Source organism: Endozoicomonas sp. ALB115 (assembly GCF_049310245.1).
Lineage (GTDB): Bacteria > Pseudomonadota > Gammaproteobacteria > Pseudomonadales > Endozoicomonadaceae > Endozoicomonas.
In genome coordinates this window covers 1-115,343 of the sequence record NZ_JBLYZG010000011.1, presented here as the reverse complement: position 1 = coordinate 115,343, position 115,343 = coordinate 1, and the positions used below count along the sequence as shown (strand labels likewise).

General features: G+C 50.7%; 101 protein-coding genes, 1 tRNA gene and 1 pseudogene (1 of these 103 running past the window's edge). 55 read left to right on the top strand and 48 right to left on the bottom strand.

What is annotated here, in order from left to right; all coding sequences use genetic code 11:
* Positions 1-594 carry the end of an acyl-CoA dehydrogenase C-terminal domain-containing protein gene (locus tag ACO6VE_RS07635; protein WP_422460652.1) on the top strand. Its footprint begins 1,197 nt before the window's first position, so only the last 594 of its 1,791 coding nucleotides appear in the window; the start codon falls outside the window, past its left edge; it ends in the stop codon at positions 592-594.
* Between the two features lie 91 nt (positions 595-685).
* Here the strand turns inward: ACO6VE_RS07635 and ACO6VE_RS07630 are convergent, their stop codons facing one another.
* Positions 686-943, bottom strand: a complete 258-nt coding sequence (locus ACO6VE_RS07630; protein ID WP_422449912.1) for a hypothetical protein — start codon at positions 941-943, stop codon at positions 686-688.
* Positions 944-1,460: 517 nt separating this feature from the next.
* Between ACO6VE_RS07630 and ACO6VE_RS07625 the strand changes: the two genes are divergently transcribed.
* The 4 genes from ACO6VE_RS07625 (at position 1,461) to ACO6VE_RS07610 (ending at position 7,895) form a co-directional block, all read left to right on the top strand.
* Complete coding sequence (locus ACO6VE_RS07625; RefSeq protein WP_422460650.1) at positions 1,461-2,393, top strand: DUF3943 domain-containing protein; 933 nt, start codon at positions 1,461-1,463, stop codon at positions 2,391-2,393.
* A gap of 327 nt (positions 2,394-2,720) precedes the next feature.
* A complete protein-coding gene (locus ACO6VE_RS07620) occupies positions 2,721-4,499 on the top strand; it encodes an acyl-CoA dehydrogenase C-terminal domain-containing protein (protein WP_422449914.1) in 1,779 nt (592 codons plus the stop codon).
* A gap of 340 nt (positions 4,500-4,839) precedes the next feature.
* Positions 4,840-5,985 carry a hypothetical protein gene (locus ACO6VE_RS07615; protein WP_422449915.1) on the top strand — a complete coding sequence of 382 codons (1,146 nt, stop codon included), beginning with the start codon at positions 4,840-4,842 and terminating at the stop codon, positions 5,983-5,985.
* A 110-nt stretch (positions 5,986-6,095) separates the two neighbouring features.
* The gene (locus ACO6VE_RS07610) at positions 6,096-7,895 is read left to right on the top strand and encodes a hypothetical protein (RefSeq protein ID WP_422460648.1); all 1,800 of its coding nucleotides are present in this window, start codon (positions 6,096-6,098) and stop codon (positions 7,893-7,895) included.
* A gap of 100 nt (positions 7,896-7,995) precedes the next feature.
* Here the strand turns inward: ACO6VE_RS07610 and ACO6VE_RS07605 are convergent, their stop codons facing one another.
* The 3 genes from ACO6VE_RS07605 to ACO6VE_RS07595 all read right to left on the bottom strand — a co-directional run bounded on the left by ACO6VE_RS07605 (position 7,996) and on the right by ACO6VE_RS07595 (position 10,825).
* A complete protein-coding gene (locus ACO6VE_RS07605) occupies positions 7,996-8,532 on the bottom strand; it encodes a hypothetical protein (RefSeq protein WP_422460646.1) in 537 nt (178 codons plus the stop codon).
* A gap of 69 nt (positions 8,533-8,601) precedes the next feature.
* Positions 8,602-10,341: a GspE/PulE family protein gene (locus ACO6VE_RS07600; RefSeq protein WP_422450544.1), complete on the bottom strand. Its 1,740-nt coding sequence runs from the start codon at positions 10,339-10,341 to the stop codon at positions 8,602-8,604.
* 31 nt (positions 10,342-10,372) lie between these two features.
* A complete protein-coding gene (locus tag ACO6VE_RS07595; RefSeq protein WP_422460644.1) occupies positions 10,373-10,825 on the bottom strand; it encodes an inorganic triphosphatase in 453 nt (150 codons plus the stop codon).
* 169 nt (positions 10,826-10,994) lie between these two features.
* Here ACO6VE_RS07595 and ACO6VE_RS07590 point away from each other — a divergent pair, with 169 nt between their 5' ends.
* The 4 genes from ACO6VE_RS07590 to argA all read left to right on the top strand — a co-directional run bounded on the left by ACO6VE_RS07590 (position 10,995) and on the right by argA (position 15,667).
* Positions 10,995-11,675 carry a TIGR00153 family protein gene (locus ACO6VE_RS07590; RefSeq protein ID WP_101746454.1) on the top strand — a complete coding sequence of 227 codons (681 nt, stop codon included), beginning with the start codon at positions 10,995-10,997 and terminating at the stop codon, positions 11,673-11,675.
* A gap of 19 nt (positions 11,676-11,694) precedes the next feature.
* Entirely contained in the window at positions 11,695-12,966 is a 1,272-nt protein-coding gene (locus ACO6VE_RS07585) for an inorganic phosphate transporter (protein WP_422449919.1), read from the top strand.
* Positions 12,967-13,050: 84 nt separating this feature from the next.
* On the top strand, positions 13,051-14,205 hold the full coding sequence (gene argE / locus ACO6VE_RS07580) for an acetylornithine deacetylase (RefSeq protein ID WP_422449920.1): 1,155 nt from the start codon (positions 13,051-13,053) through the stop codon (positions 14,203-14,205).
* Positions 14,206-14,299: 94 nt separating this feature from the next.
* Positions 14,300-15,667, top strand: coding sequence for an amino-acid N-acetyltransferase (argA, locus tag ACO6VE_RS07575; protein ID WP_422460679.1), 1,368 nt, complete (start codon positions 14,300-14,302; stop codon positions 15,665-15,667).
* A gap of 273 nt (positions 15,668-15,940) precedes the next feature.
* Here the strand turns inward: argA and ACO6VE_RS07570 are convergent, their stop codons facing one another.
* The 4 genes from ACO6VE_RS07570 to thiI form a co-directional block, all read right to left on the bottom strand.
* Entirely contained in the window at positions 15,941-16,624 is a 684-nt protein-coding gene (locus ACO6VE_RS07570; protein WP_422449921.1) for a DUF2057 family protein, read from the bottom strand.
* Positions 16,625-16,750: 126 nt separating this feature from the next.
* Complete coding sequence (locus ACO6VE_RS07565; protein WP_422460642.1) at positions 16,751-19,510, bottom strand: hypothetical protein; 2,760 nt, start codon at positions 19,508-19,510, stop codon at positions 16,751-16,753.
* Between the two features lie 244 nt (positions 19,511-19,754).
* The gene (locus tag ACO6VE_RS07560) at positions 19,755-20,258 is read right to left on the bottom strand and encodes a dihydrofolate reductase (protein WP_422449923.1); all 504 of its coding nucleotides are present in this window, start codon (positions 20,256-20,258) and stop codon (positions 19,755-19,757) included.
* A gap of 83 nt (positions 20,259-20,341) precedes the next feature.
* Complete coding sequence (gene thiI, locus ACO6VE_RS07555) at positions 20,342-21,799, bottom strand: tRNA uracil 4-sulfurtransferase ThiI (RefSeq protein ID WP_422460640.1); 1,458 nt, start codon at positions 21,797-21,799, stop codon at positions 20,342-20,344.
* Positions 21,800-22,474: 675 nt separating this feature from the next.
* Here thiI and glnA point away from each other — a divergent pair.
* The 6 genes from glnA (at position 22,475) to ACO6VE_RS07525 (ending at position 29,207) form a co-directional block, all read left to right on the top strand.
* The gene (gene glnA, locus ACO6VE_RS07550; RefSeq protein WP_101746446.1) at positions 22,475-23,878 is read left to right on the top strand and encodes a glutamate--ammonia ligase; all 1,404 of its coding nucleotides are present in this window, start codon (positions 22,475-22,477) and stop codon (positions 23,876-23,878) included.
* A gap of 256 nt (positions 23,879-24,134) precedes the next feature.
* Positions 24,135-24,695: a DUF4124 domain-containing protein gene (locus ACO6VE_RS07545; RefSeq protein ID WP_422449925.1), complete on the top strand. Its 561-nt coding sequence runs from the start codon at positions 24,135-24,137 to the stop codon at positions 24,693-24,695.
* A 411-nt stretch (positions 24,696-25,106) separates the two neighbouring features.
* The gene (glnL, locus tag ACO6VE_RS07540; protein WP_422449926.1) at positions 25,107-26,180 is read left to right on the top strand and encodes a nitrogen regulation protein NR(II); all 1,074 of its coding nucleotides are present in this window, start codon (positions 25,107-25,109) and stop codon (positions 26,178-26,180) included.
* Between the two features lie 3 nt (positions 26,181-26,183).
* Entirely contained in the window at positions 26,184-27,662 is a 1,479-nt protein-coding gene (gene glnG / locus ACO6VE_RS07535; RefSeq protein ID WP_422449927.1) for a nitrogen regulation protein NR(I), read from the top strand.
* A gap of 181 nt (positions 27,663-27,843) precedes the next feature.
* Entirely contained in the window at positions 27,844-28,338 is a 495-nt protein-coding gene (locus ACO6VE_RS07530; protein WP_422449928.1) for a hypothetical protein, read from the top strand.
* 152 nt (positions 28,339-28,490) lie between these two features.
* Positions 28,491-29,207 (top strand): molecular chaperone, encoded by a 717-nt coding sequence (locus ACO6VE_RS07525; protein ID WP_422449929.1) that lies wholly within the window; start codon positions 28,491-28,493, stop codon positions 29,205-29,207.
* Here ACO6VE_RS07525 and ACO6VE_RS07520 read toward each other — a convergent pair.
* Positions 29,189-29,578 carry a hypothetical protein gene (locus tag ACO6VE_RS07520; protein ID WP_422449930.1) on the bottom strand — a complete coding sequence of 130 codons (390 nt, stop codon included), beginning with the start codon at positions 29,576-29,578 and terminating at the stop codon, positions 29,189-29,191. The genes ACO6VE_RS07525 and ACO6VE_RS07520 overlap by 19 nt on opposite strands.
* A gap of 414 nt (positions 29,579-29,992) precedes the next feature.
* Here ACO6VE_RS07520 and ACO6VE_RS07515 point away from each other — a divergent pair, with 414 nt between their 5' ends.
* Positions 29,993-30,739: a hypothetical protein gene (locus ACO6VE_RS07515; protein WP_422449931.1), complete on the top strand. Its 747-nt coding sequence runs from the start codon at positions 29,993-29,995 to the stop codon at positions 30,737-30,739.
* A gap of 250 nt (positions 30,740-30,989) precedes the next feature.
* Here ACO6VE_RS07515 and ACO6VE_RS07510 read toward each other — a convergent pair whose 3' ends face one another.
* From ACO6VE_RS07510 to ACO6VE_RS07495, 4 genes are all read right to left on the bottom strand, one after another.
* Complete coding sequence (locus ACO6VE_RS07510; RefSeq protein WP_422449932.1) at positions 30,990-31,817, bottom strand: hypothetical protein; 828 nt, start codon at positions 31,815-31,817, stop codon at positions 30,990-30,992.
* A 402-nt stretch (positions 31,818-32,219) separates the two neighbouring features.
* Positions 32,220-33,254: a hypothetical protein gene (locus ACO6VE_RS07505; protein WP_422449933.1), complete on the bottom strand. Its 1,035-nt coding sequence runs from the start codon at positions 33,252-33,254 to the stop codon at positions 32,220-32,222.
* Positions 33,255-33,347: 93 nt separating this feature from the next.
* Positions 33,348-35,810 (bottom strand): TcfC E-set like domain-containing protein, encoded by a 2,463-nt coding sequence (locus tag ACO6VE_RS07500; RefSeq protein ID WP_422449934.1) that lies wholly within the window; start codon positions 35,808-35,810, stop codon positions 33,348-33,350.
* A 377-nt stretch (positions 35,811-36,187) separates the two neighbouring features.
* The gene (locus ACO6VE_RS07495) at positions 36,188-36,736 is read right to left on the bottom strand and encodes a hypothetical protein (protein WP_422449935.1); all 549 of its coding nucleotides are present in this window, start codon (positions 36,734-36,736) and stop codon (positions 36,188-36,190) included.
* Between the two features lie 1,049 nt (positions 36,737-37,785).
* On the opposite strand from ACO6VE_RS07495, the gene trmL reads away from it, so the two are divergent.
* Complete coding sequence (gene trmL, locus ACO6VE_RS07490) at positions 37,786-38,250, top strand: tRNA (uridine(34)/cytosine(34)/5-carboxymethylaminomethyluridine(34)-2'-O)-methyltransferase TrmL (RefSeq protein ID WP_422449936.1); 465 nt, start codon at positions 37,786-37,788, stop codon at positions 38,248-38,250.
* A gap of 174 nt (positions 38,251-38,424) precedes the next feature.
* Here trmL and ACO6VE_RS07485 read toward each other — a convergent pair whose 3' ends face one another.
* From ACO6VE_RS07485 to ACO6VE_RS07475, 3 genes are all read right to left on the bottom strand, one after another.
* Positions 38,425-38,709: a DUF29 domain-containing protein gene (locus tag ACO6VE_RS07485; protein WP_422449937.1), complete on the bottom strand. Its 285-nt coding sequence runs from the start codon at positions 38,707-38,709 to the stop codon at positions 38,425-38,427.
* Between the two features lie 3 nt (positions 38,710-38,712).
* Entirely contained in the window at positions 38,713-39,219 is a 507-nt protein-coding gene (gene secB / locus ACO6VE_RS07480) for a protein-export chaperone SecB (RefSeq protein ID WP_241693370.1), read from the bottom strand.
* Between the two features lie 87 nt (positions 39,220-39,306).
* On the bottom strand, positions 39,307-39,723 hold the full coding sequence (locus tag ACO6VE_RS07475; protein ID WP_422449938.1) for a rhodanese-like domain-containing protein: 417 nt from the start codon (positions 39,721-39,723) through the stop codon (positions 39,307-39,309).
* A gap of 421 nt (positions 39,724-40,144) precedes the next feature.
* On the opposite strand from ACO6VE_RS07475, the gene gpmM reads away from it, so the two are divergent.
* Positions 40,145-41,677: a 2,3-bisphosphoglycerate-independent phosphoglycerate mutase gene (gene gpmM / locus ACO6VE_RS07470; protein ID WP_422460638.1), complete on the top strand. Its 1,533-nt coding sequence runs from the start codon at positions 40,145-40,147 to the stop codon at positions 41,675-41,677.
* Between the two features lie 74 nt (positions 41,678-41,751).
* Here the strand turns inward: gpmM and ACO6VE_RS07465 are convergent, their stop codons facing one another.
* From ACO6VE_RS07465 to ACO6VE_RS07445, 5 genes are all read right to left on the bottom strand, one after another.
* Positions 41,752-42,081 carry a hypothetical protein gene (locus tag ACO6VE_RS07465; RefSeq protein WP_422460636.1) on the bottom strand — a complete coding sequence of 110 codons (330 nt, stop codon included), beginning with the start codon at positions 42,079-42,081 and terminating at the stop codon, positions 41,752-41,754.
* A gap of 471 nt (positions 42,082-42,552) precedes the next feature.
* Positions 42,553-43,173, bottom strand: coding sequence for an FKBP-type peptidyl-prolyl cis-trans isomerase (locus tag ACO6VE_RS07460; protein ID WP_422449941.1), 621 nt, complete (start codon positions 43,171-43,173; stop codon positions 42,553-42,555).
* Positions 43,174-43,327: 154 nt separating this feature from the next.
* The gene (locus ACO6VE_RS07455) at positions 43,328-47,947 is read right to left on the bottom strand and encodes a hypothetical protein (protein ID WP_422449942.1); all 4,620 of its coding nucleotides are present in this window, start codon (positions 47,945-47,947) and stop codon (positions 43,328-43,330) included.
* Positions 47,948-48,084: 137 nt separating this feature from the next.
* Positions 48,085-51,891 (bottom strand): hypothetical protein, encoded by a 3,807-nt coding sequence (locus ACO6VE_RS07450; RefSeq protein ID WP_422460634.1) that lies wholly within the window; start codon positions 51,889-51,891, stop codon positions 48,085-48,087.
* Complete coding sequence (locus ACO6VE_RS07445; protein ID WP_422449944.1) at positions 51,884-52,786, bottom strand: hypothetical protein; 903 nt, start codon at positions 52,784-52,786, stop codon at positions 51,884-51,886. Before ACO6VE_RS07445 ends, ACO6VE_RS07450 begins: the two co-directional genes overlap by 8 nt.
* 439 nt (positions 52,787-53,225) lie before the next feature.
* Here ACO6VE_RS07445 and ACO6VE_RS07440 point away from each other — a divergent pair, with 439 nt between their 5' ends.
* Positions 53,226-54,623 carry an L-cystine transporter gene (locus ACO6VE_RS07440; protein WP_422460632.1) on the top strand — a complete coding sequence of 466 codons (1,398 nt, stop codon included), beginning with the start codon at positions 53,226-53,228 and terminating at the stop codon, positions 54,621-54,623.
* A gap of 135 nt (positions 54,624-54,758) precedes the next feature.
* On the opposite strand, the gene ACO6VE_RS07435 is transcribed toward ACO6VE_RS07440, so the two are convergent.
* Positions 54,759-55,754 carry a hypothetical protein gene (locus ACO6VE_RS07435; protein ID WP_422449947.1) on the bottom strand — a complete coding sequence of 332 codons (996 nt, stop codon included), beginning with the start codon at positions 55,752-55,754 and terminating at the stop codon, positions 54,759-54,761.
* Between ACO6VE_RS07435 and ACO6VE_RS07430 the strand changes: the two genes are divergently transcribed.
* The 6 genes from ACO6VE_RS07430 (at position 55,735) to ACO6VE_RS07405 (ending at position 60,501) form a co-directional block, all read left to right on the top strand.
* Entirely contained in the window at positions 55,735-56,091 is a 357-nt protein-coding gene (locus ACO6VE_RS07430; protein ID WP_422449948.1) for a hypothetical protein, read from the top strand. The two genes, ACO6VE_RS07435 and ACO6VE_RS07430, sit on opposite strands and share 20 nt — an antisense overlap.
* A gap of 498 nt (positions 56,092-56,589) precedes the next feature.
* Positions 56,590-57,036 (top strand): SLC13 family permease, encoded by a 447-nt coding sequence (locus ACO6VE_RS07425; RefSeq protein ID WP_422460631.1) that lies wholly within the window; start codon positions 56,590-56,592, stop codon positions 57,034-57,036.
* Positions 56,969-57,511: an SLC13 family permease gene (locus ACO6VE_RS07420; protein WP_422460629.1), complete on the top strand. Its 543-nt coding sequence runs from the start codon at positions 56,969-56,971 to the stop codon at positions 57,509-57,511. The genes ACO6VE_RS07425 and ACO6VE_RS07420 overlap by 68 nt, the downstream gene beginning before the upstream one ends.
* Complete coding sequence (locus tag ACO6VE_RS07415) at positions 57,480-57,719, top strand: anion permease (RefSeq protein WP_422449951.1); 240 nt, start codon at positions 57,480-57,482, stop codon at positions 57,717-57,719. Before ACO6VE_RS07420 ends, ACO6VE_RS07415 begins: the two co-directional genes overlap by 32 nt.
* 77 nt (positions 57,720-57,796) lie before the next feature.
* On the top strand, positions 57,797-59,023 hold the full coding sequence (locus ACO6VE_RS07410) for an ankyrin repeat domain-containing protein (protein WP_422449952.1): 1,227 nt from the start codon (positions 57,797-57,799) through the stop codon (positions 59,021-59,023).
* Between the two features lie 248 nt (positions 59,024-59,271).
* Complete coding sequence (locus ACO6VE_RS07405; RefSeq protein ID WP_422460627.1) at positions 59,272-60,501, top strand: hypothetical protein; 1,230 nt, start codon at positions 59,272-59,274, stop codon at positions 60,499-60,501.
* Between the two features lie 19 nt (positions 60,502-60,520).
* Here the strand turns inward: ACO6VE_RS07405 and xerC are convergent, their stop codons facing one another.
* Genes xerC through lptM form a run of 5 tightly spaced genes read right to left on the bottom strand, consistent with a single transcriptional unit; the run spans position 60,521 to position 64,567 of the window.
* Positions 60,521-61,468, bottom strand: coding sequence for a tyrosine recombinase XerC (gene xerC, locus ACO6VE_RS07400; RefSeq protein ID WP_422460626.1), 948 nt, complete (start codon positions 61,466-61,468; stop codon positions 60,521-60,523).
* Positions 61,465-62,193 (bottom strand): DUF484 family protein, encoded by a 729-nt coding sequence (locus ACO6VE_RS07395; protein ID WP_422460624.1) that lies wholly within the window; start codon positions 62,191-62,193, stop codon positions 61,465-61,467. The genes xerC and ACO6VE_RS07395 overlap by 4 nt, the downstream gene beginning before the upstream one ends.
* 21 nt (positions 62,194-62,214) lie before the next feature.
* Entirely contained in the window at positions 62,215-63,045 is an 831-nt protein-coding gene (gene dapF, locus ACO6VE_RS07390; protein WP_422460677.1) for a diaminopimelate epimerase, read from the bottom strand.
* A 23-nt stretch (positions 63,046-63,068) separates the two neighbouring features.
* Positions 63,069-64,346: a diaminopimelate decarboxylase gene (lysA, locus tag ACO6VE_RS07385; protein ID WP_422460675.1), complete on the bottom strand. Its 1,278-nt coding sequence runs from the start codon at positions 64,344-64,346 to the stop codon at positions 63,069-63,071.
* A 56-nt stretch (positions 64,347-64,402) separates the two neighbouring features.
* Positions 64,403-64,567, bottom strand: coding sequence for an LPS translocon maturation chaperone LptM (lptM, locus tag ACO6VE_RS07380; protein ID WP_269675681.1), 165 nt, complete (start codon positions 64,565-64,567; stop codon positions 64,403-64,405).
* A gap of 189 nt (positions 64,568-64,756) precedes the next feature.
* Between lptM and cyaY the strand changes: the two genes are divergently transcribed.
* The gene (gene cyaY, locus ACO6VE_RS07375; RefSeq protein WP_422460622.1) at positions 64,757-65,080 is read left to right on the top strand and encodes an iron donor protein CyaY; all 324 of its coding nucleotides are present in this window, start codon (positions 64,757-64,759) and stop codon (positions 65,078-65,080) included.
* A gap of 467 nt (positions 65,081-65,547) precedes the next feature.
* Entirely contained in the window at positions 65,548-66,021 is a 474-nt protein-coding gene (locus tag ACO6VE_RS07370) for a DUF29 domain-containing protein (protein WP_422460620.1), read from the top strand.
* A gap of 70 nt (positions 66,022-66,091) precedes the next feature.
* On the opposite strand, the gene brnA is transcribed toward ACO6VE_RS07370, so the two are convergent.
* The 3 genes from brnA to ACO6VE_RS07355 all read right to left on the bottom strand — a co-directional run bounded on the left by brnA (position 66,092) and on the right by ACO6VE_RS07355 (position 69,213).
* Entirely contained in the window at positions 66,092-66,313 is a 222-nt protein-coding gene (gene brnA / locus ACO6VE_RS07365) for a type II toxin-antitoxin system BrnA family antitoxin (protein WP_422449957.1), read from the bottom strand.
* A gap of 427 nt (positions 66,314-66,740) precedes the next feature.
* Entirely contained in the window at positions 66,741-67,778 is a 1,038-nt protein-coding gene (locus tag ACO6VE_RS07360) for a porin (RefSeq protein WP_422460618.1), read from the bottom strand.
* A 436-nt stretch (positions 67,779-68,214) separates the two neighbouring features.
* Positions 68,215-69,213 carry a caspase family protein gene (locus ACO6VE_RS07355; RefSeq protein WP_422460617.1) on the bottom strand — a complete coding sequence of 333 codons (999 nt, stop codon included), beginning with the start codon at positions 69,211-69,213 and terminating at the stop codon, positions 68,215-68,217.
* Positions 69,214-69,417: 204 nt separating this feature from the next.
* Here ACO6VE_RS07355 and ACO6VE_RS07350 point away from each other — a divergent pair.
* A tRNA-His gene (locus tag ACO6VE_RS07350) sits at positions 69,418-69,493 on the top strand.
* Between the two features lie 29 nt (positions 69,494-69,522).
* On the opposite strand, the gene ACO6VE_RS07345 is transcribed toward ACO6VE_RS07350, so the two are convergent.
* Positions 69,523-71,097, bottom strand: coding sequence for an FGGY-family carbohydrate kinase (locus ACO6VE_RS07345; protein ID WP_422460615.1), 1,575 nt, complete (start codon positions 71,095-71,097; stop codon positions 69,523-69,525).
* Positions 71,098-71,190: 93 nt separating this feature from the next.
* On the opposite strand from ACO6VE_RS07345, the gene ACO6VE_RS07340 reads away from it, so the two are divergent.
* Positions 71,191-71,946 carry a glycerophosphodiester phosphodiesterase family protein gene (locus ACO6VE_RS07340; protein WP_422449961.1) on the top strand — a complete coding sequence of 252 codons (756 nt, stop codon included), beginning with the start codon at positions 71,191-71,193 and terminating at the stop codon, positions 71,944-71,946.
* A gap of 36 nt (positions 71,947-71,982) precedes the next feature.
* Here ACO6VE_RS07340 and yjgA read toward each other — a convergent pair whose 3' ends face one another.
* From yjgA to ACO6VE_RS07315, 5 genes are all read right to left on the bottom strand, one after another.
* On the bottom strand, positions 71,983-72,525 hold the full coding sequence (gene yjgA, locus ACO6VE_RS07335; RefSeq protein WP_422449962.1) for a ribosome biogenesis factor YjgA: 543 nt from the start codon (positions 72,523-72,525) through the stop codon (positions 71,983-71,985).
* 156 nt (positions 72,526-72,681) lie between these two features.
* Positions 72,682-73,926 carry a cysteine desulfurase-like protein gene (locus tag ACO6VE_RS07330; RefSeq protein ID WP_422460613.1) on the bottom strand — a complete coding sequence of 415 codons (1,245 nt, stop codon included), beginning with the start codon at positions 73,924-73,926 and terminating at the stop codon, positions 72,682-72,684.
* A complete protein-coding gene (locus ACO6VE_RS07325; protein ID WP_422460611.1) occupies positions 73,857-74,579 on the bottom strand; it encodes a 2OG-Fe dioxygenase family protein in 723 nt (240 codons plus the stop codon). Before ACO6VE_RS07325 ends, ACO6VE_RS07330 begins: the two co-directional genes overlap by 70 nt.
* A gap of 202 nt (positions 74,580-74,781) precedes the next feature.
* On the bottom strand, positions 74,782-75,933 hold the full coding sequence (locus ACO6VE_RS07320) for an ankyrin repeat domain-containing protein (protein WP_422449965.1): 1,152 nt from the start codon (positions 75,931-75,933) through the stop codon (positions 74,782-74,784).
* Positions 75,934-76,043: 110 nt separating this feature from the next.
* Entirely contained in the window at positions 76,044-76,979 is a 936-nt protein-coding gene (locus ACO6VE_RS07315; RefSeq protein ID WP_422460609.1) for an ankyrin repeat domain-containing protein, read from the bottom strand.
* 398 nt (positions 76,980-77,377) lie between these two features.
* Here ACO6VE_RS07315 and pmbA point away from each other — a divergent pair, with 398 nt between their 5' ends.
* Positions 77,378-78,739, top strand: coding sequence for a metalloprotease PmbA (gene pmbA / locus ACO6VE_RS07310; RefSeq protein ID WP_422460607.1), 1,362 nt, complete (start codon positions 77,378-77,380; stop codon positions 78,737-78,739).
* A gap of 134 nt (positions 78,740-78,873) precedes the next feature.
* Here pmbA and mgtE read toward each other — a convergent pair whose 3' ends face one another.
* The 3 genes from mgtE to rapZ all read right to left on the bottom strand — a co-directional run bounded on the left by mgtE (position 78,874) and on the right by rapZ (position 81,513).
* Positions 78,874-80,232 carry a magnesium transporter gene (mgtE, locus tag ACO6VE_RS07305; RefSeq protein ID WP_422460605.1) on the bottom strand — a complete coding sequence of 453 codons (1,359 nt, stop codon included), beginning with the start codon at positions 80,230-80,232 and terminating at the stop codon, positions 78,874-78,876.
* 154 nt (positions 80,233-80,386) lie between these two features.
* Positions 80,387-80,656, bottom strand: coding sequence for an HPr family phosphocarrier protein (locus tag ACO6VE_RS07300; protein WP_101748935.1), 270 nt, complete (start codon positions 80,654-80,656; stop codon positions 80,387-80,389).
* Entirely contained in the window at positions 80,656-81,513 is an 858-nt protein-coding gene (rapZ, locus tag ACO6VE_RS07295) for an RNase adapter RapZ (protein WP_422449968.1), read from the bottom strand. The genes ACO6VE_RS07300 and rapZ overlap by 1 nt, the downstream gene beginning before the upstream one ends.
* Before the next feature lie 411 nt (positions 81,514-81,924).
* On the opposite strand from rapZ, the gene ACO6VE_RS07290 reads away from it, so the two are divergent.
* Positions 81,925-83,253 (top strand): hypothetical protein, encoded by a 1,329-nt coding sequence (locus ACO6VE_RS07290; protein WP_422449969.1) that lies wholly within the window; start codon positions 81,925-81,927, stop codon positions 83,251-83,253.
* Positions 83,254-83,391: 138 nt separating this feature from the next.
* On the opposite strand, the gene ACO6VE_RS07285 is transcribed toward ACO6VE_RS07290, so the two are convergent.
* From ACO6VE_RS07285 to ACO6VE_RS07275, 3 genes are all read right to left on the bottom strand, one after another.
* Entirely contained in the window at positions 83,392-83,841 is a 450-nt protein-coding gene (locus tag ACO6VE_RS07285; RefSeq protein WP_422449970.1) for a PTS sugar transporter subunit IIA, read from the bottom strand.
* Between the two features lie 27 nt (positions 83,842-83,868).
* Positions 83,869-84,183: a ribosome hibernation-promoting factor, HPF/YfiA family gene (gene hpf / locus ACO6VE_RS07280; protein ID WP_101748939.1), complete on the bottom strand. Its 315-nt coding sequence runs from the start codon at positions 84,181-84,183 to the stop codon at positions 83,869-83,871.
* A gap of 376 nt (positions 84,184-84,559) precedes the next feature.
* Positions 84,560-86,023, bottom strand: coding sequence for an RNA polymerase factor sigma-54 (locus ACO6VE_RS07275; protein WP_422449971.1), 1,464 nt, complete (start codon positions 86,021-86,023; stop codon positions 84,560-84,562).
* 309 nt (positions 86,024-86,332) lie between these two features.
* Between ACO6VE_RS07275 and dcuC the strand changes: the two genes are divergently transcribed.
* From dcuC to ACO6VE_RS07195, 16 genes and pseudogenes are all read left to right on the top strand, one after another.
* Positions 86,333-87,706 carry a C4-dicarboxylate transporter DcuC gene (gene dcuC / locus ACO6VE_RS07270; RefSeq protein WP_422460603.1) on the top strand — a complete coding sequence of 458 codons (1,374 nt, stop codon included), beginning with the start codon at positions 86,333-86,335 and terminating at the stop codon, positions 87,704-87,706.
* A gap of 184 nt (positions 87,707-87,890) precedes the next feature.
* A complete protein-coding gene (locus ACO6VE_RS07265; RefSeq protein ID WP_422460601.1) occupies positions 87,891-88,064 on the top strand; it encodes a hypothetical protein in 174 nt (57 codons plus the stop codon).
* Between the two features lie 59 nt (positions 88,065-88,123).
* Positions 88,124-88,411, top strand: a complete 288-nt coding sequence (locus tag ACO6VE_RS07260) for an IS200/IS605 family accessory protein TnpB-related protein (protein WP_422460599.1) — start codon at positions 88,124-88,126, stop codon at positions 88,409-88,411.
* A gap of 133 nt (positions 88,412-88,544) precedes the next feature.
* Positions 88,545-88,625: pseudogene (locus tag ACO6VE_RS07255) on the top strand (hypothetical protein); the annotation flags it as partial.
* Positions 88,626-88,651: 26 nt separating this feature from the next.
* Complete coding sequence (locus ACO6VE_RS07250; protein ID WP_422460597.1) at positions 88,652-89,335, top strand: PDDEXK nuclease domain-containing protein; 684 nt, start codon at positions 88,652-88,654, stop codon at positions 89,333-89,335.
* A 203-nt stretch (positions 89,336-89,538) separates the two neighbouring features.
* Entirely contained in the window at positions 89,539-90,261 is a 723-nt protein-coding gene (gene cpaB, locus ACO6VE_RS07245) for a Flp pilus assembly protein CpaB (RefSeq protein ID WP_422460595.1), read from the top strand.
* Between the two features lie 41 nt (positions 90,262-90,302).
* Positions 90,303-90,998, top strand: a complete 696-nt coding sequence (locus ACO6VE_RS07240) for a pilus assembly protein N-terminal domain-containing protein (protein ID WP_422460593.1) — start codon at positions 90,303-90,305, stop codon at positions 90,996-90,998.
* Positions 90,952-92,169 (top strand): hypothetical protein, encoded by a 1,218-nt coding sequence (locus ACO6VE_RS07235; protein ID WP_422460591.1) that lies wholly within the window; start codon positions 90,952-90,954, stop codon positions 92,167-92,169. The genes ACO6VE_RS07240 and ACO6VE_RS07235 overlap by 47 nt, the downstream gene beginning before the upstream one ends.
* A 5-nt stretch (positions 92,170-92,174) precedes the next feature.
* The gene (locus tag ACO6VE_RS07230) at positions 92,175-92,504 is read left to right on the top strand and encodes a TadE/TadG family type IV pilus assembly protein (protein WP_422460589.1); all 330 of its coding nucleotides are present in this window, start codon (positions 92,175-92,177) and stop codon (positions 92,502-92,504) included.
* A complete protein-coding gene (locus ACO6VE_RS07225) occupies positions 92,497-92,631 on the top strand; it encodes a hypothetical protein (RefSeq protein ID WP_422460587.1) in 135 nt (44 codons plus the stop codon). Before ACO6VE_RS07230 ends, ACO6VE_RS07225 begins: the two co-directional genes overlap by 8 nt.
* A 2-nt stretch (positions 92,632-92,633) precedes the next feature.
* Positions 92,634-93,029 (top strand): TadE/TadG family type IV pilus assembly protein, encoded by a 396-nt coding sequence (locus tag ACO6VE_RS07220; protein WP_422460585.1) that lies wholly within the window; start codon positions 92,634-92,636, stop codon positions 93,027-93,029.
* Between the two features lie 24 nt (positions 93,030-93,053).
* Complete coding sequence (locus tag ACO6VE_RS07215) at positions 93,054-94,271, top strand: AAA family ATPase (RefSeq protein ID WP_422460583.1); 1,218 nt, start codon at positions 93,054-93,056, stop codon at positions 94,269-94,271.
* Entirely contained in the window at positions 94,271-95,644 is a 1,374-nt protein-coding gene (locus ACO6VE_RS07210; RefSeq protein WP_422460581.1) for a CpaF family protein, read from the top strand. Before ACO6VE_RS07215 ends, ACO6VE_RS07210 begins: the two co-directional genes overlap by 1 nt.
* Positions 95,645-95,696: 52 nt before the next feature.
* Positions 95,697-96,113, top strand: coding sequence for a hypothetical protein (locus tag ACO6VE_RS07205; protein ID WP_422449976.1), 417 nt, complete (start codon positions 95,697-95,699; stop codon positions 96,111-96,113).
* Positions 96,071-96,985, top strand: a complete 915-nt coding sequence (locus ACO6VE_RS07200; RefSeq protein ID WP_422460579.1) for a type II secretion system F family protein — start codon at positions 96,071-96,073, stop codon at positions 96,983-96,985. The genes ACO6VE_RS07205 and ACO6VE_RS07200 overlap by 43 nt, the downstream gene beginning before the upstream one ends.
* Positions 96,982-97,929 carry a tetratricopeptide repeat protein gene (locus ACO6VE_RS07195; RefSeq protein ID WP_422460577.1) on the top strand — a complete coding sequence of 316 codons (948 nt, stop codon included), beginning with the start codon at positions 96,982-96,984 and terminating at the stop codon, positions 97,927-97,929. Before ACO6VE_RS07200 ends, ACO6VE_RS07195 begins: the two co-directional genes overlap by 4 nt.
* 112 nt (positions 97,930-98,041) lie before the next feature.
* Here the strand turns inward: ACO6VE_RS07195 and ACO6VE_RS07190 are convergent, their stop codons facing one another.
* From ACO6VE_RS07190 to ACO6VE_RS07165, 6 genes are all read right to left on the bottom strand, one after another.
* On the bottom strand, positions 98,042-98,932 hold the full coding sequence (locus tag ACO6VE_RS07190) for a hypothetical protein (protein WP_422449979.1): 891 nt from the start codon (positions 98,930-98,932) through the stop codon (positions 98,042-98,044).
* 601 nt (positions 98,933-99,533) lie between these two features.
* Positions 99,534-100,259, bottom strand: a complete 726-nt coding sequence (gene lptB, locus ACO6VE_RS07185) for an LPS export ABC transporter ATP-binding protein (RefSeq protein WP_422460575.1) — start codon at positions 100,257-100,259, stop codon at positions 99,534-99,536.
* Between the two features lie 64 nt (positions 100,260-100,323).
* Complete coding sequence (gene lptA / locus ACO6VE_RS07180; protein ID WP_422460573.1) at positions 100,324-100,869, bottom strand: lipopolysaccharide transport periplasmic protein LptA; 546 nt, start codon at positions 100,867-100,869, stop codon at positions 100,324-100,326.
* Positions 100,870-100,921: 52 nt separating this feature from the next.
* Complete coding sequence (gene lptC, locus ACO6VE_RS07175) at positions 100,922-101,503, bottom strand: LPS export ABC transporter periplasmic protein LptC (RefSeq protein ID WP_422460571.1); 582 nt, start codon at positions 101,501-101,503, stop codon at positions 100,922-100,924.
* Positions 101,504-101,581: 78 nt separating this feature from the next.
* Positions 101,582-102,556, bottom strand: coding sequence for a KpsF/GutQ family sugar-phosphate isomerase (locus ACO6VE_RS07170; protein WP_422449983.1), 975 nt, complete (start codon positions 102,554-102,556; stop codon positions 101,582-101,584).
* Between the two features lie 104 nt (positions 102,557-102,660).
* Positions 102,661-103,623 (bottom strand): calcium/sodium antiporter, encoded by a 963-nt coding sequence (locus ACO6VE_RS07165; RefSeq protein ID WP_422460569.1) that lies wholly within the window; start codon positions 103,621-103,623, stop codon positions 102,661-102,663.
* A 253-nt stretch (positions 103,624-103,876) separates the two neighbouring features.
* Here ACO6VE_RS07165 and ACO6VE_RS07160 point away from each other — a divergent pair, with 253 nt between their 5' ends.
* From ACO6VE_RS07160 to ACO6VE_RS07125, 8 genes are all read left to right on the top strand, one after another.
* A complete protein-coding gene (locus ACO6VE_RS07160; RefSeq protein WP_422449985.1) occupies positions 103,877-104,725 on the top strand; it encodes an ATP-binding cassette domain-containing protein in 849 nt (282 codons plus the stop codon).
* Entirely contained in the window at positions 104,726-105,520 is a 795-nt protein-coding gene (gene mlaE, locus ACO6VE_RS07155; RefSeq protein WP_422449986.1) for a lipid asymmetry maintenance ABC transporter permease subunit MlaE, read from the top strand.
* A 14-nt stretch (positions 105,521-105,534) separates the two neighbouring features.
* Positions 105,535-105,999, top strand: a complete 465-nt coding sequence (gene mlaD / locus ACO6VE_RS07150; RefSeq protein ID WP_422449987.1) for an outer membrane lipid asymmetry maintenance protein MlaD — start codon at positions 105,535-105,537, stop codon at positions 105,997-105,999.
* A gap of 51 nt (positions 106,000-106,050) precedes the next feature.
* Positions 106,051-106,737, top strand: coding sequence for an MlaC/ttg2D family ABC transporter substrate-binding protein (locus ACO6VE_RS07145; protein ID WP_422460567.1), 687 nt, complete (start codon positions 106,051-106,053; stop codon positions 106,735-106,737).
* Positions 106,734-107,045: an STAS domain-containing protein gene (locus ACO6VE_RS07140; RefSeq protein WP_422460565.1), complete on the top strand. Its 312-nt coding sequence runs from the start codon at positions 106,734-106,736 to the stop codon at positions 107,043-107,045. Before ACO6VE_RS07145 ends, ACO6VE_RS07140 begins: the two co-directional genes overlap by 4 nt.
* Before the next feature lie 282 nt (positions 107,046-107,327).
* Positions 107,328-107,579, top strand: a complete 252-nt coding sequence (locus ACO6VE_RS07135) for a BolA family protein (RefSeq protein WP_163370989.1) — start codon at positions 107,328-107,330, stop codon at positions 107,577-107,579.
* Positions 107,580-107,589: 10 nt separating this feature from the next.
* Positions 107,590-108,852, top strand: a complete 1,263-nt coding sequence (gene murA, locus ACO6VE_RS07130; RefSeq protein ID WP_422449990.1) for a UDP-N-acetylglucosamine 1-carboxyvinyltransferase — start codon at positions 107,590-107,592, stop codon at positions 108,850-108,852.
* 260 nt (positions 108,853-109,112) lie between these two features.
* The coding region (locus tag ACO6VE_RS07125) for a hypothetical protein (protein WP_422460563.1) at positions 109,113-115,343 on the top strand (6,231 nt) is incomplete at its 3' end.

The window sequence follows — 115,343 nt, the reverse complement described above, 5'->3', positions numbered from 1 at the left end:
ACCGGGTTTGAAGCCGCTAACCACGGTCTGCAATGTTACGGTGGGCATGGCTTTATCAGTGAGTGGGGGATGGAGCAGAATGTTCGTGACTGCCGTATCTCCATGCTCTATGAGGGAACCACGGGTATTCAGGCGCTGGACCTGCTGGGTCGTAAAGTCCTGATGACTCAGGGTGCCACCATGAAGCCCTTCACCAAGCAGGTTCATAAGTTCTGTCAGGCTCAGGCAGACAATGAAGAACTCCAGGAGTTTATCAAGCCGCTGGCTGCCATGAATAAGGAGTGGGGCGACCTGACCATGCAGATTGGTATGAAGGCCATGCAGAACCGGGAAGAAGTTGGTGCCGCCTCGGTTGACTACCTGATGTACTCCGGTTATGCCTGCCTGGCGTACTTCTGGGCCCGGATGGCACTGACGGCAAAAGAAGCCCTGGCGAATGGTACCACTGAAGAAGGGTTCTATAAGGCTAAAATCCAGACTGCACAGTTCTACTTCCAGCGTCTGTTACCAAGAGCCCAGATGCACAAGGCGTGCATTGAGTCTGGTGCCGACAATCTGATGGCCATGGAAGCGGATGATTTTGGCGACGTTTAATTCGCTGGTCTGACGGGCTGAAAGTGAATCAGCCATAAGCCAAACAATAAACAGAGAGGCTACCGGTTGGTAGCCTTTTTTTTGCAGTTTATTACCGCATTTCATCAAGAATCATAAAGCTCAGAAAAGTAGTGGGTAAGGCAATAATCATAATCACCGGGAGTGCCGGATTAAATAGCATGAGAGTGCCTGCTACCAACCAGATCGTTCTGACCCAGCTGCGCTTGATGCGCTCTTTTCTGGAGATGATTCGACCACGAGGTCTAAGCAATTTGCTGGCTAACTGATTAAACAGGGTGGAAAAAAAAATCTGCAGGATTGCAGTGATCAAGACGAGAAGATATCGCATAAGATGCCTGAGTATCTGGTCAACAATATCGGAACTGCAGGACAGCTTATCTTCCGGAACCGAACAATCGAATCAACACTGTTTGATCCGATAAAATGATCAAACAAAAAGAAGACGGTTAAATTAAGTTAGCTTACTTTATCGGCAATTGGCACTTATTTATGATGGATGTTCATGAAGATCTCACTGAAAAAGGATTTTTCTTGCTTGTTTCACTCTTTTGGTGCACTTGAACTCAGTCTTTAGCCGCATTGACTGTTTTGCCAGCTATAAAAATATGGTCTATAAAATTTGATTTGCTTTTAAGTAGTTGGCCAAATGGAATCGTATATTTCTGGCTAAGTGGGCAGTTGCTATGCAAGGCGCAACGTAGGGAGCATAGCCGTAGCTATGTGACCGGAGTTGCAACGCCGCAGAGTGACTGACAACTTAGTCAGAAATATATGATTTCATTTGGTTAACTACTTATAAGACCTTGGAGCTGAATTCAGCAATCACGCTGTATTGATGTCGCATCATGAAGAAGAATACCCAAACGATAAAAAGCCTGTTAATTCTTCTTGCCTTCTTTTTTATGTTATCGGGATTATTGCCGCCTGTTTTCTCAGATGATTTCAACCCTGCTCAAGGGCCTTCACTGGCTGCTGTGCATCATGATCTGACCCGCCAGGCAGAAGTCTTGAGCCAACATCCACCATCATTTGTGCAGCAATCGCCATTGCCTTCTGACGACTGGCGCTGGTTTTTAAAAGATAAAGACCAGAGTTGGGACATCACGCTATTTGATAAAAAACCGGCAGAGAATCAGGCCAGACTTTGGTACCAAACCAAAGTGACGTTTGGTTTGGCGCTGGGGGTTTTGGGAGTGATCGCTCTGTTACCAGAAAGTGTTTCCAACTGGGATAAATCGGAAATCAGGCCCATCAAAAAGTGGTGGAGCAATGTCAAGTCAGGGCCTGTATGGGACACCGATAAATGGTACATCAATTATATCGGGCATCCTTATTTTGGAGGTGTGTACTACGTTATGGCCCGGTCATCGGGCTATAACCAGTGGAACTCGTTTGTTTATTCATTTTTGATGTCCACCTTCCTGTATGAATACGGCATTGAAGCGATGTGTGAGCCGCCATCCATTCAAGATATCATTGTGACTCCTCTCGGCGGGTGGCTCTACGGGGAATGGGCTTATCAGAAAAAACAGAAAATTCTGGACAATGACAGTGAGGTGATGGGCTCCAAGGTGTTAGGTTCTACCGCACTATTTCTGCTGGACCCGGTTGGCAAATTCAGTGAGTGGGTCGGTGGTGACAGTGGTGAGGGGACAATACAAAACTTGTCCATTCGATTGAGCGTTATGCCCCCGGCTGCCAGTTTTTCCCCTTACCGGAAAACGTCACTCGACGTTGATCATCGCTACATCGGCGTGGAGGTTTTCTTTAATTTCTAAATACGACAGCGAAACACAAAGAAGCACAGTCTTTTGCTGAAAAACAGGGACTCTTCAGGTAACATGGCGTCACGGAACTCAACAGCCTGTGTGACTGAAAGCTGTCCTGGTGTGGTTGCGATAAATGGGACTCCCGCTTCTTCGTCAAGTAACCCCGCTATGCTCTTCAGATGCAGACATTTTTATTACCAATACCATTATGGACGCTTAAACCTGACAGGTTGCCGGTAAAACAGCTATGAGCCACTTTGTGTCCTTTTGCGTATAACTCAAAGGCATAATGGCTGTATTCCAATAGTAAGAAAAAAATTCCAGGAGTGGAGAGTAATGGCCGAGTACAAAGCCCCCCTTCGCGACATGCGGTTCGTAATGTACGACGTATTCAACGTAGCTGAGCAGTGGGCTCAGTGGCCTGCTGTCAGTGAAACGGTGGATCAGGAAACTGCAGATGCGATTCTGGAAGAAGCCGCCAAACTGGCTTCTCGCACCATTGCCCCTTTGAACCGCCCGGGAGATGAAGAAGGGTGTCAATGGGACAGCGGTCAGGTGACCACACCGGAAGGTTATAAAGAAGCCTATAAACTGTTCGCTGAAGGCGGTTGGAGCGGGCTGGGTGGTAATCCCGTTTATGGTGGTATGGGTATGCCCAAGGTACTGGCTGCCCAGTTTGATGAAATGGTCTGCAGTGCCAGCCTGGCATTCACTCTCTACCCGAGCCTGGGGGCCGGGGCCTGTCTGGCCATTGATGCCCACGCCTCCGATGCGTTAAAAGAAGCGTACCTGCCGCAAATGTATTCCGGTGAGTGGGCGGGCACCATGTGTCTGACGGAACCCCATGCGGGCACCGATCTTGGTATCATCCGCACCAAAGCGGAAGACAATGGCGATGGCAGCTACGCCATCACCGGTACCAAAATCTTTATTACCGGCGGGGAGCATGATCTTACTGAGAATATTATCCACCTGGTGCTGGCCAAGCTTCCCGATGCACCTCCCGGGCCTAAAGGCATCTCATTGTTTCTGGTACCTAAGGTATTGGTGAATGAGGACGGATCTCTGGGTGAAAGAAATGCCCTTGCCTGTGGTTCCATTGAGCACAAGATGGGCATTAACGGCTCCGCCACCTGTGTCATGAATTTTGATGGGGCCAAAGGCTATCTGGTGGGAGAACTGAATAAAGGCCTGAATGCCATGTTCACCATGATGAACTACGAGCGCCTGTTTGTGGGGATTCAGGGGCTTGGCAGCAGTGAGATGTCCTACCAGAACGCACTCGAATATGCTCAGGATCGCATCCAGGGACGTTCCGCCAGTGGCGCTGTGCAAAAAGATAAAGCGGCGGACCCATTAATGGTCCATGGGGATATCCGGCGAATGCTATTGAATATGAAAGCCATGAATGAAGGCGGCCGGGCTTTCTCCACCTATGTGGCCAAACAACTGGATATTGCCAAGTTCAGTCAGGATGACCATGAAAAAGAGAAGGCTTCTGCCCTGGTGGCGTTGTTAACTCCCGTTGTGAAAGCCTTTTTAACCGATGCAGGGCTGGAAAGCTGTGTTGCCGGTCAGCAGGTGTTTGGTGGTCATGGCTTTATTCGTGAGTGGGGCCAGGAACAACTGGTCAGGGATGTGCGCATCACCCAGATTTACGAAGGAACCAACGGTATTCAGGCGCTGGATCTGCTCGGACGTAAAATTGCCCTGAGCGGTGGAGCCTACCTGGAAACATTCCTGAGTGAAGTTCGGGGCTCAGTGGACGCTAATGATGAATTTGCTGAAGAGCTGCTGGCTGCGGTTGATAAGCTTGAGGAGCTGACGCGCAAACTTCTGGCGCAGTCGAAAAATGACCCCAATGTCATTAATTCTGCCTGTGTTGATTACCTGAATGCTTTTGCCTACGTTGCCTATGGCTGGATGTGGTCATTAATGGCGAAAACAGCAGCGAGCCAGCTTGCTGAAGGCAGTGAAGACCAATCCTGGCTGGAAGCCAAGCAGCTGACTGCCCGGTATTATTTCAAGCGTTTACTGCCTCGCTTTGAAAGTTCAGCGGCCGCCGCTCTTGCGGGAACTGAGGAACTATTTGCCTTATCTCCTGGTCAATTCTAATAGCAAGCAAAATCATTCCAGTTGAAACCAGAAAACCTCGCTTTGCGGGGTTTTCTGGTTTTTTGGTCTTTATTTTTCAGGATTACGGCCAATAAAAATAGAGAAATCCAGATGTTCTGTTGTATGGGTTATTAAGTAGTTAACCAAATGAAATCATATATTTCTGACTAAGTTGTCAGTCACTCTGCGGCGTTGCAACTCCGGTCACATAGCTACGGCTATGCTCCCTACGTTGCGCCTTGCATAGCAACTGCCCACTTAGCCAGAAATATACGATTCCATTTGGCCAACTACTTAATGGTTCGCGTAATTTTTATTGAAATAAATTTTGGGGATACACATGACTCTCAGCTCAGCCTACAGGTCTTTATACCCGATATGTGTCTATCTATTGATCATGACCCCCGGCAATAATGCCTATGGAATGGATGATGTTAAACCTCCGATTTATGCCAGTAACTTTCTGTTAAAACAAAAAGATACAGGCCAGTGTCTGGTGGTAATGGACGAGCAGGAAGGTTGCAGCTCTGAAGAAATCCGGCTGACGGATGACTGTGTGAATAGCAACAGGATAACGTTCGGGGTCTGTGATGAAAAAAAACCGGAGCAGAGGTGGAAGTTTGACTTCCAAAAGAAACGAATTCACTCATTGGAACGAAGTGCTGATCTATGTTTGACCCGGTTGTCGAAACATCTGGCCATGGATGTTTGCCAACCAGCAAGTTTGCAACAGCTATGGTTTTTTAATCAACAGGACCATCTTTACAGCCGGGCTGATTATTTTGACCCTCTTGCGTTTGTAGCACTCTTGCAAAGTGATACGGATATTTCACCGGTCTCGTTCCACTTTAGCGACTCTGAAACGGGAGATGATCAATGCTATCTGAGTCCTTTTACCGGCAGGGTTGAGTGTGCAGGATTTGAAGTTGGTGAAGAGGCCGTGAAACAACAGGAAGTTCAGTCCTGGCACTGGTCAGGCCACTGGCCATGGCAGGCAAAGCCAGCAAAGCTGACAGAAGAGTTGCGGCTTGGTGATTTCAGTAATAATCATTGTCTTGCGGTTACGCAATGTCACATGGACAGTGTTGGGCAGTACGACTGTTTTGGTGGGGCAAAGGTTCAGGTAACTGCCTGTCAATCCATCAGTCATCAGGTCTGGCGCTATGACCTGGTGTCTAAAAAACTGTTTAACAAACAGGCCGGGGAGCAGTTCTGCTTAAGCTGGTCAGCGGGAAAACTGACATTGGAACACTGTCTGCCCGGTGCTGGTCCTCAGCAATGGTATTTTGCCCAGGGAAGAGGAAGCAAGTATCCGGAGCGAGGACAACTGCGTTGGTTTACCAATTTAGATGAACATTACGATTACGTTAAGGCACTTGATTTTGATCCCATCGTTAAATTTGAAATATTAAAGAAAGACATTCAGGGAAATGACTGCGGCTACGATCCCATTAATGGCCTTTGGAAAGGCTTATGTGCTAATTAGGCTATTTGATCAACAGAGTCATTCGGGCTGATTGAACTTATTCCCGTCTATGTTATCTAACGGTATTCTTGGACTAAGCCTCCTGGAACATAAATAGTGAGGATAATCCTGTGTATTTGCATGGCAGTGCTGCTGCGCGTAGAGGCGATCAAAGAACAGAATCGTCTGAGCGTGCTGAAACATCCGGGGTCAGAGCGGGGCGTGATGTCAGGGTCCATGCTGATTCTCCCGGTTTACCAGCCAGTTATGCGCCACCCGGCACTGAACCATTACAGCGAAGCGTATCAGAGTATAACCTCGCCATTGTCAGAGATGGTATCAGAGGTTGTGTGGAAACGGGGAAGAAAGCCTCTCCCGAGTTTTTCATCTACCTGGAAAAGATCAAACCATTATTAGATGGCCCCCCAACTGAAGAGTCTCTCAAGGAAATAGGCGAATTATATAAACTTATCAATGAATGCGATTTCTTCACTGAAGAAATGAAAACCATGGATGACCTGAAAAAAAGGATAGCCTCCAGCTTTTCATCTTATGTTGAACAACAAAAAACAGAGCTGGTGAAACAACTGAAAACCTGTTTTACCATCCGCAGCAGCGGCGGAGCTGATCGCTTTTATGAACAGCTTACTGGCAAAATCAAACAGCTTTTTCCTCAATTCACACCGCCAATGCAGGAGTTGTTGCATAATGTTGGTGCAACCATTGTGTCCAGTGAGTTGGATCAAGGTTTTAAAAAATACCTGACTGACCAGCTCCGCAAAAATGGCAGCTCCGAACACCAGGTGAGAAATCAGAGTGCTGCCGTGCGGTCAGAGCTGGAAGAGTTTGCCCGCATTGCCAGGATGATTGTTGAACGTCAGGGAAAACACAAGCTTGCTGTCACGCAGAATTATCTGGAAAGACTCTCAGTAATGGTTGATCGATCGGTAAGAATGTCAGTGGCAGACTGCAGGTTGCACCTGGAAGCCCTGGAAATGATCGATTCAGCAATGATGGACACAATGGCAATAAGCCCGGGGTCGGATGCTGAAAATTATTGGCATCACATGCTTTTTGAGGCCGTCCTTGATCTTCGCTTTGCTTCCGAATTTATGGCTGCCTATCATCACCTGATTTCGCCATTACCACCACAGAAATGGGGTTTGGAAGAGCTGGAGGGGTTTGTCACTTTATTAAGATATTCCGGTCAGTCCCTCGGCTACTGTTCGCAAGAGTTTGTCTCATTACTTGCCAAAATGGATGGCTCTGACAATGGGCAATCTGCCAACACGCCAGTGGCAGCTGCCAGCGGTGATAATGACGAAGACGATTGCCGGGCCGTAGAGTCTGACGAAGCGCCGGGTGAAACTGAAAAAGGGTTAACCAAAGAGGACCGCAACAAGGAACTGGAAAAATTTTTGCACGTTGTTGCTCTGGAAGCTTCAGGCGAGTTCTATCACTCAAATTACGATAAAAGCTATTCTGACTGGCACATAATTGCTGAAATGCTGCTCGGGCAGCGAGCGTTCGCAAATCCTCATGCCAAAAAGGCAATCAGGTTTATGGTTGATCTATCAAAAGGGGGAGCCAAGACTGCCAATTTGCATTTTTTCGATACTACTGGCAACAGAGCAAACGCACGCAGAACGTTAGAGCAGGTGATGAACCAAATCAGGCAAAAGCAACCGGACAAAATTGATATCCGGCAAAATGGTTATTTCAGCAAGGTGTCCATCCAACTCTGGAAGGGTGGCCAAATATGCCATACTTGCCACGTGGCTGCGGTCACTGAATCCGGAGTGCCCTACGACAGTATGGCGATGGGGCTACAAATTTTGTGTGGCAGGGAGCTGATGAAAGAATTGTATACCTATCGGGATAGAGCCCTGGACTTCCGATATTACCAACCCATGAAGCTTGTTGCTCCTTAACCCGGATATTTCACAAACTACCCCGAATCTCGCGAAGGACTTTGTTGGTCAGCAGAGATTGAACAATGGATACTGCAGAATTTATTTACAGGCTCAATGATTACTTCTGAAGATTCCGTATCAGCAAGCTAACACCCTCAGTTAACTCTCCAATGACATGGGGAGCATAAGCAATTTCCAACCATCGTTCTTTTTGCTGATGGGAAGAAGGATAAAGTACCCAGCAAAGCTGCTCCTGCCATGAGCAATCGGATTCAAGATCATAATGAATGCCGTATACCGGTAAGCTTCTGTTACCTATTTGTACTCCGTATCTGCCCTGTTCACTGCGGGTAGCAACAATGGTTCCTTCCTGATTGGCTTGAATTTGATAGACCAGCGTGGGTTTTTCATGGCTTTCGTGCTGGCTATAGACAGCGTGTGCCTTTAGCAGGCTGTTGATATAGTTCTCCAGTGCCTGTTTACGGCCCTTGCCGGGCGTGTTTGCCGTTATCTGTCTGGCAAATGAATCGGACTCCTCTGTGACGATCATTTTCTGGCCATGCTTATCGGAGTAAATAGCTGTTGACTTATTACTGCTTGCGTTGATCAGCGCTGGAAAGATCAACAGCGGCAAAAGAAAGGCGTATTTCTTCATATCAAAGGCCCTGAATTTATGATTTGTTATTTTTTTCCTGCAAGCCATTTCCTGACATTGCTGCCGGGCTCACTCGGGAGTGACCCGCATCACTTCTTCTATGGTGGTCATTCCAGCGGCAACTTTCTGTGCACCTGATTGTCTCAGGCTATACATGCCTTCCTTGATACATTGTTGGCTGAGCAGTGTAATGTCAGGATTTTCATTAACCATATCTTTAACCTGAGGGCTCATGGTTAAAATCTCATAAAGGCCGGCACGCCCACGATAACCCGTTTCACGGCAATCGAGGCAACCAACAGGCTGATAGACTTCTGAGGGTGCCGATGCGGGCCAGGGGTTTGTCAGGGCTTTCCAGCCACTGGTGTCCAGCGGTGCTTTCGCTTTGCAATTCGGGCAGAGGGTTCTGACCAGACGTTGTGCCATAACACCGAGCACGGTGTTTTTAATAAGATAAGGGGGGACACCAAGCTCAAGCAAACGGGTCAGGGCAGAGGGCGCATCATTGGTGTGCAGGGTAGAAATGACTAAATGCCCGGTCAGAGCGGCCTGAATTGCCATCTCGGCGGTTTCAAGATCACGGATCTCACCCACCATAATGATGTCAGGATCTTGCCTTAACAGTGCCCGAAGCCCTGAGGCAAAGGTCAGGTCGATGTTGTGTTGCACCTGCATCTGGTTGAAGGCAGGCTCCACCATTTCAATAGGGTCTTCGATAGTACAGACATTCACCTGATCCGTGGCCAGCTGCTTCAGTGTTGAGTAAAGCGTGGTGGTTTTACCAGAGCCCGTGGGACCAGTCACCAGAATGATACCGTTGGGCTGGCCTGACATGGCTTTCCAGCGCCGTTCATCTTCTCTGGAAAACCCCATATCGCTGAATGATTTGACCAGCACTTCCGGGTCAAAAATCCGCATCACCAATTTCTCACCAAATGCGGTAGGTAATGTGGACAAGCGCAGTTCGACCTCATAGCCATCGGCGTTACGGGTTTTCAATCGTCCATCCTGCGGCTTGCGCTTTTCGGCAACATTCATGCGGCCAAGAATTTTCAGGCGGCTGGTCATTGCTGCGGCGACTTTGACTGGCATCTGATAAATCGAGTGGAGTACACCATCAATTCGAAACCGGAGATTGCATTGTTCCCGGCGGGGCTCAATGTGGATATCGCTGGCTCTTTGTTCAAAAGCGTATTGGAGCAGCCAGTCAACAATGTTGACGATATGCTGGTCGTTGGCATCCGGAGCCTTCATGCTGCCCAGCTCCAGCATCTGTTCAAAGCTATTGAGCGAGGCAGAAGTGACACCGGCCTCCGAGCTGGCTCCCATCACTGACCGGGCCAGACGATAGAACTCGACGGTATAACGTCGGATATCGGTTGGATTGGCGACAACCCGCCGGATTTCCCGGCGATTCACATGGCGCAGATTGTCTTCCCAGATTCGATGCCATGGCTGGGCAGAGGCCACCACTATCTCAGTGCTGGTCACCTCAACCGCAAGGATCTGGTGTCGCATGGCAAAGGCATGGGACATGATGGGGGTAATGGCCGTAGCATCAATCTTGAGAGGATCGATGTGGAAGTAATCCTGACCGGCCAGTTCGGCGAGCCACTGACACAGGCGCTCAATATCCAGCTTGTTACCCGGATGACAAAGATCCTCCAGCTCCAGCTCAGCCAGGTATTCCAGGGGGTGCAGACGGACTTGTTCCGGTGTGCGCGGGCGGCTGAGGATATCATCAGCGGTTGCCTGCTCGATATGCTTGCTTCTGACCAGGTCAGACACAACCATGGCCAGATCCAGCATTTGTTCCCTGTGTTGCAGGCCATCTGCTTTATTATTGTTCACGTGAAATACCGTTTGCAGCTGGAATTGCCTTATATTCTCTCTTTTTTTTCGGCGTGGGGACAAATGGATTTATTGTTTCAGTAAATAGAGGTTTGAGCTGCTCTATCGATATATCACTGAGCTCGGCGGGCCAGACAGGCGTCAAAACCTGCCCGTCCAGTTTATTGGTGCGCAGCGGCCACTCCCATTCGCCCCGACGGGTCAGGCCATTGATGCTTTCTCCCCGGGTTTTCAGAGTTTGGATATATTGCCCGTTAACTTCACGAATCCGCAAAGCCACCCTGGCCTGGTTGAGTCTCAGGTCCCGGGTATCAAAGTAGGTATTCCCAAGGTGAAGGGTTTCTGATGGCTGTACTGCATGCTCCTGCCAGAATGGGTGACTTTTCAGCGGCTCAATCTGATCGGCAGGCACAGACAGCTTTAATTCGGTTTCCTGGCTCATTTTCTTATCCACAATGCGGTTGTCAAATTCTATCGGACGGAGAAATTATATAAAAATCATAGGTTCACGGGTAAAGGCACTCTGTGCTGCGCGCGCCAGCTGATGCGCATATGTGCAGGAATTGAAACGGCCTTCTATAATCAGGCGTTCAACCGGATGGATTTGAAAAATGCCTACCAGCAACATACTGGCGAGTGTTTTCGGCCGCTCACCAATAGGACCTATTCAAAAGCACATTACCACTGTTCACAAATGTGCGTTACAGCTGGAGCCATTCTTTCAGGCAGTGTTTGCCGAAGAGTGGGAGACGGCGTGTGAGGTTCAGCAGACAATCACCAAATTTGAGCACGAAGCGGATGTCATCAAGCGAAGTATCCGCCGGTCACTTCCCAAAAGCCTTTTTCTCCCCGTTCCCCGTACCGATCTGCTGGAAATCGTGACCGTTCAGGATAAAGTGGCTAACCGTGCCAAGGACATCGCAGGCCTTGTGTTAGGAAGAAAGATGGTTATTCCTGAATCCATGCACGAAGCATTCATTACCTATGTGCGCCTTTCAATTGCCACAACTGCACAGGCATTGAAAGCCATTCATGAGCTGGACGAGCTTCTGGAAACGGGTTTTCAGGGGCGGGAAGTTGATCTGGTGGAAAAAATGGTTGAAGAGCTGGACAACATTGAGAGCGAAACTGACAGGGACCAGGTAAAAATACGCCGTATGCTGTTTGATCTTGAGCAAACGCTGCCACCGGTTGACGTCATGTTTCTGTATCAGATTATCGAGTGGGTGGGCGATCTTGCGGATCGGGCTTCCCGTGTTGGTAGTTACCTCCAGTTGTTGCTGGCCCGTTAACTGAACCGGATGCAGACTGATGAGTATTATCGCTGAATATGGCACAGTTTTCCTTATCCTGGCCTGCCTGTTTGGGTTTTTTATGGCCTGGGGGGTTGGGGCCAACGATGTTGCCAATGCCATGGGGACGTCGGTTGGTTCGGGAGCCCTGACGGTTAAACAGGCTATTTGTATCGCTATCCTGCTGGAGTTCACCGGTGCTTATCTGGCAGGCGGGTCGGTCACTGAAACCATACGCAAGGGGATTATTGATCCATCCTTACCCCTGCTGGCTGGGAACCCCAATCTGCTGGTATATGGCATGCTGGCTTCGCTGCTGGCTGCGGGCACCTGGTTACTGATCGCTACACACTACGGCTGGCCGGTGTCCACTACCCATTCTATTGTTGGGGCCATTGTCGGTTTTGCGGCTGTTGGTATCTCTGCCGACACCGTCAGCTGGGGAAAAGTGGCAGCCATTGTTGGCAGCTGGGTTGTTTCTCCCCTGATGTCAGGGCTGTTCGCCTTCCTGATTTTTGTCAGCGTGCAGAAGCTGATTCTGGATACTGAAAATCCCTTCAGAAACGCCAAGCGCTATATGCCCCTTTATATGTTTCTGGTTGGCTTCATGATGTCGATGGTGACGCTGATCAAGGGCCTCAAGCATATTGGCTTGCCGCTGGATTATACCGAAAGCACTGTGCTCTCACTGATTATCGGCTTGGTCATAATGTTTATTGGCCAGATGGCGCTGGCAAAAATAAAGGAAGATATTCAGGCGGATATGTCGTTTCATTTCTCCAGTGTGGAGAAAGTCTTTGGGGTTATGATGATTTTTACCGCCTGTTCCATGGCCTTTGCCCATGGTTCCAACGATGTGGCCAATGCGGTGGGGCCATTGGCAGCGGTTGTCAGTGTGGTGATCAGTGGTGGTGAAATTGTCGGCAAGTCTTCCGTTCCGCCCTGGGTTCTGCTGGTGGGTGCTGTAGGTATTGTGGCAGGGCTGGCGACCTGGGGCTATAAGGTCATGGCTACCATAGGTTCTCATATCACCGAGCTGACACCCAGCCGGGGTTTTGCCGCAGAGCTTGCGGCCGCTTCTACGGTGGTGATGGCCTCCGGCACTGGCTTGCCAATCTCCACAACCCATACGCTGGTTGGTGCAGTTCTTGGCGTGGGACTGGCCAGGGGGATCGGCGCTTTGAACCTCCGCGTTATCAGCACCATCTTTATGTCCTGGCTGGTCACGCTGCCAGCAGGAGCGATTCTGGCGATTATTTTCTTCCACTGCCTCAAGTTGATTTTTGGCTAGCAAACCTTGAATTAGTTTCCAATAAGGCCTGCCCTGTTTATCATCTTAAGAGACTCCCTTCATTAGACGGTGATAATCAGGGTTATGAGCAGTCAGCAGCCAACATTTCAGCATGCACTTTCAAGATTGATCGAGATACCTTCTGTCAGCTCAACCCTTCCTGATCTGGATATGAGTAACCTGCCGGTTATCAATGAGTTGGCGGTGTGGTTGGAAGCGATGGGGTTTCAATGCGAGATTCAACCCCTGCCCGGGGCTCCTCACAAGGCGAACCTGATTGCAACTCTTGGCAGTGGCCCGGGAGGTTTGGTACTGGCCGGGCATACGGATACGGTTCCTTACAATGACAGCCTGTGGAAAAGTTCACCGTTTGCCCTGGAAGAAAGAGATGGCCGGTTTTATGGATTGGGCGTCTGCGATATGAAAGGCTTCTTTGCCCTGGTCATGGAAGCGGTTCGGGGGTATCTGGACACGCCACTGAAAGCACCACTGATCATTCTGGCCACGGCGGATGAAGAGTCCTCAATGAATGGTGCTCGTGCCCTGGCGGAACTTGGTCGACCAAAAGCGCGGTATGCTGTGGTGGGAGAACCTACCGGGATGCGACCTATTCATATGCACAAAGGCATTATGATGGAGCGTATTCAGATTCTCGGGCAATCCGGCCATTCCAGTAATCCGGCACTGGGCCGTAATGCCATGGAGACAGCCCACAAGGTGATCACTGACTTGATGCAGTTTCGCGCCGAACTGGCCGAGCGTTATCAGAACCCTGGCTTTACCATTCCGACCCCTACCTTGAACCTGGGTTGCATTCATGGTGGCGACAACCCTAACCGGATTTGTGGGCAGTGCCAGCTGGACTTCGATATTCGTATGCTGCCGGGGATGGACAGCGAACAACTGCGGCAGCAAATTCGTCAGAGGCTTTTGCCAATTGCTGAAGCGGATCAGGTTGAGATCTCACTCGAAGCAATTACACCGGCTATTGAAGCTTTTGCCGGTCCTGAGAATTCGGATCTGGTGGCTGCCTGTGAAAAGCTGACAGGGCATCAGGCAGAAGTCGCAGCCTTTGCTACTGAGGCTCCATTCTTTAGCCGACTGGGTATGGATACCGTGGTATTGGGACCAGGTGATATTGATCAGGCACACCAGCCAGATGAATACCTCTCGCAGGAACGGATAAAGCCAATGATTGCTATTTTGCAGTCATTGATCAGACAGTACTGCTTATCTTGAAGAGAAGTACTGCACGATGTTCTTATAACCTGAGCATGTGATACTCAGGACGGCCTTTAATAGAGTGTGTCATGGATAAACAAGTGTGGCTTGCGTGAAAAAAAAGGAAAATTCAGCAGACAGCGCAGAAAAGTACGTGAAGTTTTTCCGTCAATCATCACCCTATATTCATGCCCACAGGGGGAAAACCTTTGTGATCATGCTTAGTGGTGAAACGCTGGCTCACCCCAACCTTGGTAATATCATCAGTGATATTGCACTGATGAGCAGCCTGGGTGTCCGCCTTGTGCTGGTACACGGTGCCCGCCCTCAGATTGATGAGCGTTTACGGGAACGTGGCATTAAAACAGTGATTCATCAGGGCGGGGCTGGCAATGGCAGAGTGCATAATGAACGACGGGTCACTGACAGGCAGAGCCTTGAGTGTGTCAAAGATGCTGCAGGAAATATGCGAGCCCTGATTGAATCAAGGCTCTCGGTGGGACTGGTGAACTCGCCCATGCATGGTGCCAGGATTCGTGTTGTCAGTGGTAACTTTGTGACCGCCAAACCCCTGGGTGTGCTTGATGGTATCGATTTTAAGCATACGGGCGAAGTTCGGAGGATAGACAGCCAGGCCATCGATCATCTGCTAGACAGTGGTTATGTGGTGTTACTCTCCTGTCTCGGGCTTTCCCCCACCGGAGAGATTTTCAATATTGAAGCAGAGGAAGTGGCTACCCGCACTGCCATCAGTCTGCAAGCTGAAAAATTGATACTTTACGCTGAGCAGCAGGGGATTTTTGATCACCTGGGGAATCTGATCAATAGAATTTCTCCCCATGAAGCCATTAAAGAACTTGAGTCGCAGACTGGTGAATCCAGGCGACTACTGTCCTCCGCCGTGACCGCTTGCTCCGATGGTGTCGAACGGGCCCAGATTATCAGCTATCAGGATGATGGATCACTGCTGATGGAGCTGTTTACCCGTGATGGGGCCGGTACGCTGATTTCCAGAGATCACTATGAAGAAGTCCGTGGTGCAACCATTGAGGATGTGGGCGGTATTCTTGAACTGATCCGTCCTTTCGAGGAAAAAGGCATATTGCGCCGTCGCTCCCGAAAAGAATTGGAACGGGAAATAAAGCTGTTCAGTGTCGTGTTGCTGGACGGCATGATCATCGGCTGTGCTGCTCTTCATCCGTACTATGAAAATGGTACCAGTGCTGCAGAACTGGCCTGTGTTGTGGTCCATCCTGAATATCGCAGTGCACAGCGCGGTGATCGTTTGCTCGCCCATATTGAAGCGTTGGCAGAAGAACAGGGCATGAACGAAATCTACGTCATGACCACCCAGACTACCCATTGGTTTATTGAGCGGGAATTTGCTGAAGTTGCCTGTGATGATTTGCCGGCAGAGCTTAAAGCAAAATATAACCCCAAAAGGCAGTCAAAGGTTCTTATGAAAACGATAGGAGGCTGATCGAGAATACTGCCCGTCCCGGCGACAATTGTAATTAATGGGTTCCTTCTATCAATGACTCCCAAGCCCCGTTCGTCCTGAGCGGAGTCGAAGGGCGTAAACACCACACCCTGAATAAAGACTGTGCCAATCACCCTTCGACTCCGCTCTGGGTGAACGGAGATTGTACACATCAAACTCATTGAAATGGTGTGCTAGAGCAACGCAGGAGCAGTAGTCGCGTAGGGCAGTCTATTCTCGGACAACCTCCTGGGTTAACTGCAAACGAGCAGGCTACTTCCCGGTTTTTTTACTGTCAGAAACCCACTGAAGGAATCGTTCACGGGTTGTTTCATCCGCCTGGTTGTACCAATACTGCAGCATGCTTTCACTCATTGGCTGAGCCATTGCCGGTGCTGGCATGACAGAAGGTTGAGCAACCTGATATGAGACACCTTGCGGGTTAGCAATATAAACGGTTCCGGCCATTGCCCGAACAGCCGCCGGGCTGTCAGACAGGTTAAACTTCTGGATATCCTCCAACGTGTCTCCGCCGATTAACAGCCCGGATTTATTAAGCACGCTGAACTCAAAGGGAATCGCCTGACCTTTGGCATTGGTAATTGAGAATTGGGCCTTTGGCGACTGTGACAGTTTATCGGTATCCCTTGCTGTTTTCAGTCTCGGGGCATTAATGGTGTAGGCCTGATCACCAGACAGGTCAAACGTCATGATATACGGGCTGGTGGTAAACATTTTGGTATCACCACCGTCCCTCACCAGCGTTTTCAGCTGAAATACCAACTGATGACGGCCGTTGCCAAGAGAGAGGTCCTTCTTGCTGCCCAGATGATCGGCATCTTTACCATCAAGAACCAGCAGCTTTGTTTTCTCAGGCAGTACCAGTGTATTGTCAGCAATAACCGGCATGGCCAGAGTGGATACCAACAGTGCACCCAACAGACGACGTACAAACATAAGGCAGTGTTCTCCTATAGACAATCTATCGATTATAGGTTGGTACAACTACCGGTTCGTATTGTTGCTTTCCGAAGTTGTGGGCTTGAACTGTGGGCAGCGGCGCTATCGATGGCCAGGACACGGCTAAACCGGATCAATCGGGCGCTGGTTGCCAATTGGGTGTTGAGGGGATTGAGAAGAGTTATATTTGCTGCCAATAACATAAGTAATAATGCTGTGGAACAGCCTGAGAGTCTCTTCGTGCTTCTGGTAACTTCCTTCTCTTTGTGCTTTTTCAATCCAGGTTCTTAAGTCAAGCAGTTCGTCCAGACTATCGAGTTCTCTGATTTCCTTGAGTGCCAGGCCTTCTGATATTTCTCCTGTACGAAACCGGATAATCAGACGGCCACAGGGTTGGTTTCGGATAGAGTGCAAGAAATCCTCTGATGATAAACGCTGATGTTTATTGTGAGAATGCTGATCCGCTGATTCTCTCACCCGGTCAGCCCCTGGAGTGTATCTGCGTTCCTGGCCTTCGGATACAGTAGTAACAACCCGTACACTATTACCAATCAGTGTTTTGGCTATTTGTTTGTTCCAGTTGGCGCTTTTTTCCTGAACAACACGATAGAATGTACCGAATGCACTGTTAATTTCCTGATCAAGCAACTGTTGTAAGGCGGCATGTTTAAGGATAACTATCGCGGCTTCTTCATCACTCATTGACTCATACGGCCCTTTGTTGAGCAGTTCACTTCGCTGTCTGGCTTCTTCCAGACTGTTGCCAATGTCTTCCATTGATTTTATCGACTGGAGTAAATGATCAACCATTGGCTCCAATTCCTGTTTGGCCAGTGAGCGTAGCGTACCAACTTCCTCGCGCCCTGTTCTTAGCCGTTTGCCAAACAGTTGTCTGGTATAATCAGGCTGCTTTTTAATAATCTTTGCCATTCTCTTTTTATTAACTTTGGTATTTGCATGATCGGCAGCCATATCCGTAAAAAAGAAAGCCACATAGCACAAGACTCCACTCAAAGTAATCTTTGGAGCGACAGGGGTTAAATTGATGGTGCTTCCTCTTTTTCCAGCTATTTTGAAAATTTTTACCAGGTTTTTATATAAGGTTCCTTTGACTTGGGTATAGAAAAAATCCTGAATCATGCTTTTCAAAATCCCGGCTGATTTAAAGGCCACAGATTCTTTTTTAGGCTCAATTCCCGCATTATCAGAATCCGGTTGACTTGCTGTGTGCCGGGCAGGATTCATCCAGTGAGGAATGATTTGCTGCATCCATTTTTTTTCATTGGTTTTTATCTGGTAGCCGTGAATGGTTAACTTTCTGTTTGTGGTGACACTCTTGAACAGTTCTTCTCTTTTTTCAGGAGGCATATCTTTAAATTTTGAATTCCACAGGTCTTCCAGATCCTTTATATGCCGGTTTTCAAGAATGGTGCGGCTGATCACGACATTCTCGATAAGCTTGTCAAAGTAAAATAAATTGGCTTTCAGTTTTTTTCTTCGCTCAAAGTACAGTGCTTTCTCATTCTCTAAAGCAATAGACTCTGCCAGTGTCTTCTGTTCCTTTTCTGCCATTGTTTTGAGTTTTATTGCCTGTTTTTCGAGATCGGCATAAGCGTTGTATATCTGTGAAAAGGTTTTATGAGTGCATCGATAACGAAGTTTGTTGATGAGCTTTTTTCTTTTCTTGTCGTTTGACTTATCAAAGTTGGTATAGTCAAAGTCAGCGTATTTTTTTATTTGTTTAAGTCCTCTGACCATCCTGACCCTGCGCCAGAGTTCGGTACTGGAAGACCAGAAAGCGATGTAACCCAGGTCAGTGATCAGTCCGACAGCAACGGCAATACCAATGGCAATTCCAGCAGGTGGGAAAATAGCAGTGAGGATGGCTCCAGTAAGTAAAATAAAGAAATTGTAAATCTGGTTTCGTTTATTGCGTAAGATATTTCTCTTTATTCTGTTGCCAATATCTTTAAGGTGTATATTTGCAAAAAAACGTTCTCCTGAAGCCAGTCGTTGAATATGTTTACTGTCTTCTTTCTCGATAAAATGACCTGTTTTCTTCGGCTCAGGTAGCTGAGGAAGTGGCGGCTGCTGATGATCGAGGGCTGCACTGTCAATACTTTTTACTTTATTGCCGGTTGCTGATTTTTGTTCTTCAATGGGCAGAACCAGGTTGTTTCGTAACTCTTTTTTAAACTCAAGCATTCGTTCAAAAGTGAACGTTTTTTCATCTTTTATGCCAACCTTTATTAATAAGTTTTTAATATATTCATATTGTTGTTCAGGATGCACTCCATATTGCTCTCTTCCCTGAAGTTGTTGCTGCATGACGGGTAAGCCGGAGGTTTTTTCATACTGCATTGCCAGGCGAATTTTTCTATGGATATGCGTCAGTAGTACTTGCTGCAGGAAGCCATCAGGTGGTGTTTTACCTTTACGTAAATACTCATAGGCCATATCCATGCTGCTGAGTTGAATGGATTTGACGACAGCTTCCATCGTTTCTGTGCTGATAGCGATATTTCCATCCGAAATACCCAGTCTGCCATCTTCTGATCGATGCAGCTTGATGTGGCCAGCATGCAGTTTTAATGCAGCAAGTACCTTCTGTGGGTTCTCTGGATTGTATTTGGTCAGATCATCAACCAGATCACTCACTGTCATTGAGGGGGCAGGGTGAATAAAGCGATTTATTTTTTCCTTACAGAAAGAGATTAAACGGTTATGCCAGTGCCTGGATTCAATATGCTCAGCCGCTTGAATGGTGGTCTCAACCGATTTTATTTCCCGGGTATCCGTGGCGTGTTGACCTTTACCGGGTTCGGATGGCGGGTATCCTGCGTGGTGCGAAGAAATATGATCTGTAGATGGTATCCGGGGCATTCCTCATTCCCTAAGGTAACCCTTATTAAAGGCTTGAATTGACTTATTGATCATTTGTAAAAATGATGCATTGCCTGCCCAGCGAACAATATAGAAAACAGACAACTTTTCCATGCAACATGACAAGCTGTTCAACTAACTATAGACAATCAGAATTGGAGAAAAGTGCATTTCCTGCATCTGAAGCGGCAGGAAATGTGGCTTATACCAAGGGGGGAAGAGGAAAAACGACAGGTGCTGATATTCAGGTCCTGTCGAGCACCAGGTAACTGTAAGTCAGTGGCTGCTCATCTTCTGATTGGGTGTCTTCCCGGGAGATTTCCCGCCACTCCTGCGGGTTGATGTCCGGGAAAAAGGCATCACCGTCAAAACTTTGATACACCCGGGTCAGGTAAAGCCGGTCAGCCTGATCAATCGCCTGTCGATAGATCTGTTCGCCACCAATGACCATGATTTCTTCGTTACCGTTGATCAGGTTAGCCGCCTCCGCCAGGGCAATCCCATCATCCAGGCTGTGCACTACGCTGACGCCCTCATGGTGCCAGTTTTGATCCCGGGTAATGACGATATTGGTTCTGCCTGGCAGAGGCTTGCCCAGTGAGTCAAAGGTTTTCCGGCCCATGATCACAGGCTTTCCCATGGTAACCGCTTTGAAATAGCGCAGATCTCCCGGCAGATACCAGGGCATTTTATTATTGATGCCAATGGCGTTATTGTCTGCCACCGCAGCGATCAGGGCCAGTTTCATCCATGTTACTCCTTTTTTGAACCATACAGCTGTGAACCACAAAGACAACGCGTGTAAATCGCTGTGTCTTCCCGGTAGAAAATTTACGGCTTCGGGTTAAATACGCCAACATTCTCATGCCCTTCTTCCCGAAGGTGCATGGCATGCAGCTGACTCATTACACCCCTTTCGCAGTAGAGCAGGTAATGTCGATTGTTGTCCAGCTCCGGGAAGCGTGTGCGCAGCTGATAGAAGGGAATGATCACCACCTCGCGTCCGGGCATGGTAAATGGCTTTATCTCTTCTTCAGTGGGGTGACGAATATCGATAATCACTTCACCCTGATGTACTTCACTAACCACCTCAACTTCTTCCCGGGTCAGGTCATCCGCAATGATGTCGTGGATAGAGACCGTTCTCCGGCTTTGAATAGCATGTTCGAGTACATCGAAGTTGACCCGCTCCTCTTCTGCCACAATTCTCTCTACCCTGGCCCGGGTGGTGGGGTTTTTCGAGATCACTGCGCAGTATTCCGGAATATTACGAACGAATTCTTCAGTACCGATTTGTATGGATATATCGATGATTGCCTGCTTATCCATGGTAATCAGAGGCCGGAGCACCAGGGCATCGGTTACCGAGTCAATCACTGCCAGGTTAGGCAGTGTCTGGCTGGAAACCTGACCAATGGCTTCGCCGGTGACCAGTGCCGCCATCTCCATCTCTTTAGCCACCTTAGTGGCGGCCCTGAGCATCATTCGCTTGAGAATAACGCCCATCTGGGCGTTGTCCACTTTGGTCAGTATTTCTTCGACAACGCCTTCAAAAGGTACGGTAACGAACTTTACCTGGCGAGAAGAACCAAAACGGTTCCACAGGTAGAAAGCCACCTCTTTTACTGCCAGCTCGTGGGCATGCCCACCCAGGTTGAAGAAGCAGAAGTGAGTGCGGATACCGCGCTTCATGGTCAGGAAGCTCGACACCGTAGAGTCAAAACCGCCGGAAATCAGCGAGAGAACCGGCTCCTGAGACCCGAGGGGATAGCCACCCAGACCTGCTCCCCGCTTCTGGGTCATAAAATAGCGGTCATTCTTGATATCAATACGAACCGTTATTTCAGGATTTTTCAGGCTGACCCCTTTGGCTTCGGTCTGCTGGATAAGGCCGCCACCGACAAATCGCTCTACCTCAATGGACTGGAAATCGTGCTTGCCGGTCCGGTTACAGCGAACGCAGAATGTTTTGCCCGCCAGTGTTTCTGAGTGAGCCTCAACGGCTTTTTCCAGAACATCGTCCAGGCTGACCAGCTTGTGCTCCGCCACCTGTAGCCAGTAGGCTATGCCCGGGATATGGCTTAACAGGTCACCGACCTCTGCCATCAGGATCTGATCATTGCTACTGGTCGTGACTTCTATATGATCCCATACACCGCAGACATCGATATTCTCATCCACACGCTTGAGAATGGTGCGAATATTTTTACGCAGCATTTTAATAAAGCGTTTTCTTACCGGGGCACTTTTAATGGTGATTTCCGGAAACAGTTTGATGATGAACTTCATGGATCAGGAGACCTTGTGGGCTGGGAAGTCAAGGCGGGTAGGACGGATAACTTAACCATTCGTTAACGGCGCATTATACCGAATAACCGAGAGCTCTGGCACCCTTGTAGCACGTTGCAGGATGACCCCGGGAAACCGGCTTATATGGATCGTAATTGGTATTTGTCTCTATGCCGGTAAGTAATGCTGCAAATCCCCTGTCAAAGGGGTTACACTGTCAGCCGCTGTTTGGTCAGATGGGTGTAGTAAAAGCTGTTTGCACTTATTTGGTGCGCTTATGGTTTTCTCTGCACCGTATCGGGCGGGCTTTTTCCGGATCTTGAGGTGCCTTGCATTGTTCAGATGCGTGAGAGCCGTGAACATGTGTACTTTGAGCAGCCTGAGGAGGATAAGGCAAGCAAAAACTGTGTGAACCGGTCTGGTATCTGGCTGTTTCCCGGTCTCTTTTTGCTCAATGTTTGCCTTTTTTCAGATGTTCCACTGAAAAGCACTGTTTTTGTCCATCCCATCTGATCAAGTTGCAAAATGTGGCATAGCTATTGCTCATGGTCCAGCAAACGAATCTCCTGGCTGCTCGTTGATGAGACAGCAAAGAGATTGATCAGTAAACCGCCTGATCTGGTTGCCAGTGCGGTGTTTGTCCGGTTTTTTTGTCCTCCAGAGGGGAAATAATAAATGTCGAAGACTCTTAGCCTGATTAAGGAACATGACGTTAAGTGGGTTGATCTGCGTTTCACCGATACCAAGGGTAAAGAGCAGCACGTATCGATTCCCATTGGTGAAATAGACGACGAATTCTTCGAAGTCGGCAAAATGTTCGACGGTTCCTCTATCGCTGGCTGGAAGGGCATTAACGAATCCGACATGATTCTGATGCCAGATGACAGCACGGCTGTCATCGATCCATTCACTGAAGCCACCACCCTTAACCTGCGCTGTGACATCGTGGAGCCATCCACCATGCAGGGTTATGAGCGTGACCCACGCTCTGTTGCCAAGCGTGCCGAAGAGTACCTGAAGTCTACCGGCATTGCCGACACTGCGTTCTTTGGTCCTGAGCCAGAGTTCTTTGTGTTTGACGACGTTAAGTGGAGCGTTGATATCTCCGGTGCTTCTTACGAAGTGAACTCAGAAGAAGCGGCATGGTCTTCCAACGCCAAATTTGAAGGCGGCAACATCGGTCATCGTCCAAAAGTGAAGGGCGGTTACTTCCCGGTACCACCGGTTGACTCCCTGCACGACCTGCGTGCCGCCATGTGTGATGCCATGGAAGCCCAGGGTCTGGACGTTGAAGTTCATCACCACGAAGTAGGTACTGCTGGTCAGTGTGAAATCGGTGTCAAGTTCAACACCCTGGTAAAGAAAGCTGACGAAGTTCAGATTCTGAAGTACGCAGTGCATAACGTTGCTCATGCCTATGGCAAGACCGCTACCTTTATGCCGAAGCCACTGGTAGGCGACAACGGCTCCGGTATGCACGTTCACATGTCTCTGTCCAAGAACGGCGAGAACCTGTTTGCTGGTGACGGCTATGCAGGCCTGTCTGAAGAAGCCCTGTACTACATCGGTGGTGTAATCAAGCATGCCAAGGCCATCAATGCCTTTGCCAACGCTTCTACCAACTCCTACAAGCGTCTGATCCCGGGCTTTGAGGCTCCGGTTATGCTGGCTTACTCGGCCCGTAACCGCTCTGCTTCTATCCGTATTCCCTACGTGAACAGCCCTAAGGCCCGTCGTATTGAAGTACGTTTCCCTGACCCCACTGCCAACCCATACCTGGCCTTTGCGGCCCTGATGATGGCCGGTCTGGACGGGATCAAGAACAAGATCCATCCTGGCGATGCGGCTGATAAGGATCTGTACGATCTGCCACCAGAAGAAGCGGCCGAGATCCCAACGGTTTCTGCCAGCTTTGAAGAATCCCTGGCTGCCCTGGACGCTGACCGTGAGTTCCTGACGGCCGGTGGCGTATTCACAGACGACATGATCGATGGTTACATTGAACTCAAGAAGGAAGAGTGTCTTGCCGTTAGCCAGACAACTCACCCGGTAGAGTTTGATCTGTATTATTCTGTCTAAACCGTTTTTGCAGACCGGATAAGCTGTCGTTTAACCTCAAGCCAGAGCGAAAGTTCTGGCTTTTCTCTTTCTGATGAACCCTGTAAATGCACGACTGAATGGATGTAGGCGGCAGACGTACACAGGGGCCATTACCGGGAAATAACCAGCATGCGTTTTCCCCGTTACTACCTGTTAAAAAGTCTTGGTAACTATTAAGCTAACCAGTGCTCAACACGATATAAGCCGGATATGACTTCACTAAGGCAAGAGGCTCATGAATATAAAAAAGGCAATGGTTTGGTCTTTTCTGGCGGTGATTCTGCCCCTGGTATCAGTGAACTTTGCGTTTGGCACGATTTACAAAACAGTGGATCAGGACGGAAATGTGATCTTTACTGACTCCCGACCTGCGGATCAGCCCAGTGAGGAGGTCAAGTTACGCCCGATTACGCCAATGTCTCCAGCACCGGAGAATAAGCCTGAATTACCAAAACCTGCTCAAAAAGTGAGCAAGAAGCCCTACGGCAGACTGCAGATTATAGAGCCAGCCAATAATGCCACGGTGCGTAACCAGGGAAATTTCACGGTAAAAATTGTCACAGCACCCAAAATCATTGATGGTCACAAAGTTCGCCTGCTGCTTGATGGAAAGGTGGTGGCGGGCCCCAAGCGAAATTTAACCTTTGAACTTGAGAATGTGGATCGTGGTACCCACAACCTTGTCGTGGAGATCATTGATAACCAGGCCAAAGTCATTCAGTCGTCCAGCAATACGATCCATGTCCATCGAATCTTATTCACGCCCGCAGTATCTATAAACCCTCCTGCCTCCTGACGGCTGCACCAAAAAGGGGAGAGTGAGCTATAGGCTTTCCCCCACACTTTCAGACCAGCCCATAGTTTTGCTAGTTTAATCTCCATAAACCTGGTGCTCTGATTATATTAATGCACTATTATGGTGCAATTGAAGCTGGCAAGTTGGAATTAACGTTTGAGCATCTTTTCGATGGTACGTACTGATATGGCCCGAATAGATGAAATATCAGGCAGGTTGGAAGTTTCACGGTAAAAAGTCTGGCTTGCCATCAAGGGTGGTTTGGTTTTTGCATTAACGATAGCCAATACCGTTTCGCATCAGATTCAGGTCAACAGAGCCTGAAATGCACCATAAAAGTAATAACAATACCTGACCATGAAGCAGCTTTTACCTGGCTCTTTAGAAGAGATAATCCCTGAAACAGGAACTATGCAAAACATCATTCTGGATAACCTGAATACCGTGGTGATGGTGCTCGACCGGGAGTTCCGGGTGATTACCCTGAATCCGGCGGCAGAAACCCTGCTGGATACCAGTTTGAAAAGGATTCTGAACCAGCCGGTAACCACGGTGATTCCTGACGAAAACTTCAAGGCTGATCTGGATCGCAGTCTGTCTCAGTATCAGAAGTTTACCCGTCGGGAAACCGACTTTCCCATCAATGGGGAGATGATCAATGTGGATTACAGCATTTCACCCATCACCTGCGGGGAAGCAAGGCTGCTTCTGGAAATCAATCCCCGTGACCGGGTTCAGAAAATTACCCGGGAAGAGTCTCTGATCGCCAAGCAGGAAACCTCCAGAATTCTGGTTCGGGGGCTGGCCCATGAAGTAAAAAATCCCCTTGGCGGTATTCGTGGCGCGGCTCAGCTTCTGGCCAGGGAACTGGAGGACCAGGGGCTGAAAGAATTTACCGGGATTATTATCCAGGAAGCGGATCGGCTCCGTGACCTGGTCGACCAGATGCTGGGGCCGCTTCAGCCACCAAAAATGGAAGACCTGAACATTCATGAAGTACTTGAAAGGGTGATGCAGTTAATCAATGCCGAAACCGGTGGAGAACTCAGGCTCAAACGAGACTACGATCCAAGTATTCCCGATATACCGGGTGACTTTGAACGAATGATACAGGCCATTTTGAACCTGGTGCGCAATGCCATGCAGGCCATTGATCAGGCTATGCCGCGATCTGAAGGCCTGATCACCCTGAGAACCCGTATTGCAAGACAATTTACCATCGGCACCCAGCGACGGCGGCTGGTTTGTCACTTGTCCATTATTGATAACGGGCCAGGAATTCCGCCTGATCTGATCGACAATATTTTCTACCCCATGATCAGTGGTCGTGCCGATGGAACGGGCCTGGGGTTACCCATGGCACAGTCCATCATCAGCCTGCATCAGGGATTGATTGAGTGTGAGAGTAAGCCGGGTGAAACCATTTTTAACGTGTTCTTACCCATCACCAGAGAACCGCTTTCGCTGGATATGACACAGGAGTGAGGTATGAGTTTGAGTTCCAAAGTCTGGATCGTGGATGACGACCAGGCAATACGCTGGGTTCTGGAGCGGGCCCTGAATTCAGCCGGTATCGAAACACAATCCTTTGATGCGCCGGAAAAAGTGCTGGCAGCGCTGGAACACAGTGAACCGGAGGCCCTGATCAGTGATGTCCGGATGCCGGGCATGAACGGTTTGCAACTGATGAAGGCGGTTCATGAACGGAAGCCGGATATTCCCGTTATTATCATGACGGCACACTCGGATCTGGACAGCGCCGTGTCTTCCTACCAGAGCGGAGCATTTGAGTACCTGCCGAAGCCTTTTGATATTGATGAAGCGGTAGCGCTGGTCAAGCGCGGTCAGGAACATCGCCAGCAACAACTGGCTGAGGCAGCGGTTCCGGAGGCCTCCCTGCAACAGGAGGAGTCTACGGAGATTATCGGTGAAGCCCCTGCCATGCAGGAAGTGTTTCGTGCCATTGGCCGCCTGTCGCACTCCAACATCACCGTATTGATTAATGGTGAATCCGGCACCGGTAAAGAGCTGGTGGCCAGGGCACTGCATCGCCACAGCCCCCGGGCGGAGCGATCTTTTATTGCCTTGAATATGGCAGCGATTCCCCGGGACCTGATTGAGTCTGAACTCTTTGGTCACGAAAAAGGTGCATTTACCGGTGCCGGAGGCATGCGTCGTGGGCGTTTTGAACAGGCCGGTGGTGGTACCCTGTTTCTGGATGAAATTGGCGATATGCCCGCCGATACCCAGACCCGCTTACTGCGCGTGTTGGCCGATGGCGAATTTTACCGCGTGGGTGGGCACACGCCGGTTAAAGCCGATGTGCGAATTATTGCAGCGACCCATCAGAACCTTGAAAAACTGGTGGCAGAAGGCAAGTTCCGTGAAGATCTTTTTCACCGACTGAATGTCATCCGGGTACATCTGCCAAAGCTTAAGGATCGTCGTGAAGATATTCCACGACTGGCGCGTTTCTTTCTGGACAAGGCAGGCAAAGAGCTTGAAGTGGAACCGAAAATCCTGCACCCTGAAACGGCCGGTTACATCAGCACTCTGGACTGGCCCGGTAACGTCCGGCAGTTGGAAAACACCTGTCGCTGGTTAACTGTGATGGCCTCTGGCCGTGAAGTGCTGGTCTCTGACCTGCCCCCAGAGTTGATGGATAAGGGAGACAGTGACCTGGGTTCGGTAACCGGCTATGGCAGCTGGCAGCAACTGTTCCGCCAATGGTGTGATCGTGAGCTGGCAGCGGGGCAGGTCGGCATTCTTGATCAGGCGGTGCCTGCCTTTGAAACCATTGTTATTGAATCAGCACTGGCCCATACCGGTGGCCGTAAAAAAGATGCAGCAGAGTTACTGGGATGGGGCCGGAATACGCTTACCCGGAAGATTAAGGAGCTGAACCTGGAGCCTTCAGCGCCTTTGGAAGAGCCCTCAGCGCCTTTGGAAGAAGAGCTGATTGGTTAAGTACCGCAATATCTAAGGGCATAAACGACACGGAGACAAAAAGTTTTTATATCGTATTTCTGTTTCCATGGTTAAAAAGCTTACTCCTGATATAAGGAAATTTTACAGGACATAAGGTCAATAGTACGTCTTTCACACTGCCTATACTGAAAACAGGATGTGGCAGTAAGGCAGTAGCATCATGGAACGGACTCTATCTCTACGCCAGAGAATTGGCGCATTTTTCCTATTTGGTATATTTGCCGTCACTTCGTTGACATACGTTGAAGCAGCGACCCAGGGAAAACCGGGTAACACCTCCACCGGTTCATTTTCTATCACGCTCATTGTTTACCCGTCCTTGCAGTCGCAGGTTGTCATTGTGGATGAGAGTGCAACGGATGAAAACGGTAATCCGGATATTATCCCAACCAGTACGCTGAGTTTTGATCGCCCGGTTTCCCTCTGTGTCTCAGGGCGTGGCTTATCCCAATTCAGCCTGGCCTCCAGCGGTGCCGACGGTGTTGATTTAAGCGTCTCTGAGCCAGCGGGAGAAACCCGGATTACCGGGCAGCCCTCCGCCATATTTGGTGTTGAAAACGACTGCCGTAACAGCAGCAGACAATTGACTGCCCAGCCGGTAGCCGGTTTTCAGGGCTCAAAACAGCCTGCGACGTTATTGATTCAAGCCGAGTAAGGGTAAGTTTCAGGCAACTTAGGCAGTAAAACCCATTTGAGATTATTTTTCGTGGCAATAGAATAGCGGAATATTGTTCATCCCCTGTCGCCTCAAACCTCCCTGGCTTATGCAGCGAAGTTTGGCCCGGGGCAAACCGGAATTGCCATTATATGTTCATGAAACGTCTTGTCCGTGGAGCCTGCCTGCTGGTCACTCTTATCGCCAGCTCACAAGTGCTGGCAACCATGTCTCTTGATCGTATGATCGTCTACTTCAAGCCAGACCAGCTGCCACGGCAGGATGTGGTGGTCTCCAATCCGGATAAAGAAAATCTCTACCTGCAAACTGAAGTGTACAACGTCATCAATCCCGGTACGGAGCAGGAAGAACGTATTCGGGTAACAGACCCCAATGACATCAAACTGCTGGCCACACCGGGAAAAGCCATTATTCCGCCCAATGGCCGTAAAACCGTAAGGTTGGTGAGTCTGGAAACCCCCAAAGATAAAGAGCTGGTCTATCGAGTAACCTTCCGTCCTGTGGTTGGTGACCTGGAAGCCAAACAAACCGCCATCAAACTGCTGGTAGCCTATCAGGCCCTGGTCTTTGTGCGCCCTCAGAACCCTGAGTATAAAGTGGAGGGTAAATTGGATAATGGCAAAATGACGTTTACCAATAGCGGCAATATCAACGTGGTGCTTCGTAATGGAAAATACTGCACCAGTAATGCGCAAGAGAGCTGTACTGACCTGAGCGACGGTACTCGTATTTATGCCGGTGAAAGTTGGGAAATGCCTCTGCCCGAGGGTGCAGCAAAAGGTAAAGGGTTTATTCAGTATGGCCTGTTCGATGGTGAGTTTGAGGAGACTCAGAAGTTCTCTCTGTAAATACAGGCGATTTGTCGCTTGGTGAAGCTCCCGGTGGGATGATTCGAGAGTTCCTTAACAGAACCATCTGGCACCCTGCCGAAATCTTGGGAACAGGATTGCCGGAGACCCGGAAACAAATCAATATAGCTCTCCATGGCAATATGATTCTGATCCACTTTAACGGATAAGGTTTTGAGATCACGGGGCAGTGTCAGCACCACCTGCTCAAGGTCGGCAGTAGCCTTATGGTTGGAAAGCAGCAGGTCCTGATGTTTCTTCATATGGCTGGCCAGGGTATCCACCCCCTTGCTGGTATCCACCTGGTTACGACGCACCTTCCTCACTTCTTCTAATCGGGTCAGGCGGAACTCGTAACGTTCGACGGTCATTATTATCATCCTCATCACTTGCCTGGAGTGTCAAAGCCAGACCAGAGCAGTAGAAATGCAAATATTCAAACTGCTGCCTTTGAGTTACGGTCGGGAGCGGTGTTGTCAGTGCGGCAAAGTAAAGAGCAACGCAAACGAGAAATGAGTTTTGCCGGGCCGTAATGTTTGTGGTAAACAGGCTGTTTGTCAGTTGGTAGTTTTATTCGGTAGTGAGTTGTGAGATTTTCTGTTTTATGGGGAATTCTCCTCTTTCTTTCATTTCAGGTTGATGGACTACAGGGTAGCCGGGTTGAGCAGGGCGGTAACCAGCCATTCATAAATATGCCCGACGATAACTTCAGTGAGGTCTGGAGCGGCGAAGAAACGCTGGTTCTCAAGACATCCTTCTGTCTCACGGTTAGCCCAGGGGATGATATGAAAGAACTCAGATTTGGACCCTTGAGCACCGGCCTCTATAGAAGTGGACTTAATGACAGTTTCATCAGCAAAGTGGTGTTTACCGGCAAAGGCAAGGCGGTAGAAGGAAAAAAAATAGAGCTTCAGCCCGACAGGACTTCAGTAGCAACTATTGCCTCAGGCAGTTCTTCAGGTCCATCCCAGTGTCCTGATTATGAATTTGAACTGCAGATTCATATCGCCAGTAAAAAAATAGAAACGCTTGACTTGCTTGGACTGCAAAAGGCCTGGCTGGACTTCACTGTCGGGCCTCCTAGCCGCCGGGAGTCAAAAATAATCCGGATTGATCTGGATATTAAAACACTGTACCGCATCTCCGGCTTAAGTGATGTTGAGATTACCCCGGAAGATGGTGGCGGCGCATGGTTGTGGAAGGAAATGCTTTTTTGTGTGTATGGTACCCATGGCACTTATTACAGGGTGAGTCTGAAATCCGCCAGACGTCCCCTTGAGGGCTTTTACCTGTCAGACAGTACCAACCGGAACAAAATTTCTTATCGCATCAGTTTAAGGGGGGATGGGAGTTCAAATTGGAGTATTTTTAATGGTCCGGGTAAAAGCAAATATAAATATAAGAGCAGTCGCAGTAAAATCTGTAATGGTTCCACCAATGTCAGGTTACGGGTGGAGATTCTGAAGTCAGATCTTCCGGCACGCAGCGCAGGCAGTTACAGCGATGTTATGGAAATAACCATTGAGCCGTAAAGCAGACACGGAGTTTCAATGTAGTTTGCATTCGTTCCCACGCGGAGCGAGGTTGACCCGAAACCTGCGTCCCGAAACCCGGAAAAATGGTCTTGATGCAGGTCGGTTCGCAGGCGAGCCGACTCGTGGCCTACGCGGTGAGACCCTTTTATGGGTTTTGCGACAACCTCAGGAGCATGGGGACGAGAGAAAAAGTGTCCGGAAAAGTGAAGTAAGGAAAGGGATAAGCCAGATATTAGTATCAGTCTTCTCATAAAGGCTCAACGGTGAGATAAAGTGTGCCTTTGTATACTCCGGCTGGCTTACCATTTATCCATTTATCCAGAACCACAACCCTCACTTTAGTGTTGTTACTATCACTGCAATTTAGCGAGGTACTGCTGTTCTTTGCCTCCAGCCATTTTCCGGGATCGACCTTACTAAGCTTGGACCCATCGCTGGATAAACGCACCCTGTAGGGAATGGTGTTACTGCCATTGGAAAGAAGGAAGGGGGCGTTTGCTTCTGCGCCACCGCTGGCCTTTATACGATAATCAGCGCCCCCTGACACAAACACGCAAAAGGGCTCATCCTGGCGATAGCGATTATTGCCTCGTCTGGTCAGCACCATATCGTCCAACCCGCTGATCTTGACCAGGGTTGGCAAGTTTACCGTGAAATTAACATCAGAATGGTAGCTCGCTGAACCCTGACCGATATCAACGGAAAAGTTACCGCTGTAACTGCCTGGCAGGATACTTTGCAGTTCGGAAGACAGCAGCTCAAACCGAACCCATGCTTGAGAAAAGGGCTGATCTTCACAGGAGGTGGCACCTTGCTGATCCGAAGTCAGATTTCTCGGACCAGGCTCTTCCCAAATGGAGTCGCCACTTACTGGAGCACCACCACGCCACTTAAAAGCAACCGGCAATGTATTATTACCATTTCTTAAGACAAAATCGTCACCTGCCGTATCGCCATCCACCTGCACATCAAACGGTAAACGACTCCAGGCGTTGATATCACTGTTAGCAGAGGGTTTTGTATAGGAAAGAATACAATATTGCTGTTCGCCGTAAATCACAGAGCTGTTATTCATGATCTCTTCTGTCTGAATCGTGATTTCCTGGTCTTCCAGCCCAATCACGTCAGTGCAGCGTTCACTGTTTCCGGAAAGTGAGCTGCATTCCAAAGTAGCAAAAGAGAGAGGGACCCATAGAGTGAAAACGATAGGGGGAAAGCACTTTAGAACGATCGAGAAAATATCATACAACATAACTGATTACTGTCAGTGCCATCACTTCGCTCATACTGAGATAAAAGATGGCCAGACCCTGTTTTATTATTCTAACGTCTGACTGATGTTACAGACTCTATAGAGTTGGAAACCAGCCTTATCAGATCAGGCTTATATACAAGGAGCTAATGTGACGGATTTTTCACCCAAAATCCATCCGGTCAAACAGCGTCGTATAACAAAGTGGAGATTGATGATGGCTGGTTAGTCCGGAGTCACCGTAAATGTCATCGTATCGATGTAAGTGCCTGCTGGCTTATTAATATCTGGCACTATCACCTCTACGATCATGTTTGTTGATGAACATTGATAGTCATCGGTGGCTGAAAACCCCTCTTGGTCACTATTTTTATCGTAAGACTTACTGGTTGCTTTGGAGTCTGTAACTGTAAGTTCATAGTTGATGTAATTGTTATCTCCATTTTTCAGAGCGAATTTTTGTTCAGGCCGACTGGTTCCAGTCAGGCTGGATGCTTCCAGTGAAAATGTATTAGAACCCATGGCATAAACACAGAACCGGTGGCTACCTTTGGCAGAGTTTCCACTGGGAATAAGGGGAATATTGCCCAGTTGTGATATTTGAATAACAGGCAATATCCTAAGTGTGACCTCAAATTCCATCCAGGCTGGACCAAGGCTTTTACCGTCCATAGTGGACTCAGAACTAAACCGGAAAAGGCTGCGATAGTTTCCTGTCATTCCAGTTTTCAGGATGTCTTCCCGGCGAACAGTCGCAGTAATAATCAGCTCATTATTTCTGCACAGGCTAAACCCATTATTGCCAGTCAGGGTGATCGACTGCCCTGGTTTAAATTCAGTTTTATCCTGGGGGGCTCTACCCGCAACAGATTCGATTTCAAGGGTTACAGGTACAGAATGGCCGCCATTTTTCAAGATATATTTGCTATCAGATGCGGGGCCATAAATACTGACTTGCGGATCAAACATTGTACGAGGTCTGCCTTCTAAATAGGCAATGGTACAAAACTGACTTTTACCGCTGGTTTCGGTATTTCCGGGAACAGACTTCTGGCCATTCCAGTCAGGCAAAGGCAGCATATCGGGAAGGCGCTTCACTTTAACCCAGTAGTTACCGTCCTGATCACAGTTGTTGCCAACACAGTCTCTATCACCATAGGCCGTTGTTACTTGAAAAGCGGTAATGCAGAAAAGAAAGAACAGGCAAGTTGAGAGAGGTTTTGCCTTTTTTTTATAGGTTTGTGTGACAACAGCGCTCACAGTATGTCCTGATAAATAGGGATTGGTTGGTTATGTTTCCAGATTTTGACAGCCTGTAGCGTTCTGCAGGCTGACTAACGGGTAGAAATGACATTATTCGTCAATAGCATTTCGCCCGGTAATCGCCAGCTGGCCCTCCAGCAACGGTGCACACTGGGCATCGGCAAGATCTATGGTGCCCATCTGCAATACATAACCGGCATTCAGTGGTTTAACCGGTAGCTGACAGAGCCAGCCATTGTTCAGTTCTACCTGCAGGTTACCGACATCGGAACGGGTTTCCAATTGGAACATACCGATATCGTCTGTACTGCCAGGGAAGAGGCCCCCGTTAATACGGGCACCTTCCAGTGGCAGACCGTTAAACAGTAGTCGTCCAAACAGCAGCTGCAGGGGAATCGCTTCGTAATCCAGAGTCACCACATTGCCAGGGTAGAGGGTGACAGTTTTTTCCCGCTCATCAAAGCTGTAAAGGGTTTCACCGGCCGGACTCAGGCTGACCCGGTATTGCTCGTAGGGTGACAGGGCAATAATGGATGGGGAGCCGGCAATGGCATAACCACGACGCTGGCCATTTACCTTTACGTCAAATACATCACCGGGGCGGCCATCCAGATTCACCACCAGGGCGCTCTCGGCACGCTCTTCACCACCCAGGGCAAACACTTCACCGTCCGTCAGGAAGCTGGTGCTCATACTGCCGCCCCAGGAGGTGATACTGCTGTCACTGCTGCGGGTATGGCTGGCACTGAAGCTGGCCCGGCCATAGTGGTTGGCGTACTGCACGCTGCCATCCATACGTTCATCACCGGTGCCGCCTTCAACGCCTGCATCAACACGCAGATCGCCATCCAGCAGATGACCATCAACCCAGGAGGTAGAAAGCCGCAGTCGTTCAGAACTGTCGGTTTCACCATTCCGCTTGCTGATCTGTGCCCGTGGTGTGGCCCGGAAGTTCCAGCGGTCTGCACGGTAACGGAAGCTGAAGCTGACCAGGCCAATCTCGGTATCGCTGGATTTGCTCAGGCTCAGGGTCACATCGCCATCGTAATCAAAGGTGCGAAATAGAGTACGGCGATAGTCCAGGCTGTGAGTACGGGTCGGGTCCTGCTCTTCGTTGTTGTCGTCATAGCTCTGGTTCAGGCTGTAACGGTAGCCCAGGCTGCCGTCGAACAGGGGCATGGAAGCAGAAAAAGAGTGCTGTTCAAAGGCGTTGCCAAACAGGCCGGGTATTTCATTGCCATCATCATCAACATCGTTAGTCAGTGACTCATCGTGCCATAAACGACGGTAGTTTCCCGAAAGTGATAAGTCACCCAGACTCAGACGACTGTTGACGGTAAAACCCTTGCTGCCATTATCTGCCAGCATCAGTGATGGTGAGATCTCATAACGGTAGCCAAAGTGGTAAAGCCCGAACTCCATCAGGGCGTCGTCATTATTGATGGCCACCGCACCTGTGGCGGCCAGAGTATCAAGCACCCGACGGTTGGCTCCGGCGCGGGTCAGCCATTGTTCCGTCAGCTCTGGCAGGGCTTTATCCGCTTGACGGTTCACCACCCGGCCGGTTTCCATAAAGAACAGCCATTCGCCGCTGGGTGGAATCTGGCTCTGCTTGGCAAAGAAGCGGGTTTCCGTGGTGGTCCGATTGCCGCTTTCATCGAGAATACGAATTTCAATATCGTAAGCGCCACTGGGAAAGCTGCTGGTATCCAGCTGCTGGGAACCTGCCTCGAAGAACTCGCTGTCGATCAGTCGGTCATCCTTGCGCACTTCCACCCGGCCACGGGTGGGCAGGAACACGGCCACCGGCATACCACCGGAGAAGTCCAGGTCTTCCCGGGTATTGTTGGAACTGTTAATTCGCAGGCCGACCATCGGCTGGTCAGAGGTCAGGTTGAAGCCAAAACCGCTGGTGGATAACAGACCAGCGTTGTATTCAACCCCTTCAAAGTCCCGCTGACCGTACAACTGATTGACGGAGAAGTGGTTGGTATCGGAATAGTCCCAGCTCCAGTAGAGGTTGTTTTCTTTCCAGGCGGCCATGGTCAGGCCATTGAGTGTATAGCTGTTATCGCTGCCCTCGGCTGTGGAGCCGGAAACCGCCGCAGAAAAGTTCTGCATCAGGGCAAAGCCCGCATCGGAAGGGGGCAGGTATTTGCGCACATCGGCGGCGCGGGTCAGCATAAAACGACGGTTGATGAATATATCCACACGGAAGCGGGATTCGTCAAAGATTACCCCGGCCACCCGCGTTTCCAGGATACCGCAGTTTTGTGATGAATCATTCAGGCACACCCGATCACTATGGCTGTTCAGTTCGCCGGTCAGGGTGCTGACAATCAGGGTTGGGTCATTCAGATTACCGATCTGGCGCACCAGCTCAGCGGGGTTGGGCAGTTCAATAATGCCGGGGCTGAACGAGGCCAGCTGGGAGCCGATATAGCGGTTGCCGAAATAGATATCCACCAGGGATTGCTGGGTGCTGCTGAGATCTTCAAACCCGGCGGGTGGGTTGGTGGCGGCAAGAAAAATAGGGTCGGCAGCAAGTGCCATTTGGCTGCAAGCGCACATGGAAAATACAAAAAACAATCTAGCGATGTACTGCCAACGACGCATAATAGGTGGTCTTATCCTGGTTGTTTAACCACAAAGATGCTGAAAATTGCTCCAGTATTTTCAGCGTTTTCACGATCCCTGGCGGTGGCACAGGGATCTCAGAGTTTATATTCTCGTTCCCACGCTCTGCGTGGGAACGAGGCCAGCGAACCGGCCTACCTTTGTTTCAAGAATCAAGACCTGACCCTTGTTTGCTAGAATCAAGACCTGACCCTTGTTTTTTGCTTGTTTTTTCTTGTTTTTCTGACCCTGGTTTCTCTTACTTGACTCCAGTTTTTGGGTATGCATTCCCACGGGGAACCGTGGGAATGAGGTCAGATTGGGAATACAGTTACAGTAACTGTGTCACTAAATACACCTGTTCCCTTTGTGCCTTTAACTTGAACTGTAAGGTCTACAGCATTGTAAGTAGAGCCATCAGCACAAGAAGTTGTATCTACAGCATCAGATGAATCTTGTGTTGTGTAGCCCACAGTACTGAATTCACCAGAGTCAAGCTCAGATGCACCACTACCCCAGACTGATTCTTTTGCGTTAGAGGTGTCAGTTATGGAAACAGAATAGTTAGCACCATTTTCGGTTGGAGTGCCTAATTTGAAACTTCCTTCCACACTGAGCCTGACAGTATTATTAGTGTCATTATTTTTGACGCATAGATTCATAGCAGGCGACTTGTCATTACCTGTAAAGTACAAATCATTAAAGCCCCATATTTGTACAATTTGCCCAAGGCTAAGTTTAATATCAAAAGTTCCCTCAGATGTTGCCCCGAGACTTCCTTGAGTTTCGGCCATAGAAGCATTAGACCCCAACAACCCCAAAGAAACCGCCGTCGTCAGCGCCAATGTCTTTAATTTTTTCATTATTTTGCCCTCACGCAGTGGTTAACTGCTGTTTTCTTATGGTTACATTATTATACGGTGACGTTTAATTTGTGAGCGGGAAAAAGGGAAGTGCTCAGGGTGAAGAGTGAATGGTTACCAAGGTATGCCCAGCTCGCCAAGCCCAACCATTCACTGTTTACAGTTAACAATTCACTCACTCTTTCCGTAAACCCAGCCACAAACCTTCTCAAGTCAACACCGGAAAATGTTTATTTTACGACCAAAGTCTTTTTCTGCATTCACACAGACTAAAAGCATTTGGTCAGTCATTATATTTAGCCGCGATTTTTCAACATTCCGGAATTATACACAAGCTTTTTGTGACTTATATCAAATAAGTTTTCTAACCATCGGTTTTTACGAGTATGCAGTACTCAAGCATCTGTGCCTTGTGAATAATTGACAATTTTATGCTCGCGCAATGTGTCTCAATACCTATCATTTGATGATGTTTTACTGCCGCTTCTTCACGCTTGGGGTATTGCCTATTCCCATCCAACTTATGAGCAACGGCATTATGCCAATGCCACCGGGATGGTTTCTGAATGGCTGGCTGTTTGAGACTCAATTATCGCTATTTGGCGTCACAGAAATGTCATGCTCTTGGTCGGGGAGCGCTGTTACTCCCCGGCGTTTACCAATCTGACCTGATAACCGGGGAAGACAGCATCAACCGAGACAATCCAGGCCTTCTGCCTGAGCCTGGGCAACCAACAGGCGGTCAAACGGGTCTTTGTGAATCATGGGAAGCAAGCCGGACAGTTCGGTATGGTGGGGGTGGATAGAAAGCGGCGAAAAACCTTCATCTTCAAGGCAAGATGCCAGCTTAGCAAGGCAGTAAGTTTACCAATCCTTTTTTTATGGCGATTTGAAGCATGTTGGCTGTTGGCTGTTGGCTGTTGGCTGTTGGCCGAAACAGTTGCTGCACTTAAGCTTATCGGGCAGCGGGAGGCGAACCCAACTCAACTAATGCCCTCCAACACCCAGATACTCTATCATTGACACTCTGTCATCTATTGGATCTGCCCATGCTTGATGTTGTCCTCTACCAGCCGGAAATCCCCCCCAATACCGGTAATATTATCCGTCTCTGTGCCAATACCGGATTTCGTCTGCATTTGATAGAACCCCTGGGCTTTGAGCTGGATGATCAGCGATTGAAACGGGCGGGTCTGGATTACCATGAGTTTGCCGAGCTGAAGATTCATCCGGACTACTCAAGTTTTCTGGAATCCGTCAAACCAGGCCGGGTGCTGGCTCTGAGCACCAAGGGAACCACTAATTACAGCTGCTGCACCTTTCGAGAAGGGGATGCCCTGCTGTTTGGCCCGGAAACCCGTGGCCTGCCAGCAGAGATTCTTGACTCTTTGCCGAAAGAGCAGGTGCTGAGATTACCCATGCTCCCGGACAGTCGGAGCCTGAACCTGTCCAATACCGTGGCGGTGATGGTTTATGAAGCCTGGCGGCAGATGGGGTTTATTGGTGGGCGGTAGTATACGGTTTCAATGTATTTGATGGGTTCTCTCTATCAATGACGCCCAAACTCCGTTCGTCCTGAGCGGAGTCGAAGGACGCAAACTCCATACCCTGAGGACTGTCCCAATCACCCTTCGACTCCGCTCAGGATGAACGGGGATAATAGACATCAAACTCATTGAAACCATGTACTAAGACCCGAAAGGCCAGAAGTTTTTATCCACCGTTTGCTGGAAACTCCAGGGGCACTGTTTTGGAAATGAGTTAACTGGCAGATTGGTTTCATCATGAGCATCTTCCACGGCTCGTTGATATGCGACAGGCAACATTTCGTTAAGTTTGCTTTTCAGCCCCGGGGAGTCCATTAATAAACGCTCAATCTGCTTTCTTTGTTCTTTTATGGTTATTACAGCGGAGGCAAAGGGGAGGGGGGGCAGGAAAAGGAAGCCGACTTCAGAAAGAAGTCGGCTAAGCATTAATCAGTTAACCGCTTCCGGCTGCTGCTTGGCAGACTGCTGTTCGCGGGCCTGCATATACAGCGCGTCGAAGTTTACTGGTGCCAGCATAAGCGGAGGGAAGCTGCCGCGCAGTACCAGGTTGTCGATGGCTTCGCGGGCATAGGGGAACAGGATATTCGGGCAGAAGGCACCCAGGGTACGGTGCAGTTCTTCTTCATCCAGACCTTTGGCCAGGAAGACGCCTGCCTGATGTACTTCAGTCACGAAAGCGGTTTCCTTCTTATCTGAAGGGTTGTTGCCGGAACCATTTTCCACGGTTACCGTCAGGGACAGAACCACTTCATACAGACCTTCTTCAAGAGGGCGGTTGCTGGTGCTCAGGTCCAGTTTGACTTCTGGCTGCCACTGCTTCTGAAAGATCTCAGGGGCCTTTGGTGATTCAAAGGAGATGTCTTTCGTGTAGATTCGCTGCAACGCAAACTGCGGAGCCTGCTGTTGTTGAGAAGCCTGCTGATGATTTTCAGCCATTGTCATTTCCTTACTTTTGATGAGCTAATGATAAGCCAAGCGAATAACGCATTTTGGTAATGATCGTGCAGATTGTCCAGCCAGAGCCTATTTTCGGACCACTGGCAGGTTGTCAGAGGCCCAGGTGGACATACCACCCTGTAGTCTGACCACATTGGCAAAGCCCTCGGTTTTCAGGGTTTTGCCAACACTGCCGCTGTGCTGCCCCATGGCATCCACCACAATAATGGTCTTTTCGCGGTATTTCTCCAGTTCACCGGCACGCTCCTTGATTTTTGTATAAGGAACGTTAATGGCGTTGACGATATGACCTTTGGAAAAATCTGCCTTTTCCCGGACGTCGATCACCACGCCCTGGTCCTGGTTGACCATCTGGGTCAGCTGGGCGGTGGAAACGCTTTGCCCACCCTTGCGCATTTCAGTAAAGGCCAAAGCGCTGGCCAGCGCCACCAGTGCACCAACGTGCAGGGGATGGTTAATGATAAACTCGATGAATTGTTCCATGCCGACAAGCTGTCAATCTATCAATTGAAAGGTGGCAAGTATACTGATCCCGTCTCAGGAAAGTAAGGGAATGACGACGGAAAAAAGTGCTGGCCGACTTTTTGTGCGCCTTTTGGTATGTACGGCGCGTTAGTACAAAAAGCCACCACCAACTAAAATGACTCCATAAACGCTGTCGGTGATATTTGTGCGGAAAGTTTCAGAAAATTGCAGAGACTTCCAGAGGATATCGCCGGTTGACGCCCCCTGGTGTGATAGTTTGCGCTGTTCACTCAAGAGCAGGCATTGCACTGGAAACCGGCGGCAAAGCAGGTAGAATGCCAACCATTCCACTCACCATAAGGTTGGTTCAAGAGATCGCGCTGATAAGTCAGACATTCAGCCTCTTCACCAGCCTTCCCGTTCGCCAAGGTTAAGACCCATGACTGATAAGCGCACACCTACCGCCCTGATCATCCTTGATGGTTACGGCTACCGTGAAGAAAAAGACAGCAACGCCATTCTGGCCGCCAAAACGCCGGTAATGGATCGTCTGTGGCAAGAGAACCCGCACAGCTTCGTTTCCGGTTCCGGAATGGACGTTGGCCTGCCCGATGGCCAGATGGGTAACAGTGAAGTTGGCCATATGAACCTGGGTGCAGGCCGCGTGGTTTACCAGGAACTGACCCGCATTACCAAAGCCATCCGGGACGGTGACTTCTATGAGAATGAGGTGATTACCGGCGTTGTCGATAAAGCCATTCATGCCGGTAAAGCCGTTCATATTATGGGGCTGGTATCTCCGGGTGGTGTTCACAGCCATGAAGACCATATCCATGCCATGGTTGAACTGGCTGACCGTCGTGGTGCCAAAGAAGTCTATGTTCATGCCTTCCTGGATGGCCGTGACACACCGCCGCGCAGCGCTGAATCGTCCCTGGCAAGGCTGGATGCCATGTTGCAGGAAAAAGGCATTGGCCGTGTTGCCAGCCTGATTGGCCGTTACTACGCCATGGACCGTGACAACCGCTGGGATCGTGTCCAGCAGGCTTATGACCTGATCACCGATGGCCAGGCCGAGTTCACTGCCGCAACCGCAGTTGAAGGTTTGCAAGCCGCTTATGAGCGTGACGAGAACGACGAGTTTGTTAAAGCCACCGTTGTTGGTGGTGAAGCCGCCCGGCTGAACGATGGCGACGCACTGGTATTTATGAACTTCCGTGCTGACCGCGCCCGTGAAATCACCCGTGCCTTTGTTGATCAGGACTTTGATGGTTTCCAGCGCAGCCGTGTGGCCGATCTGGCCGGTTTTGTGATGCTGACGCAGTACTCTGCGGACATCGATGCCCCCTGTGCCTTCCCGCCCAGCGAACTGGTGAACACGCTGGGTGAATACATGGAGAAACTGGGCAAAACCCAGCTCCGTATTGCGGAAACCGAGAAGTACGCTCACGTGACCTTTTTCTTCAGCGGTGGTCGTGAAGAGCCGTTTGATGGCGAGAAGCGAGTGCTGGTGGCCTCACCAAAAGTCGCTACCTACGACCTGCAGCCAGAGATGAGTGCTCCGGAAGTCACCGATCGTCTGATTCAGGAAATCCGCAGTGGCGAGCACGACCTGATCATCTGTAACTACGCAAACTGCGACATGGTTGGTCATACCGGTGATTTCAATGCAGCGGTTAAAGCGGTGGAAGCGGTAGACGCGAGCATTGGCCGTGTGCTGGAAGCCCTGGAAGAAGTCGGTGGTCAGTGCCTGATTACCGCGGACCATGGTAATGCCGAACAGATGGAAGACCCGACCACCGGTCAGGCTCACACTGCCCACACCTGTGAGCTGGTACCACTGGTGTATGCTGGACCGCAAAGCATTCAGCTGAAGGATGGTATTTTGTCTGACCTGGCACCCAGCCTGCTGGCGCTGATGGGTTTGGAACAGCCTGCCGAGATGTCAGGAAAATCCCTGCTGGTTAAGTAAGCTGCTCTGTTTTTTCGATCAGAGTCTGAAGATAAGTGACAGGCTTATCTTCAGATGTTGTCGGATACCACAGGTTAAATGCCTTCACGTCGGTTTCTGTCAGGATAGTGATGGCTTTGATGATATTGCGTCGGGTGAGAGGGGCGGCCAGAATCAGGTTCTACCGCCGAAGAATGCCTCTGAGTCGGCACTGGCTGTGTATGCAGGTTTCGATTGAGTTCTACATTAGATGATACGACGGTACGCAGTACTTGCACAGTTTGTTGATCAGGGAGAGATGTGGCCAGTAAAAGATCATCAACATAGGGAATCTCGGTAAAACCCTGCTCCAGTAAAGCATCCGGACAGAATTTACTTAATTTATCCGGAGTAGTTTGAAAAGTTGTCTGTTTATATTGAGTCACTTCTCTATAACAAACTGATATTGTCGGCTGGGACGGACATGAAGGGCTGTCATCCTTTGGCTGTGAAGTGGCCTGAGGCATGAACGAAGTAGGTTGGGCCGATGCACACGGCAGACCGTTTGCAGTCTTGGTGGGCGTTGAAGAATGGCTTGGCTGGGTAGTAGGTGAAAATGGTGGTTGTTGAGGCCTGTCTGGCATCGATGTCTGCGAAAATTGGTCGGGCATTGAATATTTGCCTGACTGACCAAAATAGGAATTAAAATTATTCATCGGTAGCGTACCTTTAAATCTTTTATCAAGTTATTTCGGTCTCACGATTTTTACAAAGTACCATAATAGATGAATATTTATTTTTAGTTTGATTTTAAATTCGAAAAGAAACATTTATTTCATTTGCAGTGGTTATCAAAGAACTGAGGAGTTGTTCAGATCCCTGTCAGTAAAGACAGGGATCTGAAAGGCACTGATCGATCAGGAAACAATATCCAACAGTTCCACTTCAAAAACCAGCGTCGTATATGGACCGATGGCACCACCGGCTCCACGCTCACCATAAGCCAGGTGATAAGGAACAAACAGCTTCCACTTGGAACCCACGCTCATCATTTGCAGCGCTTCCGTCCATCCGGCAATCACACCGGATACCGGAAATTCTGCAGGCTCTCCCCGTTGCACGGAGCTGTCGAATACGGTTCCGTCAATCAGTGTGCCATGGTAATGGGTTCTTACCGTGCTGGTACGGGTTGGTTTTTCGCCATCGCCTTCGGCCATTATTTCAAACTGCAGGCCGGATTCCGTGACCTGAACACCTTCACGTTTGGCATTTTCCGCCAGGAACTGTTCACCTTCGGCAGCAAGCACCCGAGCCTTTTCTGCTTCTTCTGCCTGCAGGCGTGTTTGCATTTCAGTAAAGGCTGCGTGCAGATCTTCGTGGGCAACAGCGCTTTCGACACCGTTCAGGGCATCTGCAAGGCCAGCCAGAACCGCATCAATCGATAAGCCCGCGATGGGGTTGGAGGCCAGCTGATCACCCATCTGGCGACCAATACCGTAGCTGACCCGCTCTTCCATGGTTTGGTAAATATCAGACATTAATTATCAACTTCTTTAGGAATTAAGCGTGGGAGTATATCACGATTAGCAAGCGATCCATTGAGATCTGATGGTCAGCAATAGATAACTGCCTACAGTATGAGCCCATTTGGTTAATTGCCAATGTATGCATATTATTTGGTTCAACCCATTTTCAGGAGGTGGAATTGGCAGGCCCAATCATCGCGATCAGTGCTTTGATAAAATCCCTCCCCTTGATCTGGTAATTATTCACAGGCGGATTGGTCAATAGCAAGCCGTTAACCCTGTGCTCAAAATCACGACGGCGAACATGGTTACGCAATTTCATTTGCAGATTCTCCGTCAGTGCATGAAGGCGTTGTTGTTCCTGAAGCAGGTTCGTCAGGTCGTCAGGTTCTTTGGGGGGGGCAGCAGAGTGCAGGGCGATAAACTGTCTGGCTTTATTCAGGGTCAGCAGGGAGCGCATAAACAAGCCATAAATACGCTCATTGGGGCTTTCAGGATGATTAAACAGAATGGTGCGTGGTATGGGAAATACCGCGCCATTCTGCAATTGTTCGGTCAGTGGATCAAGGTTCTCAGCGAGGTATTCCAGCGTATTGTTCAGTAACCTGGTCTCTTCAGTAAACGGCAAACACCATACCGGCCGATCAACGCCGGAAACCTGAATGGCCGCTGCCTTCGCATCGGTTACTCTGTCATCAATATTGACCTGGAGTCCCATTGCTTTCATGCCCAGATCACCGTCTTTCAGATCAATATTGTAGGCGTTTGGCAGTTTAATCGCCTGACACCCCGGGACTCGCCAGATGACGATACCCTGAGGAATGTCTGAATCCTTGTCGGTATTCAGTGCCCGCAGTTTTTCAACGAGCGTTTCGGCAGACACTTCTGTCGTGCAGATAATGTCAATATCATTAAATGATAAGCAGTGTTTCTGTAAAAAACGTGCGTATGAACCGGTAATCAGGATGGGTGGATTGGTATAAGAATGGTTGATTTCCTGGATAATCTCCAGAGCTTTCAGCGTGAGCCCATTTAACATCGGAACCTGATTGTCAGAACACTCCGGTCTACCTGTTGCTGGCCGCTCTGTTGAACCGTGCTTTAGAGTTTGAGCCGCATTGACGGTAACTGCGGCAGACGTATTTTCTGTTTCTTTAAGGTATTCCTTAAGCTGAACAGGGTATGGGGCTGCCCTGCCGGGATTGACGGCGGATGGCGCTGGTGAGGCAGGGGCTGCATATCCACGTCGGTTATAATTGGACCGCCCCGGGGCAATGGCATGTTCCTGTCTGATCAGTAACTCATCCATCAGGTTGGCTGCGGAGCTGTATTGTTCAAACCAGCAGCCCAGGGCATGGCGCAGATTGCTTCCCCGGGGAAAACTCTGAAGGGACTCCAAAACCTGATTCTTATGGACTTGTCGTCCATTAACAGGCCGTCCGGTGATACAGCAGTGTGCCAGGAAGAAAAAATGCAGGCGTGAGTTCTGAAATGAGCACCTCAGTGTTTTGATGGATTGCAATACCTGTTCTGCTGACACTCTCCGATGATCAATGGTCAATTCATACTGCATCGCCATGAATTTCAATACACATTTCAGCCGTTTCTGGAGATCTTTAGCCGGTACGCTGTTTAAGATTTGCCAGGCCCTTTGAATGGTCTCCTGATCTTCGTTGGCTTCATCGTACCACTGAGGTTGTTTCAACCTTTGCATCAGGTATTCAGCTTGCCTTGAAGAATGATTCCCGGGGGCTTTATCATACGCTGCCAATACAATCTGGTTATCCAGGGTGTTGCCATTCACTTCACTGGCATTCAATGCCAGCTGAGCATAAAAAATCGCTCTTTCGAGCAACCAGTTGCCCCGTTCATAGGCCTTGATCACCGCATCCTGTCTGATCTTCCTGCCATTCAACAGCAGGCCTCTCAGGCAACATAGTTCCTTAAAGCGTACTAACCCCAGTTTTCCTTCCTGACTCTTCGGGAAGGCCCTGGCCACTGCATCCGGCGTGACCGGCTGGCCATTCAACAGCAGGCCACTCAGGCAACATTTTTCCTTAAAGCGCGCCAGCCCCAGTTGGCCTTCCGAAGTATCCGGAAAATCCTTGACTACCGAATCCGCAGTGACCAGCTGGCCATTCAATAAGATTCCCCTCAGGAAACACTGCTCCCTAAAGCGCGCTATCCCCAGCTTGCCTTCCGGACTATTTGGGAAACCCTTGATCACCTCTTCCGGTGTGACCCGCTGACCTTTCAACCTCAGCCCCATCAGACAACATTGAAGCTTGAAGTGTGCTACGGCTATTTTACTCTCAGGACTATCCAGGAAAGCCTGAACGACACTATCCGGTGTGATCTGCTGGCCATTCAACAGCAGGCCACTCAGGCAACATCGTTCCTTAAAGTACGCTATACCCAGTTTGCCCTCCCGACTATCCGGAAAATACTTGATCACTTCATCCACAGTGACCTGCTGGCCATTAACCGACATTCCCCTCAGACAGCATTCCGCCTTGAAACGTGCCAGAGCCAGCAATGCTTCAGAGGCCTCATAACCCTTAATCACTGCATCGGCTGTCACCTGTCGGCCATTCAACAACAGCCCCTTCAGACAACAATGTTCTTTAAAGTGCGCTATCTCCAGTATTGCTTTAGCGGCCTGAAAATCTTTAATCACTGCGTCCGGTGTAACCCGTTGGCCGTTCAACATCACGCCCTTCAGGCAACATTGTTCCTTAAAGCGTGCTATCCCCAGTCTACCTTCCGGACTATCCGGGAAATCCTTGACGACTTCCTCCGGTGTGACCTTCTGGCCATTCAATGCCAGGCCCATCAGGCAACATCGTTCCTTAAAGCGGGCTATCTCCAGCGTTGCCCTGACTGCCCGAAAATCCTTAACCACTGCATCCGCAGTGACCGGCTGCCCGTTCAACGGCAGGCTGCTCAGGCAACACGACTCCTTAAAGCGTGCTAACGACAGTTTGCCTTCCCGGCTATCCGGGAAACACTTAACCACCGCATCTGCTGTAACCGGCTGGCCATACAACGGCATTCTCCTCAGAAAACATTCCTGCTTGAAGCGCGCTATCGCCAGTTTGCCTTCCGGACTACCCGGGAAATCCTTAACCACCGCATCCGTTGAGACCTGTTGGCCATTCACCGGTAGCGCCTTCAGGCAGCATTGCGACCTGAAGTACGCTGCCCCCATGTTGCCTTCCGGATTATTCGGGAAATCCTTAATCACCGCATCCGGTGTGACCTGCTGGTCATTCAACGGCCAGCCTTTCAGGCAACATATCGATTTGAAGCGTGCCAGCTCCAGTGCTGCCCTGGCCACCTGAAAACTCTTGACTACCGCATCGGGTGTGATTGTTTGGCCATTTAATGGCAGGTTCTTCAGAAAACATTGCTCTATAAAGTACGCCAGCTCCACTTTTGCCCCGGCCATCTGAAAATCCTTAACTACCGCATCCGCTGTGACCTGCTGGCCATTCACCGGCAGGCGGCTCAGACAGCATTGCGACTTAAAGCGCGCCAGCTCCAGTATTGCCCCGGCGGCCTGAAAATCCTTAATCACCACGTCCGTTGTGACCGGCTGGCCATTCAGCATCAGGCCTCTCAGGCAACATTCTGCCTTGAAGCGCGCTATCTCCAGTATTGCCTTGATGGCCTGAAAGTCATTAATCACCGCATCTGCTGTGACCGGCTGGCCATGCAATGGCAGCTTCCTCAGGCAGCATTCCTCTTTGAAGCGAGCTATCCCCAATTTGCCTTCCGGGCTATCCGGAAAACCCATAACCACCAGATCCGGTGTGACTGGCTGACCATTCAATATCAGGCCTTTCAGGCAGCATTTCTCTTTAAAACGCGCCAGCTCCAGTGTTGCCCTGGCTGTCTGGTAATCCTTAACCACCGCATCCGCTGTGACCGGCCGCCCGTTTAACATCAGGCCCTTCTGGCAACATTGTTCCTTAAAGCGGGCCAGCTCCAGTGTCGCCCCGGCTGCGTGATAATCCTGAATCACAGCTTCTGCTGTGACCGGCTGGCGATTCAACGACAGGCCCTTCAGGTAACATCGCTCCTTCAGGCGCCCTATCTCCCGCATTGCTCTGGCTGCCTGAAAATCCTTGAATAACTCATCCAGTAATACCGGTTTGCCATTCAACATCAGACCCTTCCGCCAACACAGTTCTTTAAAACGTGCCAGCTCCAGTGTTGCGTTGGCTCCCTGAAAATCCTTAATCACCGCATCCGGTGTCACTTTCTGGCCATGCAATGCCAGGCCCTGCAGGCAACATTCCGCTTTGAAGCGCGCCAGCTCAAGTATTGCCTGGATTGCCTGAAAATCTTTAACCACCGCCTCCGGTGTCACCTTCTGGCCAAGTAACAACAGGCCCTTCAGGCAACACTCTTCCTTAAAGCGTGCTATTGCTAATTTGCACTTGTTGTTCCGACCCGGTTTTCGGTTGAATTCTTGAATGACCCGATCCGGCGTCACTTTTTTATTGCCAGCCAGCACGTTCTGCAAGCAGAGTCTTTGCAGGAAAAAGCCACTTCTGATCGACGTTGTATCATTGCCAAAGGCGGTAAGCACTTCAGCCACGGTAATTACACGTCTTTGTAACTGTTTATTTTGCCAAAAGGCTTCTTCCAGTTGCCTGCCATAATCCGGGGTGGAGGCTCTGCCTCTATAAGACTGACGGTTTGCGACCCTTTTACCGTTAAATGTACTTTTTCTGCGATCAAGAGGCATGCCTGAACCGGCTTCCCGGTTACCAGAAGACACACACTGGGCATAGGTTGATACCGTTGTTTTCAGAATAAAACCCTGAACAATTAGACTTTAAATACTGCCTTTGACCTCAAAATGATTGTTAGGTTCACTCCATTTATGTAATTCCATCCCGGTGACCGGCCGTGACCTTATTCAGGATGCATCATCGCCAGCAGTGTTTTGATGAATTCCTTTCTCTTGATCTCATAATCATTCACATGGAGAGTTGTCGATAGCCAGTTGTTCACTCTGAGTTCAAAATCATGACGGTATGCATGGCTATGCAATTTCATCTGAATTTTCTCAACCAGGGCATGAAGGCGTTGCTGCTCCTGCAACGGGTTTATCGGGTAATCAGGTTGTGCGGTTTTTCTTTCAGAGTGCAGGGCAATAAACTGCCGGGCTTTATTCAGGGTAAGCAGAGAGCGCATAAGCAAGCCATAAATACGCTCATCGGGGGTTTGAGGAGCATTAAAAAGGAGGGTTCTCGGTATGTAAAATACCGGCCCTGTTTGCAACTGCCCGGTTAGGAGGTCAAGATGATCAGCGAGGTGTTCCAGCGTATTGTTCAGTAATCGGGTTTCTTCAGCAAAGGACAAACACCTTACCGGCACCTTAACCCCGGGGACGTGAAAGGCCAACTGCCCTGAATTTTCATGGGTTACCCTGTCGTCAATATTGACCTGAATCACCTTTGCTCCGGTGCCCAGGTCACCGCCTTTAAGATGGATATTATAGGCGTTTGGTAGTTTAATCGCCTGGCATCCCGGGATAGGCCTGATGGTGAGGCTTTGGGGGATTTCTGCATACCTGTCGGTGTTCATTGCCTTTAGCTTGTCAAAGAGTGTTCTGGCGGATTTTTCTGTCGTACAGATAATGTCAATATCATTAAAGAATGAGCAGAGGTTCTGTAAAAAACGCGCGTATGAGCCGGTAATCAGGATGGGAGGATTGGTATAAGCGTCATTGACTTCCTGAATAATCTCCAGTGTTTTTAGCGTTAGCGCACTTAAATACGGAACCTGCTTGTCCGGGAAATCCGTTCTGCCGGTTGTTAGCCATGGCAGCAGAGTTATGGCCAAACTGGAGGTAACGGCTCCCGGAGCAACGGCTCCCGGAGCGACGGCTCCCGGAGCGACGGCACCTTCCCGTTTGAACAGTAAATTATCCATTAAATTGGCTTCGGAGCTGCATTGTCCAAACCAGTAGCCTAAAGCATGGCGAAACCTGCTTCCTTCCGGAAAACTCTGAAGGTGATTTAGTACATAACTCTTATGGATTTTCCGCCCGTTAATGGATTGTCCGGTGATGTAGCAGTGTGCCAGAAAGAAAAAATGCAGGCGAGAACTCTTAAATGAGCACCTCAGTGTTTTGATGGATTGCAACACATGTTCTGCTGATACTCTCTGATGATCGATCGTCAACTCATTACGCATAGCCATGAATTTCAATAGACATTGCAGTCGATGCTGCTCATCACCTTTGACCAGGAGGCCGTTTAAGATCTGCCAGGCCTCTTGAAGTTCATCCTGAGCCTGGTCAGTTTCATCGAACTGCCGAGACTGTTGCAACCTTTGTATCAGGTATTCAGTCTGCTTTAAAGATTGATCCCCGGGTACGTCATTAAACGCTGCTAATACTTTCTGATTATCCAGATAGCTGCCATTCAATTCTCTGGCATTCAGTGCCAGCTGGGCATAAAAAAAAGCTCTTTCAAGCAACCAGCCACCGCGCTCATACCCATTAACCACCGACTCCGGTGTGACTGGCTGGCCATTCAGCGCCAGGCCTCTCAGACAACATTGTTCCTTAAAGCGTGCCAGCTCCAGGGTTGCCTTGACTGCCTGATAATTCTTAACCACCGCATCCGGAGTGACCGGCTGGCCATTCACCAACAGGCCCCTGAGGCAACATTGTTCTTTAAAACGCGTCAGTTCAAGTGTTGCCCTGGCTACCTGAAAATCCTCAACTACCTCATCCGGTGGGATCAGTTTGCCATTCAGTCTCAGCCCTCTCAGGCAACATTCCATCTTAAACCGTGCGATCTCCAGTATTGCCCGGGCTGCCTGATAATCCTTAACCACCGCATCGGGTGGGACCAGCTGGCCATTCAATGCCAGCCCCTTCAGACAACATGCCTCTTTGAAGCGTGCTATCTCCAGTATTGCCCCGGTTATCTGAAAATCCTTAACCACCGCATCCGGTGGAACCGGCCGACCATTCAATGAAAGGCCCTTCAGGCAACATCCCTCTTTGAAGCGCCCTATGGCCAGTCGGCCTTCCACACTGGCCGGGAAATCCTTCACCACTTCATCCGGTGGGATCTGCTGGCCATTCAACGGCAGTCCCCTCAGGCAACATTCCGCTTTGAAGTGCGCCATCCCCAGTTGGCCTCGCGGACTATCCGGGAAACTCTCAACCACTACATCCACTGTAATCGGCTGGCCATTCAACGGCAGTCCCCTCAGGCAACACTGTTCCAGTAAGCGCGCCAGCTCCAGTGTTGCGTTGACGGCCCGATAATCCTTAACCACCTCATCCGGTGGCACCTGCTGGCCATTCAACACCAGGCCCCTCAGGCAACATTCCGATTTAAAGCGTGCCAGTTCCAGTGCTGCCCTGGCCACCTGATAACTCTTAACGACTGCATCCGGTGTGACCGGCTGGCCATTCAACGCCAGCCCCCCCAGGCAACATTGTTCCAGAAAGAGTGCCAGCTCCAGTGTTGCGTTGATGGCCTGGAAATCCTTGACCACCTCACCCGGTGGAACCGGCCGACCATTCAATGAAAGGCCCCTCAGGCAACATTCCTCTTTGAAACGAGCCAGTTCCAGTGATGCTTTGAGTACCTGAAAATCCTTAATCACCTCATCCGGTGTGACCGGCTGGCCATTCAACGCCATCCCCTTCAGGCAACACTCCGCTTTGAAGCGTGCCAGCCCAACTGTTGCTTTGGCTGCCTGATAATCCTTAACTACCGCATCCGGCAGGACCGGCTGGCCATTCAACGCCAGTCCCTTCAGGCAACACTCCGTTTTGAAGCGCGCCAGCTCCAGTGTTGCGTTGATGGCCTGATAATCCTTAACCACTGCATCCGGTGTCACCGGCTGGCCATTCAACAACAGACCTCTCAGGCAACAATCACCCTGAAAGCGCGCCAGCTCCAGTGGTGCTTTGGCTGCCTGCAAAGCCTTAACGACCTCATCCGCTGTGACCCGTCGGCCATGCAACGCCAGACCCTTCAGGCAGCATTCCTCTTTAAAGCGCGCCAGCTCCAGCGTTGCTTTGGCTGCCTGAAAATCTTTAACCACCTCACCTGCTGTAACCGGCTGGCCATGCAACACCACGCCCTTCAGGCAGCAATCTGCCTTGAAGCGCGCCAGCTCAAGTACTGCCTTGATTGCCTGAAAGTCCTTAACCACCGCATCCGGTGTCACCTGCTGCCCACGCAATGCCAGGCCCTTCAGGCAACACTTCTCCTTAAAGCGCGCTATCGCTAATTGGTACTTATTGTTTTGATCCGGTTTTCGGTTGAATTCTTGAATGACCTGATCCGGAGTCACTTTTTTATTGCCAGCCAGCACGCTCTGCAAGCAGAGTTTTTGCAGGAAAAAGCCACTTCTGATCGACGATGCATCCTTTCCATAGGCGGTAAGTACATCAGCAGGGATAATTATACGTCTTGGTAACTGTTTATTTTGCCAAAAGGCATCTTCCATTTCTTTGCCATAATCCGGAGTGGCGGCGCTGCCTTTATGAGGCTGACGGTTTGCGACTCGTTTACCATTAAATGTACTTCCGCAGCGACTGGGAACCCTGCCTGAACCGGCTTCCCGGTCACCAGCAGACACACGCTGAGCATAGGTTGATGCTGTTGCTTTCAGAATAAAACCCTGCCCGATAGACGTTAAACACCGCCTTTTGACCGCAAAATGGTTACCAGGTTCATCAGCCAACCTGTAAAAGCGCCATAAATGCTTTATTGCCAAACTCGACATCTAAAAACTGCACGACGCTGGCTGGCAATGACCTCACCACGCGATCTGCCCTGCGACCATAGCTGAGAGAAAGAAAATCATGGAGCAGATTGAGCATATTGCTGTTGGTCAGTGATGAACTGGTTCTTTTGCAGGATGCAAGCCTGGATGGACTGATTGACTTATGTTCCAGCCAATATCTCTCTTCAACCGTTTCAATACAGATAGAAAAAGCGATAAGTAAGTTTTCTTCCTGCACGGGATCAATCTCAACGAGACCCTGCAAATTTTCAGATGGCAAGGAACTGCCTAAAATCTGTTTGCCAAGGTCTTGAACTTTTTCCCCAAGATGTTCAGGGCAGACGAGAAAGTTCCAGTATTCAATGAGGGATTGCTTGACCTCATGGTAAGGTGCCAGATGCTTAATCCCTGTTATTCCCCGATTGTGCAAAAATAATAAAAGATGGAGATAAACATAAACCGGCTCTCCAACTACTCCACCGAACTTTGCACCTAAACCGTCGATATGCTGCTTCCTGTTGTCAATAAGCTGAGAAAGTGAAGGAAGCTTGCCACGTCGGGCCTCTGAAAAGATATTTTTCAGTACAGGAATACGAACATGATGTCTTTGATAACGCTCTATTTGATGAAAATCGCTTCCCGTAATTCTTTGCAGTTGAGCAATCTGGCCAACCAGCGAATTCATATGACTTGGCAATGCAACCGCTGACACTCTGCTCGATGGAAAAACCTGATGTACTTCATAGGAACCAATCGTCCTTTCCGGTGCAGAAGCGCTCATCCGGCTCTCTGCAAGACCGACTTCTGGTTGAGACCTTTTCCGGGAAGAGTCAGCTAATGGAGGTTCTGACATCCGTTTTGCACCAGGGACCCGGTGCCCGGCAGACGAGTGATAATGAGTATCCATGATATTTAAGTTTCAATTGCCAAGGTTGTTGTCTTAAATTCCTTGCTCCCATATAAATCCTTATCAACAGTGCATATTCTAGCCCGGATATTTCATAAACTGCCCCGAATCTCGCGCACGACCACATGGATGTGGGAGATAGGGCGACGCAGGATGCCGAAGCCGAGGACTTTGTCGCTCTAAGGGATTTTGTGAGGGAGCGCCGTACCGGGGAGTACGGTCGACTGAGCAAAACTCCCTTAGAGCGGCAAAGGGCAAGCGAGATCGGGAGCACGTTTATGAAATATCCGGGCTAGCGACTCTGCTGCTTGACAAGTTCGCTGTCAGGGTTGGTAAATGACCGGGCTTCATTGATAACACCTGAAACAGGAAGGTACCAGGAACCATGTCTCTAGCAGTACTGACCAATATTTTCATCATGGTAGCGTTGCTCTATCTGCTTTACCGTTTCCAGAAACACTGCCTGCCGTTCACCTGGCGGGTATTTATCGCCCTGGGTATGGGCGTGGGTTACGGAGCCTGTTTACAGCTTTTTTATGGTTACCCCTCTGAGACCCTGACCGAGTCCATCAACTGGTTCAATATTGTTGGCAACGGCTATGTCAGTCTGTTGAAGATGATTATTGTGCCCCTGGTCATGGTGTCCATGATCTCGGCTATCCTGAAGCTGAAAGGTGCTGGCACCCTTGGCAGGATCAGTGGCTGGATTCTGACATTGCTGATGGTCACCGTGTCTATTGCTGGTGCCATTGGTATTATGTCCGCCCTGGGCTTTGGTTTGAGTGCCGAGTCCATTACCTCCGGTGTTCGTGAAGTGGCTCGTGGGGAGCAGCTGCTAAACACGGTGACCAGGGTAGAAAACCTGTCAATTCCCTCTATGCTGATCAGCCTGATCCCTGCCAACCCGTTTATGGATATGACCGGAGCCCGCAGCACTTCCATTATCGGCGTGGTAATTTTCTCCGCTTTTATCGGTGCCGCGGCGCTGGGTCTCCATCCTGAGCAACCTGAAGAGGCCAGCCACTTTAAGCGAACCGTTGACGCTGTCCACGCCATTGTTATGCGTATCGTGACGATGGTATTGCATCTGACCCCCTTCGGTATTCTGGCCTTGATGACCAAAGTGGTGGCAGGCAGTAACGTCACCGACATACTGCAACTGCTTCAGTTTGTCATTGCCTCTTATGCAGCTCTGATTGCCGTCTTTGTAATTCACCTGATCATGGTCACCATGGTGGGTGCCAACCCCATCCGGTTCATCAGGAAAACGTTGCCGGTACTGATCTTTGCCTTTACCTCACGGAGCAGTGCGGGCACCATGCCGCTGACCATTCAGACTTTGACAAAGGGCCTCGGGGTTTCTGAAGGCGTGGCCAACTTTGCCGCATCTTTCGGTACCACCATTGGGCAGAACGGTTGTGCGGGCATTTATCCGGCCATGCTGGCCGTGATGATTGCCCCCACCGTGGGTATTGACCCAACCAGCCTCAGCTTTATTGGCACTCTGATAGTGACCATCGCTATCGGCTCGTTTGGCGTGGCCGGTGTGGGTGGTGGCGCAACCTTTGCGGCACTGATTGTGCTCTCGGCCCTCGGTCTTCCTGTTGAACTGGCGGGCCTGTTAATTTCCATTGAGCCAGTGATTGATATGGGCCGGACTGTCGTCAATGTCAGTGGTGCCATTACCACCGGCTTTGTCAGTGGTCGAGCCATGGGTGAGGTGGATATGGAAACCTTCAACAGCAATGCTTCCCTTGAACTGGATATGGATGCAGTTTCCTGATGTCTGTGAATCAGTCCACGAATTCTGAGTCACTCAGAATCGTCATTATCGGTGGAGAGGCGGCTGGTATGAGTGCCGCAGCCAAAGCCCGTCGGGTGGCCAGATAATGAATATCTGCGGATTTTCTTCCGGGAATCAATCCGGTGAAACCCTCTGGTTATCCGGATGATTTGCCAATAAGTTATCCAATGTTGTCTTTATGCCTTGTAATGGCCGACTGACATAACCGTTACCATTATCGAACATTTGTAACACCCTCTCCTCAAAGCTATTGCCTTGTACCGTTGCTGGCAGGCCATTAATAGACTTTTGGTATTTACTGATAATGCCACGACCTTCTTCCTCCAGAACTTCAATCAGGAAAAGTAACTGCCTTATCACCTGCAAATCCTCGGCAGCAACACGGGAATAGTTAATATTGGCGATTAAATTACCATGCTCCCTCCTTTTCGGATCAAATTCAGCCAGACGAGTTGATTTATATTCCCTCTCAAACAACTGAACCGCCGCGTTATAATTTGCGCAGGCTTTTAACAAACCAAAATCTCCTCTGGGTTCTTCCAAAGCCGTATAGTTCGCTATTTTACGGGCAATTTTGTCCCTCCCTGCCTGATATTTTTCTGATGCTGATACTTCCTCTATTTTCGATATAAAGTAACGGAAATAGAAGTAAATTGCAGGAGTACAGTCCTCTATGAATCGATCATCCCCGTTTCGGGTTAAGCATTTAATGGTTGCCTTGTCACATTGTTTAAATGCCAGATTTTGATAAAGATGAGCACGATTTTCGGTTTTAATTTCTCCGCGAAAGAACCGGTTAAGATGCCTCCGGACATTGTTAATCGGCTGCGCTGCTTCACAAATACTCTCGAAGGCTTTGGTATTATGTTCAAGCCAAAACAGAAATTTTGAACTGAACCGACTTTTCGAACTGTTAAAAATATTTATGCCTTTACCACTACCACCAGTATCAAGCCTGCCCAACCAATCACCAAAGCTTGACAGAATAAAATTTTTAACATGTTCACTATGTCTTAATTGCTCACCATAATATGTTTTATATCCATATTTTTTTTTGTACCAGGCAGGCGGCTTGTCCGGATCATAAGTGATGAGTTTACTGAAGAACAACCTGGATACGGGTTCATCGCTTTGGGGCGATTCCCGGATTACTTCCGCTGCTTCGCAGATCCTCTGGCCATTTACAAAGGGACTGAGAGAGTCAGGTTTCGAAGAACCGCTGGCGGAGCCGACAGGTTCAGCATTCAAAGGTCTGCTGATGGATTCGACAGGGGCGGCATTCAAAGAACCACTGAAGGAGTCGAAAGAGTGGCGGGAATCTCTATCGAGAGAAGACAGTGTGGAGGCTGAGCCTGAGCCTGCAGCCAATCCTTCAGCGACACTGTCATCCGAAGACATCGAACCCTCACTCATTGCTGACAGGGCTGATTGCCACGTGGCACTCTGAATATGAGCGGCTGAATGGGTATCAACACCCGAATCCCGGGAGATTTGAGATTCACGGGCTGTATTTACTGATATTGGCCTGGTGTTGTACAAATTTGCGCAAGCAGCATAGCCATCCCAGTCAAGGTGTTCTCTGACCTCGTCTTCTGTCACATTAGAGGCTGCCTGATTCACGGGTAAGCTGTGGAATCTGATGCTGAAAGATTTGCTGTTGCCTTCTTCGTCCTGGGCAGCAACATTCAAAGCAGGATGAATCTTCACGACAACCCTGCCCTTTTCTATGGTAATTTCCCTATCAGGTAGACAACCGGTAAATGTTATCACTTCATCTGCATCTACACGGCTAACCTCATAAGGCCCCAGAGATCCGGACGTTTCTGCATCAGGATCCGTTTGAGTTGATTTATCAACGGGCGCTTGTCCACAGAGATTGGGTAATCCAGTGTGATTGATAACCGAATCCATAACGATCTGCTATACCTCGCCTATCAGCATTCAAGTGGATTTTCGACTACGAAGCATAACGGCTGCCGGACAATTTGCAGATATTCTTTGTTTATTTTTGTTAAACCGGGTTGATCAACCCGATAGCAGGGAAATTATCCAAATCACTCGACAACGCTTGAGGCTTAGCCCAAAAAGTTCTTCCCGCTTGTTCCTGGATAAAGTGGGTGCCAGGTTGATAAATCCCAAAACCGCGCAACCATCGGCCTGGTATATGGTGGGTGTGGCAACCATGATGGCGATCTGGTGGGTATCGGAGGTAGTTCCCATTCCTGTGACCTCATTGCTGCCAATGATACTGGTGCCACTGCCGGGCATCGCCAGCATCAAGGAAGTGACGGCACCCTACGCACACCCAACCATCTATCTGTTCTTTGGCGGTTTTATGCTGGGTCAGGCTGACCCGCTTTGGCTTCCAACTGTCCACCGAAGAGAACCCTGAGGCCAGAACGGTATTCCGTGAGCAGCTGGAAGTACTGGGCCCAATGAGTCGCGGCGAAATAACGGTTGCCATTATCTTTGCCATCACCGCTATTTCCTGGATTACGAGACCCTATCTGAAGGCGTTTATTCCCGGTCTTTCTGACACCATTATTGCCATTGCCGCGACCATCAGCCTGTTCATCATTCCGGTGAAGCACGATAAGCGTGTTTATGTCATGTCCTGGGAAAAGGCCCGGGAATGGGGTGTTCTGCTGCTGTTTGGTGGTGCTCTGACTCTGGCAGCGCAGATCAAAAATACCGGTCTGGCCGGCTGGGTGGCCGAAGCCATGACGATTGCCAATGGTCTGCCGGTGCTGCTGGTCGTTGCTTTCTTGGTGACTGTTCACCTTCCTGACCGCACTGACCAGCAACACCGCAACGGCTGCCGGCTTCCTGCCATTGATGGGTGCCCTGGGTGTGACCCTGGGCATTGACCCGGTGATGCTGGCCGCACCGGCGGCCCTTGCCTGCAGCTTTGCCTTTATGATGCCCGTAGCGACTCCGCCAAACGCTGTGGTCTTTGGCTCAGGAAAACTGGCAATAACCGATATGATGAAGGCTGGCTTTGCCCTGAATATTATGGGTATTCTGCTGGTGACACTGGTGGGTTACTTCCTGATTGGTCAGTTTTTAATGGGATAATTATCTTTTCTACGGAGTATTTTCGGGTTCTACACGGTCTGAGTAGCCCCCCCAAAAAACGTAGGGAAGTACCTGACATGAACAGTGTTCCATCCGGTACACCGGTAGCGATACCCACTGAGCCCTCAACCTGCCCAGTGTGCCATGATGACCTCTACCAACCTAAGAATCCGGAGTTTGCTGGCAAGCACGTTGGCATTGCCAGTCCCTGCGGGCATAAGTACCACCTTAACTGTCTTACCCTGTGGACAGGAGCTAATCTGGAGTGCCCTTACGGGCGGCAAGTAATTGAGAATGTAACGGTGGAAATCCTGACCCTGCCACCGAACTGGCAGACCCGGATGGTCAACGCTGCAAAGGAGGGCAATATCAGGATCATCCGGGCCCTGCTGAACCGGGGGGCGTCCGCGGATGCAGGCCAGATTGCGGGGAAGACTCCCCTGGTCTGGGCCGTTAACAACAAGCACCTTGATGCTGCTCTGCTGCTGGCCGACAAGGGATCCTCCGACCCGATCGGCCTGAATAACCTGGAGCAATTGTACCAACATGGTGACGGGGGCATTCCTGTAGATCTATGCAAAGCGGAGAGCTTCTACCTGAAGGCGGCTGAGCTGGGGGATACTTCAGCCATGAACAACCTGGGCTACCTGCATCAGTATGGTGGCGAGGACTTTCCGGTAGACCTGAGCAAAGCAGAGAGTTGGTACCTGAAGGCGGCTAAACTGGGAAGTGCTCGAGCTATGAACAACCTGGGCTACCTGTATAAGCAGGGTGGCAAGGACTTTCCGGCAGATCTGCACAAAGCAGAGAGTTGCTACCTGCAGGCGACTGAGCTGGGGAATGCTGCAGCTATGAACAACCTGGGCTATCTGTATCAGTATGGTGGCCAGGACTTTCCGGCAGATCTGCACAAAGCAAAGCACTGGTACCAGCAGGCGGTTAAGCTGGGGTCTGTTTCAGCCATGATCAATCTGGGCTGCATGTTTCAGGAAGGCGGCAAGGACTTTCCGGTAGATTTGTACGCAGCGGAGGGCTTGTACCTGCAGGCCGCTGAGCTGGGGGATGCCACGGCCATGAGATGCCTTGGCTCCCTGTATAAGCATGGTGGCGAGGGCTTTGTGGCAGATAATGAAAAATCTTATATGTGGTATATGAAGTCACTCAAGCAAAATAATCATCTACCACAAGTAGAGCTTGACGGTTTTGATAAGAATAAAATCGCTCTAATACTCAGCCGGATGATCGACCTCCTGGACACCAATCTGAAAACTCAGGTTCAGGATCTGTTAAAAGACAAAGCTTGAAGCGCTGACTGTTATGTCTGCTGGTGACACTGGCAGGTTGTTTTCTGATGGGTGCCAGCCCGGCCTGATGAGACGGTCGGGCTTAACCCGGACCCGCCGATCAAGTCCGGGAAACTCCATTGAGGCTGTCCGAGCATAGACAGCCCTGTGCGGTAACCGTAAATCTCGGTCACCCTCCGGATGAACGGCCTTCAATCTGAATTGTCCAATGCTTGAAGTCAGTTACTTTTTTGCAAGGAACAACAGCAATGCAAGCGTCAGCCTCCCAAAGCAGTGATTCGATAACAGCTCATGGTTTACCATTGCCCACATCGGAAGCAGCCCAGTCAAATCGTCCCAAAAGTATTGACGCTCCGTGCTGGCGTGGCTTTTCGACCAGGGTTGAGGATATCGCAGAAAATGCCCGGTTTCTCAACCATGTCGTTGCGGCAACTCGCAGTGAAGTGGTAGGAAACAGTCATCTCGTCACGGACTTTAGCATACATTATCCCAGCCTGAAGCCAATCGATCTGGTAAGGATGACATTGCATCGCGGTCCTTTTGTTACCGGGCAAGTGAAAAAAATGAATTTGGGCTACCAGTGTTTACAGGGAATATTTCGACAAAACCATGATCTATCCAACATCAGAACTAGCGATATATATTTCAAGTTCTCTTCAAAAAACGGTTTTGGTGATTGTGGCTCCCAAGTTTATCAGTGCCGGAAAAACTTGTTAAAAGCAGGTGTTCCCGCTGATATTATCTGGGCGCTCCATTTTTCTAACAGACGCAAAAGTGATACTCCACATGATGGACATTGTATGCTGCTAATTGCCGATAACCAGTCTATGGAGCGGTTGTTTGATCAAATGAATATCGTTACCGCTAAATACGGTGTTGAAAATAAAAAGCGACCTGGAATTGCCATGGATGTTGCGGATTTTTTTTTCTTGTTACAGGAAAAACTACCAAATTTGATTTTTGTCGATCCTTTTAATGATCAGATCATTCCGGGTAATGGGTTAAATACAACCCCTGTAGGAATTTTTCTCAACTTTGGGTTACGCGGAGAGTACTCTGTTTCTTTTACAGGGAGTAATGATTACCTCCCGATTTCAGATGATGAGCTTGAATTTTTTGAGCGGAAAATCAAGGGTGATAAGAAAGCGGTAAAAGCTATGCAGGATATTAAAACGGTAGTACATAATATTAAGTTAATCCGTTTAATCGACGCCTCAGAGATTGCTTCACGACTTAAACAAAAGATAACCGTCAGTATCGGCAAGTCAGAATTTGGCCTCGCTTTTCGTCAATGCGCATATTATAAAGCCAACAGCGTATTCGATTACTTGTATGATCATGCAGGCGAGCTGGATTTTGATCTTAATTCATCCGGAAATTCTGGCAATACTGCGCTGGATTACGCCAAAAAAGCGGGTAATTCCCATGCCATGGCCCGGCTGGAAACATTAAAAACTGCCTGTTCCGGATCAACCTGAATCAAATGAATTCTTGCATTCAGTCGTCTTTCTTCTTCGCCCTTGGGTGAGCCTTATCATACACCGTGGCCAGATGCTGAAAATCCAGATGGGTATAGATTTGTGTGGTGGAGATATCGCTGTGCCCCAGCAGTTCCTGAATTGAGCGCAGGTCACCGCTGGATTCCAGCAGGTGGCTGGCAAACGAGTGCCTCAGCATGTGGGGATGAACCCCCACCGGCATGCCCGCTTCCCGGGCAAATTCCCTGATACGATTCTGAATCTGTCGGGTACTGATGCGCCTGCCCAGCTTTGACAGAAACAGGGCGCTACCACTCTCTCCCCGAACCAACTGTTCTCGAAAAGTAAGCCAGTGTTGAATTGCCTGCCGGGCTTTGCTGCCCACCGGGATCATCCGCTCTTTGTTGCGTTTCCCAAGCACTTTCACCTGGGAAAACCCATTGGCAAAGCTGTCCAGGTTCAATGCCGCCAGCTCGGCCAGGCGCAAACCTGACGAGTAGAAGAGCTCCAGGATGGCCAGATCACGGCACTTCAGCGGATCACCCTCCGCCTGACCATGCGGGTCATCCAACAGGTGATTGACCTGGTCGGCATCCAGCGTCACCGGCAGAGGCCGACCGGTTTTCGGTGCCCGGAGCCGTTGCGCCGGGTTATTGGTTACCTCACCCCGGGTTAACAGGTAGTGATAAAAACGACGAAGTGATGAGATCAGCCGCTGCAGGCTGCGACTGGATAACCCCTCTTCGTGCCAGAGTCCCAGCCACTGCTTTAACTGCTTCTCGGTAATCGTTGCCCACCCCTGAATATCACTGGCGGTAGCCTGCTGCATCACACGGGCAAGATCACGCTGATAGGCCGACAGCGTATGGGGAGAGTGCTGCTTTTCATAGCGGAGGTAATCCAGAAAAGCCGCTATTGATTGTTGCAGGCCGCTATTAACCGGAGAATTGGAAGATGAGTGGTTCATGAATGCAGCTGTCGAGCCAGAATTCGACTCAGGATATCGCCCAGGTAACTGATAAACAGGGTGCCCATGCTGGCCTTGAAATGATGTTTGTCCTGACTGCCCAGCGCCAGAACCCCAAGCTGCTGTGGTTCACTGAGGGCATAGTTCAGAGGGGCAATGGCCACCGAGCCAACATGCTCGGCCTGCTCCTGAAACAGGAAGTCCAGCTCTGCCTGAGTCACCTGGCCACAAATGGCTTTGCCACTGGTCATAATGGAACCCAGGGCTTCCACCACCACGTCGGTATGTTCAATCCTGACGGGCAGGTTCATTGGTTGGTCACTGAACAGAATCAGCGAATGGAATTCAATACCAAACTCATGGTTAAGGCTGTCACCGATCACCTCCACCAGCTGTTCCAGATCCCTGCTCTCCAGCAGGGCCAATACCAGCAGCCGCATACGCTCAAACAGCTTTTCATTGGCTTTGGCATTGTCCGCCAGACGGACCAGCCGATGTCGGTAATCCAGGGCCCGTTCCCGCAGCAACGCCACCTGACGCTCAACCAGCGAGATCGCATCCCCACGCTGATGAGGCAGGGTCAGATCCAGCAGCAGATCGTCACGGCCCACAAAAAAATCAGGATGCTCTTTCAGAAAGTTGGCAACCTGCCTGGGTTTCAGAGCTTTCGGCTGATTCGGCGTTTCCTGCTGCTCCCTGTCTGTTTCGACGATCTGTTCGGTCATGGTCTCTGGCCCTTAGCGGATTTATAGCCGGGTGTATCCTTCATAAACCCGGGTTGCTGCGCCTGTCATCATAACCGGACTGCCCTCTCCCGGCCAATAAATAGACAGGCTACCCCCGGGCAAGTTCACTTTAACGGTATCGCCCAGCAAACCTTGCAGGCGTCCTGCCACCACAGCGGCACAGGCACCGGTGCCACAGGCGAGGGTTTCACCAACGCCGCGCTCAAATACCCGCAGGTTAATTTCATCGGTACTGAGGACCTGCATAAATCCGGCATTGCATTTCCGGGGAAAGTCCGGATGGGCTTCAATCATCGGCCCCCAGGTGTCCACGGGAGCCCTGTGCACATCATCCACCCGATAAACGCAGTGGGGATTGCCCATGGATACGGCAGAAACCTCGATAACCTGGCCATCAACCATCAGGGGATAGGTCACTGAACGCTGCTGCGCATTAAACGGCACCTGTTCAGGGTCCAGCCTCGGCATCCCCATATCCACGCAAACCTCGCCATTGCTCTGAATCGTCAGCTCAATGTTGCCCCCGGCGGTTTGTACCCGGATCCGGTCTCTGCCGATCAGCTTTTTGTCCCGGACGAAACGGGCGAAACAACGGGCCCCATTGCCACACTGCTCCACTTCACTGCCATCGGCATTAAAGATGCGGTAGCGAAAATCCATATCAGGATTGGTCGGGGGCTCAACCAGCAGCAACTGGTCAAAGCCGATCCCAAACCGCCGGTCCGCCAGGCGGCGGATTTTTTCCGGCGGCAGGCGCAGATTCTGGGACACCATATCGACCACCATAAAGTCGTTACCCAGCCCATGCATCTTGGTGAAATGTAGCAACATATAGTTCATTCTTTCCTGATACTTTACGACGGCAGCAGGCTTTCTGAGGCAAACTGCTCGGCAACGGTTTCCCGGCGACGGATCACATAAGATTGAGTACCATCAACCATGATTTCTGCGGCACGATTGCGGGTATTGTAGTTGGAGCTCATGACAAAACCGTAGGCACCCGCCGAATACACCGCCAGCAGATCACCTTCCCGGATGGCCAGATTCCGTGCTTTGCCCAGAAAGTCGCCACTTTCACAAACAGGCCCGACAATATCATACACCTGACTATCCACATCCGCGTGCTGCGCCGTATTGGCAATAGTATGCCAGGCACTGTAGATGGACGGTCTCAACAGGTCATTCATGGCTCCATCGACAATGGCAAAATGCTTCTGCTCAGTCGCCTTGATCAACTCAACGCGGGTCAGCAGGATACCCGCCTGGGCAGCAATAGACCGGCCCGGCTCCACCACCAGCATCACATCACCATAGCCCCGCTCAACAAGGCGCTGTTTGACCGACACCAGATAATCGGCAGGTGAGGGAATCGTCTCATCCTGATACTGAACCCCCAGGCCACCGCCAATATCCAGATGCTGCAAATGAATCCCCTGAGCCTGCAACTGATCCATTAACAGCAACAGACGATCCAGCGCATCCAGGAAAGGCTCGGTGGTGGTCAGCTGGGAACCGATATGGCAATCAACACCCACCACCTCAATATTGCTCAATTCAGCAGCCCGGGCATAAACCGCAGGAGCCCGGTTAATATCAATGCCGAACTTATTATCTTTCAGGCCAGTGGAGATATAGGGGTGAGTCCGGGCATCCACATCCGGGTTGACCCGCAGGGAGATGCGGGCCACTTGATTCATCGCCAGCGCTTCTTCCTGAATATGCTCCAGCTCCTGTTCTGATTCAATATTGAAGCAGTGGACACCCACTTCCAGCGCCCGGCGAATCTCATGGCGCTGCTTGGCCACCCCGGAAAACACCACCCTGGCGGGATCACCGCCTGCCGCGAGCACCCGTTCCAGCTCCCCGACCGAGACAATATCAAAGCCAGCCCCCAACCGGGCGAGAACATTCAGCACCGCCAGGTTGCTGTTCGCTTTTACCGCGTAACAAATCAAGTGGGGGCTGTCAGCCATGGCCTGGTAATAGGCCTGATAGCTGGCTTCCAGGGCTCGTCTGGAGTAGACATATAAAGGCGTACCATACTGGCGGGCCAGCTGTTGCACCGGAATCTCTTCGGCAAACAACTCGCTACCGGCCGCTGGTTCAGAGGGCTGAAAGGTAAACCACTCCATAAGGTGACTGTTCCCCATTTCACTTATTTATTGATGTAATTAGCCAGAACTGCTCTTTATTCAACGACTGTTTCTTCCAGAGCAGCCGATGCATCAGCCAGAGATGATGCTGGTTGATAAAGGTCACCCTTTTGACCACAGCCTGTGAGCAGCAGCACGAAAAACGCAGCAGCGGCCAGAGCGGAAGTTTTCAGCCGATGGTCAGCAGTGAACAATCTCATAATCTGATCCTTAATTCTGAATAGGCCACAGTATAACTGTCTAATTAGCGATGGCTCTAGCCCGAATATTTCATAATTGAGGCAACTCGGCATGCGGTGGCAGCGCTTTCTTTTCATGCAAGGCTCTATCAGCAACGCCGGAAGCAGGCTAAAATTCCCCCATTCAGATTAAATTGCACTGAGACAGGAATGAAAGAGCGTCAATATAATGAACTTCTGGATGGCCTGATGCTGGCCATCGAAGACGCCATAGACGATGCCGGACTGGACATTGACTATGAAACGTCAGCAGGCATTCTCACGTTAACCTGTGAAGACAACAGCAAAATTATTCTCAGCCGCCAGACCCCGCTGCTACAGCTATGGATGGCCGCCCGCAGTGGTGGATTCCATTTTGACTACGATGAAGAGCAGGGTGACTGGCTGCTCGATGGCCGGGAAGACACCTTTCTCACGGTGCTCAACCGCTGCCTTACCGAACAAACAGGCGACGATGTTCATTTATCTATTTAGCGTCCTTCTTTCCGGGAGTTGTTCCGGAATAAGTTCCGTGTTTGTCTGAAGCATAAGTTAATGCCGCCTCCCGTTTCCCGCAAAATTACAAGTCGCCCGTCTTTTTCGGGCAGCGCTGAAACTTCATATTTATTGTCAAAATTCCCATGGCACGACATTCATGGCCTATACTCCAGCCGGTTTGTGACAGTCTCCTCTGGTATTGGTTCTTTACCATCAGGACAAGATTAGAGAACCGGAGCCATCATCATCTGCTCTTTTGTCTTATTAAGCTCAATACCCCAGGCTGTCACCCACTCTCAGTCAATATCATCCTGATAGGCTCTGGGACGGATCAATACAATAAATAAAAGCCTTCTGCTTCACTGGGGGATGACTCAGAAGCTGCGATAGAGGGGTGCAGGAGATTGCTGGAGACAACACTGAAGCTCTTAAAAAAACATCAGTAGCATCGGGAGATCATCACTATGAGTAACCTGTACAAAACGGACTTTTATCAGTGGACCCGTCAGCAAATTGATTTACTGAAAAAAAACAAGTTTCGGGCTCTGGACCTGGAGAACCTGATTGAGGAGGTAGACGACCTTGGCCAGGAAAAGGTCAACACGCTGGAAAATCATCTGACCCGAATCCTGGTGCTTCTGCTCAAATGGCATATTCGCACCTTCAAAGAAGACCTGCATGCCTTGAATCGCTGGTACCGCAGCTGGTTTATGGTGATTGATTACAGCCTGGCAAAAGAACGGGCGATAGTTAAACGACTGTTGATGAAAAACCCCAGCTTGTATGGACTGTTGGATGAAAGCCTGCTGGAATGTTATCCCATTGCCTGTCGGGATGCTTCCCGTGAGCTGGAAATACCGGAGGATGAGTTTCCGGATACCAATCCGTGGACCATGGAACAGATTATGACCAATGGGTTTCCGCCGGGGCCGGAGTAGGTTTTGAAATCATGATGAACACCAGGGTTAGCTCGCCAACCTCGTTCCAGAGTTGTCGGGCAGAACCGGGTCAGTGCTGCCTGAGCCGGTCAACAATCCACGTTTTAATCAGCGCTTGACGGCTGATGCCGATTGCGCTGGCTTCTTTATCCAGTTCATTGACGACCCATGCAGGGAAGTCAATGTTAACCCTTTTGGCTGCAAGGTTGGGCCGTTGAGGATTGTCGGTGTCGAAGAATTCCAGTACGTCTTCGCCATCGTCGAATTTTTTATCAATATCACTGGCTTTCATAAAGGTTCACCTCATTTTTTCTGGATCGGCGTACTGAGATAATTCTGATACAGTCTCCTGATACACGGTTTAAATGTAATTGATGGATCCTCTATCAATGGTGCCCAAACTCCGTTCGTCCTGAGCGGAGTCGAAGGGCGTAAACACCATACCCTGAATAAAGACTGTGCCAGGCACCCTTCGACTCCGCTCAGGGTGAGCGGAGATTGTACACATCAAACTCATTGAAATGAGTTGCCAGAATAGCGTCTTCGGATAGGCTGGGTAGTGTTCCCGCAGAGGACCGAGGTACTGTGCATGACCGTTGGTTCCGGTGTCAGCTCTTATGGGAACCGATCTTTGTCAAAACGCAAAAAAACCGCCGGAGCGGTTTTTTTGTTGCCGGAAAGTCCGGCGAAGGCATTGCTGCCAGGCAACCACTTCGATATTAGAAGTAGTAACGAGCCTGCAGAATCATCTTGTCGTCAACGTCAACATTAGCAACTTTGGTCTTCTCGAACTGGTAAGTAGCAGACAGCTGAACTGGACCTTGAGTGTAGATTACTTCTACAGGCATGTACTTCAGTTCGGTGTTTCCAGCGTTGTTGCTCTTGTCTTTCAGCTGGTTGTAACCACCACCGAGCTTGAACATTTCGTTCAGCTGATAGCTGCCATACAGTTCAATGCCTTTAGCCTTTTCAACAAGACCCAGTGTACCGTCTGCCAGGTTCTTCAGATCTGCATAAGTGAAGGCAGCGTAAATCTTGTCTGCTTCAAGCTTGGCACCAACAATAGCAGATTTAGATTTGTCTTTAGATCCTGCTACAGAAGTATCTTTAACTTCAGCCTGGTTGTATGCAGCTCCGATACTCAGCCCCATTGGCAGGTTGTAGCTGCCAGCTACACTGTAAGAACCATCACGTACCATAGTGGACGGGATAACAATACCACTAACCTTGGTTGAAAGTTTTCTTTCACCCAGCTGAACCTGTGCAGAGATATTCAGCCCCATGATACTGTGGTTATACTGCAGAGCGTCGTCAGCACGAGCAGTACCCAGCTCATCACCAAAACTGGTGTATGTGCCGGAAGCTTCACCACCGGTGGTAGCAAACATGTCAGTCCAGCCAGAAACAGTGGAGTAAGTAGACCACTGCTTACCGAAAGAGATAGAACCATACTGGTCGTTCTTGGCACCAACATAGCCCAGACGGTTGAAGAAGAAGTCGCCTTCGCCACTGTTAGTCGTGTCAAAGCCCCACTCAGCCTTGGCAAAAGCGGTAGTCGCTTCAGTCAGTTTGTGTTCGAAGGCAAAGTTGATACGGCTGCTGTCGCCCTTAGATTCGCCATCAGTCTGGTCAACATAACGCATACCAACGTGACCACCGATGGTCACTTTGTCAGTACCATTGTCAACGACAGTAACAGCCATCGCCTGACCAGCCATCATGGAAGCAACAACAGCTGCAAGAATTTTCTTTTGCATGGAGCTTACTCCTGAAATTGTGTGTGATGTGTGTGCTTTTTTCTGTCGCCTTTCTTCTTATGCATAGCCCGGGGAAAAAGCCCCGAACCGATGCGGACGACTTAATTTGGGCACAATTATTCAAGAGTTGTTAAACCAAGGTCACATTAGATAATTGAATTGGCTTATGATTTTTTTTACTGTCGTGAGAATAAAAATCAAGCAGCATTTGATAGTAATTAATCAAGGATAAGGCTGTAGGCCTTGATGGATAATGGATTCAAGTAAATCACTACGAAGAGATTGAGTTAAAACAATCAAATAACCGGGTAGGTGAATGCCGAGATAAGGGATAAAATACGGCATTCCCGGTTAATGGAAATTTACATTTCGTTGATGTGCATCAACGCTGAAATAATCAAAGCCAGTGCGCAACATGTTATCTGTTAATGGACAGCTACCAGCCAAACAACTTCAGGTTTCTGGCCGGACGAAAGTTGGTTGAGAGAACAGCATGTTGATTCGGGTTGTACCTGACCTCGGCATGCAGTTTCTGGTCACGGAGCAGGGCCGGAATATTTCTCACATAGAGGTTATGGTAATACACCTCTTTCAATGTCTTGATCATTCGGTGGCTAAAGTCCCCCTGGCTGCTCCAGGCGATAATACCGGGGCTTGGTAAAAAAGCATCGGCTGCGGTCTCTCTGTCGCGACTGGCGGATACCACCATCATATAGGCAGGAATGTCCCTGTCTCTGCCTGTATCAATTTCCTCGATAATATCCGGATGCAGCGAGTTATAGACATACCGATAGGGCAGGTCAAACATGGTGCCGGAGTGGCAGGTGTCAACGAAGATCAGCAGCCTTGTGCTGTTGTGAAAGCGTTTGAAGGCATGATGCAGTTCATCATCGGAAATAACATCGCGACCACAGACCAATAGCTCATCCATATGATCTGACTCATCACCGCTGGTATCCGGTCTGCGGGTGCCGTGTCCGCTGAAACTGATGATTATGCGATGTGGCCCGGCTTCGCTGTGGGTTTGCTCTGCCAGACGTTCAATTTCCGCGAGGACGATGGATTTTTTGAGTGGGCCAGATCGATCAGTCTGTACCTTAAGGGAGGTTGTCGGGATGCCCTTGCTGGTGGAGGCCCAGTTAAAAAAGTTCCAGGCATCATTACGGCAACCACCTAATGTTGGTACTTCCGGAATCTGATCGTAGTTTTGCCCGGTAAACAGTCCCTTGATCAGATGCATATTTTCAAACTCAAAATAGAAGTCAGTGTCCAGTGGACACTGGTTGTCATAACAAACGGTCTGATTATTGGGCAAATCTGAATTGAAAGAACAGTAGGCGTTGAGTGGCGATAGCAGTATTAATGACAGGCAGATAAGCTGCGTGATCGTGCTGAAAACAGACTGCTGAATTCGGGCTATACAGAAAGTGAGCATGGTATGCCTCATGCTTGAAAGCTTGAGAAGTGATGAGTGTCGGGTAAAGGTACCCGGGAGGCTGAACGAAGATAGATGCTTATTGAAATATAGTGGTAAATCGCAGAAAAAAACAACGGGTCATGCTTGCAAGCTGAACAGCTTTCCTTATAATCAGCGGCGTCTGGTGAGGGATGAAGTTCTTTCCTGATTCAGTCGTTGATGGTGGGCGTAGCTCAGTTGGCAGAGCTCCGGATTGTGATTCCGGCGGTCGAGGGTTCGAGCCCCTTCGCCCACCCCATCTTCCCTCCCTTGCAAACCTTCCAATTCTCACTCCCACGATTGTTGATCCTTCAGCATCTTTATAAATATGTCGTATTTTGCCTGGTAAAAATCAACCAGCTGCCGCTCAGGTTCTATCCGTTCGTGATAGCGACTCATGGCTCTCATGGCCTCCTCAATACTGTCGTAGATACCTGCGGCCACCGACCCGGTGATGGCTCCGGAAAGCAGCATATTTTCTCTCTCTTCCGGAACGGCAGCAGGAATATTGAGTATGTTGATATGTTCAGTGAGCAGTCGTTGGTTCTTTGCCAATCCCCCGGTGGGGATCAACAGTTCAATGTGATACCCGGCTTTTGTTAACTTCTCTAACTGATAGCGTGCATCCAGGGCCAGGGCCTGAATACTGGCAAGGTACAGCACAGCAAGCGACTGATGACTTTTATCCAGGGTAAGGCCGGTAATCATTCCCCGCTGTGGTTGATCCACTTCAGGTGCGTCAAAGTAAGGGAGTATATGCAGGTGCGCGGTCAGTTTGCTGACACTGTCAGCGTATTCCGATCGATCATTATCCGCCAGCTCATAGAGAATCTGATTAAGGTATTCATGAACCCCGATCCCCAGGCTGACAGCGATATCATAGATTGAGCTGTAAGCCGGGTGTGAGGTAATGATGTGATCAATAAAGGCACCTGCCGCAGTTTGCCGGGCGTATATCAACGAGTAACCTTCCAGCACAGAAGGGTAGGGGCCATCTGCTCCATCGCAGGTCAACATATCCCTGCTGAACGCGACGTAGTTGGATGAAGTTCCACCAATAAAACTGACTCTTTTGGTAATACAGTCTAGTGGTTGCTGACGGTCCGGGTGATTGCTGGCAAGTATCGTGGCGAGGGTGCCGCCATAGGCATCAACGATACCTGTGGCAACCGGGGTGCCCTGTTTGAGGTTCAGTTGGTCAGCGGCACTTTGGCACAGGCCATCCCCGATGGCTGCACCCATCTCAAGGGATTCACCCTTGAATCGTCCCTCAATATCAATATTCAGTTGGGCTGCAGCCTTTTGGGTAAAGATATGACTGGTCGAATCGGGTGTTCTGGTCAGGCAGGCCGTTAGCTTCCAGGTGGCATAATCATAAAGGTCGAGGATGCAAGTAGCGGCTTGCCAGGTTTCCGGCGCACACTGGAAGAGCCAGAGTAATTTACAGCAGTTACTCCTGGCGTTGATGCCAGGGCCCGCATGGCCAAATAGTCCCGGGTGTTCTCTGGCAATATAGGCAGCCTGTTGACTGGCGCGGCTGTCCATCCAGCCAAAAGTGTCAGCACGATTGCTCCCGGGCAGGTGAACGGGTTGCATCCGCTGGTCCAGCAGAACCAGGGAGTAGGTGGTATCAATACCGATCCCGATAATATCCTCCTGATTCAGCGGGTGTTCAGCGATTAATCGGTTAACACCGGTGACCAGGGCTTCCCAGATATTCTTGGAACAGAACTCCATGGTACTGGCTGTTTTCCAGATCAGAAGTGGCTCTTCATTATGGGCAAGGACATGCCCTTCCGGGGAAACAAAAGCGCTGCGCAAACTGTGGGTGCCAACATCAATACTGAGCAAAACAGGCCGCATCTGTGATAATGTCCTTGAAACAATGTTTCGGGTAAGAATAGCTCCGTTCCTGCATTTGGACAGGGGTGTTTTAAGGTGGGTAAATTCATGCACATGAGCAGGATAATCGGGCATCGGGGGCTGGCAGGAGAGGCACCGGAAAATACCCTGGCAGGCATCAGGCTGGCTGCTGAGCGCGGGCTGAAGTGGGTCGAGGTGGATGTTACTCTGTCAGGTGATGGTACCCTTGTGCTTTTTCATGACCGGCGACTGAACCGTACCACCAATAAAAAAGGTCGCTTGAAGACGTTAACCTGCTCTGATCTGGCAACAATAGATGCCGGAAGCTGGTTTTCCGAGCAATTTTCGGGTGAGCAGATTCCTCAGCTTGGAGCGGCGCTTAAACTCATAAAAGAACTTGGGCTTGGGCTGAACCTTGAGCTGAAAACCAATGGCTGTTCAGAGCCGAGGTTGGTAGAAGCGGTAGTAAAGACCATTGCCGAGGTTGAGTTGCCAAACGATCGGCTATTGGTTTCCAGCTTTAATTATGCGGCACTTGTCCGGTTCTCAGATTGTTCAGATATTCCGGTTGGCTGTCTGTTTGAGCGATTGCCAATGAACTGGCAGAAGAAAGCATTACGGGTCAACGCGGTATCCATCCACCTCAACAGTAAGCGAACGGCAAAACGACACATTTCGCGAGTGAAGTCCAAAGGCTATGAACTGTATTGCTACACCGTTAACTCTCCGGCGGTTGCCAGACAGCTGATTGATGATGGCGTTGATGGTGTTTTTTCTGATTACCCTTTGGCAGATCACAAAAAGCATGGGGGTGAAGTCCCGGCGGTGACCGAAGAAATCACGACGTAAAAAGAACAGGCTGGGTCAGCCTGCTCATGGTGAACCTTAAAGCTCGTCCACTTCTCTCAAATATTTGAACAGCTTTCGCGCCGCTGCCGGGGGCTTATCCTGAGATGCTTCTCTCTGGGCATTACGGACCAGCTGGCGGATATGCTGGTGGTCAGCTTCCGGGTAGTGCTCCAGGTATTCAGTTAATGCCGTGTGACTGTCATCATCACGAATCAGCTGGTCACGCCACCGCTCCAATTGATGAAACCGGCGGTTGTACTCTTCACTGGAGGAATCCAGCTGGTTAAGCAGCGCCATGATCGGCTCAATGTCCTGGTCTGCCATCAGTTTGCCAATAAAGCCCAGATGGCGCTTTCTGGCATTGTTGCTTTTGATGCGATTGCTCTCATCTAATGCTGCACGCAGGCGATCATTCAGTGGCAACTTATCCAGCAGTGCCGGTTTCAGTTCCATCAGCCGGGCACCAATGTTTTTAAGCTCATCCATGTCCCGCTTCAGCTCAGATTTGCTGACATAGATGATTTCTTCGGTTTCTTCATCGTCCCAGGCTTCCTGGATGCGACGGCTCTTTTTACTCATAGAGAATGGCCATTGATGGGAATCTGCCTGATGTTATTTATCAGAAAGCAGTTCCATGGATGGAAAATGGATTTCCCGGTATTTTACTTCAGAATGCTTTTCAATTGGGATGTTTTTCCGCAACTCCTTTTGTCGTTTTGTTGCGGGCCTGATGCATCATCTGGCAAATCCCGCAGAAATATCTGCCAGAACGTTAAGCACCCTGTCTATCTCTTCCGGCGTATGGTAGTGGACAAAGCCTATCCGCAGTAACCCATCCCGCTCCTGAAGCTTGAGCCGGTCAAGCAGATCCAGTGCATAGAAATGGCCGGACCAGGTATAGATACCGTGCCGGGCCAGCAGCTGTGCCAGCCTGGCCGAGGATTGTCGGTGGTGGGCCAGGGCAAAGGTGGGGGTTCGGTCAGCCGTGGTATCCGAGCCGTACAAGGTAAACCCGGTCATGTGGTTGAGACCATCAAGAAACCGTTGCGACAACTGTTGCTCGTGTTCCTCGATCCAGCGCGCCGACGTCTGCAGTCCCTTGCGGTCATGGTCAGAACCGGTGAGCCAGCCATGGTATTGAATGCAGGCCAGCAATCCGGCAATCGCGGTAAAGTTCTGTGTCCCTGTCTCCCAGCACCAGGGTGGCTGGTTATTTGCAGCCCGGACCTTATAGGGCTTCAGACTGCCCAACAGTTCTGGCCGACCATACATCACCCCCAGGTAAGGGCCGCAGAACTTGTAGGCTGAACAGGTCAGGAAATCCACATCCAGGGCCTGCACATCCGGTAACCGGTGGGCGGTGTAGTGAACGGCGTCAACATGGACCAGGGCATTCACGGAGCGTGAAGCCCTGATCAGTTCTGCTGCCGGGGTGACGCTGCCGGTCACGTTAGAGGCCAGGGTAAACGCCACCAGTCGTGTTCTGTTGGACAGCAGGCGCTCAAGCTCCGTGACGCAGAGATTTTGACTGGCGGTAAAATCCATCGTCCGGACTGTGCATCCCCGTTCCTCTGCCGCCAGCACCCAGGGGGTGATATTGGCGTCATGGTCCAGCGATGAAACAATAATTTCATCACCTTTGTGCCAGGTTCTGGCGATGGCTCTGCTCAGCGCCAAGGTCAGGGAGGTCATATTGGCACCGAAGGCAATGCTGTCAGCAGGGGCATTTAATAACTGCCCGGCAGCCTCCCTTGCCCGTTCCAGCAGTGCCATGGTTTCTTCACTGGTGGCAAAAAAGCCACCCAGGTTAGCGGAACCCGATTGTTGGTAATCGGACATGGCACTGATCACCGATACCGGAACCTGGGTACCTCCCGGCGCATCAGAATAGACGGCCCGCTGGTTTCCCTCTAGCCGCTCAAGGGCTGGAAATTGCTCTCGGATACGCTGGAGGTTGGTTGAGGTATGCTGTTTTTCCACTGTTCATCCTCCAGGGTTACCGTAATAACGAAAACATCCCGATGCCCGGAGACTTGGCCACTGCTGACCTGAAGCGCAGAGGTGTAGTGATAGACCCGCCGGTCATTGCAGTAAACAATATCCCCGGGCAACAGCGTAGCACTATAGGCAGGTTTTTGTTCCGGATGATAAAAAATTCCAGTCTCTGCACCCTCGACGTTTTTGCGGTCAGTGCAGATGATGGCAATCAGGTCGAAGCCATCCTGGTGAATGCCTTCCGGCACTGGCAAGCCGTGATCATCGCCGGAGCAGGTGACCCGGATTTGATGCACGCCATAAACGGTACGTGCCGGATCAAGACCGAAAAAACCGTTTACCTGTCTGAACAGGGATTGAAATTCCGGCAGCTCCGTCAGGGTCGGTTCAATTTCAGCAAATTCCCGCAGAATGTCGCCACTGAGATAATTGACCGAACGGGACTGGACAAAGTCATCGTGGGGTAATCTTTCCAGGCGTTCTGCAGGCCCGGTAAAACGGGAGTAGCGGCGAAAACGGTAGTGACCGCTGACATAACGGTCAGCGGCAAGATTGGCAAAAAAAGGCGCAAAAGCGTTCAGGTCAAGATCGGTCAGCCGCTGATGTGAAAAGGTAAAATCAGGTGAAATAACAGCCATGGTCACCCTCCTGCCATTACTGATGTTGTTCTACGGTGTCTGCAACATAATAGACGACATAATCGCTACGCAGCGTGCCTGGTGAAGCTGGACAAGCATTTTTTTACCGGTTTGGCATCAGCTGCCATTGCCTGGTCATTGCATGAATCACCAGTTAGTTCAGATAAATTAGTGCACAAGGCTCTCTGCGCAAGTCTGAATCTTAATAACCTGCTTTTAGGGCAAATCCCGAATAAGTCAGCGGCTGGTATAAATAGTTTTTCATGGGATACGGCAGCGGCAGGCAGTCAGAGCCTGATGCCAGGACTTTTGCCAAGGGCACCCGGTTCTCTACCAGCCTTGAACGAATGCAGGTTCGGGCGCAGGCCATCAGCGTCCTCGGTTGATAAGCAGAAATGTAATTGTGCAGGGTATCAACAACGCCTCTGGCTGCAGCAATGTCCAGTGCGGTTTTACCAGAAGCATTGGGAATATTGGCATGGGCACCATTGGCCAGCAGACTGTCAACGATCTCTTGCCGGTTTTTCTGAAGCGCCAGATGCAGTGGGGTATTGCCTGAGCGGCCGGGTTTATTGGGATTGGCTCCATTGGCCAGCAAGCTATTGGCCATACTGTTCATTCTGTAATGGAGAGCCCAGTTAAGTGGAGTCTGACCCCACTTGTCAGGAATATCTGGATTGGCACCTGCTTGCAGTAACGTGTTAACGCCCACAATTTTGCAGTGAAGTATCGCACAGAGCAGCGGAGTCTGGCCCGAGAAGTCAAGGGCGTTGATATAGGCACCTCTGTCAAGCAGGTAATTCAGGAACTTGGTGATCACTGTATCGTTTATATTAAGAAGGGCCATATGCAGTGCTGTGTCACCATTAATGTTACTGGCGTTCAGGTCAGCTCCCCTGTCCAGCAACAAATTGAGGGCCTTATAGTTGCCCAGTTCTGCCGCTTTCAGCAAAGGCGTACTTTGATCTACCAACAAATAGGGGACAGGAAGGTTCGGATCTGCACCGCGATCCAGCAGCGTCTTGACAATACCTTCACCGTCCAGTCTGTAAATGGCAATATGCAGAGGGGTAGATCCACCCACAGAGCAAATATTGGGGTCAATGCCCTGGTCCAGCAACCAGTTGACGGTGGCCAGGTCATTACGCAGGACTGCTGATATCATCAGCTCTGCAAAATCGGCCGTTGTTGCCGACAACTGCCTGCTGGCTGAAGCAGCCACAGCAGATTCTGAATGATTGACCTCTGTCGTGTTATCAGGCAGCGGGAGATCGACTGCAGATGAGGATTCCACGCTGGCATCGGCTACCATTTCCTGCGAATGGTCATGCTCCGTCCTGACGCTTGGTAACATTGTTGTGTTTCCGTTCAAGATATACAAAGAACAGCAATCGTTTAAAGAAAATAGTTCACAAGGTTCGCTACGCAAGCCTGAATCTAAATGACCTGCTTTCGGGACAATTCCTAAAGAGTCAGCGGCTCGTGTAAATAAGCCCTTATGGGATTGGACAGCGGCAGGCAGTCAGAGCCTGGTGCCAGGGCTTTTGCCAGCGGCATCTGGTTCTTTACCAGCCGTGAACGAATGCTGGTTCGGGCGCAGGCCAATAGCGTCTCCGGTTGATAAGGAGGCATGATATTGTGCAGGGTATCAGCGACGCCTTTGGCTGCTGCAATGTCAAACGCAGTTTGACCAGACGCATTGGGAATATTGGCACGGGCACCATTGGCCAGCAGAATGTCAACGGTATCCCGCCGGTCTTTTTGAAGCGCCAGATGCAGAGGTGTTTCGCCTGACTTGCCTGGCTTATTGGGATTGGCTCCATTGGCCAGCAGGCTATTGACCATACTGTTGATTTTGGCAGGGACGCTGTACAGTACAGCCTTGATAAGTGCAGTCTGACCCCACTTGTCAGGAGTATCTGGATTAGCACCTCGTTGCAGTAAAGTGTTAATGCCCGCAATGTTGCCTGACATTACCGCCCAGAGCAGCGGAGTTTGGCCGTCACAGTCAAGGGCACTGATATCGGCACCTCTGTCCAGCAGGCAATTCATGATCTCGGTGATCGCTGTCGGGTTGTTACAACAAACAGTCGCCAGATGGAGCGCTGAGGAATTCGAATGATCACGGGCGTTCAGATCGGCTCCCCTTTCCAGCAACAAGAAAACGGCCTTGTCATCGGCCTTCATTGCAGCCAGTAGCAAAGGCGGAAAATGGCAGGCCGGGAGATTCGGATTCGCTCCGCGATCCAGCAGCGTCTTGACAACATCTTCCCGCTTGCCATAGATGAGGGCCCAATACAGAAGGGTATAGCGGCCCTGGCAGCGGGTATTGGGGTCAACGCCCCGGTCCAGAAGGTGGTTGAGAGTGGCCAGGTCATTCTTCGCGATGACTAATTTCATCAATGCTGCCAGATCTGTCAACTCACTCGTCGTGGCAGGCAACTGCCTGCTGCCTGAGACTGCCACTGCGGATTCTGAGTGATCGACTTCTGACGTGTGATCAGACGGTGGGAGGGGTACGGGTGGGGGAGACGAGCTTGCATCGGCTGTCATTTCCTCCGAATGATCATACTCCGTCCTGCCCCTTGAGAACATCAATGCTCCCCCTTTCAGGTATATAAAGAACACAAATCGCTTAATGAAAATAGTGCACAAGGCTCAGTGCGCAAGTCTTGATAAAGGTTGCTGATTAGACTCTGAATCTGCAATTGATCATCTATCTGATGCATTATTAACTTCACAGCGGCACAATAGTTGAAAACCTCCGTAGGCATAAACACAACAGATCAGGTGCAATCATGGGCGAACCTTCCAATGCAGTGCTGGATCCACGAAGTGAAGAGACCAGGCTGAAAACACTGGCCGGTGATATTCTGGCAGAGGCCACCAGACAGGGAGCGGATGCCTGTGAGGTGGGCATCAGCATGGATGCCGGCCTGTCGGCCAGCGTCCGTATGGGCGATGTTGAAACGGTTGAGTTTAACCGTGACCAGGGGCTGGGCATTACCGTCTATCTGGGTAAACGAAAAGGCTCTGCCAGTACTTCTGACAGCAGCCCAAAGGCCATCCGTGAAACGGTAAAAGCCGCCTGCGATATTGCCCGTTACGCGTCCGAAGACCCTTATGCGGGTTTGGCTGACCCCGTGTTAATGGCTGATGGTGATGCGCTGCCGGATCTTGACCTGTATCACCCCTGGGGAATCGATGCCGGGCAGGCGATTGATCTGGCCATGCAATGTGAAGATGCCGGACGCGCTTTCAGTAATAAAATTGTCAACTCCGACGGTGCCAGTGTCTCCAGCCATCAGGGTTGCCGTGTCTATGGCAACAGCAATGGGTTTATTGGCAGCTATGTGTCCAGTCGCCACAGCCTGAGTGCGGTGTTGATTGGTATGCAGGGTGACGAGATGCAGCGGGATTACTGGTACACGGTTAGCCGTAATGCCAACGAGCTGGAAACAGCGGTCGCGGTTGGTAAGACAGCGGCGGAACGCACGGTGCGCCGACTGGGAGCGAGAAAAGTAGGTACTGCCGAGGTGCCGGTACTGTTTGCACCGGAGGTGGCTTCAGGTCTTATTTCCCATTTTCTCGTGGCGATCAGTGGTGGCAGCCTTTATCGACAGGCCTCTTTCCTGTTGGATCACCTGGGTAAGCCGGTGTTTCCAGAATGGATGCGTATCCACGAGCAACCATTGCTGAAAAACATGCTTGGATCCGCCAGCTTCGATAATGATGGGTTGGCGACCTATGCCAAGGACTTTATTACGGACGGTGTGCTGCAGCATTATATTTTAAGCACCTATTCTGGCCGCAAACTGGGGATGGACAGTACCGCCAACGCCGGTGGTGTTAATAACCTGTTTGTACAAAGCAATGCAGGCGATCTTGATGCGCTGCTGAAACAGATGGGAACCGGGCTGCTGGTTACCGAACTGATGGGGCAGGGGGTTAATACCGTTACCGGTGATTACTCCCGTGGAGCCGGTGGCTTCTGGGTCGACAATGGCGAAATTCAGTTCCCGGTGTCAGAAGTGACGATTGCCGACAACCTGAAAGATATCTACCGGAACATTGTTGCCGTGGGCAATGATGTCGACAGGCGTGGGAATATCCAGACCGGTTCAATTCTGATCAGCAGCATGAAGCTGGCGGGTGAGTGATTGCTTTTAGGGTGGGCATTAATCTACACCCTCCATTTTCAATGGGTTTCGGATGGAACCACGAAGGACACCAAGAGCACGAAGGAGAAGAAAAGCTCTTCTTTGTGCGCTTGCGGCCTCTGTGGTTCAAAACGCTACCCATAGAAAACAGTGGCCAGCCCAAGGAATGAAAAGAATCCCACCACATCGGAAATCGTGGTCAGGATAATACTGCCAGCAAGGGCCGGATCAATATTTAATGATTTCAGTAAAACCGGCAGCATCGCACCGGTGACCACGGCAACACTCAGGTTGATCACCATGGCGCAGGCAATCACCAGGGAAATAATCGGGTCATCGAACCAGAACCAGGCAATGGCGGCCACCAGGGTTGCCCACAACAACCCGTTGAGAAACCCGGCAACCAGCTCCCGGCTTAGCAGCCAGCGGAGGTTGGTCTTACTGATTTGCCCTAGCGCCATACCCCGGATCACCAGGGTCAGGGCCTGACTGCCGGCATTACCTCCCATCCCCGCAACAATCGGCATCAGCACCGCCAGGGCCACCACTTTATCAATGGTTTCCTGAAACAGACCAATGACCGAGGCGGCAATAAAGGCGGTAATCAGGTTGAAGCCCAGCCAGACCGCCCGGCGTCGTGCAGTTCGCAGTGCCGGGGCGAAGGTGTCTTCATCGTCATCCAGACCGGCCATACTCATCATGGAGTGTTCGGCCTCTTCCCGGATCACGTCCACTACATCATCGATGGTGATCCGCCCAAGCAGTTTGCCCTTGTCGTTCACCACCGGGGCGGAGAGCAGGTCCTGCCGTTCGAACAGCTGGGCTACCTGGGTATCCTGCATATCCGCAGGAATCGGGTCCAGGTCGGTTAACATCACTTGTCTGACGGTAGCGCCCGGTTCGGTTGTCAGGAGCAAGGTCAGGGGCAGGCGACCGATGTATTCATCCCGGCGATTGACCACCAACAGGCTGTCTGTGCCATCCGGAATGCCTTCATGACGGCGCAGGTAACGGAGCACAACATCAACGGTGTTATTGGGGCGCACCGTAATGGTGTCGGTGTTCATCAAGCCACCGGCGGAATCCTCCGGATAGGCCAGAACCGCCTCAACCCGCTGGCGGTCCTGACTGTTCATGGAATCCAGCACCTGTCGGGTGATGGTATCTGGCAGTTGCTGCAGCAGGTCGGCGATGTCATCAACATCCTGACCTTGAGTAATGGCTTTCAGTTCGGCAATGTTCATCTGGTCAAGGAAGAACTGGCGAACGTCTTCGCTCAGTTCCTGCAGCACGTCGCCTTCCTGTTCACGGTCAATCAACCGCCATAACAGGCTGCGTAACTTTGGTGGGGAGGACTCCAGCAAGTGCGCGGTATCAGCAGGGGGCAAGGTGTTCAACATGGTGCGCAATTCTGCAGAGACACCGTGCTCAAGAGCATCATTAAGTTTTTTCAGCTCGGCTTCACCGATGCTCAATTGCAGTTGCTGCGCCATTATTGTCTGCCTGAAATGATCTGCCTGAATGATTTGCCTGAATGATCTGCATGAACAGTTTCTGCGCATCCGGTAAAAGGCCGGATGGTCAGGGAAAATGAAAGATGGTCTCTATGGTAATTGCAGTGGCTACTCCCCGCAAAGGGGGAGTCTGTTATTCTTCTTCACCAAAGCGGTCATCAATCAGCTCGCACAGGGCAAGGCAGGCGGCCTCTTCATCATGGCCGTCACAAAGGAGCTCAAGCTCCGAACCCTGTCCTGCCGCCAGCATCATAACCGCCATGATACTCTTGCCATCCACCTTGCGCCCATTGAATCCGATTTCGATCTCACTGGCAAACGCCGATGACGTGGAAACAAACTTGGATGCCGCCCGGGCGTGCAAGCCCAGTTTGTTAATGATTTTTTTTCGATAGGTAATCATTATTCGTGAAGCTCTCTGTGTCTAACCTGAACCCGATCCAGTTTACTGGTAAACAGGGTGCCCAGTGTTTTACCAATATAGACTGAGCGGTGCTGCCCTCCAGTGCAACCGATGGCAATCGTCATATAACTGCGCTGGGCTGACTCAAAGCGCGGAAGCCATTTTTCGATAAAGGCACTGATATCCTCAACCATTTCGACCACCAGGGGATCATCCTTCAGAAAGTCGATAACCGGTTGGTCCAGACCTGTGTATGTTCTCAGGGATTCGTCCCAGAAAGGGTTGGGCAGGCAGCGCACATCAAAGATAAAGTCGGCGTCTGAAGGAATTCCGTTTTTAAAGCCAAACGATTGAAAAAGAACCGTCACACCGCTTTTGTGATCAGCGCAGAACTCCTGTTTGATCATGTCCCTCATCTGATGAACAGAGAGCGATGTGGTGTCGATTTTCAGGTCTGCCTCAATCAGCACCGGCGTAAGCAGCTTTTTTTCTAACGCGATGGCTTCTCTGAGCGATGTCTGGTCATTACTGAGCGGGTGCTTTCTGCGTGTGGCACTGTAACGGCTGACCAGCTTTTCGCTGTCGGTGTCCAGGTACAGTACCTGACAATGGATGCCTTTGTTCCGAAGGGACTTCAGCAGATCAGGAAAGTTATCCAGAGTTCCGGGCAGGTTTCTGACATCAATACTGACGGCCATCCTGGGGGGCGTTGAATGATGGCCTTTCAGGGTATCCGGTAATTGGTTCAGCATACTGGCCGGAAGATTGTCGACACAATAAAAACCCTCATCTTCAAGGGTGTGCAGAGCTGAACTTTTTCCAGAACCGGAGCGCCCGCTGATGATGATAAGTTTCATAGCTGTTCCTTTATGCTTCTGAGCGTGTAGGTATTGAAAGCTGACCCTTCTTCTATTAAAGCAACTTTTGATCAAGAAGCCTACCGGATACCGTTGACCTGAGGTGGAAAAAGCAAATCGATGGCCAGGGTATCCGGAGTTGCTGGCAATCCTGTTAATCAAAATGTGTTTAATGGCTGACAGCGTCTGGTTGCGGGATTCTATCAGGGTGCGGGATATGGGTCAGGCTATTGGTTTTTCCTGATTCTAATGAGTGCGGGAAACTCTGTTAGTGCTTCTGACAGTGCTGTCATTCATTTAATGGGAGAATAATCCTAGAGTTTAAATCACAAGTAAACCAGTGAGAGAGGTTAATTAAATAATCTCTCTTAATTATATGAAACAATCCTATCTTGTTAAAGGAGTAACATCATGGACGCACCACTGACTAAACCACAATTTCTCGCAATTACTTATCAACCATTAGTTGAAACTACTAAACGTCAATTAGTTGAAACGACTAAACATCCATTAGCTGAAAAAGCTTCTCAACCAGTTCCAGTTCCGGGTCCGCGTGAAAAAGATCAGGTACCTGATGATTTTGGCAGGTTCTATAACCGCATGGTAAGGCCACTGGAAAGAAAGTTTGAAGATGGTCAGCCAAAACCAATATTTGTTATTGGCGGTCGGGATAAAGCCGAAGATAAACTGGCCAAAAGCCACATGGCCTACCTTCAGCGCAAGGCTGATGCTATGCAGAATATCAAACCGGTTATTGATTCTGTTGTCCAGACAGAACAGGAAAGCCCCATAGAAAGCGACACCAGTCCCAAGGTGGAGGTCATGCAGGACGAACCGGCTTTGGAACCTGTTCCTCAGACAAATTCGGAAAGCTCTGAAGACAGCTCCTGTGGCTTCTTCAAAAAGCTGAAGCACTGGGCAATTAAAGTTGTCAAAGTTGTTTACAAATATACCGGTCTGAAATTTATTGTTGAGGCAATCAAAGGTAAGGATAAATCTGAACCTGTCGCTGATACCGTCAATACCCAGGATGAAGCTGTCGCTGATACCGTCATAAGCCAGGATGAAGCTGCAGTGGTGGCTGATGTTGTCAAAAGCAAGCGTAAACCTACACCTGTTGCTGATTGTGTCAAAAGAGTGCTTGAAGCTAAAATTGCTACAGTTGATGTGATGAAAGCCAGAGGGCTGGCCCTTCAGCCTGACAGGGCTAAAATGCTTCATGATCTTAAGATTGTACAACGCTTACGAGGTGTTGTTGCACCGATTACACCACGTACCGCAGAGAGTTCGCCTTGCTCCGGGCAGGATAGTTACGATCTTTCCGGGCTTCACCGTGCGAGTACTGTCTTCGCTGAAAAAAGAGATAAAAAAGCCTTGGAGAACATTGCTGAAATTGAAAAGAAACGAGCTGAGGTTGAAGCCAACAAAGCAAAAGAAAATTTTGCCAAGGAAAAAAAGGCTTCATATAGAAATAAATTAATAAATCCTGGGTTAAAGTATGGCAAAGATTGGGTGGCCTACAACTTTTCACGAAAGCAAGAGTCTACTGAAGTGCAGAAGGCCAAAGAGGCCAGGGACATCAAAATGGCCGAGGATCATAAGCGACAGGATTCTCAAAGCCCTGTGTCTGAAACCCCGATTGTTCCATCAACTGTTTCGCCAGTCACTAAAGAAGATCCAAAGGCCGACAGGTATGCAGCAATTCGTGAGCTTGATGAGCAACTTAAGGTTCAACGGTAATTGGCTAAAACCCTGTAAGCCGCAATGCATTTTGTCCGGGACTCAAAGAAGTGTGTTAACAACAAAAGATAAGAGCATTGTGATCAGTTGAACCTTTCAGGCCATCATTACCTATGATGGCCTTTTTTGTCACGTTATTCACTGTTCACTCATAGTACGATAGAGCATTGTCGTATTGGTAGCCGAACGTATTTTCTGAAGGGTCAGGGCAGAATGAAATCGCCCGGCCAGCGTCCTTAAAATTTCAAGATGTTCCTGGTTTTCGCCTTCTGGCACGATCAGCGCGAATACCAGATCAACGGGCTCACGGTCCACCGCATCAAAATCAACCGGTTCCGCCAGTCGTATAAAAAGACCGATAGGCTCCGGGCAGGCTTTGCAACGACAGTGGGGAATAGCCACGCCATCACCCAGTCCGGTGGTGCCAAGACGCTCCCGGGCAACCAGCGCTTCAAACAGTTCTTTGGCATTGATTTCGGGGGCATCGCTGCTGATGCGTTCAGCGATAAATTCCAGGATTTTCTTTTTGCTGGCCCCGTGCACCCCGTCAAGGGTGCGCTCGGGGGTTAGGATGCGGTGAATAATCATGCTGAATAAGAATGGCAACCTGATAAATCAAAGGGCATGGCCACTGGCACCCTGTTGCCTGTCCAGGGCTTTCTCTTTTCGTTTAACCAGCTGCCGATCCAACTTGTCCGAGAGCAGGTCAATGGCTGCGTACATGTCTTCGTGCTCGGCGGTGGCATTAATCTCGGCCCCGCGGGTATGCAAAACGGCTTCTGCTTTCTGCACCAGCTTTTCGACGCTCAGGGTCACCTGTACATTGGTGATATGGTCAAAATGTGAACCAAGACGCTCCAGTCTTTTGATCACATAGTCGTGCAGAGCTTCTGTTACCTCGACATGATGCCCACTGATGTTGACTTGCATGTAACGCTCTCCTGAATCCCATTATCCAGATAATCACCAGTCCGCGGGATTTTTCGTACTGGCTGAGTTCGATTCTATCACTGTCGGTGCAGCTTGGAATGCCCTGAGACAAAAAAAACTGCTTTTTGAACGGTGTATCAACGGAGCTTGTGTAAAAAATTCCGGAACACTGTTTCAATGTGATTGATGGGCGTCCCTTATCAATACCTATCAATGACATCCAAACTCCATTCGTCCTGAGCGGAGTCGAAGGGCGTAAGCACCATGCCCTGAATAAAGACTGTGCCAATCACCTTCCGTCCGTGCATCCAAGCGGAGCCGAAGGACGCTCAGGGTAAACGGAGATTGCACACATCAAACTCCTCAAAATGATGTACTAAGGCACTAACTGCTTACGCTCATTGGATGGCGGAATATTCATGGACTCACGGTATTTGGCAATGGTGCGCCTTGCTACCTTGATGCCCTGATCCCCCAGAATCGCTGCAATTTTATTGTCACTGAGGGGCTTGCGCGGTGTCTCTTCAGCAATAAGTTTGCGGATATGGGCCCGAATGGCCGTGGAGGAACACTCCCCCCCTTCCGTGGTGCTGACATGGCTGGAAAAAAAGTACTTCAGCTCGTAAACACCCCGGGGAGTATGCATGTACTTCTGAGTAGTGACCCGGGATATCGTCGACTCATGCATCCCCACCGCCTCGGCAATATCCGCCAGCACCAGGGGTTTCATGGCTTCATCCCCTTTTTCCAGGAACTCCTGCTGATAGGTAATAATCTGGCTCGCCACTTTCATCAATGTTTCATTGCGACTTTGCAGGTTTTTCAAAAACCAGCGGGCTTCTTGCAGATGGTTCTTCATGAACACATTGTCGCGGCTGTTATTGGCTCTCTGAACCATGGACGCATAATTATTATTAATACGCAGTTTGGGCAGGGCGTCGGAATTCAGTTCCACCGTCCAGCGTTCCCTGATTTTCCGGACGGATATATCCGGAACCACATATTCGGCTTCTGTCTGATCAATGGTGCTGCCGGGTTTTGGGTGGAAGCTCTGAATCAGGCTGAGGGCTTCTCGCAGCTGGTCTTCTTTCAGTTTGGCATGACGCATGATGCTGGCATAATCACGGGTGCCAAGGGACTCAAGGTAACGGGTGAGCAGTTTTTCTGCATTGTTGAAATGGGGTGTTGAGGGCGGCAGCTGACGAAGTTGAACCAACAGGCACTCTCTAAGGTCAACACTGCCACAACCCACCGGATCGAATTGTTGCACCCGGTGTTGCAGCACATGGATCTCTTCAATCTCCAGATCGTCCAGTTGGGATTGAAGAGAGACAAACAGGTCATCCAGCGTGCAGGTTAAATACCCATCCGGATTAACCGCCTCGATGATCGCCAGACCAATCAGCCGGTCCCGGTCGCTCATGGGCACCATATCCAGTTGCCATTCCAGGTGATCCTGAAGTGACTCCACAGCGGAGGATTTTGCCAGGGGGTCATAATCATCGTCACCGCTGCTGGCCGGCAGGCTGGAATACACGTCGTCCCAGGCGGAGTCCACGGGCAGTTCATTGGGAATGCTGTCTGACCATTCCGCCATCTCCTGAGGCTCAGGTTCTGAGGCTTTTTCGCTCAGATCAACGAGCTCTTCCCGTCCTTCAGTGCTGCTGGCGGTGTCCTCTGTCTGGCTATCGTCGGACTCCAGCATGGGGTTGGACTCCAGGGCCTCCTGAATCTCCTGCTGAAGATCCAGGGTCGATAGCTGTAGCAGCCGGATGGCCTGTTGCAGCTGCGGCGTCATGGTCAACTGCTGGCCCATCTTGAGCTGTAAGGAAGGCTTCATAGGCAACCGTATACCTTTACTTCGTTGTCCGTGGAGGCTGCAGAGGCTTACTCTCCATGTGCGGCTGATTATAAACCCATAGACGTTTCTGAAACCATAGCTTTAGCAAAAAATGTGCAAAGATTGAATACGATGAAATTACGTGTGTTTTTGTGTGGCTTATAAGCGCTTTCCGCCTTTAAAGTTCGGTCATAACGACTGTCAGAATGGTTAAAAAAAACTACCCGATCATTATTTGACATTGGTCATTTACAACCAAAAGTTCAAGAAATAACCTGCGCGAAATTTAGCCATTTTCAGGATTCCCCTGTGGATATACTCATCGTCATACCCGTAGTTGCACTGGTTATATACGCCATCGTGAAGAACTACAGTGCATCAGCCTCGCTGGCTATTGCCGGTATTGTCCTGCTAAGTGCCGCCGCGTTGATGGGGATAAAAGACATTCTGCCAGCGGCCAAGGCCACCGGTTTTATCCCCTTTGACCTGTTTCAACTGATGAACACGGTATTCAGCTTCCGCATGGCCAGCCTGGGTCTGACCATCATGGCCTGTGGTGGTTTTGCCAGCTACATGTCCCATATCGGTGCCTCAGAAGCGCTGGTTCGACTGGCCGTTAAGCCCATCAGCCGTTTTCGCTCACCTTATATGGTACTGGCACTGTGTTATCTGCTCAGTGTTGTGCTGCAAATGTTCGTCACCTCGGCAACGGGTCTCGGTTTGCTGTTGATGGTGACGCTGTATCCGGTGCTGAGAAATATCGGTTTAAGCCCGGCTTCAGCGGTTGCCGTGATCGCTTCTCCGGCGGCGTTTGAAATCGGTGTCACCCAGGTGAATGCCAACTTTGCCGCCAGCCAGTCCGGACTGGAAATTACCGAATACTTCCTGGATTATCAGGCCTGGATCACCGTCCCCATGGCGCTGGTGGCGGCGGCCCTGCACTTTGTCTGGCAGCGTCGGTGTGACCTGAAAGATGGCTACAGGGTTGCCGAGCATGTGGGCGAGGGCATCGAACATACAGACGGTGACAAGAAAGACCCGGCCCCGGCATTCTATGCGCTGCTGCCCATGATTCCTTTCTTCCTGTTGTTGATCTTTTCCAAAATGATGGTGTCGTCCATCAAAATGAACCTGGTCATGGCCATGCTGATCAGCGTATTTGCCGGCATGTTCTGTGAAGTGATCCGTACCCGGAAAATGAAACAGTCCCTTGATGGCTTTGATCAATTCCTCAATGGTATGGGTGCTGTTTTTGGTCCGGTGGTAGGTCTGATTATCGGTGCTGAAATTTTTGCCACAGGGTTAAAACATATTGGTGCCATTGACTCCCTGCTCGGTTCTGCCCAGGGGCTGGGTATCGGTGCTGCCGGTATGACGCTGTTTATGGCCACGCTGATTGCTGTTGCGGCCATTATGATGGGCTCTGGCAATGCAGCCTTCCTGTCATTTGCCACCCTGGCACCAGAAGTTGCCAAAAGCTTTGGTGTGCCTGCGGTGGCCATGCTGCTGCCCATGAACTTTGCCGCTTCCATGGGCCGTTCCATGTCCCCCATCTCGGCGGTCATTATGGCCTGTGCCGGTATTGCCAAAATCTCACCGTTTGAAGTGGTGAAAAGAACCTCGGTACCGATGATTGGTGCGTTTGTGGTTGGTATGGCGCTGCATCTGATTTTGTTTGTCTGATCCTTTTCTCCCCCGCCTGGCGGGGGCGTTTTTTTAATAGAAAGAACAACGCTGCCACTTCCAGACCAGAATATAAGTAGTTAACCAAATTCAAGAATCAAGACCTGCCCCCCAGCTCATGTTCTTGCATAGGGATTATAACCGCCCTAACCTATCAAAACAGGATCAATTTAAGGAAAAGCCAATGCCTACCACCTATGAGACAAAAGCAGATGAGCGGGGCAACCTGTGCCTGCCACCCAATATAAAACTACCTGAAGACTGTCGTATCCTTGTTACAGTTCTTGATGAACCGCCCAAGTCGCAACAGGCCAATGATGAAGCGTTGCTGAGTGAGCAAGTATTATCAGAAGAATAGGACACCCACAAATTCAAACATTAATGACGAATTTATGGGTGTCCTTTTCTTTGCTCCGAATGCTGGAGCAAAAATTAGGTATCGCCCAAAGAGCCAATAACAAGCAAAGAGCCAAGGCGATTCACGCCAAAATCAAAAACAGGCGGCAAGACGCCTTACACAAATACAGCCGCAAACTGGTAAATGAGAATGCGGCCATCTTCGTTGGCAACGTATCCAGTCAGGCAATGGTGAAAACCAACAAAGCCAAATCGGCTTTGGATGCCGGATGGGGATTATTGAAAACCATGCTGTCTTATAAGTGCGATCACGCAGGCGTGGTTTTTGAAATCGTTAACGAAGCCTAACCTGGGCGGCCCCCTCCACCCAGACTTGTTCGTGCTGCGGGGTAATTCCTGACAGCAGTCCGAAAGGTAGAACAGGTCTTGGAATAAGAGGGGGCCGCCCAGGTAATGGGGCTGTTCAGAATGCGGAGCTGAACACCAGCGTGACATTAACGCTGCCAGAAACATTCTTGCGCTCGGGCATGAGCGTCTCGCTGGAGGAATCCCACTGCTTTAGCTTGGGAGGATGTCAATAAAGTTACTTTGAAAGATCATGGCATGGAGGCACTGACACCAACGCAGAGGTATTTGCTTGTGGTTCTGGTCACGTTCGCAGACAACGAGGGGGTGTGTTGGCCGGGACAGAAAACGCTGGCTCAAATGGTAGGTACCAGTCAACCAACCATCAGTGCTGGTTTGAAGAAACTGGAGCAGGAGGGGTTTATTGAGAGCCACTACCGTTCAGATAATAACGGTGGTACCAGTACTAAACTTTATCGGATTCACCTTGAAGTTGGCGGTGATGACTTCTACCTCGATCTGCTGTTTTATCTCCTGAAACTTCGTTGTTATGTGGTCATTGAGCTAAAAAACGGTGACTTCAAGCCAGAACACATCGGACAGCTCAATTTTTATCTGTCTGCCGTGAATAGTCAGATGAAGAGCCATCAGGACGCACCGAGTATTGGTCTGTTGCTCTGCAAAACCGCAGCCATCCTTATCGCCGGTTCACTGCTGGGCGTCCTCTACCTGATTTATAAAGGCGGTCTGATCACCTCTCTGCGCCGCTACTGGCTTAGCCTGCTGGCTCGCACCTGGCTGCTGCCGGAGGCCAACGAGGCCGCCAGACTTAACTTCCCCTACGCCCTGGCCATCGCCTCCGGGGTGGTGATGACGCTCTACAGCTCCGGTGAACTGTCGTTTATCCAGAGGTTGTTTGCGGGGTAAACGCCTGAATAGGCGTAAACGCTGTTTGTGCAGTAGGTCGGTTTATATGCACAACCACAGGATATAAAAGCCGACTTGCGGCCTCACCTCCATCTCCCCATGAAACCGAAATATCAGAGTGGATGGCAGAAGTTTCCGGTGTTGGCCTGGAGCCCGTTCTCGGGTGTCGTGACCACCGTTGTATAGTGGCTGGAGAATAACCAATGATGCAACGAACCTCCGTAATGATCGCCCTGTCCGCCGTGCTCGGCCTGGGCGGTGCCTGGACCCTGGGGCAGCTGCTGGGCCAACCTCAGCCCCAGCCCGTAGCGTCAGCAGATACCACGCAGGTGGTGGTGATTACCGAAGATATTGCCGCCTGGGAAGCGTTAACGGCGGAACATCTGAAAACCGTCCAGATTCCCACCGAACTGCTGCCAAAACAGGCCCTGACCAAAGCCGGCCCCGCAGCGGGCCAATATGCCCAGGTGGACCTGTTTGCCGGTGAGATTCTGCTGGCCGGACGCATCAGCCCGAAAATCCCTTCCGCCCTGCTGGCCAACCGGCTGGAAACCGGTATGCGCGCCATGACCGTGCGTATTAACGATGTCAGCGGCGTGGCCGGTTTCGTCCAGCCCGGCAGCCGGGTGGAGGTGATCGCCAATGAGCGCAACAAGACCAGCCTGCTGCTGACCAACCGGGAAGTGCTGGCCATCGACCAGGCCACCACCATTGACAACGATGAGCCGGTGATTGCCCGCACCGCCACCCTGGCGGTCACCCCCGGGGAAGCCACCAAACTGGCCGGCGCCATCGACGATGCGGCGCTGTTCCTGGCCCTGCGCAACCCGGAAGAACCCTCCCCGAAACCGGTCTACCGGCCAGCACCGGCCGGGTTGATTCTGCAAAAGGGTATGGAAGGTCAGTGGATTCGGGTGAATCAATAACAACTGTTTGTCGTTTATAAGATAAAGGGCCCGGGGGCACTATGAAAACAAACCTACATCTATCTGCCCGGCACAAAACCTGGCGGGCATTAGCCGCAGGCTGGCTGCTGCTGGTCGGCAGCCAGCTGGTGGCCCTGGAGCTAACCGGCGAGACCGAGATTCCCAGGGGCGGCAGCAAAGGGCTGACCCTGATGGTCAACGGCTCCGGCATTGTCTCCCTGGCCGCCGTACCTGGTCGCATTACCGTGGCCAACCCGGAGGTGGCGGACCTGAAAGTATTGGGCAGCAACCGGGTATTTGTGCTGGGCAAGCAGACCGGCAGCACGGCGGTCATGGCCCTGGATAAACAGCAGCGACTGCTGGCCCGGCTGCATATCGAGGTAACGCCGGACCTGAACCTGCTCAAGCGTCGACTCTATGAACTGATGCCCCAGGAGACCATTGCCGTGCGCATGAGCGGCCAGAAGCTGGTGCTCTCCGGCGAGGTGGACAGCCTGAGCCGACAGGACACCGTCGTCAGCATCGCCGAAGGCTTTGCCTCTGACCCGGAACAGGTGGTGAACATGCTGACGGTGGGCGGTGCCCGGCAGGTGATGCTGGAAGTCAAGGTAGCTGAAATGCAGCGCAGCCTGATGAAACGGCTGGATATGAATTTTAACGATATCACCAACGGGGGTAACTGGAGTTTTGGTGGCGTTGAGTGCAGCCCACTGTCGTTTTATGGAGGGGAGGAGTGAGGATCAAGCGGAGAAGTGCGGTGACGACACGTTTGACTATAACCTGAAGGCCAATGGGTTAAGAGTTGCAACGGTAGCCACACCTGGTGCAATGGACGAAGACCAGAACGATTCTGAAGAACCCGAAGAGCCGCCCATGGTCTATGTCTGGCCCGACAATAAACAGTATGTCGATCTTGAAAAGCAGACCTTGGAGCTTGATACCCTGTTTGCCGGTGCCTTTTTCAATATGGTCAGTGGTGATGAACTGGACACTTTCTCCATGAGGGTATTCGCACGGGCGGGCATACCAGAAATCTCCCGCGTTGATGTGTTGCCACTGGTGGTGGAGTGGCAGGATATCTGTCCCAGAAAAGATCGGGATAGTAATGGGCGTTGTAAGCTGACTGACTTTAAAACTTCGTCGGTGCCTGCCTGGGCACTGGTTTCTCCCTACACTCCAGAGAAAGGCCGAGTCATGGAGTGGGGCCATGAGCGTTTGCTTCACTGGCTGGCGGGTGATGAAGACTCCAGTTACGGACTCACGGTCAACAAACCCTACCTGTTCTGTAAAGGGGATGATTGTAAGAGCATTGGGTTAGGGAAAATCACTAATGATAAATACGAAGATGCCATTGAAGATGGCTTGGAAACCCGTATTGAGTGCGATGATGACGACGGTTGCTATGTAGATGGTAAGAAATATGCGCCTGATTTTTTTGAGGGCGAGTTGAGACTGGAAGACGATGACGATCATGATCACAGTTTTATCTGTGATCATCGGCATTCAACACCTTATGAATTTTATTTTGAACATACTGAAAATACCTGTGCATTTCCCAGTGCGGAAAGGGATATAGAGGTAAAACAGTGTGGCGACAATGATGATTGTCAGGATGACCACGATTGCTGGGAATCCGATGATGATGAGGGAGAGCCTGAATCTTACCGGCGGGTGATTATGGCCGGCATCGGCTCGGTCCATAGCAACAATAAGGCGTTCATTGAAGAGAGTGCCTGTTTTGTGCTGGATGAGGTGGATGATCCCGGCGAAAGAGAAGACGATGATGGCGACAGGGACGGTATCTATCTCGCCTTTATTCCAAAAGACAGCCCTGAAGCTACAGCGGCAGGCTGTCGGTACAGTGAATTTTCAGGTGGAACACGGCGAACTCTGGTGCTGATGGAATAATAATTATGAAACAATGGCAGAATGTAACATCATCACAACAGGGTATAGCACTGGTGGAAGTAACCATTGTACTTCCCTTTCTGCTTCTGTTGCTGGCGGTAATAATTGATTTTGGTCGTATATTTTATGAAGCCAGTCTGCTACAGGGGCGGCTTAATGCATCGGCTCGCTACCTGGCGATGCATGTGCCGGTGGGGTTGTGTGGTGATGATTCACATAAAGTGCAATGCGGCAATGCCTCAAAACTGGCACTTACAGCCTGGGACGAAGGAGGGAATCCGGGGGGGGCGTTTTACCGGTTATGCTGCCAGTGGTCACGGCAAGCTGATGGATAAGGTCTATGACCACTGGAAGGTATCCGCCAGCTATAAGGCAGAGTTTACGCTGTTGCCGGATATGACCGATTTCCCCATTACCCTCCATGCGGTTCAGCGGGGACTGGTGGACAGGAAGGAGACGTGATCATGAACAGGCGCAGCCGACAGCAGCAAAAAGGTAGCACCGTCGTTGAATTCAGCATTGCCGCCTCGGTTTTTTTTCTGATTCTGTTCGGTGTGATGGAATTTGGCCGGGTGATGTATACCTTTCACTTATTGCAGGAAAGCACCCGCCGTGCGGCAAGGGTGGCCGTGGTTAGTACGAAAGATTCTGCTGCAATCTGGACCGCAGCCAACAATGTTGTTTCTGACCTGAAAGAAGGACAGCTGAAGGTCACCTATCTGGTAAAAAAGGGCACTCAGCTGGTGACCGTAAAAATCGAGGGCTACCAGATTAAGTTGTTACTGCCGATTCCTGAGTCATTAACCATCACCGCACCGGCGTTTACCACCACACAGATAGCGGAAAGTCTGGGAGCATAGTGAGTGTTTAAAGAGTAAAGTCAGATGAAGAATACCCACATCCGCATATTGCTTACCGGCATGGACGAACCCCTGCTGGAGCGGGGCAGCGCCTTTCTGGATGCCATTAATGAAGTCAGCCACCGGAACGTATTGCTGACATCAGTGGATAATATGACAACCGGCATGCAATCGGACGACGATATTCTGGTGCATCTGCTATCAACGTCACGCATGGATGATCTGGCGTCACTCCGGGGCTTGAGCACCGTGCCCATGGTCTTGATCGCTTCCGAAGGACAGCCGTTGACTGGTCAACAGGCTGCCCGGCTGCAGCAACTGCCGTGCAGTGTTGTTCTGCCACCTCCGTTTGATGAGAGGGCATTGCTGGCGGCATTGGATCAAATCCATGATGACCTGCTGTTGCAGCGCCAACGTGCTATGGGTAGTTATGTGCAACGTCATCCCGATAGCCGGGTGGTGCTCTTTACCGGCGCAGGTAGTGGTGCCGGTGTCTCCCTTTTGACCAGCTGTGTTGCACGACTGCTGGCCCGTCACCCGGCGGTCGATACCCGGCCGGTGCTGCTGCTGGACGGTGACTGGCGTTACGGCTCCCAGGCAACGTTAAACAACTGCCAGCCAGCCCACGATTTACAGGATCTGCTCACCCGTCTGGAGCTGGATCAAACGGCAATGGACAGCTATCGAACGGACATTGCCCCCCATCTGGCTCTGCTGGGGATGGCACCGGACCATCTTGGCAGCGTCGGCAGCGCTAAATCCCTGGGGACACTGCTGACACCTATACGACAGAAAGCGGGTATTACCCTGGCGGATATTCCCGCCTGGAATAGTGAGTTTCTGGCATCCATGATCCCGGAAGCCGACCACCTGGTACTGGTCATGAATCCGGATATGGACGGGGTACGTCGTGCCCGGTTGCTGCTCCGGGAGGCATTGACACGATTATCCCCCGACCAGGTCACGGTGGTAGCCAACCGGGTTAGCCGTTATACCACCATTGACCAGGGAACCATCAGCAAGGCACTGGACCTGGAACCGGTGATGGTACCAGCGGATGGACGAGGGGTGGTCCGGGCGCTGGAGGCCAACCGGCTGCCGGTGGACAGCGACCCTCGCTCATCGTTCAGCCGGGCATTGCAACCGCTGCTGAACAGCCTGTTGGCAGAATCACCGGTCAAGTCATCCTCACTGCTCAATAATATAAGAGGCTGGTCTACCGCTTTTCGGAGTGCACACTAATGGCCCTGACCATCAATGAACGACTACTGCCCGGTTTTAAAGGCAGTGAAGGGTATAAGGATCTGCAGAGTGACCTGCAAATCGAGACCCGCAACCACTGGGAGCGGCAGATACACCGGCAGATTATTGCCCGGCTCGACCTGCAGATACTGGCGACCCTGAGCCAGGAACAGGCGCGCGGAGAGGTTATGCGCGAGGGCCGCCATCAGCTGGAAACCCTGAACCCGCCACTCTCCGAGTCAGAGCGCGAGGAGGTCCTGATCTCCATCAGAGACGATATGCTGGGGCTGGGCCCACTGGAAACACTGCTGGCAGACCCAACGGTGTCGGATATCCTGGTGAATGGCCCTGCCCATATTTATGTAGAGCGCCGGGGGCATCTGGAGCCGGAGGCAAGCCGCTTTCGTGATGAGATCGATCTGCAACAAACCATCGACCGACTGGTGAGTCGGGCTGGCCGTCGTCTGGATGAGTCCAGCCCCATGGTGGATACCCGTCTGGCCGATGGCTCCCGGGTAAATGCCGTGATTTCACCCCTGGCGCTGGATGGCCCGATACTGAGCATCCGTCGTTTTCCTGAAGAACATCTGACGTTATCGGCCCTGGCTCGGTTGGGTGCATTTCCGAAGAGCCTGCAACAGCTGCTGCAGAATATGGTACGGAGCCGATTAAATATCCTCATCTCCGGCGGCACCGGCTGCGGCAAGACCACCATGCTCAATGCGCTCTCGGCAGCGATTGAGCACAGTGAACGGATCATCACCGTGGAAGATGCGGCAGAGTTGCAGTTACAGCAACCCCATGTGGTGCGGCTGGAAAGTCGCCCCCCAAATATTGAAGGGGAGGGAGAAGTGACCCTGCGGGATCTGGTGCGCAATAGTCTGCGGATGCGACCGGACCGGATTGTGGTGGGCGAGGTGCGGGGGGCTGAGTTTATCGACATGCTGACCGCCATGAATACCGGCCATGACGGTTCCATGACCACACTGCACGCCAATTCACCGAGGGATGCCGTACGACGACTGAAGAGTATGGCGGCCATGAGTGGTATGGGGCTGGATGGTGATGTCGTGGTAGAGCTGATCGCTTCAGCAGTGGATGCCATTATCCAGCTGGAACGCATGGAAGACGGCGTTCGTCGTGTTGTAAGTGTTCAGGAACTGGTGGGCATAACGCATGGGGATATTGTCCTGCGGGAAATCAGCCGGTTTGAGCGTTCAGGGGCGGGTGTGGATCACGTTGGTAAGGGAGAACGAAAAGGTGTTGCTGGTGATTTTATCAGCACCGGCTATCGGCCCCTCTTTATGGACAAGCTGGAAGCCCGTGGGCTTGGCTGTGACGATAAGATTTTTGCTGAAGGGGTTTTATCATGAACGATGTCATGGGCAGTGCCATGAAAGATCATAAACAGAGGAGGGACTGGTTATGTCTGGCTCATTAAGTCTATTGCTGGCCATGACCTTTATGGCGGTCTTTATGGTCAGTATTGCTGTGCTGCTGCTGGGTCCACGACACCAGTTGCAGAAGCGGCTGCACCACCATCTTGAGCAGATGGGGGGCGATCAGCCGATGCACCAGGTGCTGCGCAGACGTTATGTGGAGCAGTTACCGCCCTGGCTGCAAAAGGTGGAACAACATCCTCTGTTGGCTGGGCTGGATCTGCTGCTACTGCAAGCCGGTAAAGGGAATCGTGCACTGGAACTGATGGGCATCTGCCTGGCCATTGCACTGCTTTCCATAACGGTTTTACTGATGCTGGATGTTGGCTGGCCGCTGGTGATGGTGCTCTCCCTGAGCAGATGCTGGACCAACTGCTGCTGGTGCGGGGTATTGGCCTGTTGATGGTGGCGTTATCCATTGGTCTTGTGTCGTATTTATTGATCTCCAGGCTGAAAAGGCCTGCAAAAGCGATGGTGCCGGAGGGTGCCCCGGTGGCTGTGTCCGCTGTGGCTGGCAGCCGCTCCATGGAGTGGTTATCACCGGCCCGCAAGTATCTGTTGCCAGCGGATGAAAAAGAGCAAATAAGTGTTAGTCGACGTTTATTACAGGCAGGGTTTGATCAGGAACAGGCATCCCTGGTCTACCACGCGCTCAAGGCATTGCTGGCCCTGGTGTTCGGGGTGCTGTTACTGCTGCTGCACCCCTGGTTGCCCGGTGATCTGCCGGAATACCCCGAGCTGGTGGCCATGATCGGGGCGGCCTTCGGGTTGTTTCTGCCCTCGAAATTACTGGATTCGTTCCGACAGCGGCGACAGCAAAAGCTGATTGCCGGAATGCCTCAGTTGCTGGATATGCTGCTTATTTGTCTCTCCGCCGGTTTAAGCCTGCCCCGGGCGCTGGAGCGGGTGCAGTCGGAATTGCGGCTGGCCCATCCTCTGATGGCCGGTGAGGTTGCCGGGGTTTCTGCCGAACTGAATGCCGGGGTCACCCTTGAAGCGGCGCTGCACCGGTTTGCCGAACGGGCCGGATTGCAGGAGGTGCGAGGGCTGGTGGGCACGTTGATCGAGGCGCACCGTTACGGTGCCAACCTGTCGGATACCTTGCGGGATTATACCCAGGATTTTCGGGCAATCCGTTTGCATCGGGCGGACTTGCAGGCGGCAAAAGTGAGTACACGACTGGTGTTTCCCATGGTTACCTGTATCTGGCCGGGCTTCTTTGTGGTGGTGGTAGGGCCGGCGATTTTGCGTATGCTGGAGGCATTTGCGGGATGATTCATGTACTTACCTTGAAAACAATTAAAGTCTTTGCTCTGGCGTTTCTGATCAGCGGCTGTGCCGGCATGCAGTCAGACCAGCAAACCAGCGACCGGGGTGAGCTTTACGACGGCACCCTGGCCGCCGATATGCTGGGGGTTGCTGATGCCAGTACTGAACGTGAAGCCCTGGAGAAAGGTGACAGTTACTGGTTACGGGGCGATGGTGACCGGGCGTTGCTTTACTATATTCGTGCATTAGAGCTGAATAAAAACGCCCATGTTGCTGCCATGAAAATTGCCCGGGTGCATCAGCAGAAGGGGAATAAGGCACTGGCAGAGCAGGCGTGGCGTACGGTGCTGGCGATAGAGCCAGATCATGTTATGGCGCTGGAGGCCGTGGGATTGATTCGGCTGGAGCAGCGGGAGTATGGTTATGCCAGTGACTTGTTTAACCAGGCAATTGAGCAGTGGGAGTTGGGCCTGGTGGGGACCGAGAGTGGTTCTGGTGGATACATTCCCTGGCTGGCCGTGAATGGCCTGGGGGTGATTGAAGACCTGAACCAGAACTACCGGTCGGCAATAGCCTACTATCGTCGTGCGCTGGTGATGGCCCCCGGCCAGGCAATGTTGCTGAATAATCTGGGCTACTCTTATTTACTGACCGGGCAACTGGATCAGGCCGAGGCGTATTTTCGTCAGGCGCTGAGCCTCCGCAGCGATTACCCTCTGGCCCGGCACAACCTGGCCCTGGTGCTGACCCGGCGGAATCAGCCAAATCAAGCTGTTCGGGTGCTGGAGCCTGTAATGGGCGAAGCACAGGCCCGCAATGATGTGGGCTATCTGATGATGCTCAATAACAGGCTGGATGTGGCCGAGGCCCTGTTCCGGGAGGCCATTGAGCTATCCCCCTCCTATTACCGCGAAGCCTGGCAGAACCTGGCCCGTTTGCAGGAAGGTTAATGCCGGGGCAATTGAACGATTGTCGTGTTTCTGTACTTTGCAAGGCTGGCGCAACATTCGACATCAGGGTTCCTTTTTGCTCGAATTGAGCCAGCCTGCAAACGCCTCAATTTCATGCGCGGTACATTGTGCTGTAAACATACGGACGTGGGTGTTGAATCATTGGCTGTTTACTGTCTATAGAATCTTGAATTTTCATCAACATTTCATCAACCTGGAAGATAGTGCAGGCAGTTTGAATGAGCTTGGAGTTGTAGCGATTTTGTCTCTTCAAGTTATAATCAATCCTGTCTTCAGCATCATCTTCGCGTTCTCTTGCGTTATTGTTTTCAGTCACGGCATAGTCAGTCAGATTTATAACTTTACCAAAACTATCAAATATCATTTGATCCTGATGAGACTTGGCCGATGCTGAAAAGCTTGCAGCGTCTTGTTGTAACTTTGTCATTCTGGCATTAAGATCCCCCTGCAATTCATGAAGCAGAGAAGGATCACCGTAGTTTTCAAGGAGAGATTTTGCCAGGATAAAGCGAGAATCATTGTTAATATCATCAATACCATATTTAATTTTACGCTGGGTTGCGGCTTTAAATCCATTTTCAATAGCCTTTTTATCAACACTCCCTTTTTTACCATTAACTATAGCCCTATCCAGAATAACAGGTTCAAGGTCTTTCTTTATTTGGGATGAACGTGTTTTGCTAAATTTCATACCACTGGTAGTCAATCGTTTAAATGCGTCAGCAACTGCACCAATCATACGGTTAAAAATATTTTTTCTGTCTGTTTTGGCTGTAACAATGATATTAACAAATGTGTCTTTATCATCACTGCCGTACACATAAACATCGTAATATCTTTTTGCCTCCACCGAATAAAATGTTGCTTTTATTTTGTCACCTTTGAATTCACCAACGCCTTTAATGAGTAGATCATCATCCATTCTAGCTTTCCATGAATCGATTTTAGTGGCAGCTGCTACTGAACATTCCTGAGAATTCATACCAAACACCTCCGTGGCAATTAATCAATCAAATAGAAAGGAGTCAATATATCCATCATTTATAATTAGAAGGAAATATGTTTCGAATATGATATGGAAAATTTTCCCTGGCTATAATGACAGCCCGGTTAGCAGCATTAACAATCGATAGAAAAAAGCAGGGGTATATATGGTGCACCCTGCGTTGCATGGAAAAGTTTTTCAGTGTGATTAAAGAGTAATGCTTCCACTCTCTTAATAAAGAGACCGACCTTGAGGCTGTTTTTTCGGGTTTTTGACAGCCTGGTACATATTTGATGGGTTCCCTGTCATTGACGCCCAAACTCGTCCTGAAGCGGAGTCGAAGGGCGTAAACAACATGCCTTTAATAGAGACTGTGCCAATCACCCTTCGACTCCGCTCAGGGTGAACGGAGATTTTACACATCAAACGCATTGGAATAATGTGCGGGTACACTGTTCCAATGTATTTGATGGGGCTCTATCAATGACGCCCAAACTCCGTTCGTCCTGAGCGGAGTCGAAGGGCGCTAAGGATGAACGGAGATTGTACGCATCAAACTCACCGCAATGATGTACTGGCTGCGGCTGGGAACACAGAGTTACAAGCTGAACTGGTGCCCAAGATAAACGTCACGAACCGTCTGGTTGGACAGTACCGTATGGCTGTCGCCTTCTGCGATGATATGCCCTTCACTGACGATATAGGCCTTCTCACAGATATCCAGTGTTTCCCGGACGTTATGGTCGGTGATCAGTACCCCGATACCCCGGTTTTGCAAATGACGGATGATGGACTTGATATCACCAACGGAGATCGGGTCAACGCCGGCAAAAGGTTCGTCCAGCAGAATAAAGGTCGGGTCAGTGGCCAGAGCCCTGGCAATCTCTGCCCGTCTTCTTTCACCGCCGGATAGCGCCATGCCGGCACTGTCACGAATATGGCCAATATTGAACTCATCCAGCAGCGACTCCATTTTCTCGGCGCGTTGCTGTTTATTGAGGTCTTTCCTGGTTTCCAGAATGGCCAGAATATTGTCCCGCACGGACAGACGACGAAATATAGAGGCTTCCTGGGGGAGGTAACCGATACCGGCACGGGCCCTGTGGTGCATGGCCTGAACGGTCAGGTCCTGCTGGTCAATGCTGACTTTGCCGCCATCGGCTTTTACCAGCCCGACAATCATATAAAAACAGGTGGTCTTTCCTGCACCATTAGGACCCAGCAGGCCAACGATTTGTCCACTGTTAACCTGCAGAGAGACATCTTTCACCACCTCTCTGCCTTTGTAGCTTTTGCTAAGATGTTCTGCCTTGAGGATTGCCATCCGGTTGTCTGTTAACCTGAGTGTGAAAACAAAGTGTGTCGTTTAGAACGCTGCCCGCGTTCCATTATTTCGTGCTGGCTGCTTTTTCCTGACGGGGTTGAATCACCATCTGTACCCGGCCATTGTCTCCCTGGCTGGGCGTGCCTTTGGCATTGACGGTCTGCAGGGTCAGGTTGTAGTCAATCTTTTCGCCGGTAAAGGTGTCTCCCTTTTGGGAAAGCTGGGCATTTTTGATCAGCTCAATCTGGTCACTGTCCACATCGTAGCGAATGGTGTTGCCCCAGGCCTGGACGATTCCCTGTTCACCGGGTTGCAGCTCTTCATAATAAGCCCTGGCCTTATTGCCCCGGGCAATGACTCTGGTCAACTCCCGATCCCGGGTGTAGATGGTAATCACATCACCGGTGATACGCGTGGTGCCCTGGGTCATGACCACATCACCACGATACACAGACACCCCTTTTTTATTATCAATGTCAGCCGTGTCTGAATCGATCTGGATGGGCTGCTGACGATCAGCGGGTAAGGCCATGGCCATAAATGGGACAAATAACAGCCCGACAAGCCATTGTTTGTTCAGGAGTGCTTTTGGTTTTGGTCGTCGTGTCATGGGTTATCGTTTCCCTGACAGGGAGATATCAATGATTGTGTGAATAATCAGATTACTCAGTCTCATAGACTCCCCGTACTCTGGACTTTAATTGAATCTTTCCCTGCTGGTACCAGGCGGTCATCCCAATGGCTCGGGTCTCTCCGATGTCGCTGGTAATCAGCACAGGGCGATCGGTATCGGCAATTTCCTTATCCGTGGCAATGGTCAGGAAATCGGTGTCCACTCTGAGTTTTTGCTCATAGCCCTGTTGCCTGACGGACGGGCTGCTCTGGATAACCACGACATTATCCCACAGTTCAATATCTTTGCCACCGGGCAGTAATTTTCCGTTCTCTGACGTTGACACAGTGAGTTGTCCACTGTCACTGAGGTTAGTCAGAGTAGGTTGTTGCAGGAGTGTGTTGTCATTGTGGGGGTAATGGGTAATGCTGTCCGACTGCAACTGGTATTGCAGCGCTCCGGTAGCGTCGTACTCCTTAACCAGGGCATCCACCAGAAAGTAGTCGGCATCCTGGCGGATAATTTCCGAGGGGCTGGCACTGACCGTTACTATTGCACCGTCGTAGGTCCAATAGCCAGCAGCCAGCACTAGCAGGATTGCAGCGATAATAAGATGATTGCGATAGGTCATCCGGGTTCCGATACTGACAGCCTTGAGCTGATAAATAGCCTTAGCCTGATAAACAGCCTTGAGCCTGATAAAAAGCGTTTAAACCACGCCCGCTTTCAGCAAGTCATGCATATTGATGGCACCAACAGCATGCCGTTCATGGTCAACACAGATAAGCGCATTGATTTTGCGATCATCCATAATTCTCAGTGCTTCAGCGGCAAGAATATCAGGGGTAATGGTGGTGCACTTGATGGTCATTACCTCGTCGATGGTCGTGTTGTGGGGGTCAACCCCGTGATCCAGTGCACGACGAAGATCACCGTCGGTAAAGACACCAACGACCACGTTGTTGTCATCAATAATGGAGGTCATGCCGAGACCTTTCCGGGTCATTTCCAGCAGCGCTTCACCCAGGCGTGTGCCTTTTTTCACCGTCGGGATTCGATTGCCGTCATGCATGATATCCTGCACTTTCAATAGCAGCCTGCGACCCAGGGCTCCGCCGGGGTGGGAAAATGCAAAGTCTTCTGCGGTAAAGCCACGGGCTTCCAGCAGCGCAATGGCGAGCGCGTCCCCCATAACCAGTTGAGTGGTGGTGCTGGATGTGGGTGCCAGGTCCAGTGGGCAGGCCTCTTTATCAACCCCTGTGTTCAGGTTCACTTCAGCGGCTTGCGCCAGGGTGGACGCGGGTTTGCCGGTCATGCTGATCAGCGCAGCACCCATTCGTTTGAACAGCGGCAGCAAGGTGATGACTTCGCCGGTTTCACCGGAGTTGGAGATAGCCAGCACCACATCGTCTGCGGTGATCATGCCCATGTCACCATGGCTGGCTTCGCCGGGATGGACATAAAACGCCGGTGTACCGGTACTGGCCAGGGTGGCACTGATTTTACGGGCGATATGTCCTGACTTTCCCATCCCCACCACGACAATTCGGCCCCGGCATTCCAGCATTAACCGGCAGGCATTGCTGAAGTCTTCACCAACACGAGGCAGCAACGCTTCAATAGCATCCTTTTCGATCTGGATGGTACGACGACCAATTTCAATAAAATTCTGGTCAGAGGTCATTTCAGTAAAGCCTTTGCAGGAGCTGTCAGGATGTTGTGGCAAAGCATAACCTTTCAGACTCCGGGATAAAATAGTTCAGGGGGAAGGGAGCGTTCAGCTCCGGTTTAAACCGTCTGTACGTACAGCCATGTGCCATAGCAGGCATACCCTGCCAGAAAGATAATACCTGTAAAACGTCCCAGCGTTTTGGGTTTTTTACCGACGATGGCCATGGCCGCCAGCAGAACGGTAAATGCCAGCATCACGGTATAATCCCGGGAGAAAACGGATTCACTGATGGCTCCGGGACGAACCAGTCCGGGCATTGACAGAACGGCCAGCAGGTTGAAGATGTTTGAGCCCACCACATTGCCCAGGGCAATATCATGGTGGCCGCGCAGGGCGCTGGCTACCGATGCGGCCAGCTCCGGCAGGCTGGTGCCAATGGCGACAACCGTCAAACCAACGATCAGCTCACTGACACCCAGCAAAGTGGCGATTTCCGTTGCCCCCCAAACCAGAATCTGGGCGCTGACCAGCAGCAGTACCAGTCCGCCCACCAGTTCCAGGTACGCTTTGCCAGAAGGCAGCTCTTCGATCTCTTCAATCTCTGCCAGAGGTTCTTCAGGGTGGGATTTTTGCCAGGTCACCATCAGATAGAGGGTAACGAACAGGCCACTGAGCAGCACCAGGCTTTCTATAAGCCCAAGGTAGTTGTTGGCAAGGCAGGCACCGGCAATCACCGTGACCAGTAACAGCCAGGGTATTTCCCGTTTGGCCAGTGCTGTTTTGACCGGCAGTGGTGCGATAAGCGCGGTTAGTCCAAGCACCAGCCCCATATTGGCAATATTGGAACCAATGGCGTTGCCAACCGCAATATCGTTGTGTCCCTGGAGAGAAGACATCAGCGATACCAGAATTTCTGGCGCAGATGTACCGATGGAGACAACGGTCAAGCCGATCAGCATGGGGGATATACCCCAGTTTTTTGCCGTAGCGGCAGCTCCGCCAACAAAGCGGTCTGCACTCCAGGTGAGTAGTATGAAGCCAACAATAATGGCTGCTATGGCATAAATGGCAGGACTCATTCCGGGGGAGTTCTCAAGAATTCATATAAAGGAAGGAAGTGTAGGGAAAATCAGGCAGACAATGCAACTGCATTCCCCTCTGAATTGATCCTGTCAGCAGAAAATTCCTCCGATATAATTTGTCTGTAGTTGTCTGGTACATGGTTTCAATGTAATTGATGTACTGGAAGGTGCAATTAAAGTGTGAAACAGGTCATAATATCGGAACTGGAAGACTTTTACATTCTGTCTGTTGCAGGGATCTGCGAACCCAATGATGAATTCCATCTCCTCAGGTGAACAACACAGCAACGAAAACCGTACCGATAATTTTGTCGAGATTCGGGGTTTGACCTTTTATCGAGGTTCCCGGGCGATCTTCAAAAATATCGATATGGATATACCCCGTGGCAAAGTGGTGGGTATTATGGGGCCTTCAGGCACCGGCAAGACGACCCTGCTACGGTTGATTGGCCGTCAGCTGCTACCCGACCGGGGCTCGATTGTGGTGGATGGTCAGGATCTGGCTGATCTGACGAGAGATCAGTTATTTGTTCAGCGTCGTAAAATGGGCATGCTGTTCCAGAGCGGGGCACTGTTTACCGATTTGTCCGTTTTTGAGAATGTCGCCTTCCCCCTGCGCATTCACAGTCGGCTATCGGAAACCATGATCCGTGATATCGTACTGATGAAGCTCCATGCGGTGGGGCTGCGCGGTGCATGGTCATTAATGCCCAGTGAGTTATCCGGAGGTATGAGTCGGCGCGTTGCCCTGGCCAGGGCCATTGCCCTGGACCCTGAAATGGTGATGTATGATGAACCCTTTGTCGGACAGGACCCGATTGCCATGGGCGTGCTGGTGGAGCTGGTTCGTAAGCTGAACCAGGCGCTGGGCATCACCAGTATCATTGTTTCCCATGATCTTCATGAAACGGCCAGCATCGCGGATGTACTCTATCTGATCGCCGATGGTGAAGTGATTGGTTCCGGCACCCCTGAGGAGATGTTAAGTTCAACGGATGCCAGGGTCTGCCAGTTTATGCAGGGGCTGCCCGACGGGCCTGTTCCTTTTCACTTTCCTGCAGATGATTATCAAAGCGACTTACTGTCTCCGGGGGTATAAATGAAACTTGATGTTCTGGACCGGCTGGCCCAGCTTGGTCAGTCAGGTCTTGGTCATGTGCAGTCCCTGGGGCGGTCCGGTATTTTTCTGTTTCTGGCGATTTTTTCCCGGGCGGGGTTCTCTGGACGTGGCGCGCTGCTGGTCAGGCAGCTCTACAACGTTGGTTTTCTGTCGTTAATCATTGTATCGGTTTCCGGTCTCTTTATTGGTATGGTTCTTGGTTTGCAGGGCTACAGTATTCTGATTCGCTATGGCTCAGAGGGATCTGTTGGTCAGCTGGTGGCCCTGAGCCTGGTACGTGAGCTGGGGCCGGTGGTGACGGCACTGCTGTTTGCCGGGCGTGCCGGTTCTGCCCTGACCGCTGAAATCGGGCTGATGAAAGCGACCGAGCAGCTGTCCAGTATGGAAATGATCGGTGTTGATCCGTTAAAACGGGTCATTGCCCCACGTTTCTGGGCGGGGGTTATCTCTATGCCGTTGCTGGCGGCGATCTTCAGCCTGGTCGGGATTCTTGGTGGCGTCATCGTGGGCGTTGACTGGCTGGGAATTTATGAAGGTTCATTCTGGAGTGGCATGCAACAGTCGGTTGATTTTGTCGATGATGTGGGCAATGGCATGTTGAAAAGCCTGGTGTTCGGGGTTGTGGTGACCTGGATCGCTGTCTTTCAGGGGTACGATGCCGTTCCCACTTCAGAAGGCATCAGTCGTGCAACCACGAGAACGGTGGTTTATTCCTCACTGGCTGTTCTCGGATTGGATTTCATTTTGACCGCAGTGATGTTTGGTGAGCTTTAAGGAGAGAGCATAAAATGCGGATACGAACGTTAGAAATCAGTGTCGGTGCCTTTATGCTGGCGGGCATGCTGGCCTTGGTGCTGCTGGCGGTAAAGGTCAGTGGCCTGTCCCTGAAAACCGGCGGTGAAACCTATGAGCTGCATGCTTACTTCGATAACATCGGAGCCCTGAAACCCCGTTCCAAAATATCCATGGCCGGTGTCACCATTGGCAAAGTGCAAAGTGTTGAGCTGGATAAAGTGACGTACATGGCCAGGGTGGTTATGGATATTGATCAGCAAATCGATAATATACCTATCGATAGCACGGCATCGATTGTCACCGCAGGGCTATTGGGTGAGCAGTACATTAGTATCAGCATTGGTGGTGACGAGGCGTTTCTGCAAGATGGTGAGCGTTTTGAAGACACGCAGTCAGCGCTGATTATCGAGGAGCTGATCGGTAAGTTTCTTCTGGGTACGGTCAATAAAAGTGAGTAACGAAAGGTCAACAAACCCGGAGAAGCCTTCTCTGGCTAGCGGATGGAATGGATGATGAAAGGTAATCGACACGTGTTGGCTTTCCTGGTGGCGCTGTTATTTCAGTGGTCTTCAGCGGTCATCGCTGCTGAGCAGGTCATTGAGTCACCTCAGAAGGAAGTGGAAAACATTACCAGGGAGCTGCTGGCAACCTTTGAAAAAAATATTCATGAGTATAAAAAAAACGATGCTGCCTTTATTGCCGAGGTTGATCGCCAGCTATCACCTTCCGTGGCCTTCGACGCCATTGCCCGGGGGGTGATGGGTAAATACTCCCGCCGTGCTAAAAGCGGGCAAATTGAACAGTTTTCCAGGACGTTTAAAGACAGTCTGATCAGCTTCTATGGCAAGGCCCTGCTGAAGCTTGATGATACCCGGTTGACCATTGAGAAAGTTGATGCGGTACCGGATACCGTATTGAATGCCTACCGGTCAGGCAAGGCGCGGCTGGTTCCCGTGGATATGACGGTCAAAACGTCCTCCGGTACTGTGGCCATCTCTTATTCCATGGTGTATCAGGATGAGCGCTGGAAACTCAGGAATATCATTGTGGATGGTATCAATATTGGCATTCAGTTCCGTAATCAGTTTGCCGAAGCCATGAGCAAGTACAATGATCTCCAGTATGTTGTGGATCACTGGCCGGAAATCATGCAGGGTGAAGCAACGGAGAACAACGCTGCGGGCAAGCAGTCATGACCCTGGCAGTGGAAGCACCTGGCCGGTTTACCCTGAATGGTGTGGTTAATTTCACCACCTCCGCCGTTGTTGAAGAGCAGGGTGCCCGTTTGTTACTGACCTCTGGCGGTGACGACTGGGAAATTGACCTGAGCGGTATCTCCCAGGCCGATAGCTCTGCTTTATCGGTCTTTCTCTCCTGGATCCGGCTGGCAAAAAAACAGCAAACGTCTATCGAATTTGTTGGCATGCCTCATGAACTGGAGGCACTGGCTGAAGTCTGTGGTATTCAGCCATTGTTGAATAATGTGAACGGCCTGGAAAACTGACGCAGCCAGGAGCCTGTCGGACTTAAGACTGTCCTACTGCGGTTGCGATAAATTGGTCTAAAAATTCCTGCTTCTTCGTCAAATAGCCCCGCTATTCTCCTCAGAAGCAGAAATTTTTATCCTCAATTTCTCGCAATCCTCGCTACGGACGCTTAAGTCCGACAGGCTCCTAGCGGGTTGATCCCGTTTTGGGGCTATTCATGGAACCCTCTCTCGGATATCATTGGCCGGTTTTACTGTTCCCTTTAAATACCTGATTGTTATTCCCTGAGAGGTTGGATCATGCAAGCCGAAGAGGTCAAGGCGCTTCTGGAGAAGGAGATTGCGGGCTCACAAGTGATTGTTGAGGGCGAGGGGTGTGACTTTCGTCTGACCGTAATCAGTGACCAGTTTGAGGCGAAGAGACCGGTTCAGCGTCAGCAGATGATCTATTCTCACCTGAATCCATTCATCACCAGTGGTGCGATTCACGCTGTATCGATGGTGGCTTTGACTACCGCAGAGCGTGCCAGACAGCTGGGTAACCAGGACTAAGTGAGAAACCATGGATAAACTGATTATCACCGGTGGTGTGCGCCTGGATGGAGAGATTCGGGTCTCTGGTGCCAAGAACTCTGCCCTGCCGATTCTGGCTGCGACCCTGCTGGCTGACTCCCCGGTTACCGTATGTAATCTGCCCCATTTGCATGACATTACCACCATGTGTGAGCTGTTTGGCTGCATGGGGGTTGAGCTGCTGGTGGATGAAAAGATGAACGTGGAAGTTCATGCCAGCACCATCAAGCAGCTCGTGGCACCTTATGAGCTGGTGAAGACCATGAGGGCTTCTATCCTCGTACTGGGCCCTCTGCTGGCCAGATTTGGTTATGCAGAAGTCTCCCTGCCCGGTGGCTGCGCTATTGGTAGCCGTCCGGTTGATCTGCATATCAGCGGCCTGCAGGCCATGGGCGCAGATATTGTTGTGGAAGACGGCTATATCAAAGCCAGCGTCAAGGATCGCCTGAAAGGTGCACACATACTGATGGACACCGTAACGGTCACTGGTACGGAAAACATCCTGATGGCTGCAGTACTGGCCGATGGCGAAACCATTATTGAAAATGCGGCCCGTGAGCCTGAAGTGGTGGATCTGGCCGAGTGCCTGATTACCATGGGTGCGAAGATTGAAGGCCATGGTACGGGTATGATCCGGGTTCAGGGCGTAGAGCGCCTTAATGGCTGCACCTACTCGGTCTTGCCAGACCGCATTGAAACCGGCACTTACCTGATTGCTGCCGCAGCAACCGGTGGCCGGGTTCGCCTGAAAGACACCCAGCCTGATATTCTCGATGCGATTCTGTTCAAGCTTCGGGAAGCCGGTGCTGCGGTAGAATGGGGCGATGACTGGATTGAACTGGACATGAAGGGCAAGCGTCCCAAGGCCGTTGACCTGAAAACGGCACCTTATCCAGCAATGCCCACCGATATTCAGGCTCAGTTCACCGCATTGAATACCATTGCTGAAGGCACCGGTCGGATTACCGAAACCGTGTTTGAAAATCGCTTCATGCATGTTCAGGAAATGAAACGCATGGGCGCAGACGTTGATGTGGAAGGTAACACCGTTATCGTCAAAGGTGTTGAGCAGCTCAAGGCCGCACCGGTTATGGCGACTGACTTGCGGGCTTCAGCCAGTCTGGTTATTGCAGGTCTGGTCGCTGAAGGTGATACCGTAGTAGAACGTATTTACCATATTGACCGTGGTTACGAGTGCATTGAAGAGAAACTTCAGCAACTTGGTGCCAAAATTCGTCGCGTTCCTGCCTGATTTACACTTCTTTTCTCCTTTCTTACCCTGACTTTCGGCTTTTTGGTCAAAAGTCAGGGAACTTTTCTCCCTTTTACCACTCAAATAAAACGATAGTCTCAATTTTGTTATTGATGACTTGACGACCGTCAAAGACTTTTGCATCCATCAGAGAATAAAGCTTTGTCAATTCATTGGTTTTGCTGGCTCATTAGATATCAAGTAATGAAGGCTCTCTCAAATACAAGAATATGCCTGGCAGTAGAATGGAGTTTAATTAAATGGAATTAACGGAGTTTACTGCTAATAACCCGGTCATCCCGGAGGTAGGACCCCGGTCTCCATCGATCAGAGCGAGCGGAGACAGGGTTTCTGTTCGGCCTGATTTTGGTACAGCAAATCATGTTATCAAACAATGTCCGGAGGGCACTGCACAGGGGGTTCCTGCACAGACAGCAATGGTTGACAGAAACTCAATCAGTCAAGTGTCAGGGCGTTCTTTACTGGCTTCCAGCGCCAATCAAAGCGAGGGCACTGAAGATGATGCCGATGAAAGTACTTATCTACTGGCAGTACCCCGGAGTCAGAATTTAACGGCAAGCCAACAGACTACTGCCTATTCCTCTATGGAGCAGACAAAAGCAACCGGTGTCCCAGCCTCCGCTAACCCGGATGAGGACGCTCCTCAAGTTCGCCATATTTACCATGATATCGTTTTTTCTATCTATCAAAACCTCCGTAAAGCCTGTGGCCTGGGCATTGAGTTAGGTTTGAGAAAGGTTGGCATTAATCCGGATGCCCAGCCAATCGTTGCTGCCGGTCGCACCGGTTGCTCTGTGGGTGGCAGTCATGATAACGGTTATGTGAATATCGAGATTATCCGTCCTCCCGCAAAGCCCCGCAAGAAGATGAGTGACAGGCTGGTCAAGGCAGCAGGTTTAACGCCGGAAAAAATGCTGGAAAAGCCTGAGGCTCTGAATGCCCTGGTGGAAAATCTGACGGAAGTGATTCAGGGCGAGCTGAAAAAGGCCAGCCCCTGGCCAGACAGCGTTGCCGGTGGAGTGGCTGGAAATGCGGTTGATCCCGGGGGTGATGAAGGCTGGGTCAGTGATGTTACCCGATCAATTGCCACCATTCTGGTACACCTGACTCATGAGGCCTTTCTGGATAAAGTAACCCTGGCGGATAGCGACGCTGGGAAAAAGGAAATATCGGACACTCTGACCCGATTAATCGTGAGCATACTGGGTTTAACCGGGCATCCGTCGGCACACAACAATGCAATTGGCATTGATTCCATGTTAAGTAACGGCATTGTTACTGTATCGCAGTCGGGTAATAAACTGTTTAATGAAAAAATGACAGCCATCAAGGCTGACTCTTTAAAGGGGATTATCAACCAGGCACTGGTCAGCATGATGGCTGAAGGCGTTGAGTTGACCGATAAGAATGTTGATGAGCTGCTATCCAGAATGACGGCCATTATTATCGATACCCTGATGAATATTCGCGCTGATACTGTACGCATATTCAATGACTGGCAGCAACGTAAACCTGATGAAATTGACAGGATTCAAAATAGAATTGCCAGTAGCGCAGCAAAAACATTAACAACGGTTGTGCAAAAACACAGCCATATTGTTGTGCAGAAATTCAGTTCTGCTGCGGATGGTATTTCTAAAATGGCTGGCAAAATAGCGGGTCTATGGAAGTCCAAATCCAATCAGCCTGAACCAGAGCCGGTTAAATACACTGAAAAGAAAATCAAACAGCTGATCAATAAGAAAATAGAAGAAGCTGTTCGGGTATTTCAAAATGAACAGAAGTTTAAAGATAAGCTGAAGCCGTTAATAGAAGAGAATCTGAAAAAAATTGCGCCAGATATTAAACGTACTATCAGAAAACTAAAGAGAGAAACGCAAGACTGCAAAAAGAATAGCGGGGATGTGCAAGACCTAGTGACCAGAATCACCGCTGCACTTGCAGACGATAGCCAGCAAACTGAACAGGGAGAGGATGCTGCCGCTGTACAAGACCCGCACACATCAGGCGATTCAGCAACGAGCGATCAATCAGACAGGGCTTCTACCTCATATTCTGCTGAAGGAACGACAGAACCTCGTGTCGGGCAAAGCCGTGTTATTGATCAGTTGATTGCTCAACAAGGTAGCAGGGTGGTAGTCGAGGCGATAGACCTGCTGACCGGCGAACTCCGGAAAAATCTGGATACGGTTATAGCGAGTGTAGAGCCGGGCATTGAGAAAGTGATGGAACAGGCTGTCAGTCAAGGTGCTGCTTTTATTGCTGAGCGAAATGGCACAGAACTCGCGGCAGATCAGGGACTGGCAGAGACTCTCCCCGGATTCCGGGCAGCCATGACACCGGTTTTAACGACATTGGCTGTTGATATATTGAGCCGTAAGCTCGAGTCTGAGGCGTGGAAAAAAGCACTTCGTGACAAAGGGCGTGAAGTGATCGGTCAGTCGAATAGCCCGTCAGATTCTCAGGAAGACTCCGCAAACACCATCGATGAGGCATTGAAAACAGCGGAAGCAGTTGCTCTACAGCAATTAACGGACCCATTAAAGTCTGTGATTGATACCCTGCCCCTGGACAGTCTTCAGAAACTGGCTTCCGACGTTATCCTGCAAAGCGCCGGGGATGGAACCGTCTGGCTTGATGATCTGGTAAGAGATCTGTTTAACCGGAAAATGGGGGACGAATCCATTGTTCTGGCAGTTATAGATACAATTTCAGAGGAAACGGTCAATCTGCAGCACCAGCTGATAAGTGCTGCTATGCACTGGATAAGGCAACGAGCAAAGGAGTGGGGGGCGAAATACCAGGTCAATCAATGTATGGACTGGTTGGCAACATGGATAGCGGAAAACAAAGAACAGATAGATCTGGATGCTCGAGAGTATGTAAAAACATTGCTGGTTCAGGCAGCCCCGGAGTTGGAAGGTGCTATCCATGAACGATTAGAGAGCCTGCATTCTGCGTTGGCAAGTAGCAGGGTTGATGCGGTGACTACTTTTCAGCAGATAGCGGAGGAGCTGGAGCCAGGGGAAAAGTCCGGCTATTTGACCGGCAAGGGTGTGGAGAAAACGACAGCGGGCCATCAAAATCAGCATGATCATTGGCAGGATGCCCGTCAGGCCGTTGCTGATCAGTTGGGTAACCTGGCTGATGAAACCATCGACCTGGTCATTAAAAAAAGTGGTCAGTTGGAGGCGGTCAAGCCGATTCTGGCAGATAGTATCCGTGAGGTTATGGATCTTGTCGTCAAAGAAGGGGCACTGTTTGTCGCGAGGCAGAACGGTGAGCAATGTGACGACGTGAATGCCTTAGAGGGCAGCACGGCGCTGACCGAACAATTACCGACGTTTCTGACCACAGCCACGGTTGAATTAATGGTTCAACTGCTGAGTGACCGGCTGCAATCCGGAGACTGGAAAACAGCAACTGTTACCGAGATCACAGCCGGGGAGGAAACGGCAGACTCAGTCACGATGATAGCCCGCGAAGTTGACCGAATGCTGGGCGAAGGGCTTGCCGGGATGGTCAACGCGGTGGCCGATCAGGTGGAATCACTTCTGCAAAAACACCCATACACTACTGCCGAAGCGGTGCTTGGGGAGTTGACCCAGCAAGGGATACACGACGGTGCTGCATGGGTAGGTGAGCTGGTGCACGGTCTGTTTGCCGGTGATGCCCGGGTTGTGTCCAGGGTAGTTGATAAGTTAACCGAACAGGCAGAGTCGCTGGTGCAGACCCTGGCGACTCACGGGCTTGGTTGGTTATCAACCGAGGATCAGGCAACGGGACAGCAAAACCTGGAAGTCGTAAAGGAGATCCTGGTTCGCCGTGGGAATACTCTGGTAGAACCACTGCTGACCGGCGTGACGGGCGAAGCAGTGGCGCTCGGAAATCAGGCATCAGAATCCACCGCGCTCAGAAACGCCGTGATGCCGTTCGTACAGGACCAGGTTCAGAAAGGTCACGTACTGGAACGGCTGGCCGCTTACGGAGTCGATGCGCTGGTAAACAGTGTCAGCAAGCATAAGGACGACCTTGCAGAGGATGTAAAAGCACTGACTCGTGCAAGCATGGACAAAGCCCTACCGGAACTTGAAGGGCTCCTGCACACAAGGTTACAAGCCTTGGCCGCCGCAATGAAAAAGGTGCCAGAGGATAAGCGTGACGTTGTGGCTGACTTGCGCCTGGCGGCAAAAGCTCAGAAGCCAGAGGAAAAGCCCGGCAGCGATAATAAGCAAACGACAGCGGACCATCAAAATCAACAGGATCACTGGCATGATGCCCGTCAGGCTGTTGCAGAGGAGCTGGGTAACCTGGCTGATGAAGCCGTCGACCTGGTCATTACACAAAGTGGTCAGTTGGAAGTGGTCAAGCCGATCCTTGAGGACAGTATTCGTGAGGTTATGGAGCTTTTCGTCAAAGAAGGGGCACTGTTTGTCGCGAGGCAGAACGGTGAACAATGCGACGACGTAAATGCCTTAGAGGGCGGCACGGCGCTGACCGAACAATTACCGGCGTTTCTGACCATAGCCACGGTTGAATTAATGGTTGAACTGCTGAGTGACCGTTTGCAATCCGGAGACTGGAAAACAGCAGTCGTTACCGAGATCACTGCCGGGGAGGAAACAGCAGACTCAGCCAAGATGATAGCCCGCAAAATAGACCGAATGCTGGGCGAAGGGCTTGCCGAGATGGTCAACGCGGTGGCCGATCAGGTGGAATCACTTCTGCAAAAACACCCATACATTACTGCCGAAGCTGTGCTTGGGGAATTGACCCGGCAAGGGATACACGACGGTGCTGCATGGGTAGGTGAGCTGGTGAATGGCCTGTTTGCCGGTGATGCCCGGGTCGTGTCCAGGGTAGTTGATAAGTTAACCGAACAGGCAGAGTCGCTGGTGCAGACCCTGGCGACTCACGGGCTTGGCTGGTTATCAACCGAGGATCAGGCAACGGGACAGCAAAACCTGGAAGTCGTAAAGGAGATTCTGGTTCGCCGTGGGAATACTCTGGTAGAACCACTGCTGACCGGCGTGACGGGCGAAGCAGCAGCACTTGGAAATCAGGCATTAGAATCCACCGCACTCAGAAACGCCGTGATGCCGTTCGTACAGGACCAGGTTCAGAAAGGCCACGTACTGGAACGGCTGGCCGCTTACGGAGTGGATGCGCTGGTAAACAGTGTCAGCAAGCATAAGGACGACCTGGCAGGGGATGTAAAAGCACTGACCCGGGCAAGCATGGACAAAGCCCTACCGGAACTGGAACAGCTTCTCCATAGACGGTTGCAAGCCCTAAGTACTGCGATGGAAAAGGAGGTAGATGATAAGCACGGCGTTGTGGCTGACCTGCGCCAGGCGGCGAAAGCTCAGAAGCCAGAGGAAAAGCCCGGCAGCGATAATAAGCAAACGACAGCGGACCATCAAAATCAACAGGATCACTGGCATGATGCCCGTCAGGCCGTTGCTGATCAGTTGGGTAATCTGGCTGATGAAGCCGTCGACCTGGTCATTACACAGAGTGGTCAGTTGGAAGCGGTCAAGCCGATCCTTGAGGACAGTATCCGTGAGGTTATGGATCTTGTCGTCAAGGAAGGGGCGCTGTTTACCGCAAGGCGCAACGGTGAGCAATGTGACGATGTGAATGCCTTAGAGGGTGGCACGGCACTGACCGAACAATTACCGACGTTTCTGACCACAGCCACGGTTGAATTAATGGTTGAACTGCTGAGTGACCGGTTGCAATCCGCAGACTGGAAAACAGCAACTGTTACCGAGATCACTGCCGAGGAGGAAACCGCAGACTCAGCCACGATGATAGCCCGCGAAGTTGACCGAATGCTGGGCGAAGGGCTTGCCGGTATGGTCAACGCGTTGGCCGATCAGGTGGAATCACTTCTGCAAAAACACCCATACATTACTGCCGAAGCGGTGCTTGGGGAATTGACCCAGCAAGGGATGCACGACGGTGCTGCATGGGTAGGTGAGCTGGTGCACGGTCTGTTTGCCGGTGATGCCCGGGTCGTGTCCAGGGTAGTTGATAAGTTAACCGAACAGGCAGAGTCGCTGGTGCAGACCTTGGCAACTCAGGGGCTTGGCTGGTTATCAACCGTAGATCAGGCAACGGGGCAGCAGAACCAGGAAGTCGTAAAGGAGATCCTGGTTCGCCGTGGAAACACCCTGGTAGAACCACTGCTGACCGGCGTGACGGGCGAGGCAGCGGCGCTCGGAAATCAGGCATCAGAATCCACCGCGCTCAGAAACGCCGTGATTCCTTTCGTACAGGACCAGGTTCAGAAAGGCCACGTACTGGAACGGCTGGCCGCTTACGGAGTAGATGCGCTGGTAAACAGTGTCAGCAAGCATAAGGACAACCTTGCAGAGGATGTAAAAGCACTGACCCGGGCAAGCATGGACAAAGCCCTACCGGAACTGGAACAGCTTCTCCATAGACGGTTGCAAGCCCTAAGTACT

Bases quoted from the DNA above. Each gene is read 5' to 3' on its own strand.
- ACO6VE_RS07630 (WP_422449912.1), bottom strand. From the start codon at position 943: ATGCGATATCTTCTCGTCTTGATCACTGCAATCCTGCAGATTTTTTTT.
- ACO6VE_RS07625 (WP_422460650.1), top strand. From the start codon at position 1,461: ATGAAGAAGAATACCCAAACGATAAAAAGCCTGTTAATTCTTCTTGCC.
- ACO6VE_RS07620 (WP_422449914.1), top strand. From the start codon at position 2,721: ATGGCCGAGTACAAAGCCCCCCTTCGCGACATGCGGTTCGTAATGTAC.
- ACO6VE_RS07615 (WP_422449915.1), top strand. From the start codon at position 4,840: ATGACTCTCAGCTCAGCCTACAGGTCTTTATACCCGATATGTGTCTAT.
- ACO6VE_RS07605 (WP_422460646.1), bottom strand. From the start codon at position 8,532: ATGAAGAAATACGCCTTTCTTTTGCCGCTGTTGATCTTTCCAGCGCTG.
- ACO6VE_RS07600 (WP_422450544.1), bottom strand. From the start codon at position 10,341: ATGCTGGATCTGGCCATGGTTGTGTCTGACCTGGTCAGAAGCAAGCAT.
- ACO6VE_RS07595 (WP_422460644.1), bottom strand. From the start codon at position 10,825: ATGAGCCAGGAAACCGAATTAAAGCTGTCTGTGCCTGCCGATCAGATT.
- ACO6VE_RS07590 (WP_101746454.1), top strand. From the start codon at position 10,995: ATGCCTACCAGCAACATACTGGCGAGTGTTTTCGGCCGCTCACCAATA.
- ACO6VE_RS07585 (WP_422449919.1), top strand. From the start codon at position 11,695: ATGAGTATTATCGCTGAATATGGCACAGTTTTCCTTATCCTGGCCTGC.
- argE (WP_422449920.1), top strand. From the start codon at position 13,051: ATGAGCAGTCAGCAGCCAACATTTCAGCATGCACTTTCAAGATTGATC.
- ACO6VE_RS07570 (WP_422449921.1), bottom strand. From the start codon at position 16,624: ATGTTTGTACGTCGTCTGTTGGGTGCACTGTTGGTATCCACTCTGGCC.
- ACO6VE_RS07565 (WP_422460642.1), bottom strand. From the start codon at position 19,510: ATGCCCCGGATACCATCTACAGATCATATTTCTTCGCACCACGCAGGA.
- ACO6VE_RS07560 (WP_422449923.1), bottom strand. From the start codon at position 20,258: ATGAAACTGGCCCTGATCGCTGCGGTGGCAGACAATAACGCCATTGGC.
- thiI (WP_422460640.1), bottom strand. From the start codon at position 21,799: ATGAAGTTCATCATCAAACTGTTTCCGGAAATCACCATTAAAAGTGCC.
- glnA (WP_101746446.1), top strand. From the start codon at position 22,475: ATGTCGAAGACTCTTAGCCTGATTAAGGAACATGACGTTAAGTGGGTT.
- ACO6VE_RS07545 (WP_422449925.1), top strand. From the start codon at position 24,135: ATGAATATAAAAAAGGCAATGGTTTGGTCTTTTCTGGCGGTGATTCTG.
- glnL (WP_422449926.1), top strand. From the start codon at position 25,107: ATGCAAAACATCATTCTGGATAACCTGAATACCGTGGTGATGGTGCTC.
- glnG (WP_422449927.1), top strand. From the start codon at position 26,184: ATGAGTTTGAGTTCCAAAGTCTGGATCGTGGATGACGACCAGGCAATA.
- ACO6VE_RS07530 (WP_422449928.1), top strand. From the start codon at position 27,844: ATGGAACGGACTCTATCTCTACGCCAGAGAATTGGCGCATTTTTCCTA.
- ACO6VE_RS07525 (WP_422449929.1), top strand. From the start codon at position 28,491: ATGTTCATGAAACGTCTTGTCCGTGGAGCCTGCCTGCTGGTCACTCTT.
- ACO6VE_RS07520 (WP_422449930.1), bottom strand. From the start codon at position 29,578: ATGACCGTCGAACGTTACGAGTTCCGCCTGACCCGATTAGAAGAAGTG.
- ACO6VE_RS07515 (WP_422449931.1), top strand. From the start codon at position 29,993: ATGAAAGAACTCAGATTTGGACCCTTGAGCACCGGCCTCTATAGAAGT.
- ACO6VE_RS07510 (WP_422449932.1), bottom strand. From the start codon at position 31,817: ATGAATAACAGCTCTGTGATTTACGGCGAACAGCAATATTGTATTCTT.
- ACO6VE_RS07500 (WP_422449934.1), bottom strand. From the start codon at position 35,810: ATGGCACTTGCTGCCGACCCTATTTTTCTTGCCGCCACCAACCCACCC.
- ACO6VE_RS07495 (WP_422449935.1), bottom strand. From the start codon at position 36,736: ATGAAAAAATTAAAGACATTGGCGCTGACGACGGCGGTTTCTTTGGGG.
- trmL (WP_422449936.1), top strand. From the start codon at position 37,786: ATGCTTGATGTTGTCCTCTACCAGCCGGAAATCCCCCCCAATACCGGT.
- ACO6VE_RS07485 (WP_422449937.1), bottom strand. From the start codon at position 38,709: ATGCTTAGCCGACTTCTTTCTGAAGTCGGCTTCCTTTTCCTGCCCCCC.
- secB (WP_241693370.1), bottom strand. From the start codon at position 39,219: ATGGCTGAAAATCATCAGCAGGCTTCTCAACAACAGCAGGCTCCGCAG.
- ACO6VE_RS07475 (WP_422449938.1), bottom strand. From the start codon at position 39,723: ATGGAACAATTCATCGAGTTTATCATTAACCATCCCCTGCACGTTGGT.
- gpmM (WP_422460638.1), top strand. From the start codon at position 40,145: ATGACTGATAAGCGCACACCTACCGCCCTGATCATCCTTGATGGTTAC.
- ACO6VE_RS07460 (WP_422449941.1), bottom strand. From the start codon at position 43,173: ATGTCTGATATTTACCAAACCATGGAAGAGCGGGTCAGCTACGGTATT.
- ACO6VE_RS07445 (WP_422449944.1), bottom strand. From the start codon at position 52,786: ATGTCAGAACCTCCATTAGCTGACTCTTCCCGGAAAAGGTCTCAACCA.
- ACO6VE_RS07440 (WP_422460632.1), top strand. From the start codon at position 53,226: ATGTCTCTAGCAGTACTGACCAATATTTTCATCATGGTAGCGTTGCTC.
- ACO6VE_RS07430 (WP_422449948.1), top strand. From the start codon at position 55,735: ATGAGTTTACTGAAGAACAACCTGGATACGGGTTCATCGCTTTGGGGC.
- ACO6VE_RS07415 (WP_422449951.1), top strand. From the start codon at position 57,480: ATGGGTGCCCTGGGTGTGACCCTGGGCATTGACCCGGTGATGCTGGCC.
- ACO6VE_RS07410 (WP_422449952.1), top strand. From the start codon at position 57,797: ATGAACAGTGTTCCATCCGGTACACCGGTAGCGATACCCACTGAGCCC.
- ACO6VE_RS07405 (WP_422460627.1), top strand. From the start codon at position 59,272: ATGCAAGCGTCAGCCTCCCAAAGCAGTGATTCGATAACAGCTCATGGT.
- xerC (WP_422460626.1), bottom strand. From the start codon at position 61,468: ATGAACCACTCATCTTCCAATTCTCCGGTTAATAGCGGCCTGCAACAA.
- ACO6VE_RS07395 (WP_422460624.1), bottom strand. From the start codon at position 62,193: ATGACCGAACAGATCGTCGAAACAGACAGGGAGCAGCAGGAAACGCCG.
- dapF (WP_422460677.1), bottom strand. From the start codon at position 63,045: ATGTTGCTACATTTCACCAAGATGCATGGGCTGGGTAACGACTTTATG.
- lysA (WP_422460675.1), bottom strand. From the start codon at position 64,346: ATGGAGTGGTTTACCTTTCAGCCCTCTGAACCAGCGGCCGGTAGCGAG.
- lptM (WP_269675681.1), bottom strand. From the start codon at position 64,567: ATGAGATTGTTCACTGCTGACCATCGGCTGAAAACTTCCGCTCTGGCC.
- cyaY (WP_422460622.1), top strand. From the start codon at position 64,757: ATGAAAGAGCGTCAATATAATGAACTTCTGGATGGCCTGATGCTGGCC.
- ACO6VE_RS07370 (WP_422460620.1), top strand. From the start codon at position 65,548: ATGAGTAACCTGTACAAAACGGACTTTTATCAGTGGACCCGTCAGCAA.
- brnA (WP_422449957.1), bottom strand. From the start codon at position 66,313: ATGAAAGCCAGTGATATTGATAAAAAATTCGACGATGGCGAAGACGTA.
- ACO6VE_RS07360 (WP_422460618.1), bottom strand. From the start codon at position 67,778: ATGCAAAAGAAAATTCTTGCAGCTGTTGTTGCTTCCATGATGGCTGGT.
- ACO6VE_RS07355 (WP_422460617.1), bottom strand. From the start codon at position 69,213: ATGCTCACTTTCTGTATAGCCCGAATTCAGCAGTCTGTTTTCAGCACG.
- ACO6VE_RS07345 (WP_422460615.1), bottom strand. From the start codon at position 71,097: ATGCGGCCTGTTTTGCTCAGTATTGATGTTGGCACCCACAGTTTGCGC.
- ACO6VE_RS07340 (WP_422449961.1), top strand. From the start codon at position 71,191: ATGAGCAGGATAATCGGGCATCGGGGGCTGGCAGGAGAGGCACCGGAA.
- yjgA (WP_422449962.1), bottom strand. From the start codon at position 72,525: ATGAGTAAAAAGAGCCGTCGCATCCAGGAAGCCTGGGACGATGAAGAA.
- ACO6VE_RS07325 (WP_422460611.1), bottom strand. From the start codon at position 74,579: ATGGCTGTTATTTCACCTGATTTTACCTTTTCACATCAGCGGCTGACC.
- ACO6VE_RS07320 (WP_422449965.1), bottom strand. From the start codon at position 75,933: ATGTTACCAAGCGTCAGGACGGAGCATGACCATTCGCAGGAAATGGTA.
- ACO6VE_RS07315 (WP_422460609.1), bottom strand. From the start codon at position 76,979: ATGAAATTAGTCATCGCGAAGAATGACCTGGCCACTCTCAACCACCTT.
- pmbA (WP_422460607.1), top strand. From the start codon at position 77,378: ATGGGCGAACCTTCCAATGCAGTGCTGGATCCACGAAGTGAAGAGACC.
- mgtE (WP_422460605.1), bottom strand. From the start codon at position 80,232: ATGGCGCAGCAACTGCAATTGAGCATCGGTGAAGCCGAGCTGAAAAAA.
- ACO6VE_RS07300 (WP_101748935.1), bottom strand. From the start codon at position 80,656: ATGATTACCTATCGAAAAAAAATCATTAACAAACTGGGCTTGCACGCC.
- rapZ (WP_422449968.1), bottom strand. From the start codon at position 81,513: ATGAAACTTATCATCATCAGCGGGCGCTCCGGTTCTGGAAAAAGTTCA.
- ACO6VE_RS07290 (WP_422449969.1), top strand. From the start codon at position 81,925: ATGGACGCACCACTGACTAAACCACAATTTCTCGCAATTACTTATCAA.
- ACO6VE_RS07285 (WP_422449970.1), bottom strand. From the start codon at position 83,841: ATGATTATTCACCGCATCCTAACCCCCGAGCGCACCCTTGACGGGGTG.
- hpf (WP_101748939.1), bottom strand. From the start codon at position 84,183: ATGCAAGTCAACATCAGTGGGCATCATGTCGAGGTAACAGAAGCTCTG.
- ACO6VE_RS07275 (WP_422449971.1), bottom strand. From the start codon at position 86,023: ATGAAGCCTTCCTTACAGCTCAAGATGGGCCAGCAGTTGACCATGACG.
- ACO6VE_RS07265 (WP_422460601.1), top strand. From the start codon at position 87,891: ATGCCTACCACCTATGAGACAAAAGCAGATGAGCGGGGCAACCTGTGC.
- ACO6VE_RS07260 (WP_422460599.1), top strand. From the start codon at position 88,124: ATGCTGGAGCAAAAATTAGGTATCGCCCAAAGAGCCAATAACAAGCAA.
- cpaB (WP_422460595.1), top strand. From the start codon at position 89,539: ATGATGCAACGAACCTCCGTAATGATCGCCCTGTCCGCCGTGCTCGGC.
- ACO6VE_RS07240 (WP_422460593.1), top strand. From the start codon at position 90,303: ATGAAAACAAACCTACATCTATCTGCCCGGCACAAAACCTGGCGGGCA.
- ACO6VE_RS07230 (WP_422460589.1), top strand. From the start codon at position 92,175: ATGAAACAATGGCAGAATGTAACATCATCACAACAGGGTATAGCACTG.
- ACO6VE_RS07225 (WP_422460587.1), top strand. From the start codon at position 92,497: ATGGATAAGGTCTATGACCACTGGAAGGTATCCGCCAGCTATAAGGCA.
- ACO6VE_RS07220 (WP_422460585.1), top strand. From the start codon at position 92,634: ATGAACAGGCGCAGCCGACAGCAGCAAAAAGGTAGCACCGTCGTTGAA.
- ACO6VE_RS07215 (WP_422460583.1), top strand. From the start codon at position 93,054: ATGAAGAATACCCACATCCGCATATTGCTTACCGGCATGGACGAACCC.
- ACO6VE_RS07210 (WP_422460581.1), top strand. From the start codon at position 94,271: ATGGCCCTGACCATCAATGAACGACTACTGCCCGGTTTTAAAGGCAGT.
- ACO6VE_RS07205 (WP_422449976.1), top strand. From the start codon at position 95,697: ATGTCTGGCTCATTAAGTCTATTGCTGGCCATGACCTTTATGGCGGTC.
- ACO6VE_RS07200 (WP_422460579.1), top strand. From the start codon at position 96,071: ATGCTGGACCAACTGCTGCTGGTGCGGGGTATTGGCCTGTTGATGGTG.
- ACO6VE_RS07195 (WP_422460577.1), top strand. From the start codon at position 96,982: ATGATTCATGTACTTACCTTGAAAACAATTAAAGTCTTTGCTCTGGCG.
- ACO6VE_RS07190 (WP_422449979.1), bottom strand. From the start codon at position 98,932: ATGAATTCTCAGGAATGTTCAGTAGCAGCTGCCACTAAAATCGATTCA.
- lptB (WP_422460575.1), bottom strand. From the start codon at position 100,259: ATGGCAATCCTCAAGGCAGAACATCTTAGCAAAAGCTACAAAGGCAGA.
- lptA (WP_422460573.1), bottom strand. From the start codon at position 100,869: ATGACACGACGACCAAAACCAAAAGCACTCCTGAACAAACAATGGCTT.
- lptC (WP_422460571.1), bottom strand. From the start codon at position 101,503: ATGACCTATCGCAATCATCTTATTATCGCTGCAATCCTGCTAGTGCTG.
- ACO6VE_RS07170 (WP_422449983.1), bottom strand. From the start codon at position 102,556: ATGACCTCTGACCAGAATTTTATTGAAATTGGTCGTCGTACCATCCAG.
- ACO6VE_RS07165 (WP_422460569.1), bottom strand. From the start codon at position 103,623: ATGAGTCCTGCCATTTATGCCATAGCAGCCATTATTGTTGGCTTCATA.
- ACO6VE_RS07160 (WP_422449985.1), top strand. From the start codon at position 103,877: ATGATGAATTCCATCTCCTCAGGTGAACAACACAGCAACGAAAACCGT.
- mlaE (WP_422449986.1), top strand. From the start codon at position 104,726: ATGAAACTTGATGTTCTGGACCGGCTGGCCCAGCTTGGTCAGTCAGGT.
- mlaD (WP_422449987.1), top strand. From the start codon at position 105,535: ATGCGGATACGAACGTTAGAAATCAGTGTCGGTGCCTTTATGCTGGCG.
- ACO6VE_RS07145 (WP_422460567.1), top strand. From the start codon at position 106,051: ATGATGAAAGGTAATCGACACGTGTTGGCTTTCCTGGTGGCGCTGTTA.
- ACO6VE_RS07140 (WP_422460565.1), top strand. From the start codon at position 106,734: ATGACCCTGGCAGTGGAAGCACCTGGCCGGTTTACCCTGAATGGTGTG.
- ACO6VE_RS07135 (WP_163370989.1), top strand. From the start codon at position 107,328: ATGCAAGCCGAAGAGGTCAAGGCGCTTCTGGAGAAGGAGATTGCGGGC.
- murA (WP_422449990.1), top strand. From the start codon at position 107,590: ATGGATAAACTGATTATCACCGGTGGTGTGCGCCTGGATGGAGAGATT.